This window comes from Streptomyces sp. NPDC088350 (assembly GCF_044753545.1).
Taxonomy (GTDB): Bacteria; Actinomycetota; Actinomycetes; order Streptomycetales; family Streptomycetaceae; genus Streptomyces.
Genome location: NZ_JBIVNL010000009.1, coordinates 173014 through 285471, shown reverse-complemented (window position 1 = coordinate 285471; position 112458 = coordinate 173014). Strand labels below are relative to the sequence as shown.

Annotated in this window: 98 protein-coding genes, 7 pseudogenes and 3 riboswitches (1 of these 108 only partly in view); of the genes and pseudogenes, 64 read left to right on the top strand and 41 right to left on the bottom strand. The window is 70.8% G+C overall.

Translation table 11 applies throughout. The annotated features are described in order from the left end of the window. The 5 genes and pseudogenes from ACIQBL_RS31425 to ACIQBL_RS31405 form a co-directional block, all read left to right on the top strand. Positions 1-294: the final stretch of an expansin EXLX1 family cellulose-binding protein gene (locus ACIQBL_RS31425; protein WP_401947426.1), read on the top strand. The gene continues 630 nt to the left of window position 1, outside the view; the window shows 294 of its 924 coding nt (coding positions 631-924); its start codon lies off the left edge, out of view; its stop codon occupies positions 292-294. A 185-nt stretch (positions 295-479) separates the two neighbouring features. Next, positions 480-638, top strand: a pseudogene (locus tag ACIQBL_RS31420) (short-chain dehydrogenase); the annotation flags it as partial. Positions 639-832: 194 nt separating this feature from the next. After that, complete coding sequence (locus ACIQBL_RS31415) at positions 833-2614, top strand: FAD-binding dehydrogenase (RefSeq protein ID WP_401947423.1); 1782 nt, start codon at positions 833-835, stop codon at positions 2612-2614. 142 nt (positions 2615-2756) lie between these two features. Next, complete coding sequence (locus tag ACIQBL_RS31410; protein WP_401947420.1) at positions 2757-3206, top strand: MarR family winged helix-turn-helix transcriptional regulator; 450 nt, start codon at positions 2757-2759, stop codon at positions 3204-3206. Positions 3207-3219: 13 nt separating this feature from the next. Beyond that, positions 3220-4151 (top strand): annotated as a pseudogene (locus tag ACIQBL_RS31405) (NADP-dependent oxidoreductase). A 105-nt stretch (positions 4152-4256) separates the two neighbouring features. Here the strand turns inward: ACIQBL_RS31405 and eno are convergent. After that, positions 4257-5540, bottom strand: coding sequence for a phosphopyruvate hydratase (gene eno, locus ACIQBL_RS31400; protein WP_401947417.1), 1284 nt, complete (start codon positions 5538-5540; stop codon positions 4257-4259). 100 nt (positions 5541-5640) lie between these two features. On the opposite strand from eno, the gene ACIQBL_RS31395 reads away from it, so the two are divergent. From ACIQBL_RS31395 to ACIQBL_RS31385, 3 genes are all read left to right on the top strand, one after another. Next, complete coding sequence (locus tag ACIQBL_RS31395) at positions 5641-6507, top strand: winged helix-turn-helix transcriptional regulator (protein WP_401947414.1); 867 nt, start codon at positions 5641-5643, stop codon at positions 6505-6507. 13 nt (positions 6508-6520) lie between these two features. Then, a complete protein-coding gene (locus ACIQBL_RS31390; RefSeq protein WP_401947412.1) occupies positions 6521-6652 on the top strand; it encodes a hypothetical protein in 132 nt (43 codons plus the stop codon). A gap of 715 nt (positions 6653-7367) precedes the next feature. Then, positions 7368-8744: a nucleobase:cation symporter-2 family protein gene (locus tag ACIQBL_RS31385; protein ID WP_401947410.1), complete on the top strand. Its 1377-nt coding sequence runs from the start codon at positions 7368-7370 to the stop codon at positions 8742-8744. Between the two features lie 426 nt (positions 8745-9170). Here ACIQBL_RS31385 and ACIQBL_RS31380 read toward each other — a convergent pair whose 3' ends face one another. Then, positions 9171-10130: an alpha/beta hydrolase family protein gene (locus tag ACIQBL_RS31380; RefSeq protein ID WP_401947407.1), complete on the bottom strand. Its 960-nt coding sequence runs from the start codon at positions 10128-10130 to the stop codon at positions 9171-9173. Between the two features lie 244 nt (positions 10131-10374). Between ACIQBL_RS31380 and ACIQBL_RS31375 the strand changes: the two genes are divergently transcribed. Beyond that, entirely contained in the window at positions 10375-10689 is a 315-nt protein-coding gene (locus ACIQBL_RS31375) for a TetR/AcrR family transcriptional regulator (RefSeq protein ID WP_401947404.1), read from the top strand. Between the two features lie 258 nt (positions 10690-10947). On the opposite strand, the gene ACIQBL_RS31370 is transcribed toward ACIQBL_RS31375, so the two are convergent. Together ACIQBL_RS31370 and ACIQBL_RS31365 are read right to left on the bottom strand one after the other, a co-directional pair. After that, on the bottom strand, positions 10948-11283 hold the full coding sequence (locus tag ACIQBL_RS31370; protein ID WP_401947402.1) for a cysteine hydrolase family protein: 336 nt from the start codon (positions 11281-11283) through the stop codon (positions 10948-10950). 221 nt (positions 11284-11504) lie between these two features. Beyond that, positions 11505-12281, bottom strand: a complete 777-nt coding sequence (locus ACIQBL_RS31365; RefSeq protein ID WP_401947400.1) for an SDR family oxidoreductase — start codon at positions 12279-12281, stop codon at positions 11505-11507. A 219-nt stretch (positions 12282-12500) separates the two neighbouring features. Between ACIQBL_RS31365 and ACIQBL_RS31360 the strand changes: the two genes are divergently transcribed. The 10 genes from ACIQBL_RS31360 (at position 12501) to ACIQBL_RS31315 (ending at position 29564) form a co-directional block, all read left to right on the top strand. Then, positions 12501-13496, top strand: coding sequence for a LacI family DNA-binding transcriptional regulator (locus ACIQBL_RS31360; protein WP_401947398.1), 996 nt, complete (start codon positions 12501-12503; stop codon positions 13494-13496). Between the two features lie 347 nt (positions 13497-13843). Next, a complete protein-coding gene (locus ACIQBL_RS31355; protein ID WP_401947396.1) occupies positions 13844-15373 on the top strand; it encodes an ABC transporter substrate-binding protein in 1530 nt (509 codons plus the stop codon). Positions 15374-15459: 86 nt separating this feature from the next. Then, the gene (locus tag ACIQBL_RS31350; RefSeq protein ID WP_401947394.1) at positions 15460-16401 is read left to right on the top strand and encodes an ABC transporter permease; all 942 of its coding nucleotides are present in this window, start codon (positions 15460-15462) and stop codon (positions 16399-16401) included. Then, positions 16398-18233, top strand: a complete 1836-nt coding sequence (locus ACIQBL_RS31345) for a dipeptide/oligopeptide/nickel ABC transporter permease/ATP-binding protein (RefSeq protein ID WP_401947392.1) — start codon at positions 16398-16400, stop codon at positions 18231-18233. Before ACIQBL_RS31350 ends, ACIQBL_RS31345 begins: the two co-directional genes overlap by 4 nt. After that, entirely contained in the window at positions 18230-19156 is a 927-nt protein-coding gene (locus tag ACIQBL_RS31340; RefSeq protein ID WP_401947389.1) for an ATP-binding cassette domain-containing protein, read from the top strand. Before ACIQBL_RS31345 ends, ACIQBL_RS31340 begins: the two co-directional genes overlap by 4 nt. Further along, positions 19153-20640, top strand: a complete 1488-nt coding sequence (locus ACIQBL_RS31335) for a glycoside hydrolase family 43 protein (protein ID WP_401947386.1) — start codon at positions 19153-19155, stop codon at positions 20638-20640. Before ACIQBL_RS31340 ends, ACIQBL_RS31335 begins: the two co-directional genes overlap by 4 nt. A 56-nt stretch (positions 20641-20696) precedes the next feature. Continuing rightward, entirely contained in the window at positions 20697-22859 is a 2163-nt protein-coding gene (locus tag ACIQBL_RS31330) for a beta-galactosidase (RefSeq protein WP_401947384.1), read from the top strand. After that, entirely contained in the window at positions 22856-25369 is a 2514-nt protein-coding gene (locus ACIQBL_RS31325) for a beta-glucosidase (protein WP_401947382.1), read from the top strand. Before ACIQBL_RS31330 ends, ACIQBL_RS31325 begins: the two co-directional genes overlap by 4 nt. Next, positions 25366-26925: a DUF4038 domain-containing protein gene (locus ACIQBL_RS31320; RefSeq protein ID WP_401947379.1), complete on the top strand. Its 1560-nt coding sequence runs from the start codon at positions 25366-25368 to the stop codon at positions 26923-26925. Before ACIQBL_RS31325 ends, ACIQBL_RS31320 begins: the two co-directional genes overlap by 4 nt. Before the next feature lie 5 nt (positions 26926-26930). Next, complete coding sequence (locus tag ACIQBL_RS31315; RefSeq protein WP_401947377.1) at positions 26931-29564, top strand: family 78 glycoside hydrolase catalytic domain; 2634 nt, start codon at positions 26931-26933, stop codon at positions 29562-29564. Between the two features lie 86 nt (positions 29565-29650). Here ACIQBL_RS31315 and ACIQBL_RS31310 read toward each other — a convergent pair whose 3' ends face one another. The 3 genes from ACIQBL_RS31310 to ACIQBL_RS31300 form a co-directional block, all read right to left on the bottom strand. Next, complete coding sequence (locus ACIQBL_RS31310) at positions 29651-30448, bottom strand: inositol monophosphatase family protein (RefSeq protein WP_401947375.1); 798 nt, start codon at positions 30446-30448, stop codon at positions 29651-29653. A gap of 119 nt (positions 30449-30567) precedes the next feature. After that, the gene (locus ACIQBL_RS31305; RefSeq protein WP_401947372.1) at positions 30568-31515 is read right to left on the bottom strand and encodes an NADP-dependent oxidoreductase; all 948 of its coding nucleotides are present in this window, start codon (positions 31513-31515) and stop codon (positions 30568-30570) included. 118 nt (positions 31516-31633) lie between these two features. Then, complete coding sequence (locus tag ACIQBL_RS31300) at positions 31634-32044, bottom strand: winged helix-turn-helix transcriptional regulator (RefSeq protein WP_401947370.1); 411 nt, start codon at positions 32042-32044, stop codon at positions 31634-31636. A gap of 239 nt (positions 32045-32283) precedes the next feature. On the opposite strand from ACIQBL_RS31300, the gene ACIQBL_RS31295 reads away from it, so the two are divergent. Genes ACIQBL_RS31295 through ACIQBL_RS31285 form a run of 3 tightly spaced genes read left to right on the top strand, consistent with a single transcriptional unit; the run spans position 32284 to position 34198 of the window. Then, positions 32284-32520: a hypothetical protein gene (locus tag ACIQBL_RS31295; protein WP_401947367.1), complete on the top strand. Its 237-nt coding sequence runs from the start codon at positions 32284-32286 to the stop codon at positions 32518-32520. After that, a complete protein-coding gene (locus ACIQBL_RS31290) occupies positions 32520-33095 on the top strand; it encodes a helix-turn-helix domain-containing protein (protein WP_401947364.1) in 576 nt (191 codons plus the stop codon). Before ACIQBL_RS31295 ends, ACIQBL_RS31290 begins: the two co-directional genes overlap by 1 nt. 41 nt (positions 33096-33136) lie before the next feature. Then, positions 33137-34198: a threonine aldolase family protein gene (locus tag ACIQBL_RS31285; protein WP_401947361.1), complete on the top strand. Its 1062-nt coding sequence runs from the start codon at positions 33137-33139 to the stop codon at positions 34196-34198. 46 nt (positions 34199-34244) lie between these two features. Here ACIQBL_RS31285 and ACIQBL_RS31280 read toward each other — a convergent pair whose 3' ends face one another. Continuing rightward, entirely contained in the window at positions 34245-35645 is a 1401-nt protein-coding gene (locus ACIQBL_RS31280; RefSeq protein WP_401947359.1) for a glutamate decarboxylase, read from the bottom strand. A 209-nt stretch (positions 35646-35854) separates the two neighbouring features. Next, a pseudogene (locus ACIQBL_RS31275) lies at positions 35855-36839 on the bottom strand (erythromycin esterase family protein); the annotation flags it as partial. On the opposite strand from ACIQBL_RS31275, the pseudogene ACIQBL_RS31270 reads away from it, so the two are divergent. After that, positions 36830-37379 (top strand): annotated as a pseudogene (locus ACIQBL_RS31270) (MerR family transcriptional regulator). The pseudogenes ACIQBL_RS31275 and ACIQBL_RS31270 sit on opposite strands and share 10 nt — an antisense overlap. Before the next feature lie 72 nt (positions 37380-37451). Here ACIQBL_RS31270 and ACIQBL_RS31265 read toward each other — a convergent pair. Together ACIQBL_RS31265 and ACIQBL_RS31260 are read right to left on the bottom strand one after the other, a co-directional pair. Further along, complete coding sequence (locus tag ACIQBL_RS31265) at positions 37452-38714, bottom strand: SufS family cysteine desulfurase (protein ID WP_401947357.1); 1263 nt, start codon at positions 38712-38714, stop codon at positions 37452-37454. Further along, positions 38711-40126 carry a family 2B encapsulin nanocompartment shell protein gene (locus ACIQBL_RS31260; RefSeq protein ID WP_401947355.1) on the bottom strand — a complete coding sequence of 472 codons (1416 nt, stop codon included), beginning with the start codon at positions 40124-40126 and terminating at the stop codon, positions 38711-38713. Before ACIQBL_RS31260 ends, ACIQBL_RS31265 begins: the two co-directional genes overlap by 4 nt. A 114-nt stretch (positions 40127-40240) precedes the next feature. On the opposite strand from ACIQBL_RS31260, the gene ACIQBL_RS31255 reads away from it, so the two are divergent. Beyond that, positions 40241-40762 (top strand): OsmC family peroxiredoxin, encoded by a 522-nt coding sequence (locus ACIQBL_RS31255; protein ID WP_401947353.1) that lies wholly within the window; start codon positions 40241-40243, stop codon positions 40760-40762. Between the two features lie 36 nt (positions 40763-40798). Here ACIQBL_RS31255 and ACIQBL_RS31250 read toward each other — a convergent pair whose 3' ends face one another. Then, a complete protein-coding gene (locus ACIQBL_RS31250; RefSeq protein ID WP_401947351.1) occupies positions 40799-41257 on the bottom strand; it encodes a DUF6086 family protein in 459 nt (152 codons plus the stop codon). A gap of 129 nt (positions 41258-41386) precedes the next feature. Beyond that, positions 41387-42106 (bottom strand): TetR/AcrR family transcriptional regulator, encoded by a 720-nt coding sequence (locus tag ACIQBL_RS31245; protein WP_401947349.1) that lies wholly within the window; start codon positions 42104-42106, stop codon positions 41387-41389. A 162-nt stretch (positions 42107-42268) separates the two neighbouring features. Between ACIQBL_RS31245 and ACIQBL_RS31240 the strand changes: the two genes are divergently transcribed. The 9 genes from ACIQBL_RS31240 (at position 42269) to ACIQBL_RS31200 (ending at position 52532) form a co-directional block, all read left to right on the top strand. Further along, on the top strand, positions 42269-43387 hold the full coding sequence (locus ACIQBL_RS31240; RefSeq protein WP_401947347.1) for an FAD-dependent oxidoreductase: 1119 nt from the start codon (positions 42269-42271) through the stop codon (positions 43385-43387). A gap of 435 nt (positions 43388-43822) precedes the next feature. Continuing rightward, on the top strand, positions 43823-44899 hold the full coding sequence (locus tag ACIQBL_RS31235) for a 3-oxoacyl-ACP synthase III family protein (RefSeq protein WP_401947344.1): 1077 nt from the start codon (positions 43823-43825) through the stop codon (positions 44897-44899). Beyond that, positions 44896-45774 carry an SDR family NAD(P)-dependent oxidoreductase gene (locus ACIQBL_RS31230; RefSeq protein WP_401947341.1) on the top strand — a complete coding sequence of 293 codons (879 nt, stop codon included), beginning with the start codon at positions 44896-44898 and terminating at the stop codon, positions 45772-45774. Before ACIQBL_RS31235 ends, ACIQBL_RS31230 begins: the two co-directional genes overlap by 4 nt. 52 nt (positions 45775-45826) lie before the next feature. Further along, positions 45827-46636 (top strand): AfsA-related hotdog domain-containing protein, encoded by an 810-nt coding sequence (locus tag ACIQBL_RS31225; protein ID WP_401947338.1) that lies wholly within the window; start codon positions 45827-45829, stop codon positions 46634-46636. Beyond that, positions 46633-48495 (top strand): acyl-CoA dehydrogenase, encoded by a 1863-nt coding sequence (locus ACIQBL_RS31220; protein WP_401947335.1) that lies wholly within the window; start codon positions 46633-46635, stop codon positions 48493-48495. Before ACIQBL_RS31225 ends, ACIQBL_RS31220 begins: the two co-directional genes overlap by 4 nt. Beyond that, a complete protein-coding gene (locus ACIQBL_RS31215; protein WP_401947333.1) occupies positions 48492-49565 on the top strand; it encodes a beta-ketoacyl-ACP synthase III in 1074 nt (357 codons plus the stop codon). Before ACIQBL_RS31220 ends, ACIQBL_RS31215 begins: the two co-directional genes overlap by 4 nt. After that, entirely contained in the window at positions 49538-49777 is a 240-nt protein-coding gene (locus ACIQBL_RS31210; RefSeq protein WP_401947330.1) for an acyl carrier protein, read from the top strand. The genes ACIQBL_RS31215 and ACIQBL_RS31210 overlap by 28 nt, the downstream gene beginning before the upstream one ends. Then, positions 49774-51009 (top strand): beta-ketoacyl-[acyl-carrier-protein] synthase family protein, encoded by a 1236-nt coding sequence (locus tag ACIQBL_RS31205; protein WP_401947328.1) that lies wholly within the window; start codon positions 49774-49776, stop codon positions 51007-51009. The genes ACIQBL_RS31210 and ACIQBL_RS31205 overlap by 4 nt, the downstream gene beginning before the upstream one ends. 170 nt (positions 51010-51179) lie before the next feature. Next, a complete protein-coding gene (locus ACIQBL_RS31200) occupies positions 51180-52532 on the top strand; it encodes a hypothetical protein (protein ID WP_401947326.1) in 1353 nt (450 codons plus the stop codon). Between the two features lie 36 nt (positions 52533-52568). Here ACIQBL_RS31200 and ACIQBL_RS31195 read toward each other — a convergent pair whose 3' ends face one another. Continuing rightward, positions 52569-53504, bottom strand: coding sequence for a ScbA/BarX family gamma-butyrolactone biosynthesis protein (locus tag ACIQBL_RS31195; RefSeq protein ID WP_401947323.1), 936 nt, complete (start codon positions 53502-53504; stop codon positions 52569-52571). 109 nt (positions 53505-53613) lie between these two features. Between ACIQBL_RS31195 and ACIQBL_RS31190 the strand changes: the two genes are divergently transcribed. The 7 genes from ACIQBL_RS31190 (at position 53614) to ACIQBL_RS31160 (ending at position 60119) form a co-directional block, all read left to right on the top strand. Then, a complete protein-coding gene (locus ACIQBL_RS31190) occupies positions 53614-54276 on the top strand; it encodes a ScbR family autoregulator-binding transcription factor (protein ID WP_401947319.1) in 663 nt (220 codons plus the stop codon). Positions 54277-54526: 250 nt separating this feature from the next. Next, on the top strand, positions 54527-54994 hold the full coding sequence (locus ACIQBL_RS31185) for a cupin domain-containing protein (protein WP_401947317.1): 468 nt from the start codon (positions 54527-54529) through the stop codon (positions 54992-54994). 72 nt (positions 54995-55066) lie between these two features. After that, positions 55067-56011 carry an alpha/beta hydrolase gene (locus tag ACIQBL_RS31180; protein ID WP_401947315.1) on the top strand — a complete coding sequence of 315 codons (945 nt, stop codon included), beginning with the start codon at positions 55067-55069 and terminating at the stop codon, positions 56009-56011. A gap of 100 nt (positions 56012-56111) precedes the next feature. Further along, positions 56112-57017: a helix-turn-helix domain-containing protein gene (locus tag ACIQBL_RS31175; RefSeq protein ID WP_401947312.1), complete on the top strand. Its 906-nt coding sequence runs from the start codon at positions 56112-56114 to the stop codon at positions 57015-57017. A gap of 94 nt (positions 57018-57111) precedes the next feature. Beyond that, positions 57112-57180, top strand: a riboswitch (cobalamin riboswitch). Between the two features lie 211 nt (positions 57181-57391). Continuing rightward, complete coding sequence (locus ACIQBL_RS31170) at positions 57392-58351, top strand: FecCD family ABC transporter permease (RefSeq protein WP_401947881.1); 960 nt, start codon at positions 57392-57394, stop codon at positions 58349-58351. Then, positions 58351-59118, top strand: a complete 768-nt coding sequence (locus ACIQBL_RS31165) for an ABC transporter ATP-binding protein (protein ID WP_401947310.1) — start codon at positions 58351-58353, stop codon at positions 59116-59118. The genes ACIQBL_RS31170 and ACIQBL_RS31165 overlap by 1 nt, the downstream gene beginning before the upstream one ends. Before the next feature lie 14 nt (positions 59119-59132). Further along, positions 59133-60119 carry an ABC transporter substrate-binding protein gene (locus ACIQBL_RS31160; RefSeq protein ID WP_401947307.1) on the top strand — a complete coding sequence of 329 codons (987 nt, stop codon included), beginning with the start codon at positions 59133-59135 and terminating at the stop codon, positions 60117-60119. A gap of 4 nt (positions 60120-60123) precedes the next feature. On the opposite strand, the gene ACIQBL_RS31155 is transcribed toward ACIQBL_RS31160, so the two are convergent. The 5 genes from ACIQBL_RS31155 to ACIQBL_RS31135 form a co-directional block, all read right to left on the bottom strand. Beyond that, positions 60124-62307 carry a bifunctional serine/threonine-protein kinase/ABC transporter substrate-binding protein gene (locus ACIQBL_RS31155; RefSeq protein WP_401947304.1) on the bottom strand — a complete coding sequence of 728 codons (2184 nt, stop codon included), beginning with the start codon at positions 62305-62307 and terminating at the stop codon, positions 60124-60126. Between the two features lie 64 nt (positions 62308-62371). Then, entirely contained in the window at positions 62372-64519 is a 2148-nt protein-coding gene (locus ACIQBL_RS31150) for a bifunctional serine/threonine-protein kinase/ABC transporter substrate-binding protein (RefSeq protein ID WP_401947301.1), read from the bottom strand. Next, positions 64519-65382: a hypothetical protein gene (locus ACIQBL_RS31145; protein ID WP_401947298.1), complete on the bottom strand. Its 864-nt coding sequence runs from the start codon at positions 65380-65382 to the stop codon at positions 64519-64521. The genes ACIQBL_RS31150 and ACIQBL_RS31145 overlap by 1 nt, the downstream gene beginning before the upstream one ends. 190 nt (positions 65383-65572) lie before the next feature. Then, the gene (locus tag ACIQBL_RS31140; protein ID WP_401947296.1) at positions 65573-66439 is read right to left on the bottom strand and encodes an RNA polymerase sigma-70 factor; all 867 of its coding nucleotides are present in this window, start codon (positions 66437-66439) and stop codon (positions 65573-65575) included. Continuing rightward, complete coding sequence (locus ACIQBL_RS31135) at positions 66436-67002, bottom strand: carboxymuconolactone decarboxylase family protein (protein WP_401947294.1); 567 nt, start codon at positions 67000-67002, stop codon at positions 66436-66438. The genes ACIQBL_RS31140 and ACIQBL_RS31135 overlap by 4 nt, the downstream gene beginning before the upstream one ends. 187 nt (positions 67003-67189) lie before the next feature. Here ACIQBL_RS31135 and ACIQBL_RS31130 point away from each other — a divergent pair, with 187 nt between their 5' ends. Further along, positions 67190-68242: a Ppx/GppA family phosphatase gene (locus ACIQBL_RS31130; RefSeq protein ID WP_401947291.1), complete on the top strand. Its 1053-nt coding sequence runs from the start codon at positions 67190-67192 to the stop codon at positions 68240-68242. Between the two features lie 301 nt (positions 68243-68543). Here the strand turns inward: ACIQBL_RS31130 and ACIQBL_RS31125 are convergent. Further along, positions 68544-69116 (bottom strand): annotated as a pseudogene (locus ACIQBL_RS31125) (PP2C family protein-serine/threonine phosphatase); the annotation flags it as partial. 130 nt (positions 69117-69246) lie between these two features. Here ACIQBL_RS31125 and ACIQBL_RS31120 point away from each other — a divergent pair. Continuing rightward, positions 69247-69990 (top strand): class I SAM-dependent DNA methyltransferase, encoded by a 744-nt coding sequence (locus ACIQBL_RS31120; RefSeq protein WP_401947288.1) that lies wholly within the window; start codon positions 69247-69249, stop codon positions 69988-69990. Between the two features lie 44 nt (positions 69991-70034). On the opposite strand, the gene ACIQBL_RS31115 is transcribed toward ACIQBL_RS31120, so the two are convergent. Then, positions 70035-70532 (bottom strand): ATP-binding protein, encoded by a 498-nt coding sequence (locus ACIQBL_RS31115; RefSeq protein WP_401947286.1) that lies wholly within the window; start codon positions 70530-70532, stop codon positions 70035-70037. A 170-nt stretch (positions 70533-70702) separates the two neighbouring features. On the opposite strand from ACIQBL_RS31115, the gene ACIQBL_RS31110 reads away from it, so the two are divergent. Beyond that, complete coding sequence (locus ACIQBL_RS31110) at positions 70703-71065, top strand: STAS domain-containing protein (protein ID WP_401947284.1); 363 nt, start codon at positions 70703-70705, stop codon at positions 71063-71065. 8 nt (positions 71066-71073) lie between these two features. Beyond that, positions 71074-71139: pseudogene (locus tag ACIQBL_RS31105) on the top strand (hypothetical protein); the annotation flags it as partial. A 332-nt stretch (positions 71140-71471) separates the two neighbouring features. Here ACIQBL_RS31105 and ACIQBL_RS31100 read toward each other — a convergent pair. Continuing rightward, a complete protein-coding gene (locus tag ACIQBL_RS31100) occupies positions 71472-71891 on the bottom strand; it encodes an SsgA family sporulation/cell division regulator (RefSeq protein WP_401947878.1) in 420 nt (139 codons plus the stop codon). A 255-nt stretch (positions 71892-72146) separates the two neighbouring features. Between ACIQBL_RS31100 and ACIQBL_RS31095 the strand changes: the two genes are divergently transcribed. Next, positions 72147-73385 carry a 4-hydroxybenzoate 3-monooxygenase gene (locus ACIQBL_RS31095; protein ID WP_401947281.1) on the top strand — a complete coding sequence of 413 codons (1239 nt, stop codon included), beginning with the start codon at positions 72147-72149 and terminating at the stop codon, positions 73383-73385. 18 nt (positions 73386-73403) lie between these two features. Here ACIQBL_RS31095 and ACIQBL_RS31090 read toward each other — a convergent pair whose 3' ends face one another. Then, positions 73404-74174: an alpha/beta hydrolase family protein gene (locus ACIQBL_RS31090; protein ID WP_401947279.1), complete on the bottom strand. Its 771-nt coding sequence runs from the start codon at positions 74172-74174 to the stop codon at positions 73404-73406. A 281-nt stretch (positions 74175-74455) separates the two neighbouring features. On the opposite strand from ACIQBL_RS31090, the gene ACIQBL_RS31085 reads away from it, so the two are divergent. The 3 genes from ACIQBL_RS31085 (at position 74456) to ACIQBL_RS31075 (ending at position 78325) form a co-directional block, all read left to right on the top strand. Beyond that, entirely contained in the window at positions 74456-75523 is a 1068-nt protein-coding gene (locus ACIQBL_RS31085; protein ID WP_401947276.1) for an enoyl-CoA hydratase/isomerase family protein, read from the top strand. Between the two features lie 304 nt (positions 75524-75827). Then, positions 75828-76928, top strand: coding sequence for an LLM class flavin-dependent oxidoreductase (locus ACIQBL_RS31080; RefSeq protein ID WP_401947274.1), 1101 nt, complete (start codon positions 75828-75830; stop codon positions 76926-76928). Beyond that, entirely contained in the window at positions 76925-78325 is a 1401-nt protein-coding gene (locus ACIQBL_RS31075; RefSeq protein WP_401947271.1) for an NtaA/DmoA family FMN-dependent monooxygenase, read from the top strand. The genes ACIQBL_RS31080 and ACIQBL_RS31075 overlap by 4 nt, the downstream gene beginning before the upstream one ends. Positions 78326-78386: 61 nt before the next feature. Here ACIQBL_RS31075 and ACIQBL_RS31070 read toward each other — a convergent pair whose 3' ends face one another. Both ACIQBL_RS31070 and ACIQBL_RS31065 read right to left on the bottom strand, forming a co-directional pair. Then, entirely contained in the window at positions 78387-79364 is a 978-nt protein-coding gene (locus ACIQBL_RS31070) for an ArsR/SmtB family transcription factor (RefSeq protein WP_401947269.1), read from the bottom strand. Between the two features lie 197 nt (positions 79365-79561). After that, the gene (locus ACIQBL_RS31065) at positions 79562-80386 is read right to left on the bottom strand and encodes a DUF1684 domain-containing protein (RefSeq protein ID WP_401947267.1); all 825 of its coding nucleotides are present in this window, start codon (positions 80384-80386) and stop codon (positions 79562-79564) included. Between the two features lie 219 nt (positions 80387-80605). Here ACIQBL_RS31065 and ACIQBL_RS31060 point away from each other — a divergent pair, with 219 nt between their 5' ends. Both ACIQBL_RS31060 and ACIQBL_RS31055 read left to right on the top strand, forming a co-directional pair. Further along, complete coding sequence (locus ACIQBL_RS31060) at positions 80606-81421, top strand: DUF427 domain-containing protein (protein WP_401947265.1); 816 nt, start codon at positions 80606-80608, stop codon at positions 81419-81421. A 76-nt stretch (positions 81422-81497) separates the two neighbouring features. Next, entirely contained in the window at positions 81498-82166 is a 669-nt protein-coding gene (locus tag ACIQBL_RS31055) for a hypothetical protein (protein WP_401947262.1), read from the top strand. Positions 82167-82227: 61 nt separating this feature from the next. Here the strand turns inward: ACIQBL_RS31055 and ACIQBL_RS31050 are convergent, their stop codons facing one another. Together ACIQBL_RS31050 and ACIQBL_RS31045 are read right to left on the bottom strand one after the other, a co-directional pair. Then, positions 82228-83301: a hypothetical protein gene (locus ACIQBL_RS31050; RefSeq protein ID WP_401947259.1), complete on the bottom strand. Its 1074-nt coding sequence runs from the start codon at positions 83299-83301 to the stop codon at positions 82228-82230. A gap of 269 nt (positions 83302-83570) precedes the next feature. Beyond that, positions 83571-84203 (bottom strand): hypothetical protein, encoded by a 633-nt coding sequence (locus ACIQBL_RS31045; protein ID WP_401947256.1) that lies wholly within the window; start codon positions 84201-84203, stop codon positions 83571-83573. Between the two features lie 263 nt (positions 84204-84466). After that, a riboswitch (cobalamin riboswitch) is annotated at positions 84467-84540 on the top strand. Positions 84541-84597: 57 nt separating this feature from the next. On the opposite strand from ACIQBL_RS31045, the gene ACIQBL_RS31040 reads away from it, so the two are divergent. Beyond that, on the top strand, positions 84598-84813 hold the full coding sequence (locus ACIQBL_RS31040; protein ID WP_043662945.1) for a CbtB domain-containing protein: 216 nt from the start codon (positions 84598-84600) through the stop codon (positions 84811-84813). A 35-nt stretch (positions 84814-84848) separates the two neighbouring features. Next, the gene (locus ACIQBL_RS31035; RefSeq protein ID WP_401947253.1) at positions 84849-85709 is read left to right on the top strand and encodes a CbtA family protein; all 861 of its coding nucleotides are present in this window, start codon (positions 84849-84851) and stop codon (positions 85707-85709) included. An 86-nt stretch (positions 85710-85795) separates the two neighbouring features. Here the strand turns inward: ACIQBL_RS31035 and ACIQBL_RS31030 are convergent, their stop codons facing one another. Beyond that, on the bottom strand, positions 85796-86698 hold the full coding sequence (locus tag ACIQBL_RS31030) for a LysR family transcriptional regulator (protein WP_401947250.1): 903 nt from the start codon (positions 86696-86698) through the stop codon (positions 85796-85798). Positions 86699-86874: 176 nt separating this feature from the next. Here ACIQBL_RS31030 and ACIQBL_RS31025 point away from each other — a divergent pair, with 176 nt between their 5' ends. Together ACIQBL_RS31025 and ACIQBL_RS31020 are read left to right on the top strand one after the other, a co-directional pair. Continuing rightward, complete coding sequence (locus ACIQBL_RS31025) at positions 86875-87813, top strand: family 2A encapsulin nanocompartment shell protein (RefSeq protein ID WP_401947248.1); 939 nt, start codon at positions 86875-86877, stop codon at positions 87811-87813. Positions 87814-88328: 515 nt separating this feature from the next. Further along, positions 88329-89864 carry a family 2A encapsulin nanocompartment cargo protein cysteine desulfurase gene (locus ACIQBL_RS31020; protein ID WP_401947246.1) on the top strand — a complete coding sequence of 512 codons (1536 nt, stop codon included), beginning with the start codon at positions 88329-88331 and terminating at the stop codon, positions 89862-89864. Between the two features lie 85 nt (positions 89865-89949). Here the strand turns inward: ACIQBL_RS31020 and ACIQBL_RS31015 are convergent, their stop codons facing one another. Continuing rightward, entirely contained in the window at positions 89950-90753 is an 804-nt protein-coding gene (locus ACIQBL_RS31015; protein WP_401947243.1) for an SDR family NAD(P)-dependent oxidoreductase, read from the bottom strand. A 125-nt stretch (positions 90754-90878) separates the two neighbouring features. Between ACIQBL_RS31015 and ACIQBL_RS31010 the strand changes: the two genes are divergently transcribed. After that, positions 90879-91826 (top strand): LysR family transcriptional regulator, encoded by a 948-nt coding sequence (locus ACIQBL_RS31010; RefSeq protein ID WP_401947240.1) that lies wholly within the window; start codon positions 90879-90881, stop codon positions 91824-91826. Positions 91827-91917: 91 nt separating this feature from the next. Continuing rightward, positions 91918-92135: riboswitch (cobalamin riboswitch) on the top strand. A gap of 120 nt (positions 92136-92255) precedes the next feature. Here the strand turns inward: ACIQBL_RS31010 and ACIQBL_RS31005 are convergent. Further along, positions 92256-93035, bottom strand: a complete 780-nt coding sequence (locus ACIQBL_RS31005) for an SDR family NAD(P)-dependent oxidoreductase (RefSeq protein ID WP_401947238.1) — start codon at positions 93033-93035, stop codon at positions 92256-92258. Between the two features lie 113 nt (positions 93036-93148). Between ACIQBL_RS31005 and ACIQBL_RS31000 the strand changes: the two genes are divergently transcribed. The 5 genes from ACIQBL_RS31000 to ACIQBL_RS30980 all read left to right on the top strand — a co-directional run bounded on the left by ACIQBL_RS31000 (position 93149) and on the right by ACIQBL_RS30980 (position 96996). Next, entirely contained in the window at positions 93149-93385 is a 237-nt protein-coding gene (locus ACIQBL_RS31000; RefSeq protein WP_356060741.1) for a hypothetical protein, read from the top strand. After that, a complete protein-coding gene (locus ACIQBL_RS30995; protein WP_043662963.1) occupies positions 93385-93762 on the top strand; it encodes a hypothetical protein in 378 nt (125 codons plus the stop codon). The genes ACIQBL_RS31000 and ACIQBL_RS30995 overlap by 1 nt, the downstream gene beginning before the upstream one ends. A 56-nt stretch (positions 93763-93818) precedes the next feature. Continuing rightward, positions 93819-94775, top strand: coding sequence for a GlxA family transcriptional regulator (locus tag ACIQBL_RS30990; protein ID WP_401947234.1), 957 nt, complete (start codon positions 93819-93821; stop codon positions 94773-94775). 111 nt (positions 94776-94886) lie between these two features. Further along, positions 94887-95885, top strand: coding sequence for a type I glyceraldehyde-3-phosphate dehydrogenase (gene gap / locus ACIQBL_RS30985; protein WP_401947231.1), 999 nt, complete (start codon positions 94887-94889; stop codon positions 95883-95885). 43 nt (positions 95886-95928) lie between these two features. Further along, the gene (locus ACIQBL_RS30980; RefSeq protein WP_401947229.1) at positions 95929-96996 is read left to right on the top strand and encodes a P1 family peptidase; all 1068 of its coding nucleotides are present in this window, start codon (positions 95929-95931) and stop codon (positions 96994-96996) included. Here ACIQBL_RS30980 and ACIQBL_RS30975 read toward each other — a convergent pair. The 4 genes and pseudogenes from ACIQBL_RS30975 to ACIQBL_RS30960 form a co-directional block, all read right to left on the bottom strand. Further along, positions 96947-97498 (bottom strand): GNAT family N-acetyltransferase, encoded by a 552-nt coding sequence (locus tag ACIQBL_RS30975; protein ID WP_401947227.1) that lies wholly within the window; start codon positions 97496-97498, stop codon positions 96947-96949. The two genes, ACIQBL_RS30980 and ACIQBL_RS30975, sit on opposite strands and share 50 nt — an antisense overlap. 178 nt (positions 97499-97676) lie before the next feature. After that, positions 97677-98319, bottom strand: a pseudogene (locus ACIQBL_RS30970) (response regulator); the annotation flags it as partial. Continuing rightward, the gene (locus ACIQBL_RS30965; RefSeq protein WP_401947225.1) at positions 98294-98713 is read right to left on the bottom strand and encodes a hypothetical protein; all 420 of its coding nucleotides are present in this window, start codon (positions 98711-98713) and stop codon (positions 98294-98296) included. The gene ACIQBL_RS30965 and the pseudogene ACIQBL_RS30970, both read right to left, overlap by 26 nt. Before the next feature lie 4 nt (positions 98714-98717). After that, positions 98718-99482, bottom strand: coding sequence for a sensor histidine kinase (locus ACIQBL_RS30960; protein WP_401947223.1), 765 nt, complete (start codon positions 99480-99482; stop codon positions 98718-98720). Positions 99483-99581: 99 nt separating this feature from the next. On the opposite strand from ACIQBL_RS30960, the gene ACIQBL_RS30955 reads away from it, so the two are divergent. Continuing rightward, on the top strand, positions 99582-102215 hold the full coding sequence (locus ACIQBL_RS30955; protein WP_401947220.1) for an alpha-L-rhamnosidase C-terminal domain-containing protein: 2634 nt from the start codon (positions 99582-99584) through the stop codon (positions 102213-102215). A 46-nt stretch (positions 102216-102261) separates the two neighbouring features. Here the strand turns inward: ACIQBL_RS30955 and ACIQBL_RS30950 are convergent, their stop codons facing one another. Beyond that, entirely contained in the window at positions 102262-102909 is a 648-nt protein-coding gene (locus tag ACIQBL_RS30950; RefSeq protein ID WP_401947218.1) for a hypothetical protein, read from the bottom strand. 350 nt (positions 102910-103259) lie between these two features. On the opposite strand from ACIQBL_RS30950, the gene ACIQBL_RS30945 reads away from it, so the two are divergent. Together ACIQBL_RS30945 and ACIQBL_RS30940 are read left to right on the top strand one after the other, a co-directional pair. Next, entirely contained in the window at positions 103260-103442 is a 183-nt protein-coding gene (locus ACIQBL_RS30945) for a sigma factor-like helix-turn-helix DNA-binding protein (protein WP_401947216.1), read from the top strand. Then, the gene (locus ACIQBL_RS30940) at positions 103439-104068 is read left to right on the top strand and encodes a hypothetical protein (protein WP_401947213.1); all 630 of its coding nucleotides are present in this window, start codon (positions 103439-103441) and stop codon (positions 104066-104068) included. Before ACIQBL_RS30945 ends, ACIQBL_RS30940 begins: the two co-directional genes overlap by 4 nt. Before the next feature lie 10 nt (positions 104069-104078). Here ACIQBL_RS30940 and ACIQBL_RS30935 read toward each other — a convergent pair whose 3' ends face one another. From ACIQBL_RS30935 to ACIQBL_RS30910, 6 genes are all read right to left on the bottom strand, one after another. Continuing rightward, positions 104079-104927, bottom strand: coding sequence for a PaaX family transcriptional regulator C-terminal domain-containing protein (locus tag ACIQBL_RS30935; protein ID WP_401947211.1), 849 nt, complete (start codon positions 104925-104927; stop codon positions 104079-104081). 110 nt (positions 104928-105037) lie between these two features. After that, on the bottom strand, positions 105038-107407 hold the full coding sequence (locus tag ACIQBL_RS30930) for a bifunctional salicylyl-CoA 5-hydroxylase/oxidoreductase (protein ID WP_401947208.1): 2370 nt from the start codon (positions 107405-107407) through the stop codon (positions 105038-105040). Further along, positions 107404-109062, bottom strand: a complete 1659-nt coding sequence (locus tag ACIQBL_RS30925) for an AMP-binding protein (protein WP_401947205.1) — start codon at positions 109060-109062, stop codon at positions 107404-107406. The genes ACIQBL_RS30930 and ACIQBL_RS30925 overlap by 4 nt, the downstream gene beginning before the upstream one ends. 61 nt (positions 109063-109123) lie before the next feature. Continuing rightward, a complete protein-coding gene (locus ACIQBL_RS30920) occupies positions 109124-110101 on the bottom strand; it encodes an acyl-CoA thioesterase (protein WP_401947203.1) in 978 nt (325 codons plus the stop codon). Further along, positions 110098-110583: a cupin domain-containing protein gene (locus ACIQBL_RS30915; protein ID WP_401947201.1), complete on the bottom strand. Its 486-nt coding sequence runs from the start codon at positions 110581-110583 to the stop codon at positions 110098-110100. The genes ACIQBL_RS30920 and ACIQBL_RS30915 overlap by 4 nt, the downstream gene beginning before the upstream one ends. A gap of 2 nt (positions 110584-110585) precedes the next feature. Continuing rightward, positions 110586-111410: a fumarylacetoacetate hydrolase family protein gene (locus ACIQBL_RS30910; RefSeq protein WP_401947197.1), complete on the bottom strand. Its 825-nt coding sequence runs from the start codon at positions 111408-111410 to the stop codon at positions 110586-110588. A 184-nt stretch (positions 111411-111594) separates the two neighbouring features. Between ACIQBL_RS30910 and ACIQBL_RS30905 the strand changes: the two genes are divergently transcribed. After that, complete coding sequence (locus tag ACIQBL_RS30905; RefSeq protein WP_401947195.1) at positions 111595-112032, top strand: RidA family protein; 438 nt, start codon at positions 111595-111597, stop codon at positions 112030-112032. The last annotated feature ends 426 nt before the right edge of the window (positions 112033-112458 follow it).

Genomic DNA, 112458 nt, shown 5'->3' with positions numbered 1-112458 from the left:
CCCACCACCACCGACACGATCTCCATCCGCTACAAGACCGGCTCCACCCGCTACTGGTGCGGCATCCAGGCGATCGGCCACCGCAATCCACTGGCCCGCCTGGAGGTCCGCGCGGGCACCGGCTGGCGTCAACTGGCGCGCACGGACTACAACTACTTCCTCTCCGAGGACGGCACCGGCTGCGGCGCCGCGATCAGACTCACCGACATCTACGGCGAACAACTCACCCTCGCCCCACTCGCGGTGCGCCCGAACGTCACACAGGCCACGCGGGTCCAGTTCGCCAAGCATTGACCCGTCAGAAGGCAGGCGCGGGAGTGCTGTCGCTGTGGCTGGCCAGCACCCGCCGCAACCTGTCCTCGTCCGAACTGCCCGGCGCCGCGCTCAAGATGACGATCTTCAGGTCGGAATCGCCGTCCGTGAGGACATCGCAGTCCACGTTCACGGGGTCCGACCTCCGGATGGTCGACCGTCTTGCGGTCCTCACCGACGTCACCGACGACGCCTCCGTCGCCGCCGCGCACGAAGGTGTCCTCGACGCTCTGATCAACAACGCCGGTGTGCACGGCCCGCACGGCGACCCCTCCGAGCTGACCGGCGCCGACGCGCTCGGTGTCTTCGACGTCGACGTCCAAGGGCCCGGCGCCGGTTCGGGCCGTTTCATCGACCGCCAGGGTGCGCTCGACCTGTGCTGAACCCGACTCCGCAACACACCTGACACAGCCTGGTTTCCCTGGGTGCTACCGGCGGTAACAACAGGGGTGTCGCGGGCACGCTCCACGCGTCCGTCACACCACCCGCACCTCCCGTACCTCATTCGGAAGGCACCCCCATGGAGAACTCGGCGTCCCCCACAGCGATCAGCAGACGAAGAGCCCTGACGGTGGCCGGCGGTGTCGCCGCAGGCGCCGGCCTCGCGGCGCACGCGGTACCGGCGTTCGCGGCCGGCACCTCGGACGCCGACGCCATCGTCGTCGGCCACGGCCTCGCCGGACTGGTCGCGACGGCCGAACTCGTCGCCGCAGGAAAGAAAGTGCTGCTCCTGGACCAGGAACCCGAGTCCAACCTGGGCGGCCAGGCGTTCTGGTCCTTCGGCGGCCTGTTCCTGATCGACTCCGACGAGCAGCGGCTCATGGGCATCAAGGACTCCCAAGAGCTGGCCTGGCAGGACTGGTTGGGCACGGCGGGCTTCGACCGCGGCGTCGACGACCCGACCGGCCAGGACTACTGGGCCCACAAGTGGGCCGAGGCGTATGTGGACTTCGCGGCCAACGAGAAGCGGTCCTGGCTCTACGGCCTCGGCATCCGCTGGTTCCCGATCGTCGGCTGGGCCGAGCGCGGCGGCGGCCTGGCCGACGGACACGGCAACTCGGTGCCGCGCTTCCACGTCACCTGGGGCACAGGACCGGCCGTGGTCGAGCCCTTCGAGAAGCAGGTGCGGGCCGGCGTCGCGAGCGGCAAGGTGACCTTCAAGTTCCGGTACCGCGTCGACGAGATCGTACGCACCGGCGGTGCGGTGACCGGCGTGCGCGGCGCGGTCCTCGAACCCAGCACCGCCCAGCGCGGCAAGGCGACCTCCCGCACCGTGGTGGGCGACTTCCAGCTCAACGCCCCGGTGGTGATCGTCACTTCGGGAGGCATAGGCGCCAACCACGATCTCGTACGGCAGAACTGGCCGGCCCGGCTCGGCACCCCGCCCAAGACCATGATCACCGGAGTACCGGCCTACGTGGACGGCCGCATGCTGGGCATCACCGCGTCGGCGGGCGGCCGTATCGTCAACCCCGACCGGATGTGGCACTACACCGAGGGCCTCAGGAACTACGACCCGATCTGGCCGAACCACGGCATCCGCATCCTCCCGGGACCGTCGTCGATGTGGTTCGACGCCAAGGGCAAGCGGTTCTCCGCCCCCGACATGCCGGGCTACGACACGCTCCACACCCTGGGCTCGATCACCGCCAGCGGCTACGACTACTCGTGGTTCGTCACCACGAGCAAGATCATCGCGAAGGAGTTCGCGCTCTCCGGTTCCGAACAGAACCCGGACCTCACCAACAAGGACATCCTGATGCTGCTCTCGCGCATCTGGCAGACGCCGGAGCCGATCGAGAAGTTCAGGAAGAACGGCGTCGACTTCATCACCGCCACCACCCTCTCCGAACTGGTCCGCGGGATGAACAAGCTCACCGGCGACGGCGTCATCCAACTCGCCGACCTCCAGCGGCAGATCGAGGCCCGGGACCGCGAGATCGACAACGCGTACTCGAAGGACGCCCAGGTGATGGGCATCCGCAACGCCCTTTCCTATCCCGGGGATTCACTCAGCCGCACCGCCGCGATCCACAAGATCCTCGACCCCGGCGCCGGACCACTGATCGCCGTCCGGCTCAACATCCTCACCCGCAAGACCCTCGGCGGCCTCCAGACCGACCTCTCCGGCCGCGTCCTGGACGCCTCCGGAACGCCGATTCCCGGTCTGTACGCGGCCGGTGAGGTGTCCGGGTTCGGCGGCGGAGGAGTGCACGGCTACCGCTCGATGGAAGGCACCTTCCTCGGCGGCTGCCTCTTCTCCGGCCGCCAGGCGGGCCGCGCGGCGGCTGCCGCGATCTGAGGGGTACGGCCGCTCGTCGGCAACTCGGTTGCGTCCACTCCGAGTTGCCGACGAGTCACCCGTCTGACAGGGGCCCTTTCCGCGATATGCATTAGCGCTAATATAGTTAGAGCTAATGCACCCAGCGGGAAGGACCCCGCCCGTGGACCTGCGGCAACTGTTCGACGACCTGGTGCGCTTCGAGACGGACCTGTGGAACGGGATCGACGCCCGGCTCCGACGGGACTGCGATGTGACCCTGGGCGGTCTGAACGTGATGCTCGTCGTCGAACGCGCCGGCTCCTGCCGGGTGAACGACATCGCCGCCGCCCTCTCGATCACCGTCGGCGGTGCGAGCCAGGCCGTCGACCGGCTGGAGAAGCTGGGCCTCTGCGTCCGGCGTCCCCACCGCACCGACCGCCGTTCCTCGATCGTCGAACTGACGGCGGCCGGACGGGACTTGGTGAACGAGGCCGGTCCCGTGTTCGACAGCGAACTCGCGACCCGTCTGGCCGGCCCACTCCCGGACCCGGCGCTCGGCAATCTCGCCGCCGCGCTCGCCGTACTCCGCGCCGCCACCCCGCAGGCCCCGGACCCGGGCCAACACCCGTGACGAAGGAGACCAGATGAGCTCCGCACCAGCACGAGCAGTGCGCTTCGACCAGTACGGCGACCGAGACGTCCTCCACGTCGTCGAGGTGCCGATGCCCCAACCCGCCGCAGGGGAAGTCCTCGTGGAGGTCCGGGCGGCCGGCATCAACCCCGGAGAGGCGACCATCCGCACGGGCGCGCTGCACGAGCGGTTCCCCGCGACCTTCCCGTCCGGCCAGGGCAGCGACCTCGCCGGCGTCGTCACCGCCCTCGGTGAGGGTGTCACCGACTTCGGTGTCGGCGACGAGGTCCTCGGCTTCTCCTGGGGGCGCTCCAGCCACGCCACCCACGTCGTTGTACCGGCGTCCCAGCTGATCTCCAAGCCGGACGCCCTGAGTTGGGAAGTGGCCGGGGCTCTCTACGTCGTCGGCTGCACCGCGTGGGCCGCCGTCGACGCGGTCGCCCCAAGCCCGGCGAGACCGTCGCCGTCTCCGCCGCGGCCGGCGGGGTGGGCACCGTCGTCGTCCAACTCCTCGCCGTACGGGGCGCGCACGTCCTCGGTATAGCCTCGCCCGCCAACGCCGACTGGCTCACCGCCCATGGCGCGACCCCGGTGCCGTACGGCGACCATCTCGCCGAGGCGCTCACCGCGTGGGCACCGGGTGGGATCGACGCCTTCATCGACCTCTTCGGCCCCGAGTACGTCCAACTGGCCGCGGATCTGGGCATTCCCAGGGACCGGATCGAGACGATCATCTCGTTCCAGAAGGCCCAGGAACTCGGCACGAGGAGCGCGGGCAGCGACGGCGCCTCGACCCGCGAGGTCCTCACCGAGATGGCCGACCTCGTCGCCTCCGGCCGCATCGAGATCCCCATCGCCGCCGGCTACCCGCTCGACGACGTCCGTGACGCGTTCGCCGAACTCGAACAGCGGCACACCCGCGGAAAGATCGTGCTCATTCCCTGACGGCCGAGCCTTCGTCGTCATCGAGGCGCGGCCCGCAACCTGACCGTCGGTGTCGGCATCGAGGCGTAGCCCGCAACCTGGCCGCCGTTGAGGTGACTCGATGTGTCAGCGGCGCAGCCCCAGCGCGTCGCGCCCCGCGTACCGCGCCTGGTCGCCCAAGTCCTCCTCGATGCGGATGAGTTGGTTGTACTTGGCGGTGCGGTCGGCGCGGGACAGCGACCCGGTCTTGATCTGGCCGCAGCCGGTGGCGACGGCGAGGTCGGCGATGGTGGTGTCCTCGGTCTCGCCGGAGCGGTGGGACATGACGACCGTGTAGCCGGCGCGGTGGGCCGTCGCGACGGTGGCCAGGGTCTCGGTGAGGGTGCCGATCTGATTGACCTTCACCAGGATCGAGTTGGCGATGCCGTCCTTGATCCCGGCGCTCAGCAGCGTCTCGTTGGTGCAGAAGACGTCGTCACCGGTGAGCTGGCAGCGCCCGCCGAGCCGGGCGGTCAGGTCGCGCCAGCCGCCGTGGTCGTCCTCGGCCATCGGGTCCTCGATCGACGCGATGGGGTAGCGGTCGACCAACTCCGCCAAGTAGTCGGCGTGTTCGGCGGGGGTACGGCGGACGCCCTCGCCCGTGTAGTCGTAGACCCCGTCGCGGAAGAACTCCGACGTGGCCGGGTCCAGGACGAGGGTGATGTCGGTGCCGGGCTTGTAGCCGGTCTTCTCGATGGCGCTGACGACGAAGGCGAGGGCCTCGTCCGAGGTGCGCAGTTCGGGGGCGAAGCCGCCCTCGTCGCCGACGTTCGCGCTGTGGCCGGCGGCGATGAGGTCGCGGCGCAGGGTGTGGAAGACCTCGGAGCCCATGCGGACGGCCTCGGCGAAGGTGGCCGCGCCGATCGGCGCGATCATGAACTCCTGGAAGTCGAGCGGGTTGTCGGCGTGCGCGCCCCCGTTGACGATGTTCATCATCGGCACCGGCAGCAGCCGGGCGTCGACGCCGCCGATGTAGCGGTACAGCGGCAGCCGGTGGGCAGCCGCGGCGGCCTTGGCGGTGGCCAGGGAGACGCCCAGCAGGGCGTTGGCGCCGAGCCGCGACTTGGTGTCCGTGCCGTCCAGCTCGATCATGGTCAGGTCCACGGTCGCCTGGTTCTCGGCGTCGAGCCCGATCACGGCGTCCGCGATGCTCTCGTTCACGGCGTCGACGGCACGCCGAACTCCCTTGCCGTGGAAGCGGTTTGGGTCGCCGTCGCGCAGTTCCACCGCCTCCCGGGCGCCGGTGGAGGCGCCCGAGGGTACGGCGGCCCGGCCGAGCGAGCCGTCCTTCAGTTCCACGTCCACCTCGACGGTCGGATTGCCCCGGCTGTCGATGATCTCCCGTGCGACGACCCGGCTGATGGCGGTCACGGTGCAGCTCCTCACGCAGGGCCCGCGTCTCGGACATCGGCGGGCGGTAAGTTTCACTCAGAAACAAAGTGAGTCCTGAAAGAGAACCTACTATGGGCGCATGAGGATGCACAACGCCGACGAGACCTGCGGCATCGCCCGGGCCGCCGTGGTTCTGGGGGACTGGTGGAACGTTCTGGTGCTACGGGAGATCGCCCGCGGCAAGGTCCGCTTCGACGCGCTGGCCGCCGAGATCGGCCTGTCCCGCAACGTCCTCACCGAGCGCCTGGGCCGACTCGTCACCCAGGGCGTCCTGCGCCGCAGCCTCTACCAGCGACGTCCGGTGCGCTACGAGTACGTGCTCACCGACGCCGGGCGCGCACTGCTGCCCCTCCTCGTCGCGATGCAGGACTGGGGCGACCGTTGGGTACTCGGTGACGGCAGCCTCACCGCGACCGCGGCCGAGGACGGCGCCGAACACGCCCGCGTGCACGCCCTGGTCGGCACCCGCCTGCCCGAAGCCCTCGAACTCCCCGGCACGCAAGGCGCCGACCTCCCCGTCGTGTCCCCGACCGCCGCCGCGACCGTGCTGTTCACCTACCCCGGCACGGGCATCGACTGGGACGAGCCGGTCCCCGGAGTCACCGGCTGCACCCTGGAGAACCGGCTCTTCCGCGACGCCTGGCCCGACTTCCAGCGAGCGGGCGTGGACATACGCGGAATCAGCACGCAACTCCCGCACCAGCAAGCGGAGTTCGCCCGCGCCGAGGACATCCCGTACCCCCTCCTCTCCGACGCCCACCACCAACTGGGCGCGGCCCTAAGGCTGCCTACCTTCCGAGGTGCCGGCCGCCTGCGCCACAAACGCCTGATCCTGATCGTCGGCGCCGAACGGACCGTACGACACGCCCTGTTCCCGGTCGACGACATCCCGCACGCCGTCGAGCAGAGCCTGCGCCTCGCCGGGGACTGCGCGCGTACGGCGTGAGGTGTCCATCGGCGTGGACGTCGATGTGCGCGCGGGCCTCGAACGCGGGGAGGTTCTCGGGTTTCTGGACCTCGACTACGGCGCGATCCTCCTCGAAGACCGTGCGGTTGAAGTCGTATACGGCCTGGACGGGCCGTTCGGGTAGTTGCTGAGGGTGCTCCAGTAGTCGACGGAGAAGCCGTATGGGTGGTGGACCGGCGTGCAGTCGGACACCACCACGTTGTCCGGGTCACCGAAGGAACCGAGGTGGACGAAGCCGAAGTGGGCGACGTCCAGGACGGGGGCCGCCTCGGAGTCCGGGCGTAGGCACGTCCACACCAGGCCGTAGCGCTCCACCGCCGGGTAGCCGCGCAGGTTGATGCGGGAGGCGATGTTGGACGCGGGGTGCGCGGGTAGGTGCGGCAGGGCGCAAGAGGCGGTCAGGCATGGGGAGTTGAGGGAGTGAAGCCGGGCGCGGGCCGATGCGACGGCATGCGCGCGCGGTGCGCCGGTCAGGCGCGGGCGGCCTCACGGAGCCCTGACATGCCAGGGGCGAGACATCCGCGTACGGGAGTCGTGGCGCCACCCCCTCGGGTGTCCGGATACCTGCGTTCTCGGCGGAGACGGTGACGCATCGCCGTATCGCGGCCGTTCCGCGGCCGTTACGGATGGGTATCCGGGTGCTGTGGACGATCGTGAACGCCGGGGCCGTGTCAAAAGCAACACCGCCGTTCAGGCTTGGAAACGCGGGCGAAACGAGATCAACAAAAAGTTTGACCCGCTGTTCTGGTAGACGGACCCCACACCGAGTGCCGCCGCGTCCCCCCGCCCCCTTCGCCCCGCTCCGGAGGCTCCTCTTGTCGCAGACCCCCGATCCCACCTTGCCCGAAACCGTGGCCCCCGCCCGGCACCCGGTCGACGAGGTCCTGCCACCCGCCCGGCTGGGACTCCTGGGCCTCCAGCATGTGCTGGTGATGTACACCGGCTGCGTCACCGTCCCGCTCGTCTTCGGAGCGGCGGCCAAGCTCGACACGTCCACCGTCGGTCTGCTCATCAACGCCGACCTGCTGGTCGCCGGTCTGGTGACACTCCTTCAGGCACTGGGCATCGGCAAGGTGTTGGGCGTCCGCCTGCCGGTCGTCGCGGGCGCGACCTTCACCGCCGTCACCCCGATGATCCTCATCGCGGGCGAGTACGGCATGCAGGCGGTCTACGGCTCGATGATCGCCGCCGGTGTCTTCGGACTGCTGGTCGCGGTGCCGTTCGCACGGGCGGTGCGGTTCTTCCCGCCGTTGGTGAGCGGCTCGGTCATCACCGTCATCGGGCTGTCCCTGATCGGGGTGGCGGCCGGACTGATCGCCGGCCAGGATGCCACCGCCAAGGACTACGCGGCCCCCAGCCACCTCGCGCTCGCCGGCGGCATCGTGCTGCTCATCGTCCTGGTCAACCGCTTCACGAGCGGCTTCGTCGCCCAACTCGGCGTCCTGCTCGGCCTGGTGGTCGGCACGCTGATCGCCGTCCCCATGGGTCTGACGGACTTCTCCTCCGCGAAGGGCGCCGACTGGTTCGGTCTCGCCTCCCCCTTCCACTTCGGCGCCCCGCACTTCCCCGTGGCCGCCGTGATCTCCATGTGCGTGGTCATGCTGGTGACGTTCACCGAGTCGACCGCCGACATGCTCGCCGTCGGTGAGATGACCGGACGCCCGCTCAGCAAGAACGACTTGGCACGCGGCCTGGCCGTCGACGGCGTCTCGGGCATCCTCGGCGGCATCATGAACGGCTTCCTCGACACCGTCTTCGCCCAGAACGTCGGCCTGGTCGGCATGACCAAGGTCCGCAGCCGCTACGTCGCCGCCGTCGCCGGAGGCATCCTCGTCGTCCTCGCCCTCATCCCCAAGCTCGGCGAGATCGTCGCGTCCCTGCCGGGACCGGTGATCGGCGCGGCCGGACTGGTCATGTTCGCCACCGTCACCGCGGTCGGCATCAACACCCTGCGCAAGGTGGAGTTCGACGGCACCGACAACCTGCTCATCGTCGCCGTGTCGATCGGTGTCGGCATGTTGCCGGTCGCGGCCCCGACGATCTACCACGCCTTCCCTACCTGGGTCCAGATCATCGGCGGCAGCGCCATCACCAGCGCGACCGTCGCCGCGTTCCTGCTCAACCTGCTGTTCAACCACACGCCCGGGAGGAAGAGGACAGCATCGGGGGCGGAACCGGTGGGTGCGGCCGTGCCCGAGTCCGAGCCCGCGAACTGAGAAGCTGAGCCCCACCCGCCTTCCGCAGGTCGAGGCGGTGCCCGGGACTTTGAGGTCATGCGCACGGCCCGGCGTTGTGGTGGTGGTCGCCGGAGGACCGGGTGCTGGGCCGGCGGGGTGTCGGCGTGGAGGATCTCGCCGGGTTCGCGGGGCGACCGCGCAACGCGGTACCGATCCGGTGGTGCTCACGATCGGACCGGTCTCCCGGGTCCGGCCGGGGGCCGTCATGCTCCTGGTCCCGGCGGCGGGCGTCCGCCTGGCCCGCCGGCCTTGCTGGGCCAGGCGAGGTCCCTCGGCAGAGCGTGCGAGGGGGAGGCGGCCCCCTGCTTCCTGCGATCAGCCAGTCGTTCAGGACGGCGACGTGCGGAGAGTCGGGTCGGTCGGCGACGGCGACGACCGGCCGGTGCGGGACGTGCCCGCGGGCGGCTACTTGGCTTCGACCCGTCCGACCGGGTCGGGGCTGGTCGCCAGGGCCTCGCATGCGGCCTGCCAGGAGGTGTCACCGGGGTGGAGCCGGCTACGGAGGTAGGCCGCGGTGAGCCGGCCGACGGCGGTGACGCGCTCGGGGCTCTCGTCCGTGGTCTCGGCGACGTCGTATCCGGGTATCCCGCCGAGCGCGTGACCCGCGCCGAACAGGGTGAGCAGGGACTTGGGGCTGGGTCCGAGGGTGTAGGGGTCGGCGTGCCAGTCCGGCCCCAAGTCCGTGAAGTGCCGGGAGTCGTCCTCGTCACCGGCAACGACCAGCGCGGGCGTGGTCATCGTGGAGAAGTCGATGGTCCCGAAGACCGGCAGCGCGTCGGCCATGGGTCCGTTGAGGACGTCGCCCCTGCCGGGCGCGGCCAGGAGGACGCCTGCCTTGATCCTGGGCTCGCCGAGGCTCACTTCCTCCCCGGTCTCGGGGTCGGTGACCCGGGCGCCGAGCAGGAGACCGGAGGTGAACCCGCCGAAGGAGTGTCCGGCGACGGCGACCTTGGTGTGGTCGATCCGCCCCGCGAGCAGTGGCACGGCCTTCTCGATCACGTCGAGCCGGTCGAGGATGTGGCTCATGTCCTCGGCGCGCGAGCGCCAGAAGAAGGGGGCGCCAGGGGCGTCGGCGACCAGATGGCTCAACGTCCTGGAGGTGAGGTGGGTGGGCTGGATGACGACGAATCCGTGTGCCGCCCAGAAGTTGACGAGCGGCGCGTAGCCGTTCAGCGAGGAGAGGTTGTTCGAGGGGCCCTGGCCGTGGGAGAGCAGGATGACGGCTAGGCCGGTTCCGGTCTCGGGCGCGGTGACGCGGAGTTGGAGGTCCACGGGACGTCCGGGTACGGGCAGCACCACCGGGCTGTAGGAGAGGACCGGGCGGGCGGAGCCCAAGGGTTCGACAGTGGAGGTGGATGTGTACATGACGTGTTGGCTGTCCTTCTGTGGATCCTGCCGCCGGTCTCGGCCGGCCGGCGACTGACGAGACGGTCGGGCGCCCCGCTTCGACCAACCTGAAGCGGAACATCGCTCCGTTTAGTATCCGGAACGTCGCTCCGTTTCGTCAAGCGGAGTGGGAAGAACGCGTGATGACCACCGAGAGCCCCAACGGGAAGGCGTCGACCCGAAGCAAGCGGGCTGACGCGCAGCGCAACCAGCGGAGCGGGCCGTGCTCACCGCCGCCGCCGAGGTGTTCGTCATCTCCGGCGTCGACACGCCGATCCGCCGGATCGCGGCCAGGGCGGGCGTAGGGACGGCCACGATCTACCGCTACTTCCCGACCCGGGCGGATCTCGTCACCGCCGTCCACCACCACCGGATCGAGGAATGCGCCGAGGCGGGCCCCAGTCCGCCGGCCGGTGCCGACTCCCCGTTCGAGGCACTGCGCCAGTGGGCCGACCTCTTCGACCCGCGCTATTCGCCCCGCCGCTTGATCGGCCTGCTCCTCGAAGGGCTGCGGTCCGTGTCCGAACCGCGATCCTGAACGATTTGCCCGTGCTCCAGGACAGCGAGAGGGCTGCCGGGCAGTGCTTCCGAGACGTTGGCATGCCGGAGAGCGCTGAGGATGCGCCGCTCCGCTCGATGAACTCGCCCGCTGTCACGACGCCGGGCCGGCCCGGGGTGTGGCCAACGGGTCCGACGCCCCGGTCGCCTCCCTGATCGCCGGCCGGAGCGACGGCGACCTCCACGTCGACGAGCGCTGTTCGGGTGCACCGAGACCTGAAGGTCGCCGAGGTGACATTCACCCGCGAGGACGGGTGCGGGACGTGATCCACGACTTCAACGCCAACGGGTTCGCACTAGTCGGCCCGCTCGGCGCCAGTACCTGTTCGAGCGCGATACTGTCCACGAACTCGACGCCGATGCCCGCGAGTTCGGACAGCGCGGAGTCCGTCACGCGCGACACCGCGTCCCGTACGAGCGCGACGTGGAAGTCCCGCTCCGATGCCTGGACGATGCTCGCCCGAGGACAGTTGGGCAGGTTGCACCCGGCGAACAGCAGCGTGTCGACGCCGAGTTCACGCAGCAGCCCGTCCAGGCAGGTGCCGTAGAACGCGCCCCAACGCGGCTTGAACACCGCGAAGTCGTACGGCCCCAGGCGCTGCGGTCGGCCGGACGCTGGACGTCGATCGTGACGAGGGCCGAGGTCGCGAAGTGCGGTGCGGTGCAGGGGTCTTGGGGACCGGGATCGGCCGTGGTCATGGTGCGGGGTCCCTTACGTGGGTGCAGTGAATTCCGGTGGGCGTGAGTGCCGAGGGCGTCGGGTCGGCGTAGCGCGGTGTCTCGAAGGGGTGGCCGCTACGCGAACCCGCCGTTGCTCATGAGGAGTTGGCCGTTGATCCACTGGCCCTCCGGTGAGCAGAGGAAGTCGACCAGGTGCGCTGTGTCCTGCGGGGTGCCGAGGCGGTTGAGCGGTGTCCGGCGGAGTACCCGCGCTCGTCCCTCGTCGGTCATCCAACCGGTGTCCACCGGCCCGGGGTTGATGACATTGGCGGTGACGCCGAGGTGGGCGAACTCGTGGGCGGCGGCCAGGGTGATGCGGTCGAGGGCGCCCTTGCTCGCGCCGTACGGGAGGTTGTCGACGGTGTGGTCGCTGGTGAGGGCGACGATCCGGCCGCTGCCCGGCGGGGCGGCGAACCGGCGGCCGTACTCGCGGATCAGCAGCCAGCCGGCGCGCGCGTTGACCGCGAAGTGCCGGTCGAAGCTCTCGACGGTCGTGTCGAGCAGGCCGGAGTCGACCGACTCGCAGTGGCACATCACCAGGGCGGTGACGCTGCCCAGGCCGCGTTCGACCTCGTCGAAGACACGGGCGGGAGTGTCCGGGTCGGCGAGGTCCGCTTCGATCGCCAGGGTGGCGGCGCCGTGTTCCGTGAGGGCGTCGGTGATCGCGCCGGTCGCGCCGGGCTCGGGGCCCCAGTCCATGCGTGCGTCATAGGGCGTCCAGTACGTGAAGGCGATGTCCCAGCCGGAGGCCGCCAGTCGGCGGGCGACACCCGCACCGATACCGACGGTCCGTCCTGCTCCGGTGATCAGGGCGAGGGGGCGGGCAGGTGGGCGGGCGGTCCTCGTCGTCATGGTCCCGGATCGTTCATGACGGGAGTCGGATCGGCAACCGCCTTTCCGCGGGGCGTCATGACGGAGCGAGTCGCACAGCCGTGCACACTGGAATTTCACAGCACGCGCGGTCCGGAGCATCGGACACCCCGCATGCCCACTGTTACGATTCAGTGAAGCTCGCCGCTCGGTCGGACGCCCCCGTACAGGCTTGTCCAAGATCTTCCACAGGAGGCTGCCATGGCGCGCAGGACCGGCCGCGTGACGGCCACCGATGTCGCCAAGGAGGCGGGGGTCTCGCAGACCACGGTCAGCTATGTGCTGAACGACGTGTCGCACCAGAAGATCTCCGACCAGACCCGGCGCAAGGTGCTCGACGCGGTGGCGAAGCTGGGCTACGAACCCTCGGCCGCCGCACGCGCCCTGCGCCTGGGCCGCAGCGATCTGGTGCTGCTGTTCCTGCCGGACGTTCCCGTCGGCGGCACGCTGACAGCCCTGGTCGAGCTGCTCGGCGACGAGCTGGAGCGGCACGGCCTGAACCTCGTCACCCGACGGGAGCGGCACGCCCCGCTCAAGTCGCTGTGGCGTGAACTCATGCCGGCGGCGGTGATGACGACGTTCGACGTGGGCGCGGAGGACGTGGCCAGTATGCGGGCGGCCGGCATCCACGTGGTCATCACCGGCATGGGCCCCTCCGTCGGCCCCGGTGTCCTGATCGTGCCGCAGAGCCAGATCGGCGCGATGCAGGTCGAGCGGCTGGCGGCGACGGGACACACGCGCATCGGGTACGCCGCTCCCGGGGAGCCCCGGCTCCGGGACTTCCTGACCCTGCGGCTCGAAGGCGTCCGAGCGGCCTGCGCCGAGCACGGTCTGGAACCGCCCGTCGTGCTGGAGGTGCCCCTCGACATCTCGGCCGCCGCCGCGGCGGCCGAGCAGTGGCACTCGGCCGTCCCCGCCGTCACGGGAGTGTGCGCCTACAACGACGAGACGGCCTTCGCGCTCCTGGCCGGCATGCGCCGGGTGGGGCTGGCCGCCCCCGGCGACCTGGCCGTGATCGGTGTCGACAACGACAAGTTGGCGCCTTTCGCGGTACCGCCGCTGACCACGATCGACAACAACCTCGATGTAGCCGTGGGCCGCGCGGCCCGGATGATCGTCAACGGCGTGACCGGCCAGTCCCAGCCGCCGTCGCCCCAGGTGAACCCGCTGACACTGATCGTGCGCGAGTCGGCCTGACGCCCGGCCGCTCGACGGGGACCTCTTCGGGCCGATTGCGCGGAAGGGTGTCTTCCGCGCGTCTTGGTGCCGTGCGTCCGGATTGCCGCCTCCCAAAAAGCTGATGCACGCCTCTTGTGGTCCACCAAGGGCGGGGCTACGTTACGCATACGTTTCACTTGTACGTATCAGTGGCTGATTTCGGACCCACCGAAAACGGTGGATGCGAAGCCCCTTCCGCCAGGAACGGCTGACCGCCAAGAACGGTCCAGGCCGCGTCAGGACCTGGTTTCCCACTCCCTCCGAGGCCCTTGAGGGCGGCTCGCTGTCCGAAGCCGCCCGGTCATCCACTTATCAGCGGAGTACCCATGCGAAGAATCGCGCTGACCGCCGTATCGGCTGTCCTGATGTTGTCCGCAGCCGCGTGCGGCTCGGGATCGGGTTCCGGTTCGGGCAGGGCGGCCACCGGCGGCACCCTCACCCTGGCCCCCCTGGTCGCGGCCCAGCCGTGGGACCTGGCCGAGGCCGGTCTCGGCAACAACACGCAGTACTACCAGCCCGTATACGACTCGCTGCTCCGGCTCTCCCCGACGGCCGACGTCAAGCCCAACCTGGCGACCAAGTGGTCGTACAACGCGGCCCGCACGGTACTCACGCTGACCCTGCGCACCGGCGTCACGTTCACCGACGGCACCGCCCTGGACGCCGCGGCGGTCAAGACCAACCTGCTGCACACCGAGAAGGGCACCAGCGAGGCGGCGGGCCAGCTCAAGGGCATCAGCGGCGTCGACGTCGTCAACGCCACCACGGTCGCGATCAAACTCTCCGCCCCCGACCCGTCGTTGGTGCCGAACCTCGGCAACGTGGCCGGAATGATCGCCAGCCCCAAGGCCATCGCCGCGGGGACGATCAAGACCACCCCGGTGGGCTCCGGCCCGTACACCCTGGACAAGTCCGCGACCACGGACGGCAGTACGTACACCTTCGTCCGCAACCAGGGCTACTGGAACAAGGCCGCCTTCCCCTTCGACAAGATCGTCCTCAAGCCGCTGACCGACCCGACCGCCGTGCTGAACGCGCTGCGCTCGGGGCAGGTCAACGGCGCGCTGCTGGCCAGCGCCAAGAACGTCGCGCCGGCCAGGAGCAGCGGACTGAACGTCACCAAGTACACCTCCGGTGACGTGGAGGGCGTGTACATCTGGGACCGCGAAGGAAAGATCGTCAAGGCGCTCGGCGACGTCCGCGTCCGCCAGGCCCTGAACTACGCCTTCGACCGCTCCACGATCGTCAAGACGGCCAAGCAGGGACTGGGCAGGGCGACGACCCAGATCTTCAACCCGGCCGGCTCGGCCTTCGACAACTCGCTGAACTCCACGTACTCCTACGACCCGGCGAAGGCGAAGCAGTTGCTGGCCGAGGCCGGTTATCCGCACGGCTTCTCGGTCACCGTCCCCGACGTGTCGTCGGTCTTCCCGGACCAACAGGCCGCCATGGTCCAGCAGTTGGAGGACATCGGGATCAAGGTCAAGGTCGACAAGATCCCGGTCACCCAGTTCATCAGCGCCCTGCTTGCGGGCAAGTACCCGCTGTCGTACATGACGTTGGCCTCCTTCCGCCCCTGGGACACCATCCAGATCGAGGTGGCCAAGAGCGCGCTGTGGAACCCGCTGCACAGCTCGGACCCCAAGGTCACCGACCTCATCACCAAGGCGCAGTCCGCGACCGGCGCCGCCCAGGACGCGCTCTTCAAGCAGCTCAACACCTACCTCGTCGACCAGGCGTGGAACGCGCCCTGGGACTCCGTGGAGAACACCTACGCGACGACCAAGGGCGTCACGTTCACCCCGCAGACGTTCGCCGCCGTGCCCCCGATCTACAACTTCAAGCCCACTGGCTGACCGGACGGCGGGCCGGGCGGGACGACATCCCGTTCCGCCCGGCCGCCGATCAACACCGGTCAGGGAAAGGCAAGGTGGAGAGACTAATGATCGTTTTCTTGGTCCGGCGCATCGCCGCCGGGCTGGTCCTGGTCCTGGTGATCGCGACCACGACCTTCGCGCTGATGGGCCTCACCGGTTCCGACCCGGTGCGCCAGATCGTCGGACAGACCGCGAGCCAGCAGCAGGTGTCGGCCAAGTCCGCCGAACTCGGGCTCGACCAGCCCTTCGTGGTCCGCTACGGCCACTGGCTCGCGGACGCGGTGCACGGCAACCTCGGCAGCTCGTGGTTCAGCGGTGAGTCCGTGACGAGCTCACTGGGGAACAAACTGCCGGTCACCCTGTCCATCGTGCTGGCGGCGCTGTTGGTGTCGGCGGTACTGAGCACGGTCCTGGGAGTGGCCGCCGCGGTTCGCCGGGGTGCCCTGGACCAAGTGGTGCAACTGCTCGCGGTGTTGGGGTTCGCCGTACCCAGCTTCCTGGTCGCCCTGGTGTTCGCCGTCGTGATCGGAGTCGACCTGGGCTGGCTGCCCGCTACCGGTTACGTGCCGCTGGCCGACTCGGCGGGCGGCTGGCTCAGGTCGATCACCCTCCCCGCGCTGTCGCTCTCCGTCGGAGCGATCGCCGCCACCGCCCAGCAGGTGCGCGGCTCCATGGTCGACGTCCTGCGCGCGGACTACGTACGCACCCTCCGCAGCCGTGGCATCAGCGAGCGGAGCCTGCTGTTCCGGCACGCCCTGCGCAACGCTGCCCCGGCCGCGCTGACCGTGCTGGCCCTGCAGTTCATCGGCCTGGTCGGCGGCGCGGTGGTCGTCGAGAAGGTCTTCGGCCTCAACGGGATCGGCAGCCAGGCGACCGGCGCCGGGTCCCAGGGCGACACCCCGGTGGTCATGGGCGTCGTCGTGGTCATGGTCGCCCTCGTCGTGGTGGTCAACATCCTCATGGACCTCGCGTACGGCTGGCTCAACCCGAAGGTGCGTGTGGGATGAAACTTCCCCAGTCCGAAGAGACGACGGGTGCGGTCGCCACGGCCGTCGCCGCGCAGGGGCGGGCGGGACTCCTGCGCCGGCTGCTGCGCAGCCCGGTGGCCGTGACCTGTCTGGTCCTCCTCGCGCTCATCTCCCTGGCCAGCCTGTGCGCACCGCTGCTGACCAGCCAGGACCCGGCCCACTCCGCACTGACCGCCAGCCTCGCCCCGATGAGCGGCGCACACCCCCTGGGCGGTGACGGCGTCGGCCGTGACGTCCTGGCCCGGCTGCTCTACGGCGGCCGTACCAGCCTGCTGGGCGCTCTGCTCGCGGTGACCGTCGCCCTGCTGATCGGTGTTCCCGCCGGTCTGGTGGCCGGCTACTACCGCAAGTGGTTCGACGCCGTGAGCAGTTGGCTGTCCAACCTGCTGATGGCCGTACCGGCGATCATCGTGCTGCTCGTCGTGATGTCCGCGGTGGGGCAGAACACGTACATCGCCATGGCGGTCTTCGGCCTGCTGATGTCGCCGGGCGTCTTCCGGCTGATCCGCGCGTCGGTGATCTCCGTACGCGAGGAGCTGTACGTGGACGCGGCACAGGTGTCCGGTCTGACGGACCCCCGGATCATCCGCCGGCACATCCTGCCCGTCGTGCAGGCGCCGACCATCATCCAGGCCGCCCAGATGCTCGGCCTCGGCATCGTCATCCAGTCCGGGCTGGAGTTCCTCGGCCTGGGCTCGGCGACCCAGGCGAGCTGGGGCTCCATGCTCAACGACGCCTTCGCGAACATCTACACCAAGCCGCTCCTGATGGTCTGGCCCGGAGTGGCGCTCGCGGTGACCGTCGCCGCGTTCGGCCTGCTGGGCAACGCCGTGCGGGACGCGCTGGACGGAAGCGGGGGCGGCGGACGCGCGGCCCGCAAGCCGGTCGCGCGGAACAAGGCGCAGCGCGTCACGTCCGCGACGGCGGAGACGAGGGACACCGACGACGCCCTGCTCGTCCTCGAGGGCCTGACGGTCTCCTATCCGACGGCCCAGGGCGAGAAGACCGTCGTCGACGGAGTCTCCCTGACGGTCAGCCGGGGCGAAGTCCTCGGACTCGTCGGGGAGTCGGGCTCGGGCAAGAGCCAAACCGCCTTCGCGGTCCTCGGGTTGCTGCCTCGTGAGGCCCAAGTCACCACCACCCGGCTGCTGTTCGACGGCACGGAACTGGGACGCCTCGGCCGCGCCGAGATGAACCGCTACCGCGGCCACCGGATCGCCTACGTCCCGCAGGAACCCATGTCCAACCTCGACCCCTCCTTCCGCATCGGCGCCCAACTGGTCGAACCGGTACGGCGACACCTCGGCCTGTCGGCGGCCGAGGCGAGGACGAAGACGCTCGGCCTGCTGGAACGGGTCGGCATCACCGACCCCGAACGGGTCTTCCGCTCCTACCCGCACCAGATCTCCGGCGGTATGGCGCAGCGCGTCCTCATCGCCGGCGCGGTGTCCTGCGAACCGGACCTGCTGATCGCCGACGAGCCGACCACGGCCCTCGACGTGACCGTGCAGGCCGAGGTGCTCGACCTGATGCGGTCCCTCCAGCGCGAGCGGAACATGGGCATGATCCTCGTGACCCACGACTTCGGCGTCGTCGCCGACATCTGCGACCGCGTGACGGTGATGCAGACCGGCACCGTCGTGGAGTCCGCGCCCGTGGGGCAGTTGTTCGCCGATCCGCGGCATCCGTACACCCGCATGCTCCTGTCGTCCACGTTGGAGGACGCCGAGCCGCGCTCCGCGCTGGGCCGCACTGTGCCGGTGAGCACCGCCGGCCTCACGAACACCGGACGTCAGGAGGGTCCGGCATGACCGGGACCATGAACGGGACACCGCACAAGGAACTCCCGGCGGAACCCCTGCTGGTCGCCGACGACCTGGTCGTGGAGTACCCCTCGAAAGGCTGGCGCAAGCCGCCGTTCCGGGTGCTGAAGGGCGTGTCGATCAGCATCGGCGCGGGCGAGACACTCGGTCTCGTCGGCGAGTCGGGGTCGGGCAAGACCACCCTGGGCCGAGCCGTCCTCGGACTGGCCCCTGTCACCTCCGGCACCGTCCGCTACGACGGCAGGGTCATCTCGGGCATGGCCGCGAAGGAACGCCGGGCGCTCAGCAGTGACATCCAGGTGGTGTTCCAGGACCCGTACACCTCCCTCAACCCGGCGATGACGGTGAACGACATCCTCAGCGAACCGCTGAGGGTCGCGGGAACCTCCCGGACGGAGGCCGAGAAGCGGGTGCGGGACCTGCTCGACCAGGTCCGGCTGCCCGCCGACGCGGGGGAGCGGCTGCCGCGCGAGTTCTCCGGCGGCCAGCGCCAACGCATCGCCATCGCGAGGGCGTTGTCCCGGGACCCGAGGGTCATCGTCTGCGACGAACCGGTCAGCGCACTGGACCTGTCGACCCAGGCCCGGGTACTGGACCTGTTCGTCGAGATCCAGGAACGCACCGGCGTCGCCTATCTCTTCGTCACGCACGACCTGTCCGTGGTCCGGCACATCAGCCACCGGGTGGCGGTCATGCGCGGCGGCGAGATCATCGAGACCGGGGACGCGGCGACCGTCACCACCACACCCCAACACCCCTACACCCAGCGGCTGTTGCTCGCCGCACCGGTGCCGGACCCGCAACGGCAGGCGGAGCGCAGATACGAGCGGCGACGGCTGGCGGCGGCCCTCGTGTCCGACACCGCCCCGGACGTTTCCAGCAACGCCTCGATGTCGGGAGACCGCGCATGACCCTGCCCAACCCCACCGTCCCCGGCTTCCACCCGGACCCCAGCATCACCCGCGTCGGCGACGACTACTACCTCGCCTGCTCCAGCTTCGAATACCTCCCCGGCATACCGCTGTTCCACAGCCGCGACCTGGTGCACTGGCAGCAGATCGGCAACGTGGTGACCCGGCCCGGGCAGTTGGCGGTGGAGAAGGTCCCCACGCTCGGCGGTGCCTGGGCGCCCACCATCCGGTTCCACGACGGCCGCTTCTGGCTGGTCGTCACCGACGCGATGGGGCGCGGCAGTCTCGTCTTCACCGCCGACCGGGCCGAAGGTCCCTGGTCCGACGGCATCGTCATGGAGGGCGTGTCCGGCATCGACCCGGACCTCGCCTGGGACAGCGACGGCACCTGCTTCGTCACCTACTCGGGTCTCCAGCTCGACGGCGACCAAGCAGGCCGGCATCTGGGCATCCAGCAGGTCCGCATGGACCTGGAATCCGGCCAAGCCCTCGAAGAACCACGGTCGTTGTGGTCGGGCACGGGCCTGATGTTCCCCGAGGCGCCGCACCTCTACGAGATCGACGGCACCTGGTACCTCCTGATCGCCGAGGGCGGCACCGAGCGCGGACACTCCGTGAGCATCGCCCGCGGCACCCGCCCGGACGGCCCCTTCGAGAGCTGCCCGGCCAACCCCGTGCTCAGCGCCCGCAGCACCGACCGCCCGGTCCAGAACACCGGCCACGCCGACCTGGTACGCACCCCCGACGGAGACTGGGCGCTGTTCCTGCTGGGCATGCGACCCGGCGGCCTGACACGAGCCTTCTCTCCCATGGGCCGCGAGACATTCAGCACCACACTGGAATGGATCGACGGCTGGCCGGTGGTGCAACCGGTCCAACTGACCCCGCCCACCGCACCGGTTGAACACCACGACGACTTCACCGGCGCCCAACTCGGCCCGGAATGGCTCTCGATACGGACCCCCGCATCCGACTGGTCCTCGCTCACCGAACGACCGGGCCACCTCGTCGTACACGCCGACGGCTCCACCATGGACGACCCGCGCCCACGCTTCGTCGGCCGCCGCCAGCAGCACCGGTCGGCCGTCTTCACGGTCCGCGTGGACAGCACCGACGGAGTCGGCGGACTGAGCCTGCGGATCGACGAACGCCACCACTACGACATCGAGGTCGGCGCCGGCGTCGCCCGTGCCCGCGCCCGGGTGGGCGGGCTCTGCCAGACCTGGGAACAGCCGATTCCCACAGGCCCGGTGACCGTACGGATCGAGACCGAGCCGGTCAGCGGCATGGGCCTCGACGCCCTCGGCCCGGACCTGGTCCACCTGTCCGTCGACTCCGGTACCGGACCGGTCGAAGTCGTGGCCCTCGACGGCCGCTACGTCTCCGCCGAGACCGCCGCGTCCTTCACGGGCCGAGTCGTCGGCATGTACGCCGCCGAAGGCGCCGTCGCCTTCGAGCGGTTCACCTACCGAGGCGAGGACTAGCCCCCTCCGGACACAGGACCTTCGCCTCACCACCGACAGAAAGTCACCAGCACCGCATGGGCACTTCCACCCCGCGCATGCTCTTCGGAGCCGCCTACTACACCGAGTACCAGCCCTACGAGCGGCTCGCACAGGACCTCGATCTGATGGCCGAGGCCGGGTTCGGCGTCATCCGGGTCGGCGAGTCGGTCTGGTCCACCTGGGAACCCCGCGAGGGCCACTACGAACTCGACTGGCTGCAACCCGTCCTCGACGCCGCCCACGGCCGAGGCATCAAGGCGATCATCGGCACCCCGACCTACGCCGTCCCGCCATGGCTGCGCCGCAAGTACCCGGAGACGGCGGCCCGTTCACGCACCGGAGAGCCGATCCCGTACGGCATGCGGCAGGACGCGGACTATTCGCACCCCGCGTTCCGGCATCTCGCCGAGCGCCTGGTCCGCAGGATCGTCGGGCGCTACGCCGACCACCCGGCGGTCATCGGCTGGCAGGTCGACAACGAGCCCGGCCTACGGCTCTTCCACAACGACTCGGTGTTCCAGGGCTTCCTCGACCACCTCCGCGAACGCTACGGCGACGTCGAGACCCTCAACCGCCGCTGGGGGCTGACCTATTGGTCCCACCGCCTGCACGACTGGGCGGACCTGTGGACCCCCGACGGCAACTCCACCCCGTCGTACGACCTCGCCTGGCGCCGCTACCAGTCGCGGCTGACGCAGGAATACATCACCTGGCACGCCGAGTTGGTCCGTGGCCTCGTACCGGAGCACCACTTCGTCACCACCTGCGTCGCCCTGGGCCAACAGGGCCTGGACATCTCGGCCATCGGCAAACCCCTCGACATCGCCGGGGCGAACATCTACTACGCCACCCAGGACGGGCTGGCCCTGCCGGGTCCCGACGAGCCGGAGGGCGGCCTGTATCCGTTCTTCGTCGCCTGGTCCGGCCCCGCCTGGCTCTCCCTCCAGAACGACATGGCGCGCGGCATCCGCCAGGAACCCTTCCTCGTCATGGAGACCAACGCCACCTCCATCGGCGGCTCCGCCGACAACTTCCCCCTCTACCGGGGCCAGGCCCGCCAGGCCGTGTGGAGCATGGTCGCGCGCGGCGCCGCGATGATCGAGTACTGGCACTGGCACTCCCTGCACTACGGCGCCGAGACCTACTGGGGCGGCATCCTCGGCCACAGCCTGGAGCCCGGCCGCACCTACGAGGAACTCTCGGCGATCGCCGAGGAGTTGAAGCAGGCCGGCGGCACGATCGAGGGCCTGCGCCCCCGCAGCGACGTGGCGATGCTGCTGTCCGCCGACAGCCGCTGGGCCATGGAGTTCATGGGACCGCTGCGGGGCAACACCCCTGCCTGGTTCGGAGATCCGCAGTCCTACGACCGGATCGTCGCCGCCTTCTACCGGGGGCTGTTCGACGCCGGACTCTCCGTCGACATCGTTTCCCCGGAGCAACTACCCTCCAGTCCACAGGAGTTGGTGAACCGCTGGCCGGTACTCGTCGTCCCCGCGCTGTACATCGCGGACGACACGACCCTCGATCTGCTGCGCCGCTACGCCGAGGCCGGTGGCCATCTCGTCCTCACTCCCCGCACCGGTTACGCCGACGAGGAGGCAGTCGCCCGGCACACGGTCATGCCCGGAGTGCTGCGCACCGCGACAGGCGCGCGCTACCAGGAGTTCACCAATGTGCTGACCCCGGTCACGGTCACCCAGGGAGACGGGACGTCGAACGGCCCCGCCCTGCACGGGCACGCCACGGCATGGGCCGACGGACTGATCCCGGAGGGCGCCACTGTGCTCGCCGGTTACGAGCATCCGCACCTGGGCCAGTTCGCCGCCGTCACCACCCACGAACACGGCGCGGGCCGCGTGACGTACGTAGGCACCGTCCCGGACCGTGAACTCTCGCACAGCCTCGCGGACTGGCTCGCCGCGGTCTCGCTTTCCCCCGACGCCTGGCGCGCGGACCGGCCGGTGTCCGTCACCTGCACATCGGCCGCCACCGCCGACGGCGCCGTCCTGCGCTTCGTCCACAACTGGGCCTGGGATCCGGTCGATTACCGCCTGCCGGGAGACGTCCGCGACCTGTTCACCGGCGCGCCTCTCGCCGCCGGAAGCGCCCTCGCGCTCGGCCCCTGGGACGTCCGGGTCCTCATCGAGAGCACGGGCGACGCCCCCGCCGACCACACTTCACCGAGGAGGACGCCGTGACCCGGCAGCCCACCACCGACGCCCCGTCCGCGACCGACGAAGCCGAACTCGCCAGGCGCCTCGGCGCGCTCACCCTGGAGCAGAAGGTGCGGCTGCTCACCGGCGCGGACTTCTGGTCCCTCCATCCCGAACCCGCCGTAGGACTGCGCCGGTTGGTCCTCTCGGACGGACCCGCCGGAGTCCGCGGCGAACTGTGGGACGAGCGCAGCCCCTCCGCCAACGTGCCCTCACCCACCGCGCTGGCCGCCACCTGGGACGAGCCGCTGATCGAGAAGCTGGGCGGCCTGCTCGCCCACGAGGCGCGCGGCAAGGGCGTGGACGTCCTCCTCGCCCCCACCGTCAATCTGCACCGAACCCCTTACGGCGGACGGCACTTCGAGTGCTTCAGCGAGGACCCGCTGCTCACCGCCCGCATCGGCGTCGCCTATGTCCGGGGTGTCCAGGGCGGCGGAGTCGCGGCCACCGTGAAGCACTTCGTCGGCAACGACTCCGAGACCCAGCGCATGACGCTCGACGCGCGGATAGGTGAACGCGCCCTGCGGGAGCTGTACTTGACGCCCTTCGAGCGGATCGTCGGCGAGGGCCGGGTCTGGGCTGTCATGGCCGCCTACAACGGGGTCAACGGGCACCCGATGACCGAGAGCCCCCTGCTGCGCGAAGTCCTGCACGACGACTGGGACTTCGACGGACTGGTGATGTCGGACTGGTTCGCCGCCCGCACCACCGAACCGTCCGCACGCGCCGCGCTCGACCTGGTGATGCCCGGCCCGATCGGCCCATGGGGCGACGCGCTGGTCGCCGCCGTACGCAAGGGCAAGGTCGACGAGTCGGTCGTGGACGACAAGGTGCTGCGGCTGCTGCGCCTCGCCGCCCGGGTCGGCGCGCTGAGCGATGTGCCCACCACCCTCCGGCCGCCGCGGTACGACGCCGCGTCGCTGGCGGCCCGGCTGCGCGAGACCGCCGCCGCCGGCTTCGTCCTGGCCCGCAACGAGGACGCCGTACTGCCCCTGAACCGCGCCGAGTTGACCCGGATCGCCGTCCTGGGACCCAACGCCGCCGCGGCCCGGACCCTCGGCGGTGGCAGCGCCACCGTCTTCCCGCCCTACACCGTCTCCCCGCTCGACGGCCTCCGCGCCGCTCTGGGCGACGACGTCGAGGTCACCCACGGAATCGGCGTCACGCCGCAGAGCCGCACACCCGTAGCGGCACTGTCCTACCTCCGTCACCCCGACGGCTCGGGCGAGGGCGTGGAAGTGAACTTCCTGTCCGAGGACGGGGAACTGCTCGGCTCCGAGCGCCGCGCCGGAGCCGCCTACACCTGGATGGGGTCCTACGGCCCCGGAGTGCCCACCGGCCAGGTCGCCCGGGTGGAGGTGCGCACCGTGATCCGCGCGACCGACGCCGGCCGGTACGCGATCGGCGGCTCGGGCATCGGACGCTTCCGGCTGTCCGTCGCGGGGACGGAGGTGTTCGACGTACGGCTTCAACTCCCGCCGGGCGCCGACCTGGTGGAGGGTCTGATGACTCCGCCGCAGCGGCTGCACACCGTCGATCTGGCGGCGGGCGAGGAGACGGAGGTCGTCCTCACCCACGACATCGTCTCGTCGGACGAGGCGCTCGGCGACGCGGTCACGATGTTCCAGCTCAACCTCCAGCCCCCGCACGGCAGCGACGACGAGGAGATCGAGCGGGCCGTGGCACTCGCCCGCGCGGCCGAGGTCGCCTTGGTCGTGGTCGGCACCACCGAGGAGGTCGAGAGCGAGGGCTTCGACCGCACCGGCCTCGCCCTGCCCGGCCGGCAGGACGAACTCGTCCGCCGGGTCGCCGAGGCCAACCCCCGGACCGTCGTGGTGGTCAACTCCGGTGCCCCCGTGCTGCTTCCGTGGGCGGAGGACGTGGCGGCGGTACTGCTCGCCTGGTTCCCAGGGCAGGAGTTCGGCAACGCGCTCGCCGACGTCCTGCTCGGCGTGACAGAGCCCGGCGGACGGCTGCCGACGGTCTGGCCCGCGACCGAGCGGGGACTGCCCGCCACCGAACCGGTCGACGGCGTCCTCACCTACGACGAGGACCTGTTCATCGGCTACCGGGGCGACGGCCGTACCGGATGGCAGCCGCCCCGCTACGGCTTCGGCCACGGACTCGGCTACACCACCTGGGACTACGTCTCGATCGACGCCCCCGGCGAGGTGGCATCCGGCGCCGACCGCACCGTAGACGTGCGGATACGGAACAGCGGCACACGGCACGGCAAGGAGGTCGTACAGGTCTACGCCGGTCTGCCGGGCGGTGTCGTGGAGCGTCCGGTCCGCTGGCTCGCCGGGTTCGCCGTGGTCGAGGCGGCGGCCGGTGAGGAGGTCGTCGCGACGGTGACCGTGGACGCGCGGGCGTTCGAGCACTGGGACACCGAGGCGGGCGGCTGGGCCGTCGAGCCGGGGACGTTCAGGCTGGAGGCCGGGCCGTCGTCGACGACCCTGCCGCTCACGGCCGAGATCGCCGTGGGCCGGTCATGAGCGGTACGCCACCGGTGGTCGCCCCCTGGCGGCAGACCGAGATCACCCTGACCGGGGCACGCGACTACGCCAACCCCTACACGGACGTCGACGTCTGGGCCGAGTTCACCCACGAGTCCGGGACCGTGCTGCGCCGCCCCGCCTTCTGGGACGGCGGCCGGGTCTGGAGGGTCCGGTTCGCGTCCCCGGAGACGGACGGCAACTGGGCGTGGCGCAGCGGCAGTTCCGTCGCGGACGAAGGCCTGTCCGGGCAGAGCGGAGCGCTCGTCGTGCGCCCCGCCGAGGACGACGGCAATGCCTTCCACCGGCACGGCTTCTGGCGGATGTCGCCCGGCGGACGCAGCCTGGTGCACGCCGACGGGACGCCCGTGCTGCTGGTCGGCGACACCGTCTGGGCCCTGCCCTGGCGGGCCACCGAGGAGCAGGTCAGGGAGTACGCCGCCGACCGGCGGGCCAAGGGCTTCAACGCGGCCCTGCTGATGAGCGTCCAGCCCGACATGGACGCGCGCGGCCCGCGCGACCGCACCGCCGACGAGGGGTTCGACGTCGGCTTCGAGAACCTGCCCACCGGCCACGTCACCGTGCTGAACCCGGCCTACTTCCAGTACCTGGACCGGCTGACCGGCATCCTCCGCGACCACGGGATCGTCCCCGTACTCCAGCCGCTCTTCCACGGGTTCGGCTGGAAGGGCCTGCGGGTGGCGGGTCCGGTGGTCCCGCCGCAGGAGTACGCGCGCTACTGCCGCTATCTGGTGGCCCGTTACGGTGCCGCCCCCGCCGTCTACCTGGTCGGCGCCGACGGAGAGGGCCACGAACCGCAGATCGCGGCGGGCGGCGCGGAGGTCGGCCGCTGGGACGACTACGGCCAGCCCTGCGGCGTCCACTACCGCCCGCACTCCGACAACAGCGCCCACCAGAGCGAGAGTTGGCTGCACTTCCAGTGGTGCCAGACCGGCCACATGGGCGGCCACGTCCAGGAACGGGTCGCGGACATGTGGCGCAACAGCCCCGCCAAGGCGGTCGCCAACGCCGAGCCGACGTACGAGAACACCGGCCGCCCCGGCCGCGCGGCCGGCTGGTGGCAGGGACACGAGGCCTGGAGCAACCTCTGCGCCGGCGGCACGATGGGCGTCGTGTACGGCGCGGCGAGCCTGTGGCAGTGGCGACTGCACGCCGCCGAGCCCGGCCACGAGGAGTTCTTCCTGGCCAAGGACGCGGGCTGGCGGGAGGCTCTGGACTTCGAAGGCTCACGCCACGTGGGGCTGATCTCCCGGATCCTCCACGGCCTTCCGCTGACGGACATGAGACCCGACTGGCGCTCCGCCCTGGCACCCCGGGGCCTGTCCGTCCCCGGCATGCTGTACCTCTGCTACGCGGAGGAGGGCGGCCCACTGTTCATCACCGACCCGGAGAACGTCCCGCTCCCTTACCGGGTGATCGACCCGCGTACCGGCGAGACCGTCCGTGAGGGCGTCCGCGCCACCGCCGGGGAGCCCGTGCCCGACGAGGGCGGCGCTCCCAGGGTGTACATCTGCCACGACCCGAGCCGGAGTTGACGCCCGTGCATCTCACACCACCCACCTTCGAGCATCACCGCGAGCCCCTGGGCATCGGCGAGTCCGCCCCTCGCCTGAGCTGGCGCACCATCACCGACGCCACCAACTGGCGCCAGTCCGCCAACCAGTTGGAGATCACCACCGCCGACGGCACGGTCGTCACCGACATCGGACGCGTGGAATCCGCCGAGTCCGTCCTCGTCCCCTGGCCGGGCCCGCGCCTCGGCTCCCGGGAACGCGTCGGCGTACGCGTACGCGTCTGGGGCGAGGGCGAGAACGACCCCTCACCCTGGTCGGACATCGCGTACGCCGAGACCGGACTCCTGGCGCCGACCGACTGGACGGCCCGCCCCGTCACCCCGGACCACGCCCCCACCGACGAACCCCTACCCGTAGCGCTGCTCCGCCGTGACGTCCCCCTCACCGGCCCCGTCGCCTCGGCCCGGCTGTACATCACCGCCTACGGCGTCTACACGGCCGAGATCAACGGCGAGCCCGTCGGCGACCACGTCCTCGCCCCCGGCTGGACCTCCTACCAACACCGCCTGCGCTACCAGACCTTCGACGTCACCTCCCTGCTGCGGCCCGGCGAGAACACCATCGGAGCCCTGCTCGGCGAAGGCTGGTACACCGGACGTCTCGGCTTCCACGGCGGCAGACGCGACATCTACGGTGAACACCGCGCGCTCCTGGCCCAGTTGGAGATCGCGTACGCCGACGGCACGACGCAGACGGTGGTGACCGACGAACACTGGCGTACGACGACGGCCCCGGTACTGCGTTCGGAGATCTACGACGGCGAGGCCTACGACGCGAGGCGGGAGCGGCCGGGCTGGTCCACGCCGGGACACGACACGGTCGGCTGGACACCGGTCCGCGAACTCCCGCCGCCGCGCGCGGAGTTGGTGGCACCGACGGGCCCACCCGTTCGCCGCGCCCAGACCGTCGCTCCCGTCGCGGTCATCACGACGCCGTCCGGTAGGACCGTCCTGGACTTCGGCCAGAACCTGGTCGGCCGACTGCGCGTCCGCGTCTCGGGCGCCGCCGGCCACGAGGTCACCCTGCGCCACGCGGAGGTGCTGGAGGACGGTGAACTGGCCACCCGCCCACTGCGGTTCGCCGCCGCCACGGACACCTACGTCCTGCGCGGCGAAGGCGTGGAGGTGTACGAACCGCACTTCACCTTCCACGGCTTCCGGTACGCCGAGATCGGGAACTGGCCCGGACCACTCGACCCCGCCGACATCGAAGCGGTCGTGCTGCACACGGACATGGCCCGCACCGGCTGGTTCGAGTGCTCCGACCCCCTCGTGAACCGCCTGCACGAGAACGTCGTACAGGGCATGCGCGGCAACTTCCTCGACGTCCCCACGGACTGCCCCCAGCGCGACGAACGCATGGGCTGGACCGGCGACATCCAGGTCTTCGCGCCCACCGCGTCCTTCCTCCACGACTGCTCCGGCATGCTGACCGGCTGGCTGCGCGACCTGGCCGCGGAGCAGCTGGCACGCCCGGACGGAGTGCCGCCCCTCGTCGTCCCGGACGTACTGCCGGCCGCGTTCCAGGAGGTGGGTGCCCAGGCGGTGTGGACCGATGTCGCGGTGCTCCTGCCCTGGACCCTGTACCAGCGGTTCGGAGACCTCGAGGTGCTGCGCGCCCAGTACCCGAGCATGCGGGCCTGGGGCGAGGCCACGATCCGACTCACCGCCGAGGGCGACGGGTTGTGGCGGCAGGACTTCCAACTCGGGGACTGGCTCGACCCGCAGGCCCCGCCGGACCGTCCGGGGGAGGCGCGGACGGACGGCGACCTGGTCGCCAACGCGTATGTCATCCGCTCCGCGGAGGTCCTGGCCGAGGTCGCCGAACTCCTGGACGACAAGGGGGAAGCCGCCCGTTTCCGCGCACACGCCCAGGCGGTGCGCGAGCGGTTCGCCGACCATTTCGTCACCCCGGACGGCCGACTGTCCTCGGACAGCCAGACCGCCTACGCCCTGGCCATCGCCTTCTCGCTCCTGCCGACGGAACGCCAACGCCGGGGCGCCGCCGAACGGTTGGCACACATCGTGCGCCAGGCATCCTTCCGTATCGCCACCGGTTTCACGGGCACGCCGCTGATCTGTGACGCCCTGTGCGCGGCGGGCGAACCCCAACTCGCCTACCGCATGCTCCTGGAGAAGTCCTGCCCGTCCTGGCTGTACCCCGTGACCATGGGCGCCACCACCGTCTGGGAACGCTGGGACTCCATGCTGCCCGACGGGACCGTCAACCCCGGCGAGATGACCTCCTTCAACCACTACGCCCTGGGCGCCGTCGCCGACTGGCTGCACCGCACGGTCGCGGGTCTCGCCGCCGCCGAACCCGGCTGGCGCAGGCTGTGTATCGCCCCGGTCCCGGGCGGCGACCTGGCATGGGCGAAGGCGACCCACGACACCCCGTACGGCAGGGCCGAGGCGGGCTGGCGCATCGAGGGTGTGAAGGGCGACGTCCTCGTCGTCGAGGCCTCGGTACCCCCGAACACCTGGGCCGAGATCCAACTGCCGGACGACAGCGCCCCGTTCGAGGTCGGCTCGGGACACCATACGTTCCGGCGTCCCTACGCCTGCCCGGCCTGGCCGCCGACGCCGATCCGGTACCCATGAACCTCGGCCGGTCCGGTTTCGTTGCCACGGTCCCCTCACCGCTGCGGTCCCCACGTCGTGGCGGGAGGTGAGCGGGGCCCGAGCCCCTACCGTCCGACCGTCGTACGCCACAACTCCCCGGCCTCCGTCGCCGCGTCCGGCGCCACGAGCAACAACGGCTCACCGTACGCGGGGAGTTGAGGCACGGCGACCGCGCCCGCCTCGGTCGCGATGAGCAGCGCGGGCAGGCCGTCGACCGGGTGGAACTCGCCGATCGCTGCGGCCGTCGCCCGGCCCGCCGCGACCTGGACCAGGGACAGGGCGGTCGAGCCCATGACGCGGGCCGTGCAGTGCCGGGCGGCCAGTTGAGCGAGGAGCGCGTCCAGCCCGGGCCAGTGCGCGTGTGCCGCCCACTCCGTCAGGAACACATGGCCCGTGAGGGTGGTGTGGTCCGCCGCGTGGACCGGGGTTCCGTTCAGGTGCGCGCCCTTGCCCCGCACCGCTGTGAAGACCTCGCCCCGCCACGGGTCCGCCACCAGGCCCAGCAACGGCGTACCGTCCGGCTCCGCCAGGCCCAGGGAGAACGAGCACCAGCCAAGTCCGTGGGCGTAGTTGGTCGTTCCGTCCACGGGGTCGACCACCCAGTGCGGTGCGTCGTCCGACGCGCCCTTCTCCACGCCGTACTCCTCGCCGTCGATCCCCCAGTCGGGGAACTCCCGCCGCAGCACGGCCCGTACGTGCCGCTCCACCGTCTCGTCGGTATCCGTCACGATGTCGGCCGGGTTCGCCTTCTGCCGGACCGGACCCGCGCCGCCCCCGTTCCCGCCACGGATCGTCTCCGATGCCCACTCGGCCAGCTCCACGGCCACCCGCAGGGCACCGTCCAGGTCATGTCCGTTCGCCACAGCTCTTCACCACTCCGTCCACAGAACATGGCGACCGCCATCGGGCAGCCGAGTTCCGTCGCACGATAGGCAGGGGTGCCGGTGCGGTCCGGGAACGACCTGATGAACGCGGACTTTTTTCATGACGACACTTCAGCGGAAGGCGACGGCACCAGGACGATCCGGCCCCGCTGACCGCCCCGGGCGAGCTGGGTGTGGGCTTCGGAGGCCTGTGACAGGGGGTAGATCCGCGCCACGCGGGGTGTCAGTACGCCGACCTCGGCGAGCGCGGAGAGGTAGGAGAGGCGGGTGGGTTCGGGGCCGGCGGTGGTGTGGCGTACCACCACGCCCCGCTCCGGGGTCGGCAGCACATCGAGCCGCACGCTCACGAAGATGCCGCCGTCGCGGACGGCCGCCAAGGCGGGCGCGCCCAGTGCCGCCGCGTCGACCACACCGTCCACGCCCTCCGGCACGAACCGGCGTACCGCCGCACTGGGTTCCTCGTCGCGCGACACGAACCAGGTGGCGCCGCGGCCGCGGAGGAACTCCTCGTCCTCCGGCCGCCCTTGCGCGACGATCCGTACACCCCGCGTCCGGGCCAGTTCGACGGCGTAGCCGCCCACGGCTCCGGCGGCGCCCGTGACGAGCAGGGTGTCGCGGGGTCGTAGCGGGAGATGGTCCAGGGCCTGCGAGGCGGTCATCGCGTTGAGAGGGATCGTCGCCGCGAGTGTCAGGTCCATCCCCTCGGGGGCGGGGGCGATGGAGTTGAGGTCGGTCACCAGGTATTCGGCCTGGGCCTTCGTGGGGCGCAGCACGGGGGCGTCGAACACGATCACCGGGGTGCCGACCTTGAGCAGGACACCCGGACCGACCGCGTCGATGGTGCCGGCGGCGTCCAGACCGAGACCGGTGTACTCGATCCCCTCCATCGGCCCGAAGTACCCGGCCCACACGGCGGTGTCGGCGGGATTGAGCGCGGCGGCGGCGACCTTGACGCGGACCTCCAGAGGACCCGGTTCCGGGAGCGGGACCTCCACGACCTCGACCGCCTCGGGTCCACCGATCTTCTTGACGACTGCTGCGCGCATGATGGCTGCTCTTCCGTTTGCGTAGTTGAACACCACGGACGCTAGGGGAGTAACGATCGATGGGTAAGTAGGCACTTGAAAGTGCGTTACGACCCCGCAGTCGAGCGCCCGTTCGGAGTTACTGGTCGGTCTGCCGGGCGTCGTAGTGTGCTCGCGCCTCGTCGACCTCGTCGGTCTTCTCGGCGGCCCATTCGCGCACCTGGGACAGCACGCCGTACAGGCCCTGCCCGAGCGGGGTCAGTGCGTAGTCGACGCGCACCGGCACGGACGGTGTGACCGTCCGCCTCACCATGCCGTCGCGTTCCAGCATGCGCAGGGTCTGAGTGAGCATCTTCTGGCTGACGCCCGGGATCTCGCGGCTGACGTGGCTGTAGCGCATCGCCTCGCCGTAGGACCCGAGGGTGCACATCGTCAGGCTGACCCACCGGTTACTGATCGTCGAGAGCAAGGCCACCGCGGGGCAGTCCTGCATGTACGCCTCGTATGTGCCGGGCTCGATCTGGCGGGTCGGCTTCGCCTGTGTGGTCATCTTTCTCTCCTGTCGGGTGCGTAACACTCTGGAGGGAACCTACATTCGAAACGATCGAAACCCCCTGTGGTTCCTTCTGCGGGTGGGCCTCGGGCGAGCGGCTCCGTTGACTAAAGCGAACGATGCGTTCGGTATTCCAGATTGGTTCGTTATAGTGAACGCATGGTTTATTCAGTCGTAGCTGTTCGGGAGGGCGCGAAGATCGCGGGCATCTCGTCGACCCGGACGGGCGGGAGGAAGTGACTGCCGCCCTGCGTGCCGCGGTGGCCGCCGCGGTCGCCGACGATCTGCCGGTCTTCGCGCGGTACCTTCCCGACGGGCGGCGCGTGGTGCATCTCGACGCGCCGCACTCCGCGCCGCGCGGGGGCACGCATGTGCGCGGCCTCGGGGACCTGGCCGACGTCGAGCTGCCGACGCCGAAGGTCAAGAAGGGCCGTATCCGCGTGCCCTGCACCGCGACCCACCGGAGCCTTTGATGACACCCCCGCCGTCCGGCCGTCGGCCGGTGAGCAGTACCGCCGCCGCGGTCGGCGCGAAGATCCGGCTGCGTCGTCAGCAGCGCGGGATGAGCGCCGCGGAGATGGCCCGCCGGGCCGGGCTGAGCAAGGCGACCCTGTCGCAGTTGGAGGCAGGCAACGGCAATCCGACGATCGACACCCTGGACGCCATCGCGATCGCCCTGCGCATCCCGATCGCCGACCTGCTGGCGCGCGACGCCGACACCGGGCCGGTCTTCCGGCCGGGCACGGACATCGAACCGGGCGAGGTCTCACGGGAGTTGCTACGCCGGATCAGCAGCGGCAACAGCCTGGAGATCTGGCGGCTGCGCATTCCGCCGGAGACGGAGCTGGCCGGAGTGCCGCACGCCACCGGCACCATCGAGCACCTGCTCATCGCCACCGGACACGTCACCGCAGGCCCTGTCGACGCCCCGGAGGACCTGGGCCCGGGCGACATGCTCGCCTTCGCGGGAGACGCCCCGCACTTCTACCGCACCAGCGAGGACGAGGTCGACATCACCGTCGTCTTCGCCTCCCCGATCAGCACCTGAGACCGCGTTCGTCAGCACCGGAGACCGAGGAACCCCCGCTCATGAGCACCACCATCGGCACCACTCCCTCCAGCCGTGCCTTCATCAGCGACAACATGGCCGGAGCGTCCCCGGAGATAGCGCAGGCCGTCGCCGACGCGGCCACCGGCCAGGTCCTGCCGTACGGCAACGACCCCTTCACCGACCGCGCCCGCCGCAGGCTCGGCGAGATCTTCGAGCGGGACGTCGACGTCTTCCCGGTCTCCACCGGGTCCGCGGCCAACGGCCTGAGTCTGGCCGCTCTCACCCCGCCGTGGGGCAGCGTGCTCTCGCACCCCGACAGCCACATCAACACCGACGAATGCGGCGCCCCGGAGTTCTTCACCCATGGCGCCAAGCTTGTTGGTGTACCTGGCCCCGACAGCAAGATCGACCCCGATGCGCTGCGAACGGCCGTACGCCGGCGGGCCGGTGACGTGCACAGTGTGCAGCCGTCGGCGGTGAGCATCAGCCAGGCCACCGAGAGCGGCAGCGTCTACACGCTGGAGGAGATCCGCCACCTGTCCGCCATCGCCCAGGACGCGGGGCTGCGCGTCCACATGGACGGCGCGCGTTTCGCCAACGCGCTGGTCCAACTCGGCGCCACCCCGGCCGAGATGACCTGGAAGGCCGGCATCGACGTCCTGTCCTTCGGCGCCACGAAGAACGGCGCGATGACCGCCGACGCCATCGTCTCCTTCGACCCCGCACTCGCCGCCGAACTCGCCTTCCGCGCCAAGCGCGCCGGCCAACTCGCCTCCAAGATGCGCTTCCAGACGGCCCAGATCGACGCGTACCTCACCGACGACCTGTGGCTGCGCAACGCCCGCCAGGCCAACGCGATGGCCACCCGCCTCGGCGACGGCCTCAAGTCCCTCGCCGGCGCGGGCCTGTTGGCCACTCCCCAGGCCAACATCCTCTTCTGCCGCCTGCCCCGGCACGTCACCGAAGGACTCCTCGCCGAGGGCTACGCCTTCTACCACGACCGCTGGGAACCGGGCATCGTCCGCTTCGTCACCGCCTTCTCCCACAGCGCCGACGACATCGACCAACTCCTGGACGCCGTCCGCCGCCACACACGGTGATCCATGGTCAGGAGTCGCTCGATGTCGTGGGTGCCGCGTGCTGTTGTCAGGCGGTGACGAGCGGCTGGTGCGGTGGCGCGAGCGTCGGCAGGGTGGTGTGGAGGTTCTTGGTGACTTCGGTCAGGTCGGCGATGAACATGCCCGCGAGTTCGGCGGTGAACCCGGTGCGCACCACCAGACGTAGGACCGAGACGTCCTGGCAGGGCGCGGGGAAGCTGTAGGCGGGCAGATGCCAGCCGCGTGCGCGCATGGCGTGGGAGACGTCGAACACCGTGAAGCCCTGTGTGCCGGGCGTCAACCGGAAGGCGAACGCCGGGAGTTCGGAACCGTCGGTGATCAACTCGTAGGGGCCGATCGTCCGGATGCGCGCGGCGAGTGCGCGGGCCGTGCTGCGGCTCTGCGCCGCGAGGTTCCGCAGTCCTTCGACGCCGTAGCGAAGGAAGCTGTAGTACTGCGCGACGACATGCGCGCCCGGGCGGGAGAAGTTGAGGGTGAAGCTGGGGGAACTGCCGCCGAGGTAGTCGACCTCGAACACCAGGTCGTCGGGGAGGGCTTCGGCGTCGCGCCACAACGCCCAGCCCAGGCCCGGGAAGACGTGGCCGTACTTGTGTCCCGACGTGTTGATGGAGGCGACGCGTTCGAGCTGGAAGTCCCACATGAGTTCCGGGTCGAGGAACGGGGCCACCATGGCGCCGGACGCGCCGTCGACATGCACGGGGATGTCGGTGCCGGTGGCGGCCTGGTAGCCGTCCAGGGCCATGCAGATGTCGGCGACGGGCTCGTAGGAGCCGTCGAAGGTGGACCCGAGGATCGTCACGACCCCGATGGTGTTGTCGTCGCAGTAGGCGGTGAGCGCGTCGGCGGTGAGGTGGTAGCGGCCCGGTTCCATCGGGACGTAACGAGGCTCCACCTCGAAGTAGTTGGCGAACTTCTTCCAGCACACCTGGACGTTCGCGCCCATGACGAGGTTCGGGCGCGCCGTGTCCTTGCCCTGTGCGCGCCGGCGCTCCTGCCAGCGGCGCTTGAGCGCGAGTCCGCCGAGCATGGCGGCCTCGCTCGAACCGGTGGTGGAGCAGCCGCGTACCTGCTCGGGGTGCGGCGCGCGCCACAGCCGGGCGAGCATCCGTACGCAGCGCTCCTCCATCGCCGTGATCTGCGGGTACTCGGCACGGTCGGCGAGGTTCTTCTCGGCGGTCTCCGCCATCAACTCCCTTGCCTGCGGCTCCATCCAGGTCGTGACGAAGGTGGCGAGGTTGAGGCGGGCGTTGCCGTCGAGCATCAACTCGTCACGTACGCGACGGCAGACGAGGTCGGGCGACGACGAGGACTCGGGCAGCTCGTCGACCGGCAGCAGCAGGTCGACGGCGGGCGGCTGCCCGACGCTGCGGGAAACGGTCAGGGTGTCGAACTCGGCTTCGGGCATGACGTCGGTATGCGGGTTGGGCATGAGTGTCTGGATGCCTTTCTGGTCCGTGCGGCCCCGTGCACTCCGACGCTAGATCGCCGAGCGGTGCGGCGTATGTGCCGATTACACCGATCCAGTGATCGATTTGCGGACTGATGAACTGGATTTTCCCTTGTACATACTGGCCATTACTTTTTGCAGTGATTTCCGTGGGTGGCGGGACGGCCCGGAGGACGGGGGAACCGGCCCGGGGCCAGCTCTGGGGCGCCTACGACACAGCGGTCCTCCGGGAATGCGTACAGGAGTCCTTCGACGGTGTCCGGCGGCGGCGCGTCCACACCCTGGTGCCGGATCGTGCCGAGGCCCGTGGCCACGAAGGCGTAGTCCGCACCGAGTTGGGCGCTCACCAGTACCCCGGCGCCCCACCACTCCAGGGGTGTCCCGCCCATCCGCATCGTGCTCTTCCCGCGCTGGAGATGGGAGTTGTGGGCGTGGACGAGTGCCGGACCCCGTTCGGCGAGGGCCAGGAGATTGTGGGCCATCATCTGGTCCCGCAGGCTCACCAGTCGCGTCATGGGGGCCGGTGCGGTGTCGGCCATCCAGTGGTGGTAGCGCAGCAGGCCGGTCGCGGTCCGCGCGTACAGGAGTGCCCGGTCCCAGTCGTCCCGAGAGGCCGCCGTGCTCAGGAGCGGCCTCTCCATGTCGAGCAGCGCCGCCAAGTCGTCGGCGAGCAGACGAAGTTGACCGGCTCCGGGCGACTGCCCCACGGACTGGTCCGGGTCCGTCATCGCGGCCGGGTTGGTCCACCGGTCGTCGGTGCCGAGCAGGTGGTCGAGTGTTTCGGCGGTTCAGGGAAGCAGGTCCGGGTTCACCCAGGTCGAGAGGTAGCGGTGGAGTGCGGTGAGGGCCTGCCGGGGGCTCGCGGCGCCGGCGATCTCCAACGGGCCGTCGAAACCGGCGAAGCGGAGCCGCTCGGACACCGGCCGGCCCTCGTCCTCGGCGCGGACGTTGTGGGCGCGCATCCAGCGTACGAGGTCGCGGTTGCCCGCGAAGGCGCCCCAGCCGTGGCTGACCCCATGCTCCATGACCTGGTCGAGCGTGCCCGTACCGGAGGTGACGTAGTCGTTCACGACCAGGCCCAACACGCAGTTGCTCTCGATCGAACTGCCGGAAGGGCTCGTTGAGCTGGTCGAGGAGAGTGTCCTCGCCGTGGGTGGGCTCGCCCAGTGCGCGCATACACTCCGCTCCATGCGACGGCCCTGCGTGCCTTTCTCGCGCTCCGCCTGATCGACGAGAGCCACGTCCAACTCCTCGACGACCGCCGGACCCTCCAGACGGCGGAGCGGGCCTTCCGCGACCTGGAGCGCGCGGAGGCGGGGCCGTCCCAGTCCGAGCCGAGCCGAGCGCGATGCTCGGGCCGGGCGCCACATTCATCGGGCCACTGGAGAGAAGCTGGGCATCCGGTCCGCGACCCTGCGCAAATGGGAGCGCGCCGGGCTGGTACGCCCCCGCCGTGACCTGCTCACCGGCTACCGCCTCTACGACGAGGACGACGTGCGGGACGCCCGACTTGCCCACCAACTCAGGCGGGGCGGCAACCTGTTGGACCAGGTCGCGCCGCTCGTCGATCAGGTACGGGCGGCCGGCGGACTCGAACCGCTGGAGGCCGCACTGCCCGACTGGCAGGAGCGGCTGTCCGGCCGCGGGCGCGCGATGCTGGGCGGAGCGGCCGAGTTGGAGGCGTATCTCCGCGAGAGCGGGCCAAGGGGGGTTTGACTTGCGACTCGCCTCGGCCGGTTCCTGAACTGACGTCCCCGGATTCGTCGTGTCCGCGTGGCATGGGCCGCCTCACCGGACGGAGCCCAACTCCCGTACAAGTCGGTCGATTTCCTGGTGGGTGTTGTAGAAGGCGAAGGAGGGGCGCACGGCGGCGCTGAGGCCGTAGCGCCGTAGGGCGGGCTGGGCGCAGTGGTGGCCGGCGCGGACCGCGATGCCTGCGGTGTCCAGGGCCTCGGCGATATGGGCGGGGTCGGTGCCGGCGATGGTGAAGGCTGCGACGCCGACTCCCGTCGAGGGGCCGAGCAGGCGCAGTCCCGGCACGTCCTCGGCGAGCCGCTGTCGGGCGTACGCGACGAGCGCCGCCTCGTGGGCGTGGGCCGCGTCCAGGCCGATCGTTTCTAGATGGTCGACGGCGGCGCCGAGCCCGATCGCGCCGGCGATGGGGCCGGTGCCGGCCTCGAACTTCTGTGGTGGCGGGGCGTATTGGGTGTGTTCGAAGCTGACGGATCTGATCATCGAGCCGCCGCCCTGCCAGGGCGGCATCTCCTCCAGCAGTTCCGAACGGCCGTAGAGCACGCCGATGCCGGTCGGGCCGCAGAGTTTGTGGCCGGACAGGACGTAGAAGTCGGCGCCCAACTCTCTTACGTCCACCCGGAGATGGGGGACCGCCTGGGCGCCGTCGACGAGCACGACCGCGCCGTGGGCGTGCGCGGCGTCGGCCATCGCGCGGACAGGGAGGACGGTGCCGAGCACGTTGGAGACATGGGCGAGGGCGACGATCCGGGTGCGGGGGCCGAGAAGGGCCTGGTAGGCGGGCAGGTCGAGGGTGCCGTCGTCGTGGAGCGGGGCGATGCGCAGCCGGGCGCCCTTCTCGGCGCAGAGCATCTGCCAGGGGACGATGTTGGCGTGGTGTTCGAGGGTGGTGAGCACGATCTCGTCACCGGCCCGCACGCGCGTGCGGCCCCAGGTCTGGGCGACCAGGTTGATGCCTTCGGTGGCACCCCGCACGAAGACGATCTCCTCGGGACGCCCGGCCCCGACGAAGCGTGCGATACGGCTCCGCGCGCTCTCCATCAGCTCGGTGGCCGCACGGGCGAGCGTATGTGCGCCCCGGTGCACGTTGGAGTTGTGACGGGCGTAGAACTCGCTTACGGCGTCGATGACTTGACGGGGTTTGTGGGCGGTGGCGGCGCTGTCGAGCCAGACGAGCGGGCGGCCGTGGACGGTGCGGGAGAGGGCGGGGAAGTCGGCGCGCACGGCGTCGACGGGGAAGACCGGCGGGCGGGCGGCGACCGTGTCCGCCTGGTCCAGCCAGTACCTGGCGGTGCTCATGCGTACTGGTGGTAGTGCGCGACCTGGACCTGCTCCAGCATGCCGAGCGCGTCGTCGACGAGTACGGCGGTGGAGAAGTAGGAGCTGACCAGGTGCGAGGCGACCGCCCGCCGGTCCAGGCCCATCGGCTCCACCGCGATACCGGGGGCGTGCTCGTGGGGGAGCCGGTCCGGGCGCAGACCCACGACACCGCGGTTCTCCTCGCCGACCCGCAGCAGCAGGATGCTGGAGGTGGACTCCACCGGGTCCACCGGGATCTTGTCGGTCGGCACGAGGGGCACACCGCGCCAGCTGAGGAACGGGCTGCCGTACATCTCGAAGATCACCGGGGGCACACCCCGGCGCGTACACTCCCGGCCGAACGCGCCGATCGCGCGCGGATGGGCGAGGAAGAACGCGGGCTGCTTCCATACGACCGTCAGCAGCTCGTCCAGGTCGTCGGGGGTCGGCGGACCGGTGCGGGAACGGACCCGGAAGGCGGGGGCGACGTTGTTCAGCAGCCCGAACTCCGGGTCGTTCAGCAGCTCCCGCTCCTGCTGCTCCAGGATCAGCTCGACGGTCAGACGCAGCTGCTCCTCGTGCTGGTTCAGCGGCACGTTGTAGAGGTCGGAGACACGGGAGTGCATCCTCAACACGGTCTGGGCCACGGCGAGTTCGTGCTCGCGCGGCTGAGGGTCGTAGTCGACGAAGGTCTCGGGCAGCTCCGCCTCGCCGTGATGCCCCGAGGCCACGGCGGCCGGTGTCCCCGCGCCGCCGGACTCCCTGCCGGCTCTGAACTGGGCGAAAGCGCGGGCGAGTTCGGGATGCTCGTCCTCCAACTGCCGTAGCCGGTCCGGGTCCAGGACGAGCAGGGTGCTGTTGGTCAGGGCGACCACCGTGTACGGCCAGTCGCCGCCGCGCAGCGCCGCCTCCTCGTCGAAGAACTCCTCCTCGCCCATGATCCCCAGCACCGTCGGCTCGCCGTAGTGCCCGGTGCCGCGCCGCTCCAACTGCCCGTGCGCGACCACGTACAGCCCGTCGGCCGGCCTGCCCGCCTCGGCCAGGATCGTCCCGGCGACCACGTGCTTCGTACGGAACGCGCCCGCGACCTCCTCCAGCAGGCGCAGGTCCATCACGTCCCGCAGGGCGAGGAGTTCACGCATGTCCTCCGCCATGATCCGGCTGCCGTCGCCGCTCGCCAGCAGGGTGATCCGGCCGTCGCCGACGGCGTACGCGACACAGCGGTTGACCCGGTAGGTGCCGGCCTCCACCTCGACCCAGGGGAGCAGCCTGAGCAGCCAGCGGGGAGTGGTCAGTGAGAGCTGTGCCGGGGTCTTGGTGGTGGTCGCGATACTCCGGGCGGCGCGGGTTCCCAGGCTGGTGGCGGCTGGGGTGGCGGGCTGGGCGCTGTCCTCGACGGTCCGTTCGGTCACGGTGATCCCCTCCTGGATTCTCACACCCTGAATTCCCCGATCCGCAGCCGCTTAAATTACCCAATTCGGGGACTTGACCGAAACAATCGTTATGCTCACCATTGGCACTGGCAAATGCCTCAACTGCCGCTATTCGTAAGGTGTTTCGAAGCCATTCGGAGCCCCTTACGGCGACTTTCGGGCGCCGTCGTCCGCACGACATCAGGAGACTCGATGGAGATCACCGGCAATACCCGAACCCACTGGGAAGGCTCCTTGAGCGAGGGTGTCGGACGTATGAGTTTCGGCTCGGGCGCGGCCTCTCCGGATCTGCGCTACCCCCTCAGCCCGATCCCGCCCCAGCGCCAGACGTCCCCCGAAGAACTGATCGCCGCAGCTCAGGGAGCCTGCTTCACGATGATGCTCTCCCACGTCCTCACGGAGGCCGGCACCCCACCGAGCAGCGTCACCACGGAATGCGACGCGACCCTGAGCGTCGGCACCGGATTCACCCTCATCAACATCAGGGTCCAGGCCGCCGTACCCGGCATCACCGACGAGGAACTGCGCCGGGCCGCCGCCACCGCCGAGCAACGCTGTCCGGTCAGCAAGGCGTTGAGCGCGATTCCGTCGGTTGTGGAGACGGTGTTGGTCTGACCGGGCACGCGAACAGGCGGTGACGAAAGAGCCTGTTCAGCGGGCCATCCAGTGGTCCATCTCCCGTGCCCGCGCGTCCAGTTCGGCGGCGACGGTGGCCGGCGCCGTCCGGGGATTGCCGCGAACCTGAATGTCGCGCCGGCTGCCACCACTTGCCTGGCCGGACCCGGACCCGGACCCGGGCTCGGGCAACTCCACCTCGATACCCGCGCGCCGGGCGAGCGCGACCGCCGTCGCCGCGAACCCCTCGGAGAGCGCGAGGATTACGGAGTGCCCGGTCCGGCAGTGCCAGGCGACCAGGCCGCGCACGAACTCCGCGTACGCAGACGGATCGACGTCCAGCGTGTCCGGGTCGCCCGCGTGCTTGCCCTGGCCGATTCCCGAGGTCAGCTTGAGTTCCGACTCGAAGATTTCCACGTGCCGTAGGAAGAGGCGCCCGGCGCCGTTCGACGGGTTCCACAGTGTCTCGTCGTCGATGTCGAAGTACATGCTCATGGTCGATCCCCCCTGCTCAACAGCCCTGGCACAGGGTAGAAGATCGGCTGGGTGGTGGGCAGTTGGATAAGTCGGCCGTCGGGATCGCGCTCACTCCCCTCGCCCGGCATCGCCCCTTGCGTCCCGCCGCTACGAGAGGTCGGCTACGACACCGCCGAGTCCGTCGGCTGTCGGCGGGCGGCTGTCGGCGATCCCGGTGAGGATGAGGTCGATGCCGGCAAGGAACTCGGCGCGGTCGTCGTGAACCCGTAGGTGGTCGGCGACGTTTCGGGTGAACGCGTACTCGTCGGGGTCGAGATCCGCCCATGCCGCCGAGACGGTGGCGAGGAACTCGGTCCGGTTCGTGTTCGGCGGGCAGCTGCGGGCGTTGGCCGCGTTCTGTCCGGCCACTCCGAGGATGTAGCTCAGCAGCGCGGACGCGGCGGTGAACTGGGCGGTGTGGGGCACACCCAGCGTTTGGACCTGGCGTCCGATGTGTTCGAAGACGCGCAGCATCGGTGACTGCGGCAGGGCGCTGGCGAGTTGCGTGCCGACCCACGGGTGGGCCTCGATCGCGTCGAACACTCCCAGCGCGAGGGCGCGGATGGCTTCCTGCGGAGTGGGATCGGCGGTGCCGGAGGCCATGGTGCGGGAGACGACGGCGTCAGTGGCGGCGCTGAGGAGTTCGTCCTTGCCCGTGACATGCCAGTAGATGGCGCCGGGCCCGGTGGCGAGGCGTGCGGCCAGTGCACGGAACGTGAGTCCGTTCTCGCCCGCCGTGTCGAGGAGTTCGATCGCCGCCTCGACGACGCGCTCCCGGGAGAGCGGTTCCTCGCGTCGCTCCGGGCGGCGGGTGGTCCTGGTTGCCATGCGTACATCCTGGCACATGTCTGGAACGTCGTTCCAGCTTGACAGCAATGGAACGCCGTTCCAGAGTGAGCGCTGGAACGCCGTTCCATTGCTGTCCTGCCGGATGGCCGGTCAACGGACCTGTGACCCGTTCGGCAGGCTTGTGACACGTAAGGAGCCACCATGACCACTGACGTCACCATCATCGGCGCAGGCCTCGGCGGACTGACCCTGGCCCGCGTCCTGCATGTCCACGGAATCCCGGCCACGGTCTACGAGGCGGAGCCCTCACCGGCGGCGCGCCCGCAGGGCGGGATGCTCGACATCCACGCCGGTGACGGCCAACCCGCTCTGGAGGCGGCGGGTCTGATCGACGCCTTCCACGACCTCGTCCTGGAGGGCCGCGAGGCGACACGCATCCTCGCCTCGGACGGGACCGCACTGTTCGACGACGACAGCGAGAGGGGCCGCCCCGAGGTGCAGCGCGGCGAACTGCGCCAGCTGCTGCTCGACTCGCTCCCGCCCGGCACCGTCCGGTGGGGGCACAAGGCCGGCGCGGTCCGTGCCCTCGGCGACAGCCGGCACGAGGTGACCTTCACCGACGGCGCCACCGTCGTCACGAGCCTGCTGGTCGGTGCGGACGGCGCCTGGTCACGCGTCCGGCCGCTGCTCTCCGACGCCGCACCCGAGTACCTCGGCAGGTCGTTCGTCGAGACCTACCTGTACGACGGCGACACCCGGCACCCTGCCTGCGCGAAGGCGGTCGGCGGCGGAGGGCTGATGGTGCTTGAGCCGGGAAAGGGAATCCTGGCCCACCGGGAGCGTGGCGGGACCCTCCACACCTACGTGGCGCTCTCCAGGCCGCAGGACTGGTTCGCCGGTATCGACTTCACCGATTCCGCCGCGGCCGGCGCACGCATCGCCGCGGAGTTCGACGGCTGGGCACCGGAACTCACCGCGCTGATCACCGACGGCGACACCGCGCCGGTCCTGCGCCCCCTTCACACCTTGCCGATCGAACACCGATGGAATCGGGTGCTGGGCGTGACCCTGCTCGGCGACGCCGCCCACCTCTCGGCCCCGAACGGCGACGGCGCCAACCTGGCCATGTACGACGGCGCCGAACTCGGCAAGGTCATCGCCGCGCACCCGGACGACGCGGAGACCGCGCTCACCGAATACGAGCGGGCCCTCTTCCCGCGGAGCGCCGCAGCCGCCGCCGACGGCATCCACCTCCATGAGCTCATGTTCGGCCACAACGCACCCCACGGCCTGGTGAACATGTTCGCCGAGCACATGTAGCCCCACCGTTCCCCGTAAGGGAGCCGGCACCGATACGACGGTCAGTCAGATCACCCTTGCCTTACGGGATTTGATCCGACTCATACAGTGCCTCGGCGCGGCCGATCACCACTCCGTCGTCCTTCCCGCGCCTGAGAGTTCCCGCGAATTCGACACCGCCCTCGGCATGCCATATTTCCGGGGTTCGCGCAATGCGGATTCAACACGCTCAACATTCCGCTGTGTTACTCGGCATCCCGTGGTGAATCGGCGTGGATCAGCGTGAATTGGAGTGTTCGGAATCGCGAGGGGTGTCAACCGAATTCGGTGAGTGCTCCGACGACGCCGCTTTGCGCCCTGCTGGATGCCCTGCGAGGCGGGCAGTCTGGCGGAAGCCGACCGTGAGTGCGGAATCCGGCGAACTCGCGAACCCCGCCTGCCTTTTGGAGGTACACGGTGTCCCCAGCGCCGAGCATCGGCGTCCTCGCCACCGGCACGTGCTTACCCGAGCGCATCCTGACCAACGACGAGGTGGCCGAGGCGGCCGGTGTGGACCCCGGCTGGATCGTCCAGCGCACCGGTGTGCTGCGCCGGCATGTCGCCGAGCCCGATCAGGCCGCATCCGATCTCGCCGCCGAAGCCGTACGCAGGGCGCTCGCCGCGGCAGGCATGCCCGCGTCGGCGCTCGGTCTGCTCGTCCTCGCCACCTCCACCCCCGACGAACTGGGTCCGTCGACCGCGTGCCGGGTCCAGGCCCTGGTGGGCGCGGACCGGGCGGTCGCCTTCGACGTGGCCGCCGCCTGCTCCGGCTGGCTGTTCGCCGCCCGTGTCGCCCACGACTGGCTCCGCGCCGGCACCGGCGAACGCCATGCCGCCGTCGTCGGCGTCGAGGTCTACTCCCGCTTCGTCGACCCGGCCGACCGTGCCACGGCGGTGCTCTTCGCCGACGGAGCTGCGGCGACGATCCTCGGACCCGTTCCGGGCGGCGAGGGGTTCGCGCCGATCCGGCTGGGGTCGGACGGCACCGGCGCGGGCGACGTCCTCATCCCGGCCGGCGGCAGCCGACTCCCGGCCTCCCCGCAGACCCTCGCCGCGCGGCGGCACAAGGTCCACATGGACGGAAGGGCCGTACGGGACTTCATCCTGCGGATCTTCCCGGAGGTCCTCGGCGACGCCCTGGACCGCAACGGCCTGCGGCTGGCGGACGTCGACCTGCTGGTCTCCCACCAGCCCAACCCCCTCCTGCTGCGCCGTGCCGCAGCCGGCGCCGGACTGCCCGAGGACCGGGTGGTCATCGTCGGGGACGAGGTCGGCAACATCGGTGCGGCCTCCATCCCGTACGCCCTGGCCAGCGCGGACCGTGACGGACGGCTGCGGAGCGGCAGCCGGGTGCTGGTCACCGCGTTCGGCGCGGGCCTCACCTGGGGGAGCACGGTCCTCACCTGGACCAGGGCGCAGCACGGCACCGTCCCCCCACCCCGCACCGAGATCCCCCGCACCGACATCTCCCGTATCGAAGGAGCCCCGTTGTGACCGAGCCCCTCTCGTCCACCGTCGTCGACCCCACCGGCCCCCTCGCCGCCCTCTTCCGGCTCGACGGCACTCGCGTGCTGGTGACCGGCGCCTCCCGCGGCATCGGCCGTGCCATTGCGGTCGCCTGTGCCGAGGCCGGGGCGGATGTCGCCCTGGCGGCCCGAAGCGCGGACGCGCTGCACGACGCCGAGCAGGAGGTGCGCAAGCTCGGACGCCAGGCCGTGATCGCGTGCGGTGATCTCGCCGACTCCGGGACGGCCGCACGTATCGTCGACGAGGCGGTCGCCGGGCTGGGCGGTCTCGACGTCCTCGTGCACAACGCGAGCGTCTTCCCGGCCGACGCCACCGGCACCTCGCACCTGGTCCCCTTCGCCGAGAGCGGCGCCGCCGAGTGGGACCCGCTGCTCGCCGTCAACATCGGGGCCACCGTCGACCTGTGCCGCGCCGCCCACCCCCACCTGGCCGCCTCACCGAACGCGGCCGTCGTCCTGGTGTCGTCCGTGGCCGGCCTCATCGCAGCGCCGGCGATGGAGGCGTACGCCGTCACCAAGGCCGCGCAGCTCTCGCTGATGCGGTCGCTGTCCGTGGGCTGGGCCCGGCAGGGGATCCGGGTCAACGCCCTGTGTCCCGGCTGGGTGCGCACCGACATGACCGAGCCGATGCAGCGGCACGCACCCCTGTCGGACTGGCTCATGAGCCATGTACCGCAAGGCAGGTGGCTGACGTCCACGGAAGTCGCCGCCGCCGCGCTCTTCCTCGCCGCGCCCGCGGCCTCGTCCGTCACCGGACACACCCTCGTCTGCGACGGCGGGGTGTCCGTCCCGGACGGCGGACTCGCCGGCATCCCCAAGCCCGCCTCGCCGTTCGCGGCCTGAACCCCGCACGCGCCCCGTCCCGAGGCCCCAACCGCCAGAGCAGGAGCGACAGATGACGGACCAGACGCACCCACCGGAGACGAACGACGACGAGTCCCTCCACCAGGACGAGCCCCTCCATCAAGACGATTCCCTCCACCAATGGGTGGTGGGGGAGTCCTTCCAACGCGCCACTGTCCAGCCGGACTTCACCACGGCGGCCCGGCTCCGCGACCGCTTACGCCGCCAACTCCCCGACCAGGAAAGCCCGCTGCGCATCCGGCCCGGACTCGGCGTCGACGACACCGAGTGGAGCGACCTGACCTCCGAACTGCTCAAGGCGTACGGCGCGGCCGTACTCCCCGAAGGCCGGCCGCCGACCGCCGTGCCCCGGCACAGCGTCCTCAAGCACAGTCGTGACAACGTTCTCATCGGCGACGCACACGTCGAAGGCGACGCGTTCCAGGCGCAGTTGGCCGTCGTCAACGACACCGAGATGCTCCGGGACCACACCGCCGACCAGCAGCACGTACCCGGCATGCTCCTCATCGAGGCGTCCATCCAGCTTGTCACCTGGGCGGTCTCGGAGATCTGGCTCCCACCGGCCGGTCATCCCCCCTACTACGCCGTCATGCACGCCAGCACCTTCGAGTTCACCCGGTTCGTCTTCCCGCTGCCCACCCTCCTGACCGGCACGTTCACCCGCACCGGCCCGGCCGAGGACGACAAGATCCCGCTGAGCGCCGAAGTCCGCGTGCACCAGGCAGGCCAGGACTGCAGCCGGGTCCGGATCGACCTGCACGCCTTCCGGCCGTCCCTCGTCTTCGCCATCGAGGACGGCCAGGCCAGGCGCACCCTGCTGCGCGCCGCCCCCGCCGCATGACCGCCGACAAGCCGGCCACGGACACCGCCCAGCCACTCCGGCGACTCCTTTACGGCGACACCCACCAGGACGTCGACGCCCTGGACGGCCTGCTCACCACCCCGCCGTTCGCCCGCTCGGCACCGCCCTGCGGCCCCGACCGGCACACGCGGACCTACGACCGGCTGCGCGCCCTGGGCGAGTGGGTGGGCGGAGTGAAAGCGCTGCAGCGGGACCCCGCCAAACTCCTCGCCGTACTGGAGTGGTCCGCCACCGTCGACCCGGCGCTGTTCCTCGCCGGCACCGTGCAGTACGCGGTGTGCGTCTCGGCCATCACCGAACTCGGCAGGCCGGGCCCCTACTTGGGGCCGCTGATCGACGAGGTGGACCGGCACGAGACCTTCGGCTCCATCATGATCACCGAGATCGGTCGCGGCAACAGTCACCTCGCCACCCGCACCGAAGCCCGATTCGACCCCGCCACAAGGGAGTTCACCCTACGGACCCCCGACCCCGCCGCGGCCAAGTTCATGGCCCACGTCGCCGGCACGGGCCGCGCCCACATGGCCATCGTCTACGCCCGACTTCTCCTCCACGGCAGGGACCGCGGGGTGTTCCCCTTCGCGGTCCGCATCCGCGACGGCGACCGCGTCACGGACGGCGTCCACATCACCGAACTCCCCGAGACCACCTCGGTCCCCCTCAACTACGCCCTCGTCACCTTCGACAACACCCGTGTGCCCTACGACGGCTGGCTCCGCGACGACGCCTCCATCGCGCCCGACGGCGAGTTCTCCGACCCCCTCGGCGACCCGGACCGGCGCCTGGTGCGCTCCCTCTCGGTCTCCTCCAACGCCTCCACCGGCGCCGCGTCCGCCCTCACCGCGGCGGCCCGCGCCGCCGTCACCATCGGCATCCGCCACAGTCAACGGCGCCTGACGATGGGCCGGTTGCGCGCCAACCTCCCCGTGCTGCACTACCGCACCCAACAAGAAGCCCTCTACGGCGTTCTCGCCGAGGTGTACGCGTGCAGCTTCCTCGTCGCCCGGGTCAAAGCCCAGTACACCCGGCAGCGAAGCACCCGCACGGACCTGCCCGAATCCCAGCGCCCGGTGTGGGCACCCTGGGCCTCGGTCAGCCGCGAACAGGCGCTGACCAAGGCAGCCGCGACCCGCGTCCTGGGGAGCGCGGCCGGAGTGTGCCGCGAACGAGCAGGCGCCCAGGGCCTGTTGACCGTCAACCGGCTCCTTGAGTACGAGGGTCTGGCGCAGGTGTTCCAGGCCGCGGCGGGCGACAACCTGCTCATCCGGCTGGACGCGGGAAAGCAGCTCGTCGAGGACCTCACGCACACCGTCCCGGTCCCGACGGCCACCGGCGACCTGGTGTCCCCGGGCGGAGTGCTGGCGCTGGCCCTCCTCCGCGAGCGCGGTCTCCTCACCGAACTGCGCGGCCGAGTCGGTGGTGCCCCGGTGGAGGAGAAGACCGCCTTCGAGACCTGGAACCCCCTGCTCCCCGACCTCGTCACGCTCGCCGACGCACACCAACAACGCCTGCTGCTGGAGGCGTTCGCCAACGCGGTCGCCGAGGCCGACTCCGTCTCCACCGGTACCGAAGGGATGCCTCACCTCGTCGCCCTGCACGCCCTGTACGCCTTGAACTCATTGGAACAGACGCTGAGTTGGCACCTGGAGTGCGGATCGCTCACCTCCTCGGACGCCACCCGCGTGCACCGGGAACGCGACCGCGCCCTGGACGCCGTACACCCTCACCTCGATGTCCTCCTGGACGGATTCGCGCTGCCGGAGGCGCGGTTGAGGGCTCCGATGGCCGAACCGGACGTCGTGGCGGCCCTGTTCGCGAGCGGCGGGGCGACACCATGAGCGCCGCCGCGGTGATCACCGGGCTGGGGGCCGCCCTGCCACCCGACCGGATCACCAACGAGCAACTGGTGCGCGAAGGTCTGGACACCTCGGACGCGTGGATCCGCAGCCGTACCGGAATCCGGAGCCGATATCGGGTCCGCCCCGGCACCACGACCGGTGATCTGGCGGTGGCCGCCGCCCGCGGCGCACTCGAGTCGGCCGGTGCGTACGACGCCGGTCTGGTGATCCTGGCGACCACCACGCCCGACCGCCGATGCCCGGCCACCGCACCGGAGTTGGCCGCCCGGCTGGGCATGACCGGCACTCCGGCGTTCGACCTGGCGGCCGTCTGCTCCGGCTTCGTCTACGCCGCCGCCGTCGCCTCGGCGATCCTCATGGCGGGCGCGTACGACAGTGTGCTGCTCGTCGCGGCCGAGACCTACTCGACGATCGTGGACCCGTGCGACCGGGAGACCGCCGTCATCTTCGGGGACGGCGCGGGCGCCGTGTACCTGACGCGAGGAAACCGACGGGACCCCGGAGCCCTGGTCCACTTCGACCTCGGCAGCGACGGGACCGGCAGCGACCTGATCACGATCCCCGCGGGCGGCTCCGGCCGGCCGTACGCGGACGTACTGCCACCGCGACAGGACCGCTACTTCCGTATGCGCGGCCGGGAGGTGTACGGCCGGGCCGTACGGCAGATGGCCGCCTCCTCGCGGACGGTCCTCGACCTGGCCGGCTGGTCCACGGACTCCGTCGCCGCCTTCGTCGCGCACCAGGCCAACCAGCGCATCCTCGACTCCGTGGCCGACCGGCTGGGCATCGCGGCGGACCGCTGCCACGGAAACCTGCGCGACGTCGGCAACACCGCGGCGGCCTCCCTTCCCCTCGCTCTCGCCGACACCGCCGCCCGAGACGCCGTACCGCCAGGTGCTCGCACCCTCCTCACCGCCTTCGGCGGCGGCCTGACCTGGGGCTCGGTCGCCATGACCTGGCCCCGGGCGAAGCCCGTCCGACACGCCCCCGAGCCCCGCCCCACACACAAGGAGACCGATTCATGTCCGCCGTCTACGACCACCTCGTGACCACACTGACCGGCAAGTTCGAGATCCCCGCCGACACCGTCCGGCCCGAGGCCTCCTACGACGACCTCGGCCTGGACTCCCTCGCCGTGGTGGAACTGTTCCTGACACTCCAGGAGGAGTGGGCGGTACCGCTCGACGACTCCGAAGCGACGGGCACCCTCACCGTGGGGGAGACCGTCGACCTCGTCGAGAAGCTGAAGACGGGGGCGTGACCGCCGTGGGCGGCGGGCCGGAGGTGGTGGTGACGGGGATCGGTCTCGTCACCCCGGCGGGAATCGGGCGGGAGCAGACCTGGGAGCGGGTCTGCTCGGGTCGCCCGACGGCCATGGACGACCCGGAACTGGACGGAATGCCGGTCGGTTTCTCCTGCCGGGTCACCGGCTTCGACCCCGGTGCCCATGTACCGGGAGTGCCGCAGTGGCGCGTCGACCGGTACACGCTCCTCGCCCTCGCCGCGGCCAGGGAAGCGGTCGGCGACGCCGGGCTGGAGCCGAGGGGCTGGGACGGGGACCGTGTCGCCGTGGTCGTCGGATCGAGCGCCGGCGGGATCGCCACGCTCGAACAGCAGCAGGACCGGCTACGGGAACGGGGGCCGGACCTGGTCTCAGCGCTCACGCTGCCGATGTTCCTGCCCAACATGGCGGCCGGCCAGATCGCCGTCGATCTGCGCGCACGCGGACCGGTCCTGCAGACCGGCACCGCCTGCGCCTCGGGCGCCACCGCGATCGGCATCGCCGCCGACCTGCTCCGCTCGGGCAGGTGCGACATCGCGCTCGCCGGTGGCGCGGACGCCATGGTGACCCGGCTCTGTTCGGCCGCCCTGTTCCGTACGGGAGCACTGTCCCGGCGGGTCGAGGACCCGGTCGGAGCCTCACGCCCCTTCGACACGGACCGGGACGGATTCGTCCTGGCCGAGGGCGCGGGCCTCCTCGTCCTCGAACGCGCTCCCGACGCCGCCGCCCGCCGCGTCCGGCGCTACGCCGTACTCGCGGGCCACGGCGCGTCCGCCGACGCCCACCATCAGACGGCGCCCCACCCGCGGGGACTGGGCGCCGAACTCGCGATGCGCCGGGCCCTGGCGGACGCCGATGCCTCACCCGCCGACGTCGACCACGTCAACGCCCATGGAACCAGTACCCCGATGAACGACCGCATCGAAGCCACGGTCATCGAGCGGGTGTTGTGCGGTCGCCCCTCCGTCACCGGGGCTAAGGGCGTCACCGGCCACACCATGGGCGCGGCCGGAGCGATCGAGGCCGCGCTCACCGCCCTGACCGTCTTCCACGGGACCACCCCACCCACGGCCAACCTCCAACGCCCGCTAGGAGAAGCCGAGTTGGACCTGGTGAGCGGATCCGCCAGAGTCGGCAAGGTCTCGCTGGCCCTCAGCAACTCGTTCGGCTTCGGCGGCCACAACGCTGTCCTGGTCTTCCGGCCGGCCTGAGCGGGCGTAGCGAACGTCGAACGGATCAATCATCGTGATCACGCCTCTCAACGGTTTGGGCAGCACAGTCTGGAAACGGTGAATTGCCCATTGAGCGAAGAATAATGACCGATATGTTGTGGACGGATCGAGGCGCGGCGTGAGGCCGCCGAATGGGCTAGGAGAGGTGGATGGCGCGGATACGCGTTCCCAATGCCCGGCTGCGCGCGCTGATGGAGGAGACGGACTGGACCCAGGGCGGCCTCGCACGCGCGGTGAACGCGGTGGCGGCCGAGGCGGGGACGGTCCTGCGGTACGACCGGACCACGGTGGCCCACTGGCTGGCCGGCAGTCATCCCATGCCGCGCGTGCAGCCGCTGGCCTGCGAGGCGCTGAGCCGGCGCTGCGGCCGTGTCATCACCGCCGAGGAGGCGGGCTTCGCGGGCCAAGACCCCGTTGTCCCCGCGCAGTTGGCACCTTCGGAAGGCGGCGGACTCGTCGGTCTGCTGCACGAGTTGTCCGGCTCGGTTCCCTACCGGCCCGCACGGACCCGACCGGCGAGCCGAGCCCTGGGCAGCGGACGCGTGACCGGGGCCGCGCGGACGCCGAGCACACGACACTCGGCGTCCTTGTTCTTCACCCGCACCCTTCAAGCGCAGGGCGGCGGATTCGCCCGCGGCACCCTGCGCACCTATCTGGCAGAGGCGGTGGCGGGTCAACTGCGCGGCGCGCGGGGGCGGGCACGGCAGGAGCGGTACGCCGAGGCATCACAACTCGCCCTCGTCCTCGGCCGTATGTACGCCGACGACCTGCGCAACGGCGAGGCCCAGCACTGCTACCTGACCGCACGGGAGCTGGCGGTGACCGCCGGGAACCGGGAGTTGGCGGTGATCGCCCTGCGGACCCTCAGCTCGCAGGCGTACGGACTCGGGTATCTGCGGATCGCCGACGAGACCGCCCGCGCGGCGGTAAGCACCGCACGCGACACCCCGCACGCCGTACGGGCCTTCGCCCAGGCCCAGTTGGCGGTGACGGCGGCCAGTCGAGGGGAACGCGGGGAGGCGTTGCGCGCGCTCTCCGAGGCCGAGAGCGGCGTAGGCCACGGGGAAGCGGGGCGGCACCCGTTCGAGTCCTACGCCCGCGCCGACTTCGAATTCCAGCGGGGCGAGGCCCTGCTGGCGCTGCGCGAGGCCGCGGAGGCGGTGCCCGCCTTCGAGTACGCCCTGGCCGCCCGTACCCCGGACGACCGTCGCGGCGCGGCACTGACCCGGCTGCGCCTGGCGGACGTACTCCTGCCGCTCGGCCGGGTGGACGAAACGCGCGCCCTGGAAAGAGAGTTGAGGGACGACGGCGACGGCCTGCGGTCGGCGGCGGTCACGCGACGGAAGCAGGAACTGCGGCGTGCGCTGCTGCGGTTCTGCGGGGGCCGGAGCGCCTCCCCTCTCCTCGTGCCCGGTGACTCCGCGACGCGATGGACGCCTGCCCTTCGCGCGAACAGGCGTCCGTCGCAGGTCGACCAGGGTGAGGAGGAGCGGCTCGGTTGAACGGGGTGAACATCCGTCCTCGACCGCGAGGGTGAACTACCCCTTCGTGGCGAACGTCAGTGTGCCGGAGGCGGTCGTGTCACCGCCCTGGGTGACCTGGAAGGCCCAGGCGTCCTCGGCCGGCCCGCACTCCACGTGGACGGGCGCGTTCCACTCGGTGAAGCGCAGGGCTCGCAGATGGCAGCCGCTCAGCCGGCCGGGGGAGGCTCCCGCCAGGCAGGCCGCCTGCCGGGCCGCCTCCAGCAGCACCATGCCGGGTACGTGGTCACTGGGGTGGTCGAAGAACCGTGGATGGCGCAGATCGGCGGGCGCCACCAGCAATGCCCCGGAGGGGTTGCGGACCAGCATCACATCGCCGGGGGAGGGGACCGACACCTCCGTGGGCGAGGGCCGCCAGTGCACCTCGTCCCGCACGGGATCGGCACCGGCATACGGTCCTCGGAACGTCTCGTACTCCTCCTCGGACAGGACCCGCATGCGTCCGAAGGCGGAGCCGAACTCGCGCCCGGCGGCGGAGCATTCCATCCGTACGCTCAATGCGACCGGCCACGGCACGTCGTCCACGTGGCGCATGTCGTACACCTCCGCCCGGCACAACACGTCGGTGGCCCCGTAACCGACCACCGGCTCCGCGCTGTTGTCGAGCAGGAAGCCGACGCTCCTGATGACGGGCCTGCTGGTGCTGGGGGCGCCCAGGAAACGCTGACAGATGTACAGGCCGACCTGCCGGATGGTCTCGGCGGCCAGCATCGGATCGTGCCGCTCGTCGGACCCGGTACCGGATGTGGCGTACGAGCGAGGCCATTGCGCGGCGAGGAGGAAACGGCCGTCGGGCAGGGCGCGGGCGTCGGTGAGGAGGACTTCGGCGACCGCGTTCCGGTGCACGAGGGCCCGGGACACGCAGCTGTCCCAGCTCAGCGTCAGCCGCTCCGGGCCGGCTGCGGGAGGTGCGGTGATGCGTGATTCAGTCATAAAATAATAGAAGCTATGGTTCTTTGGCATCCGTGCGGGAAACGGCGGCCTGTCGGCTAGATTCACCGGAAAAGACGATCCGGCACGCAGGACAGGGGCGACCGAGAAAATGCAGGAACGTGCGGAAGTCACCCGGCGGGCCGTTCTGGCGACGGCCGCGGTGCTGTTCGAACAGCACGGGTACGTCGGTACGAGCATCAGCGACGTGGCACGTACGAGCGGGTACACCAGCGGTGCGATCTATTTCCATTTCGGCAGCAAGGAGGGGCTTGCCCGGGGCGTTCTGGAGGCTCATTTCGCCGAATGGCCGCGATACGTCGAACGCTGGGAATCCGAGGACGCGCCCGTCCTCGACCGGCTGGTGGGCCTGAGCCTCGCCGTGGCCCGGGAATTCCGCGACAACGTGATCGTCCGCGCGGGCAACAGGCTCTGGAACGAGCGCAGAACCATCCCGGTGTCCCTGCCCCGTCCCTTCGTGGGCTGGATCGACGCGGCGGCCCGCATGCTCACCGCCGCCGGTGAAGCGGGCGAACTGGCCCCCGGCACGGATGCCGAGCGCACCGCGCGCGTCCTCGTCTCCTGCTTCTTCGGCACCCACACCGTCTCCGACGCGCTGAGCGACCGCCGCGACATCGAGGAGGCGGTGAGCGACCTGTGGATGCTGCTGCTGCCGGGGTTGCAGGCGGCACCCGCGGATCCGGCGAAGTGTCTGGAGGGGGCGGGGAAGCTGCTGGCGGCGACTCGGGTGCGGACGGCGCCGACTGTGAAATGATATAGCACGCATTTCACCTCACCGTATTCCGGGCAAGGCTATTCCGTTCCAGCGGCGTGCGTGGCGAATGTAATTCGGAAAAGGTGTGTGGCGGTTTTTTTGCCCGGGAGGAGCGGCTACTCGCCCTGTTGAGTGGTACTGCTGGTCCTACCCGTGCGGCTGGCGGTCTGTGTGTCCTCAAGAGGATCATCGAACTCGGTCGCCGTGACGAAGGCGCCGAGTTCGCCGATCGCGCAGAACGGACAGCCACATGACCATGGCCTACCTCGCACAGCCCGAGCAGCAGCAGAAACTCGAATGGCTCGACGGCGGCGAGTTCGCCGTACTCCTGGACGCGGCGGCCACCGGCGGCCAGTTGACCGTGGGACGGTTCTCCGTCGCGAAGGGCGAGGCGCCACCTTATCACAAGCACACCCGTGAGGACGAGGTCTTCATGCTGATCAAGGGCAGTGCGCTGCTGTGGTGCGACGACGAGGAGATGGAGCTGACGGAGGGCGGCATCGTCTTCCTCCCGCGGAACGTCCCGCACGGCTACCGGATCACCTCCGACACGGCCGACCTGCTGATGATCTGTACGCCGGGCGGCATCGAGGGCATGTTCCGGCACGCGGGACGCGACCTCACGACCCCTCGCCCCGAGGGCTTCGAGATCTCGCGGGATCTCCTGGCGGAGGCCACCGACATGTACGGCCAGGTCATCGTGGGACCGCCGCGCTGACCGGCGCCAGAGATCCCCGGTAGCACCGTCGCCACCGCATCGACCAGCGTCAGCACCACGAAAGGCACAGCCATGTCCCGGCAACAGCGCCAAGCCCTCGACGAGATGCTGCGGCACGGCCCGCTCGATCTCGGAGGGGACGTCGCCGAACAGCGCGCCCTCTTCCACGGCATGATGACGTCCATCCCGCTGCCTGCCGACGTGTCGACGACGCGGGGCGAACTGGGCGGCGTCCCGGTCGTCACCGTCGAGACACCGGCGAACGACCCCGCGACCGTACTGCTCTACCTGCACGGTGGCGCCTACGCCATCGGCTCCGCGGCCGACGCCGCGGGTCTCGCCGCCGAGGTCTCCCGGCGCACCGGCGCACGCGCCCTGTGCGTCGAGTACCGGCTGGCCCCCGAGCACCCGTTCCCCGCGGCGGTCGACGACGCCCTCGCCGTGTACCGGGCCCTGCTCGACGACGGGGTGCCCGGTTCCGCCATCGCCTTCGTCGGCGAGTCCGCGGGTGGCGGTCTCGTCGCCGCGACGCTGGTCGCCGCCAAGGACGCGGGGCTGCCCCAGCCCTCGTCGGCCGCGGTCTTCTCCCCGTGGGCCGACCTGAGCGTGTCCGGCGACAGCGCGGTCGGCAAGGCGGCCGTCGACGCCTCACTCACCCCGGAAGGCCTGCGCACGCGCGCCCGCGACTACCTCGGCGACACGGACCCGACCACCCCGCACGCCAGCCCTGTCTTCGCCGAACTGACCGGCCTGGCGCCCCTGTTCATCCAGGTCGGCTCCTACGAGATCCTCCTGGACGACGCCGTACGGCTGGCGGCGCGTGCCGCCGAGCACGACGTCCCTGTCGAACTGCAGGTCTGGCCCCAACTCCCGCACGTCTTCCAGGCGTTCGCCGCGCAACTCGACGAGGGCGCCGCCGCGCTCGACGCCGCCGGGGCGTTCATCCGGGCCCGGTGGGCCGACGGCGCCGAAGCCGACGCGTCCGGCGAGACGGTGCAGGCCGGGATGACGTCGTAGTCAGGGCAGGGCGGGCGGGACGAACGGCCGGGTAAAGACTCCGTTGTACGGGGGCTGAAGTTCTGTGTGCTCGGTGCGCGAGTGGACGACGATGTTGTCCATGGCAGTGACGACGAACCACTTCGGCATCGCCCTGCGGGGATGGCGCGAGCGCGTGTCACCGCAGGACAGCGGGCTGGAGGCGGGCGGGGACCGGCGCATCCCCGGGCTGCGCCGGGAGGAACTGGCCCGGCTGGCGGGCCTGTCCGTCGACTACGTGGTCCGGCTCGAACAGGGCCGCGCGCGTCATCCCTCCGCCCAGGTCGTCACCGCACTGGCCAGAGCGCTGCGTCTCGAACCGTCCGAACGCGACCATCTGTTCCGCTGCGCCCACCTCGCACCGCCCGCGGCCGGGAACGTCTCCCGGCACATACCCGCGAGGGTGCACCGGCTGGTCGGCCGGCTGGAAGGCAACCCCACCGCGGTGTTCGCGGCCGACTGGACCCTCATCGGCTGGAACGCCATGTGGTCCGCCGTGGTCGGAGATCCCCGCACCTACGGCTGGGACGAGCGCAACCTCGTCGCCGGCATGTTCCGGCCGCACGGCTTGCGCGGGCGGGAACCGATCGCGGCCTGGCCGGTCCGCTCCTGGGAGGGCGACGAGGTCGAGGAGGAGGACCTCGTCGCCGACCTCCGGGTGACAGCGGCAGCCCATCCCCAGGACGCACGGCTCGCCGCCCTCGTCGACCGCATGCTCCGCGACAGCCCCCGCTTCGCCCGCCTCTGGTCCAACGGCACCGCCCGCACCCACGTCGGAGACCGCAAGACCGTCGAACACCCCCGCGTGGGAGACATCGCCCTCGACCTCGACGTCGTGATGGCCGCCGGCACCGACCTCAGGATCGTCACGTACACGGCGACGGCCGGGACGACCGACGCGGAGAAGATGGACGCCCTGCGCGCCACTTGTCCGGGGCCGGGCGGTGGTCCGGTCCGTGTCGTGTCGGGGACTGGCGGGCCGGGTTGAGGATGTAGAGGCCGGTCACTCCCAGTCGGAAGGTACGGCGCCGCCGAACCCCTCACTCCCGTTTGTTACGCTCCCCAAGCCTCCCGCGGGGAAAGTCCGGTGCGAATCCGGCGCTGACCCGCAACGGTGTGCGTGGCGACCGACGGTCGTCGCGTGAGTCCGATCGCCCGTGGGTGGTGCGACCCGTTGACTGCTCGCCGTGGACTGCGAGAGGGGACCGAGCGGCCGGCACGGTCGTAAGGGCTGCCTCCTCGATCGAGGCTCACCAGGCGGCCCCAGGTGAAGGACCGCCGATCGTGCGCCGAATACCCCAGCCGTTGTCGGTAGTTGGGCTGGTCCTTGTGCTCGGGGTGTCCCTCGTGTGCGGTGTCGGAATGGGCGCGGCCGGGATCGGCACGGCGGACGTGTTCCGGTTCCTGTGGGCCGGAGTCACCGGCGGGACCGTGCACGCCGGTGACGCCGCCGCCTACACCATCGTCTGGGAGATCCGGCTGCCCAGGGTCGTGCTCGCGGCCGTCGTGGGAGCGGGGCTCTCGGCCGTCGGCGTGGCCGTGCAGGCCATGGTCCGCAACGCGCTCGCCGATCCGTTCGTGCTCGGCATCTCCTCGGGCGCGGCGGTGGGCGCCAACGCCGTCATCCTGCTGGGCGCGTTCGCGGGGCTCGGTGTGTGGGCGCTGTCGGTGTCGGCGTTCGCCTCCGCGCTCGCCGCCATGGTGCTGGTGTACGCCGTGGCACGGTCGCCGCAGGGACTCACCCCGCTGCGGCTGATCCTGACGGGGACCGCGCTCGCGTACGGCTTCGAAGCCGTCACCACCGTGATGGTGTTCGGCGCGGCCCGGGGCGAGGCGGCCCGCTCGGCGATGATGTGGCTGCTGGGGAGCCTCGGCGGGGCGACCTGGCCGCAGGTGCCGTTGGCCGCCGTCACCGTGGCGGCCGGCTGGGCGTGGCTGCGGTGGCGGGCGGAGTCCCTCAACGCCCTCGCCATGGGGGACGAGACCGCCGCCGCGCTCGGCGTTCAACCCGGCCGACTGCGGCGGGAGTTGTTCCTCGTGACCGCCGCCGTCACCGGAACCGTGGTCGCGGTCAGCGGTGCCATCGGCTTCGTCGGACTGATGGTGCCGCACCTCGTACGAATGCTCGTCGGCGCCGATCACCGCCGGGTCCTCGCGGTCGCGCCACTGGCCGGAGCGGTGCTGCTGGTGTGGGCGGACGTGCTGTCCCGGCTGCTGCTCGCCCCGGCCGAACTGCCGGTCGGGGTGATCACCGCGGTCGTAGGAGTGCCCGCGTTCCTGCTGCTGATGCGGCGCGGTGGCTATGCGTTCGGGGGGCGTTGATGAGGCTCGACGTCGAGGGGCTGTCGGTCGACGCGGGCGCGGTGCGGCTGGTGGAGGACATCCGGCTCGCCGTGGCCGAGGGGACCTTCGTCGGGCTCGTCGGCCCCAACGGCAGCGGGAAATCAACCCTGTTGAGGTGTGTGTACCGGGCGCTGCGGCCTGCCGACGGCGTGGTCCGGCTCGACGGGGACGACGTCCACGCCATGGAACCGCGGGCCGCCGCACGGGTGTTGGCCGCGCTGCCGCAGGAGTCGTCGGCCGAGTTCGACTTCACCGTCGCCGAAGTGGTCGCCATGGGACGGTTGCCGCACCGGGACCGGACCGCCGCCTCGGACCGGGAGATCTGCGCCGGAGCCATGGAACGCACGGGCGTCGCCCACCTCGCCGACCGCGGGTTCCTCGCCCTGTCCGGCGGCGAGAGACAACGCGTCCTGATCGCCCGCGCGCTCGCCCAGCGACCCCGCGTGCTGGTCCTCGACGAACCCACCAACCACCTCGACATCGCCCACCAGTTGGACGTCCTGTCACTGGTCCGTGACAGCGGCCCGACCGTGCTGGCCGCCCTGCACGACCTCAACCTCGCCGCCGCGCACTGCGACCTGCTGTACGTGATCGCCCACGGCCGGATCGTCGCCTCGGGACCGCCGCACGACGTCCTCCAACCCGCCCTGCTCGCCGAGGTGTTCGGGGTCCGAGCCCATCCGGTACGACACCCGGAGACCGGCGCCGTCCAGCTTCTGTTCGACCTGCTCCCGCCCACCCCGTAAGGACAACACCCCCCATGCGCAAGCTGCTTGCCGCCGCTCTCTGCCTCGCCGCGACCGCCACCGCCGGCTGCGGCGCGACCGTCGAATCGGACGGAGGCCGTAAGGCCACCCAGGCGGTCACCCTCACCAACTGCGACCGGAAGGTGACCTACGACAAGGTCCCCGAGCGCGTCGTCACCAACGACGTCGGCATCACCGAGCTGATGTTCGCCCTCGGACTGGAGAACCGCATGGCCGGGTTCGCCATGCCCGACGACAAGGGCGATCTGACCGACGTGCCCTGGAAGGACGGCTACAAGAAGGTGAAGTGGCTGTCCAAGGACCAGCTCACCAAGGAGAACGTCCTCGACGCCCGCGCCGACCTGGTCTTCGCCGGCTGGAACTACGGCTTCCGCGACGACAGCGGCTTCACCCCCGACGCCCTGAAGAAGCTCGGCATCCCCTCGTACCTCCTCACCGAGTCCTGCCGCAACGGCCGCACGGACAGCTCGCGCGGCATCATGCCGCCCCTGGACGCCCTCTACACCGACCTCACCAACCTCGGAAAGCTCTTCGGCGTCGAGAAGCGCGCGGCCACTCTGATCGCCGACTTCAAGAAGCAGATCGCCACCGTCCGGAGCAAGGCACCCGCGAAGAGCCCCAAGGTCTTCCTCTACGACAGCGGCCAGGACGCCCCGTTCACCTCCGGCCGCTACGCGGCCCCCGACCAGATCATCAGCGAGGCCGGCGGCGTCAACGTCATGCACGACGTCAACGACTCCTGGACCACGGTCGGTTGGGAGACCGTCGTGCAGCGGAACCCTGATGTCATCGTGATCTGCGATTACGGAGACGTGAGCGCCGAACAGAAGAAGAAGTTCCTCCTTTCCTACGCCCCGCTGCGCGACGTCTCCGCCGTCAAGCACCGCCGGATCTTCGTCCTCGACTACGTCGACCTCGTCGAGAGCCCCCGCAACCCGTCGGCCATCGCCCGCCTCGGCGCGTACCTCCGGTCCACGTGAGGGCTCAGCGCACCTGGTCGTAGCGGCCCAGGAAACGGAACACGCCGTCTTTGACCTGGTACAGGAAGCCGGTGTTCTCCGGTTTCAGCGAGTGCGTGGTGCCTTCGACGAAGCGGATCGGTTTGGCCACCCCGTCGTACGAGAGGTGGAAGAGGCGTTCGGCGATCTGGGCGGGTTCGATCGTGGTGGTGCCGAGCGCGTCGAGGGCCCGGGCGATCAGACCGACGGCGTCGTACGCCTCGGCGGACCACTGCCCGGGTGGCTCGTCGTAACGCGTCCGGTAGGCCGCCGTGAACGCCTTCGCGGCCGTCGTGTCCGCCGACTGCGCCTCGGTGTACGGCGCTTCGAAGACCCAGCCCTCGGCCGCCTGCCCCGCCGAGGCGAGGAATTCGGCGCGCATGACCGGCTCGAAGCCGACCACCGCCCCCGTGAACCGCGCCGTGGCCAGAGCGCGGGCGCAGGTCGCCGCCCGGCGCGGTGACGTGCCGCCGTAGACGACCGCCTGTGGACGGGTGGCCAGTGCCCGAGCGACGGCCGTGCCGAAGTCGCCTGTATCGGCGGCCACTTGGTGGACGCTGACGGTGCCGCCACTGGGCGGTGTCTCGACCAGGTCCCGGGTGATGCCGACGGCCGTCTCGCCCGCCGCCCGGTCCTGGATGACCGCCGTGCGGTGACTGGGACGGGACCTGGTCAGGTAGAAGAGGACAGGCAGGGTCCGGGAGCTGTCGGACGCCCTGGTCACACAGAGGGTGCGCAGGGTCGTCGTGGAGAGCCCTGCGGCGTCGTCGGCGGCCGAGACCAGGACCACCGGCATGGACGCGGCGGCGTAGAGCGGGGCGGCGGCGCGGGCACCGGCCGTCGTGCTGGGGCCGATGACGGCGCCGACGGACGGCGCGGCGAGTACGCGGCGAGCCGTCGCTCGCGCGCGGGCGGCGTCGCCTCCGTCGTCGTACGAGGACAGGGCGAGGCGGTAGAGGATGTCCTTGCGGGCGTTGTGGGCGGCGACGGCGAGGAGCGCACCGTGCTCCTGCGCCTTGCCCAGGGATTTTTGAGGGCCCGTCAGATCCGCGTGGAGGGCGAGGGTGTGCGTGGGTACCGTGCGGCGCGCACCGCCTGTCGCGGTGTGTCCCCGGGTGAGCAGGACGGCCGCGCCGGTGCCGGACGCGGCGAGCACGGCGGCTGCCGAGCCGCCGATCGTCAGGAGGCGGCGGCGCGAAAGACCTTGTGGTGTAGGGGTGTTGAGGAGTTCTGGTGCGGACGGTCCTTCCGTGCGGGGTGGTGGGTCGAGGGCGCGGGCCGAGCGTTCGGCGACCAGGCGTAGGACGGCGGGCGGGAGCCAATCGGTCGCTGGGGAGGGGGTGTTGTGCCTGTGCGTGTCGTCCGTCAGCGCGGAGTGGACCGCGGCGGCCGTCGGCCGTAGCGCGGGATCTTTGGCGAGGCAGCCGTCGATCACCGAGCGCAGCGGGGGCGGGAGTTGATCGAGGCCGGTGCGGTCGGCGGGTTCGTGGACGGTGCGGTACAGGACTGCGGGCATCTCGCCGGTGCCGAACGGGCGGCGGCCCGTGGCCGCGTAGGACAGCACGCAGCCCAGCGAGAACAGGTCGCTGGCCGGACCGACCTCGCCGCCGCGGGTGCGGGTCTGCTCGGGGGAGAGGTAGCCGGGGGTGCCGATGACCGCGTCGGGAGCGGTGAGCGCGGTCGCGCCGGCGCCCTTGGCGATGCCGAAGTCGATGAGCCGGGGGCCGTCGGGGACGAGCAGGATGTTGCCGGGTTTGACGTCCCGGTGCACCAGGTCCGCCGCGTGCAACTCGCCCAGTGCCTGGGCCAGTCGGGCACCGAGCGCGACGACCGCGTCCGACGGAAGCGGCCCGAGTCCGTCCACCGCCTCGGCCAGCGACGGGCCGGGGACGAAGGCGGTGGCCAGCCACGGCTCGCGCGCCTCGGTGTCCGCGCCCGTCACCGCGACCACCCAGCGGCCGGTGAGCGCGGTGGCCAGCCGCACCTCGCGCCGGAACCGGGCGCGGAACGCGGGATCGGCCGCGTACTCGGCCCGGATCACCTTCAGCGCGACCGGTGTCCCGTCGGCGGTGCGGGCCAGATACACCACGCCCATGCCGCCCGCGCCGAGCCGGGCGAGCAGCCGGTGGCCGCCCAGGTTCTCCGGGTCCTCGGCCCGCAATGCCTGCACGCTTCGGCTCCCGTAGCTGCTCGGGGACGTCCCCGTCGTCGGTCGGTGATGCTCCCGTCGCCGGTCAGGAGGCGGACACCCCCACCGGGCCGGTGTAGGCGAACCGGCCGGCCTTGACCTGGTAGTGCTGGACCCGCGCGGTGACGAGCTGGTGGTCGGCGTCGAACGCGTACGTGGTGACCAGTCCCTTGAACCTGGCCTTGGCGAGGGCGTCGGCGACCTGCGTGTGGCTGGGGCGCCGCTTGGCGGTCCCGGCGAGTGCGGTGAGCCGGTCGGCCAGCAGGCGTGTGACGTCGTACGCCTCGGCCGCCCAGTCGCCCGGCGCGCCGCCGTATCGCCTGCGGTAGGCGGTGGCGAACGGTCGTACGGCCGCCGCGGCCGGGTCGATGTACGGCGCCAGGACCTGCCAGCCCTCGCTCGCCGGGCCCGCCGCCGCGACGAAGGCGGGCGTGGCCGACGGGATGTCCAGGAAGCGCGGTCCGGTGAAGTCCCGTGCGGCCAGGGCGCGGGCGAGCGGGGCGGCACGTTCGGGGGTGCCGGTGTAGTAGACGCTGTCGACGCCGTGGGCGAGCATGTCGGCGACGACGGTCGACACATCGGGCGCGAGCGCGGGCACCACCCGGGCGTACAGGGCCATACCGCCCGCGCGGGTCGCACTGTGCACGACGTTGACGGACTCCATGCCGGTGATCCCGCCCGCCCGGTCGACCAGCAGCCCCGGGCGGCGGGACCCCTGCGCCCTGGTCGCGGTGACGGTGGCGAACGCGGAGTACGCGGCCAGCGGAGCGGCCCGGAAGTATCGTCGCGGCTTGGCCAGGAGCCCCGACTGGACGGCGGAGACCGAGAGTTCGGACACGGTCACCAGGGGCAGCCCGGCGCTCTCGTACACCTCCACCGCGCTCTGCGCCGAGGCATAACCGGTGGGGCCGAGCACGGCGAGGACAGAGCGGTCGCCGGTGAGCTGCCGGGCCACGGCCTCGGCCCGGGCCGGCTCACCCCGGTCGTCCAGCACCTTCAGGGTGAGCGGGAACGGCTTCTCCTCGCGCGCGTTGAACTGCTCCACGGCCAGCCGCGCGGCCCGCTCCTGCGCGGTCCCCGCCGCTTTCAGCGGGCCGCTCAGATCGGCCTGGACACCGATGACCCAGTCGCGGCGGGCGGCCGAACTCGCCGGTGTCTTCCCGTCGTTGTCCCGCAGCACCGCCCACAGCGCCGCGCCGCCACCGGCCGCGAGCAGCGCCGTACCGCCCGCGAGGGCCAGCACCCGACGACGGCCCGGACCCGGGACCTCCGGCTCGCCGGAGACCTCGGTCGGCTCGATACCGGGCAGGGCCAGCATCTCCGCCGACCTGTCGGCGACCATCCGGACCACCGGGTCCGGCAGCCAGTCGATGGAACCGGCCGGGGTGTCCTCCACCAACTCCGCGTCGACCTCGGCGACTTGGGGCCTGTCCTCGGGCTCCTTGGCGAGGCAGCGCTCCAACAGGGCCCGCAGCTCGACGTCCTCGACCCCGTCCAGATCCGGGGTGTCGTGCACGGTCCGGTACAGCAGGGCGTCCGCCGTACCGCTGCCGAACGGCAGCCGCCCGGTCGCCGTGTACGCCAGCACGCAGCCCAGCGAGAACACATCGCTCGCCGGCCCCACGGGCAGCGCCCGCGCCTGCTCAGGGGAGAGGAACCCCGGCGTACCCACCACCACGCTGTCCGAGGTCAACTCCGTCTCCTCGGCCGCCGTGGGCCGGGCGATACCGAAGTCGATCAGACGGGGCCCGTCCAACGCGAGGAGTACGTTGCCCGGTTTGACGTCCCGGTGCACAAGTCCCGCTCGGTGCACGGCGTCCAGAGCCCGCGCCAACACCTTGCCCAGCACCCGCACCACCCGTGCCGGCAACGGCCCGCACTCCGCCACCGCCTCGGCCAGCGACGGCCCCGGCACGAACGCGGTCGCCAGCCACGGCGCCGGGCCCTCCGTGTCCGCGCCCAGCACCGGCACCACCCACGGGCTGTCCACCCCGCGCGCGGAGTCCGCCTCACGCCTGAACCGCGCCCGGAACTCGGCCTGTTCGGCGAACTCGGGCTGGATCACCTTCACCGCGGCGAGTTCCCCGGCCGCACCGCGCGCCAGGTAGACGACGCCCATACCGCCCGCACCCAGCCGCCCCAACAGCCGGTATCCGCCGAGACGGGACGGGTCGGAGGGAAGCAGCCGCTCCATCACGACCCACCCCCCTTCGTGCTCGACGCGGACGCACTCGGCGCGGTGGACGCCGCCCCGCCGGAGCGTCCGATCTCCTGCTCCACCCGCAGCAGCATCCTCGGAAGCACCTCCGCCACAAGGGAGTTGAGCTCTTCCTGGCTACGCCCCCGCCCGCCGCACACGGACGTGCCGGCCACCACCGAACCCAGCACCGCCTGCTGCCACCAGTACGGATACGGACCCCCGCGCGTGTCGCTGACACACTGTCCGGTCTCCAACAGCAGGTCGTCGCCGCTGGTGTTGCCGCCCTCGCCCCGGGCGAACGACAGCGACTGCAGCCCCGTCAGACGTTCACCCGGCCGCTGGGTCTGCTCCGTGCAGTCGAGGTCCTCCTCCAGCATCCGCGCCTGTTCCCACGACGCGTCCAGCGCCGTGCGGTGCAGGGTGACCGTGGCGGACAGTCGCACGGCACCCTTCCCGCCGGCCGCGGGCACCGCGAAGTGCCGGGTCAGCGTGGCCAACGCGTCCCCGGGCAACGGCTCCAGCCGCCACAGACAGTCGTCACCCAACACCGCCCACTGTCCGGGATCGCTCTCGTACGGCGTCGCCCGCACCACCCCGGTCCCGAACAACTCCGGTCCGGAGATGACCCGTTGGATCAGCGCCCGAGCCTGCGTCGTGGTCTTGGGTTCCTTGCCCGGATCCGTCCCGGGGGTCGCGGACGCGGCCGACTGCGCGCCGGTGGTGGCGGTGCCGCTCCGGGGCGCCCCGGAGGCCGCCGACGGCGACGCGGAACCGCCGTCGCCCCCCGTGCACCCCAACACCAGCGCCCCGCAGGCCGCCACCACCCCGCTGACACGCAGTGCTCTGGCATACGCCACGACGTCGCCCCCTCCACGGCCTGCCGCGCGGCCGACCCATGCCGGTACCGATGCGCTCGGTCACGGGGGCCGGTTCCCCGGCCTCCGCTTCTGTTTCCGGCTTCGCACAGGATTCGTACAGTCGGGACGATCGTAGTGCGCGGCAGCCTCAACTCACCCTGCGCAGAGGGAAGTTAAGATCGAGGCAGACTCACCTGACGAGTTCGCTCGGCTCGTCCAACTGCGTCAGCTTCCGCGGATTGCGCACCACGTAGATGCGGGTGACGCGGCCGTCCTCCACCACGACACTGATCGCGGACGGCTCACCGTCGATCTCGATCCGGCCCGCGTGCTCGCCGTTGAGCCACACGGGCGTGGTGTCGAACGAGGCCACCAACCGGTGCGCGCGGGCGAGGATCGGCGCGACCACCTCGACCCCGTGGAGCGGAGCGAGCGCGGCGGCGACGACACCTCCGCCGTCGGTCACCAGGACCACGTCCGGCGCCATCACCTCCATCAACTCCCGCAACTGCCCGGTCCGCAGGGCGCTCAAGAACCGTTCCACCACCGCCTGTTGCTCCGACCGGCTCACCCGCACCCGGGGCCGCCGGGCCGCCACATGCTCCCGCGCCCGCCGCGCGACCTGCCGCACGGTCGCGGCGGACTTCCCGACGACCTCGGCGATCTCGCCGTACGGCAGCTCGAAGACCTCGCGGAGCACGAACACCGCCCGCTCGGTGGGTCCGAGCGTCTCCAGCACGGTCAGCATCGCGATCGAGACGCTCTCCGCCAGCTCGACGTCCTCGGCGACATCGGGACTGGTCAGCAACGGCTCAGGCAGCCACTCGCCCACGTACTCCTCACGGCGGCGCGACAAGGTGCGCAGCCGGTTGAGCGCCTGCCGGGTGACAACCCGGATGAGGTACGACCGCGGGTCCCGCACCAGTGACCGGTCCACGTCGGCCCACCGCAGCCAGGACTCCTGCACCACGTCCTCCGCGTCGGCGGCCGACCCGAGCATCTCGTAGGCGACCGTGAACAGCAGGCTGCGATGGGCGACGAAGGGGTCCTGGGTCATGCCGTCGTCCTCCCCGCCCGCGCGGCCAGCGGAATCTCGCACGAGTCGGAGTATCCCTGCGAGGTGATCCCGTGCGCGGTGTTGCACCTGGCCGCCATGTTGGCGTAGCCGATGAACACGGTGAGTTCGACCAGCGCGGCGGGGCCGAGCCGCTCCAGCAGCCCCTCCGACAACTCGTCGGTGACGGTCGTCGGCGTGTTCGTCATGGCCTCCGCGTACTCGAGCACGTCCCGCTCCAGTGCCGTGAACACCTCCGCCTGCCGCCAGCGCGGCACCTGGCTGGCCTTCGCCGGGTCCAGCTTCTGATTGAGCGCGAGGAAGTAGTTGACGTCCAGGCACCAACCGCACCCGACCTGCGCCGCGACAGCCATGTGCGCGAACGTCTTGAGACCCGCGTCGACCGCGTCCCACGTGCTCACCCTCGCCGTGAACTCCTGGTTGGCGGCGGCGAGTTCGGGGTTGTTCCACAGCACCTCGACGGGCTCGGGTACGACCCCGAGCTGCTCGATCATGTTCTCGCGGAGCGCGGAGGGGAGCTCGGCCTTCGGAACGCGAAGTGTCACGGTGTTCTCCTTGTAGGTGTGCCTGTTGGGCGGTTCGCCATGAAGACACCGGCGGGCTTGCGGGTGTGACACCCCGGTTGGTCATGTCGCGCGCGGGTCCAGGGCGACTGAACGACCTGCGGGGCCGGGTGAACCCGAAGATCGTTCAGGACGACTGACGGCTCCGAGTCTGGGTACTCACCGGCTCATGCGAATGAGCGTGGTGGACGTGGGGTCGAACACGGTTCGGCTCGTGGTGGCGGACGTGGAGGACGGTGTGCCGTTGCCCGTGCACACCGCCAAGTGGAAGTTGCGGCTCTCCGAGCGCGTCGGACCTCGCGGGGAGATCCCCGAGGAATCCGTACGCCATCTCGTGCGGTCGGTGTCGGCCGCGGCGGACACCGCACGCCAGTGGGGCGCCGCCGGACCACTCGCCTTCGCCACGGCGGTCGTGCGCGGCGCGCCGAACCGGCTCGACGTGCTGCGCTCGGTACGCGCGGAGACCGGTGTACGGCTGTGCACGCTGCCGGGAGTGGTGGAGGGCGAGCTGACCTTCCTCGGCGCCCGGCGCTGGATGGGCTGGCGCGCGGGCCCGCTGGCCCTGTTCGACATCGGCGGCGGCTCCTTCGAGGTCGCGTTCGGACGCGGCCGGCTGCCCGACTTCGTCGCCTCCCTGCCGCTCGGCGCGGGCCGGTTGACCCGGGAGTTCTTCAACGGCCAGGACCCACCGCCCGAGCAGACGGTCAAGGCACTGCGTCGCGAGGTACGGCACCAGTTGCGGGACGTGGCCGCACGGATCCGCTGGGAAGGGCCGCGGACCACCGTCGTGACGTCACGCACCTTCCAGCAACTGGCCCGACTCTGCGGTGCCGCTCCCGGACGTCAAGGCCCCTTCGTGGAAAGGCAGTTGGCGCGGGCGCAGCTCCGCGCGGGCCTCGATCGACTGGCCGCCCTGGCGACCACCGAGCGGGCCCTGCTGCCGGGCGTCTCGGCGCCGAGGGCCGCGCAGAGCCTGGCCGGAGCGGTGGTCGGGCACACGGTCATGAAGCTGACGGGCATCAAGACCGTCACCGTCTGCCCGTGGGGCATCCGCGAAGGAGTGCTGCTGCGGTACGTCGAGGACGGTGGGTCTTGGTGGACGGAGATGACACGGAGCAGTGACGACGCGGAGCCCGCGAGGGCGGTCGCCCTGCGGATCGCGCCCGTACCGAAGCCGACGACCGTCGGCGGGGAGAGCGGGGAGAGCGGGGAGAGCGGGTAGGCGAGACCGACCGGGCTCTTCCTGACCGGGCGGTGAGCGAAGGGATTCGTTACCGACTCCCAGCCGCCCGTCGTACCCTCAACAATGTTGAACGCAGGGCGCGTTGGGCGGTTGCGCCCACGGGCACGCGGACTGCGCACGGGACTTCCCGGCCTACCGGCATGCTCTCGACTGGTGTCTGACGGCAACCATGTCGCGGGAGAGCGTGCGGTGGGGGGCAGAGTCGTGGTGGTGCCACAGGCGCGGGCCGACGACCTGCTGTCGGTGGGCGGTGACGCGCTTCTGGTGGAGGAACTGGCCGCCGACAGCGCGCTGAAGATACGTCGGCGGCGGGCAGCAGCCTCGTGTGCTGGATCGCCCGCGCCGGCGCCGCGTCCCCGTGCGCCTCACCCTGGGGCGGGGCGACGGCGTACACCCCGTCACTGACGAAGAGGAGCCGGTCCCCGGGTTCGATCCGGACGTCCTGCTCGACGTAGCCGGTGTCCTCGAACTTCCCCAGCGGCAACTGTGCGTCGAAGGCGACCCGCTCCACCACTCCGTCACGCAGCCGCAGCGTCTGCGGTGACCCGGCGTCCACCACCCGGGCACGCCCGGTGGTGAGTGCGAAGTCGAACATCAACACGGACATGTGGCTACGGCCCCGGTAGCGCGCGTACACGGCCTGGTCCGCGAGGGCCGCCTGGTCGCCGAGCGGGATGCCGGCCCGGCGTGCGTCGCGCAGGGCGTTGACCGCGAGGTTCGTCAGGAGTGACGCCTCTATGCCCTCGCCCATGCCGTTCGAGACGTAGAGCGTGAGGTGGTCGGCCGTGGCGGACCAGTCGAAGTTGTCCCCGTGGATCGCGTAGGCGGGCTCCAACCGCGCGCCCAGGTCGAAATTTCCTTGGCCATTTCCACAATATCCTGGAGGGTGAGCGAGAAACGTCAGACCGCAGTTCGACGACGCCCGCTCGCGCGTGCGGCAAATGCGTTGGACAACTCGGCGGCCGGCGGCGAGTGTTGACGGAATGTGGCAGGAGAAGATCTGGGACGCTGACGCCGCTCAGCGGTATGACACGCCCGGCACCGGCATGTTCGCGCCCGATACTGTCGGGCCGACCGTGGACCGCCTCGCACAGCTCGCGGGGGACGGCGCGGCGCTTGAGTTCGCCGTCGGGACCGGACGGGTGGCGGTCCCGCTCGCCGAGCGCGGAGTCCCCGTCACCGGCATCGAGTTGTCACCGCCGATGGTGGAGCAGCTGCGAACCAAGGCCGACGAAGCAACGATCCCCGTGACCATCGGCGACATGGCGACCACCGTCGTCCCCGGGACATACAACCTGGTCTATCTCGTCTACAACACGATCTCGAACCTGCTCACCCAGGCCGAGCAGGTCGAGTGCTTCCGCAACGCGGCCCGCCATCTCACGCCCGGCGGCCGGTTCGTGATCGAGTTGTGGGTACCGGAGTTGCGCAGACTCCCGCCGGGGCGGACGGCCACTGTCTGGCGGACCGACGCCGACTACATCGGTCTGGACACCTACGACATCCTGCGCCAGCACGTCGTCTCGCACCACTTCCGGATCGACGAGACCGAGCAGGCGCGGCTGTATCGCAGCCCGCACCGCTACGTCTGGCCGGCCGAACTCGATCTCATGGCTCAACTGGCCGGGTTCGAGCTGGAGTCCAGGCATGCGGACTGGGACGGGGCCGAGTTCACCGCGGAGTCGGGTTCGCACGTCTCCGTGTACCGCATCCCGCCGACGGCGTAGTTGCCTCAACCAGGCTGCGTGGACTGGTGCTTGGGACCTGCGCCTCACGCATGTGACGGGCCGTCGCCGTTGATGCTCCCGTCCGGGGCGTCCGTCAGAGCGATGCGGGCGGTGATGCGCTTGCCCACCGGTTCGCGCTGTGCCTCGAAGCCTCGCGCGACGGCCCGTACGATCTCCAGACCGTGCTGGCCGACCCGTTGGGCGTCAGCGGCGAGGGCGACCGGCAGAACCGGGTCGGAGTCCCAGACCTCCACCTCGACCAGGGCGTCGACGATCCGCAGATCCATCAACACGGGACCGGGCGCGTACTTGAGGGCGTTGGTGACCAACTCGCTGACCACCAGCTGCGTGAGATCCACGGCACGGGCCGACACCGGCAGCCCGTACTCGGCCTTCGCACGGGCGAGAAACCTCGCGGCCAGCCCACGGGCCTCGGCGATGCACGAACCGTCTCCGTCCCCGTCCAAGGCCACGGTGGACCGTATGGCCGGTGCGGGTGCCTGCGGCGCTGTGTCGTCGTCCTCCGATGAATCTGGTTCCATCCGGATCGTTTCACCGCCTTCTGCGTGCCCCGCGCATACCCCGCGAGGTAACGCCCACTCCGTCAATTTCCGTCGGCACCACCGGACGCGGGCATCAACCGTACGATGCGGGGCAGCACTTCGGATGAAATCCTGATCCGTAGCGCTCACCGACGTGTGTATGAGGACAGATGGCGGACACCGAACAAGCGGGGCAGCCGGAGCGGTTGTCGGTCAGGACCGACGTCGTCGACGGCACCTTGGTCGTGGCTGTGGCCGGAGAGATCGACCAGGAGACAGGCGGTTCCCTGAGGAAAGCGCTGGAACTGCCGGACGGCGCCGCACCCCACGTCGTCATCGACCTGCGCCGTGTCACCTTCATGGACTCCAGCGGCATCAACATCCTCATCGCCGTCCACCGCGCTCTCGCCGATGCGGACGGCTGGCTGCGACTGGCCGGAGCCACCCCAGCCGTGCTGCGCATCATCCGACTCGTCGGCATCGACGGCTTCATCGCCTGCCATCCGACGGTCCAACAGGCCCTCGAAGCCTGACCGTTGGGGTGCCGACCTGCCCCGAGTGGACGCCGCGGGATCTGGTGGTGCACCTGGGCGGGGTCCACCACCGCCGGGCCGCCACCGTGGCCACGGAGCCCGCCGACGCTCCGCCTACGGGGCCCCTGAGGGCATCGCCACAACCGTCCCGCAGCCGTTGCCGGAAGAAGCGGCACTCGACGGGTTCGACGAGTTCCTGTCCACCTGCTGCGCGGGGCCGGAAGCCTGGCCGTATGAGCCGGCTGTCATCGAGTACCCCGCTCCGCACGCCGGCCACCGGCGCCGACGCCTCCGCCCAGGGCACGGCCGGTAAGCTGCTGCTCGGCCTGTACGGCCGTATTCCGGTGGGCTCCCTGAAGGCCGACGGCGACCGCCACCCTCGCGCGCTCCCCGCTCCCCGCTCCTCCTACGCCTCGCTCGTGATCGCGGCGAGTTCCTGGTCGAGCGCGGGAGCGATACCGCGGACGTCGCGGCCGACCCTCTTCCGCACCTTCCGCACGAAGTCGGCGACGTCCCGCACGGGCAGCCACACCCGTGCGGTGGACGCGGTGACGAGGGCCACCTCGACGCCCGCGATCGGGCCCGGCGCGGGGCGTACGGCGATGTCCCCGTCGCCGGCCGGGAACATCAGGCCCAGCGCGAGCAGTTCCCAGGCGAAGATCCAGGTGACTCGCATGCCGTCGGGGCCGAGGAGCACGAGGCGTACCGCCAGGCAGTCGTCCGGCCGGTACACCAACTCCGCGCCGACGATCGCCGCGTCGTCGTCCGCCACTGTCACGAACCCGGTCGTGCCGACCTTCAGGGGAACACCGCCCCAGCGCTTCATCACGATACCAACTCCCTTTCCCCGGGCGGGTGTTCACCCGAGGAGACGGTGGACGTCCGCCGGTGCGCGGGGCCGGGCGCTGTGGTGCCGGAGCAGGGAAGGGGCACGATGACACTCCTCGCGGGAGAAGAACGGGAAGGGACCGTGCCTGCTTGCCGAAGCACTGGACTGCGCTCGCGAGTGCCCCGTTCGGACGATCCGAAACAGATCCGGCTACCTGGCCCGCTCGGCTAGGGTGACCCCGGAGGTGGGCAAGTGGCTGACAGTGCACGGGAGTTGAGCACGTCACCGGAATCCACGACGGTGGTCGTGATCGGCGCGGGCCCGGCCGGTCTGACCGTCGCGAACCTGTTGCGGCGCGCCGGGATCGACTGTGTCGTCCTGGAACGTCACACCCGCGAGTACGTGGCGCAGCGCCAGCGCGCCGGCATCGTCGAGACGCGCGCCGTGCGCATGTTCGACTCCTGGGGACTGGCCGACCGCGTCCTGGGCGGTGTCCCGCACGACGGAATCCTGGAACTCCGGGTCGACGGCGAGACCCATCTGGTCTCCGACCACGACGGCTCCGAAGGTCTCACGGCCCGCCTCTGCCCCCAGCAGATGCTGGTCCAGAAGCTCACCGCCGCGTATCTCGCGGACGGCGGCGACCTGCGCTTCGAGGCCGCGGACGTCTCCCTGCACGACCTCACCGGCGATCACCCGACCGTCCGCTACCGCACCCCGGACGGCACCCTCCGCACGATCACCTGCGCCTTCGTCGCGGGCTGCGACGGTGACCACGGCATCAGTCGCACCTCCGTCCCCGACGGGGCCCTCACGCCGTACGCCTTCGATCACGGCATCGGCTGGCTGACGGTCCTGGCCGACGCCCCGCCGCCGGCACATCCGCTCCTGGCCGTCAGCCCGCAGGGCTTCGCCGCCCACTTCCCGCGCGGCCCGTACACCAGCCGCTACTACCTCCAGTGCCCGCCCGACGACCACCCCGACGCCTGGTCCGACGCCCGCGTCCGGGACGCGCTGCGCACCCGCCTCGGCGACCCGGACCTCGTCTCCGGCCCGATCACCGACCGCGAGATCTTCCGGCTCCGCAGCCTGGTCCACGACCCGATGCAGTACGGCCGCCTCTTCCTCGTCGGCGACGCGGCCCACATCGTCTCCCCGATGGGCGGCAAGGGCATGAACCTCGCTCTCTACGACGCCGATCTCTTCGCCCGAGCCGTACGGGACTCCGTCCACGACCACGACGACACGGCGCTGCGCACGTACTCGGAGCGTTGCCTGCGCCGCGTCTGGAACGACCAGGAGTTCTCCCACTGGATGACCCGCATGCTCCACGACGCGGGCGACGCCACCGGCTCCGGCCCCTTCCGGCGCGGCCTGGCCCGCGCCCGGCTCGACCGGCTCTTCTCGTCGCCCACGGCCGCCCGCGCCTTCGCCGAACTCATGACGGGGCTCGACCTCGTCGAGGACGCCGGAGCGCCCTCGACGGCCTAGTGCCCGGTGCCCGTCAGGTCAGGCGGGTGTCGGTACCTCCCGGACGAGATGGCGGGCGAAGAACCGGACCGCGCTCTCCGCCTCGAACCTGGGCAGTTCCTTGTGCGCGCCCGAGTTGACGTGCAACGACTTCTCCTTCGAGGCGAAGGCGTCGAACAACGCGAGACCGGACGCGCGCGGGATGTACTCGTCGTCCCACTGGAGCGCGTACTCGATCGGAACGGTGATCCGCCGGGCGTACTCGGCCAGGGCCTCGGGCCAGTGGAGGCCGAACACCGCGGCGGTGATCCGGGGTTCGACCGCCGTCAGCGGCACCCCGATCGCGGTGCCCATGTTCAGGCCGTAGTAGCCGACGGGTCCGTCGGCGCCGATCTCCGGCAACTTCTGGAGGGCGTCCAGGGCCGCGCGCCACTCCGGTACGGCGCGCTCCGCCAGGTGGGCGTTGTACCGGACGACGATCTCGCCGACCGGTTCGCCCGACGCCATCGCCTGCTGCATCGCGGCGATCTCCGACTCGTCGTACGCCGTGCGGGGTCGGCCGCCGTGACCGGGGGCGTCGATGACGGCGACGTGGAAACCGCCCTGGATCACCAGGAGTTGGGCACGGCCCACCATCGCCGGTGACTTCCTGTGGTTGCCGCCGCCGTGCCCCATCAGGACGAGGGGCGCGTGCTCGGCACCGGATTCGGGTGACCAGAGGGCGCCGGTGACCTCACCCATGGTGAAGTCGTGCTGGATGACACCGCTCGACGTGGTATCCGCGGTGAAGGAGAAATGGTCAGTGTTCATGGTGTGGCCTTTCGGGATCGCCTTGGTGCGGAGGCGCTCCCGGCGACACCTATGTCACTGGCTCGACCGTGGAGACGAGGGAGAGCACCCGTACGGATACAGCGTTCACGGGTCCCACCTCCTCGCGTGTTGTCACGGCCTACGGAAGTTAGCAGCCCGTTCGTCCTCGCTGCCAACCCTTTTCCCCACGTCGCCGCTGCGGCCGGCCGAGCGATTACGGTATCGGGAAGATCGTCCGGGACCCGCGGGTCCACCAGATCCTGGAAGGAACCGACAAGCCCATGCGCCCCGGCACCGACGACTCCGTACTCCTGCGTACCGAGGGACGTGCCGCGTACCTCACCCTCAACCGCCCCAGGGCGCTCAACGCCCTGACCCACACCATGGTCCGCCGTATCGACGAGGCGTTGACGGCCTGGGAGCACGCCCCGGCCGTCGAGACCGTCGTCCTCACCGGCGCGGGGGAGCGGGGGCTGTGCGCGGGCGGCGACATCCGCGCCATCCATGACGACGCGCGTGACGGGGACGGATCGGCGTCGGCCGCCTTCTGGCGCGACGAGTACCGGCTGAACGCTCGGATCGGCCGCTACCCGAAGCCGTACGTCGCCGTCATGGACGGCATCGTCATGGGCGGCGGTGTCGGCGTCTCCGCGCACGGCGGCTTCCGGATCGTCACCGAACGCTCGCGCGTAGCCATGCCCGAGACCGGCATCGGCTTCGTACCGGACGTCGGCGGCACCTATCTCCTCGCCCGCGCACTCGGCGAACTCGGCACCCACCTGGCGCTGACCGGTGCCCAAGTCTGCGCGTCCGACGCCCTGTTGTGCGACCTCGCCGACCACTACGTACCGTCGCAGTCCCTGCCGGCGGTGCTCGACGACCTCGCCCAGGCACCGGTACGCGAGGTTCTGGGCCGGTACGTGCGACCGGCCTCGCCCGGTGAACTCGCCGCCGCGCGGGTCTGGATCGACGCCTGCTACTCCGCCGGCACCGTCGAGGACATCGTCGGGCGCCTGCTCGACCACGGCGACAGCGCGGCCAAGGAAGCCGCCGAGACCCTGCTGACCAGGTCACCCACCTCCCTCAAGGTCACCCTCGCCGCACTCCGCCGGGCCCGGCGACTGGGCGCACTGGAGAATGTCCTGGACCAGGAGTACCGCGTCTCCTGCCACGCCCTGTCCGCCCCGGACCTGGTGGAGGGCATCCGCGCCCAGATCATCGACAAGGACCGCAACCCGCGCTGGTCCCCGCCCACACTCGCCGAGGTGCCGGACACGGACGTCGAGCGTTTCTTCCGTCCCCTCGGCGAACGCGAACTCGGCCTCGCCGCACCCGACGCCGCTCAGTAGGCGCCCTGGTGAGCAGGACGGTCGAGTGCGTCGCCGCCGTACGGTCTCATGCGCGTACATCTAATGTTCTTGACATCTTCCGGGGGCGACGACGTAGGTTGAAGCGACCGCTCCCGGACAGGTGGAGGCCCCGATGCGCGTACACGGCGACGCACCCCATGGTGCCGGCGCGGGTACGCGGCTGATCATCCGGCGGCATGTGGACTACTGCCGTACCGCCTCCGCCGTCTGTCCTTCCGCACGCCCCTGACCCGCGCCGGCCCGTCGGGCCGGCCGTCTCGTCGTGCCCTCGGAAGGAACACCCATGTCCGGCCCCGCCCTGCGGCTCGCCCTCGAAATCGACGGCGACGGCGCCCATCCCGCGGCCTGGCGCCGCGCCGCCCACTCGCCCGACCAGCTGCTCATCCCGCGCCGGGTGGCCCGCGTCGCCGTCGGCGCGGAGAACGCCGGGTTCACCCTGCTCACCCTGGAGGACGGCGCACTCCCGCCCGGGGCAACGCCCGACGCGGTCGGCCGGATCGGCGCGGTGGAGCGGGCCGCGTTCATCGCCGCGTCGACGAGTGTCGTCGGCGTCGCACCCGTCGTACCGCTCACGTACGCCGAACCCTTCCATGTCTCCAGCCAGTTGGCGTCCCTGGACCACATCTCGGTCGGGCGTGCCGGGTGGGTGGTGAGCGAGGAGACGCGTGCCGAGGCGGCCTCGGTGTGGGGGCGTCCGCTCGTCGAGGACGCCGGGGCCCGCGCCCGCGAGTCCCGTGACGGTGTCGAGGTCGTTCGTGCCCTGTGGGACTCCTGGGAGGACGACGCGGTCATCCGGTCCGTGGCCACCAGCCGCTACCTCGACCGCGACCGGCTGCACTACGTCGACTTCACCGGCGACACCTACGCCGTGAAGGGCCCGGCGATCGTGCCGCGTCCGCCGCAGGGCCAACTCGTCGTGCTCGGCGACCCGGGCCTCGTGCCCGCCGGCCAACTCGACGTCGCCCTCGTCGCGGGCCGCGACCTCGCGGCGGTCGGCGCGGGCGCGGGCGCCGCCGGAACTCCGCGCACTTTCGCGGAGGTTGAGGTCGCCCTCGACACGGCGGACGCCACGGCCGAGGAACGCGTGGCCGATCTTGAGCGGCATGCGCCGTGGCGCGACCGGGGACGGCTGCGCCACATCGGCTCCGCCGCCGGACTCGCCGCGCTGCTGGGGGAGTTGAGGGGTGTGGTCGACGGAGTGCGCCTGCATCCCCTCGTGTTGGACGAGGACCTTCCGGAGCTGTCCCGGCTCGTCCTGCCCCACCTCTTCGAGCGGCGGCACGCCGTCCGCCCGCTGCCCGGCGCGTCCCTGGGCGCCCACCTGGGCCTCGACCGGCCCGCCAACCGCTACGCCGCCGTGGCCGCCCAGGAGGACGTCCGATGACCCGCACCGACCCCCTCGACGTCCCCCGCCCCGACGCCCAACTCCACTTCGGCGTCTTCTTCCAGGGCGTCAACCACTGGACCATCTGGTCCGACCCGGCCAGCGGCTCCCAGATCGACCCCGCCAACTTCCGGCGCGTGGCGCAGACCGCCGAACGGGGCCTGTTCGACGCGTTCTTCCTGGGGGAGGGGCTGCGGCTGCGCGAGGTCGACGGACTGATCCACGACCTGGACGTCGCCGGGCGGCCCGACGCCCTCACCCAACTCGCCGCGCTGGCCGCCGTAACGGACCGCATCGGCCTGGTCAGCACCTCCAACACCACCTTCAACGAACCGGCCGACCTCGCCCGCCGCCTGTCCGGCCTCGACCTGCTCTCCGAGGGCCGCGCCGGCTGGAACGTGGTGACCACCGACAACGCCTGGACCGGCGCCAACTTCCGCCGCGGCGGCTATCTCGACCACGCCGACCGGTACCGGCGCGCCGAGGAGTTCCTCACCGTCGCCCGCGCGATCTGGGACAGCTGGGAGGACGGCGCCGTCTCCGGCTCGGCAGGTGCCCCGGCCTGGGCGGCACCCGGCGCCGTACGCCAAGTCCGCCACCAGGGACCGCAGTTCGACGTCGACCTCACGCCCACCCTGCCGCGCAGCGCCCAGGGCCACCCGGTGATCTTCCAGGCCGGGGACTCCGGCGAGGGCCGGGACTTCGCCGCGCGCAACGCCGACGTCATCTTCTCCGCGCACGGCAGCGACTTCGACGACGCGCTCGCCTTCGCCGACGACCTCCGGCGCCGACTGCGGGCCGTCGGCCGGCCCGACGACGACCTGCGCATCCTGCCCGGCACCGAGATCATCATCGGCGCCACGGAGGAGGAGGCACTGGAGAAGAAGCGCTGGATCCGCCTCCAACAGGTCACCCCCGCCACCGCGTTGGGCATCGCCGGACTCCTCTGGGGCCTCGACCTCTCCGACCGCGACGCCGACGGACCACTGCCCAAGGAGGACCCGGTCGTCGCCGAGAACGACGGCTCCTTCGGCGCACGGCGGATCGCCGACCCCCGCCAAGTGGTCGCCGAATGGCGGGAGAAGGCCGACGCGAACCGGTGGTCCCTGCGCGAGACCGTCATCGCGCTCGGCCCCCAGCGCGGCCACGTCGGCACGCCGGCCGGCCTGGCCGACAAGTTCGCCCACTTCGTCCGGCACGGCGCCGTCGACGGCTTCAACGTCACGCCGTATCTGATCCCCGACGGCCTCGACGACATCGTCGACCTGCTCGTCCCCGCCCTGCAGGAACGTGGCGTCTACCGCACCGAGTACACCGGTACGACCCTGCGCGAGCACCTGGACCTGCGGGAACCCCTCACCCGCCGCTCCGCGACCTACCGTCGGCAGGCGGGCTGACCCGCGCTCGCGGTGGCCACCGTCCCCCTGCGTACGGTGGCCACCGCGCCCGCGCTGTGAGCTATCGGTCAAGCAGGCGCAGCCCCAACGGTGTTGCCGAGTGCCGGACGAACTGGCCCTCCCGGTGACTGGCGACGAGACCCCCGTCGCGCAGCACGGCGAGCTGATAACTGGCGCTGGGCAGCGCGATGTTGGCCGCCGTCGCCACCTCGGACGTCGTACGCCCGCCGTGGCTTGCCAGATGCGCCAGTACGACAGTGCGGGTACGGCCCAGCAGCCGCTCCAGGCCGTCCTTGCTCGCGCGGACGATCTCCAGCGGCTGTTTGGCGACCGGATAGACCAGCACGGGCCCGAGCTCGGGGTCCGCGAGGGCGGTGGGCCTGCGCCAGCAGAAGTACGACGGGATGAGGAGCAGGCCGCGCCCCGCCAACCGCAGCTCGCGGTCCACGGGATAGTCCACTTCGAGGACGGGAGCGCACCAACGGGCGTGCGGACGCAGCGCGTTGAGCAGCGCGGAGGTGCCGCCGTCGAGGAGCGCGCGGGTACGCAGTTCGACATCGTCGCCGACGGCCGACTGGATGCGCGGCCAGTACGGTTCGAGCAGCGTCTCGCAGGACAGTTCCAGGGCTCGCGTCAAGGGCTCCAGAGCCTTGGCGCCCGGCCTGTCGAGGGTGGCGACCCAGGACGGCAGCGGACGGGACTCGGCGAGCCGGGACAGCTCACGGGTCAACCGGCTGCGGGGAGTTGTCCGGATCTCGTCGAGGCCGCCGGCCAGACCGCCGCTCGTGACCGACGGCGTGAGGAAGTCGGGGATGTATCCCGCAGGAGGAATCAGCGTCTGCAAGGGCGACAGAGCACGCCGGGCTCGCGGATCCTTCGCCAACCCCTCGCGCACCGAACGGCGCCAGTGCCCGAATTCCAGCGCCCCCTGCCGCGCGTCCAACCGGCAGACACCGCACACGAGTTCCCAGAGAGCATGCGGCCGGCGGGCGACCCGGATGTTCTGCAGATCCTGCGAGGTGAAGTGAATGCGGAGCATACGGCCTCATTCCTGCGCGGCGTCCGTGCGCGGAGTCGGTGGGGGTACGGCCGCGCGACAACCGAAGCGCCACCAAGGGTGACGGCTCAAGGGCGCGCATGGTTGTCGAAAGGGGGCGAGGCGGCCCGTACCGCACCGACTTCCAGCCGGACACCGCCCGAGACCCACCGCTGTCCCGGGCGCAGCCGCTACGCGGGTCAGACCCCGCCGCGCTCGCGAGGTGTCTTCTGCCCGGCCTCGATAGCCACCGGCAGCCGGTTCTCCGCCGGCGGCAGCGGGCAGGTGGCCAGGTCGGTGTAGGCGCACGGCAGGTTCGCCGCGCGGTTGAAGTCCAGGACGACCGTACCGTCGGCGTCCGGCGGGGCGAGCGCGAGGGCCCGGTTCGCGGCGTAGGTGGTCACCCCGGAGGTCGCGTCGGTGAAGAGCACCAGCAGTCCGCCCGGGCCACGCCCGGGAAACGCGGTCAGGGCCAGCGGGTGCCCGTCCAGCTCGAACTCGACCCGGCCCGGCGCGTCGTACACGTGCTCCAGCCCCTCGACGGCGGCGCCCACCGTCGTCGGACGCGGTGTGTCGAACGCGGTGTAACGCCCCCGCACCACCCAACGGGGATCCGGCGCGTAGGCGGGCGTACCGGCGAAGGCGGTACGCAACGGCGCGTCCGGGTGCCGTGGCCGCACGATGTCGTGGCCACCACGCCTGGCCACCTCGATCACGGCATCGCCCCAGACCGCCTCGACACCGCCACGCTCGGGCAGGACGCCGAAGCGGTGCTCACCCCGCACCGGCGTGCCCGCCACGACGAGTTGCTCGCCGTCGTCCAGGGCTACGGCGACCCCGTCGGCGTCGGTCCACCAGGCGCCCGGCGCGTCCGGGAACCGCTGCGGCCGGTCGTCGAGCCAGCGCAGCCCGGTGATCGCCAGGAACCCGTGCGGGGCGGCCAGCCGTTCCTCCTGCCCGCGATACCACTCCAGCCACTCCTGGGTGAAGGCCTGGAGATCCGCCGTAGCGAGGTCAACGGTCATGGTCACTCCTTCGTCGCACGAGGCCCGGCCTCGACATGAGGTCGTGCCGGTGGTGCCAACCCCGCTCGCCCGGCGAGAGATTCCATTCCGCGTGTGACAGCTTCTTGTCAGCTTTGTGTACAGGCCCGCCGCCGACGTCGAACCCACCCGGGCATCGATGGAATGACGTCGCGCCTCAATGGAACGACTCCGTCAACACAGTCCGAAGGAGAGCCGCCCATGAGCACGTTCCCCACCGCACGAGACGTCAGGACCACCCCCGAAGGACTCCTGTGGGAGCCGAGCCCACGCTGGGTGCGCGGTCGCAAGGGCGACATCACCGTCGTCGACAGCAGGCACCCCGTCCTCGTGTGGGAGCCCGGAGTCCCCGTGCCCTTGTACGCCTTCCCGCACGACGAGGTCCGCCAGGACCTGCTCCGCCCGGCGAAGAACCCCCCGACCGGGACCCACACCGGATCACTGGTCTTCTACGACCTCGAAGCCGACGGCGTGGTGGTCGAGAACGCGGCCTGGACCTTCCCCGCCGACGACCTGGCCGGGCACATCTCCTTCGAGTGGTTCCGGCGGGTCGGCCGGGGGCTGGACCACTGGTACGAGGAGGAGGAAGAGATCTTCATCCACCCCCGAGACCCGCACAAACGGGTCGACGCCATCCCGAGCAGCCGTCATGTCCGGGTGGAGATCGACGGCACGGTCGTCGCCGACACCCACCGCCCGGTCCTCCTCTTCGAGACCGGCCTGCCGACCCGGTACTACCTCCCCCGCGAGGACGTCCGCCTGGACCTGTTCGAACCGACCGACCACAGCACCGGGTGCCCCTACAAGGGGACCGCCGTGTACTGGTCGTGGCGGGACGAGGCCGGTGTTCCCGGTGTTCCGCCGAACATCGTCTGGAGCTACCCGGAGCCGTTGCCCGCGGTGAGCGCCGTCAAGGACCTCCTCGCCTTCTACAACGAGGTCGTCGACATCACCGTGGACGGCGAACGCCAGGAACGCCCTGTGACCCCGTTCACCCAGACGCTTGCCCCGAGGTGAGGTGAAACACCGCGAGCCGGGCAGTCGTCCCTTGCACATGCCTCTTCGAGGGCTGGTGCTGGCTTCCCTGCTGGGAGTGACCGGGACGCTCATCGGCGCCGCCGTGGTCAGCACGAGTGCGACCACCGGCGCCGCGGTCTTCCAGCACGCCTTCCGACGGACCGGCGAGGGCATCCGCAGGCGGGTGCCGTCGGTGGCGATGGCGCTGACGCCGAGTGAGGAGCGGGCGCTGCAACGCGCGGACGCCCGGGCGGCGTTCGGGATATCGGCCGAAGCGCCGACCGATGATGCCGCACCGCCCGGCGCCCCCTCCGGAGACGAGTCGGTGACCACCTATCGGACCGGCGGCTCCTTCTGGAAGTCCATCGGATGGAAGAAGTACGCCCTGGCGACAGGCCTGGTGTTCGCCCTGGCGATGGTCACGGTGACCGCGGGAGAACTGATCATGGGCAAGCCGGTGGCCGCCGCGGTCAGGAACGAATCGGGCACGGGAACCTCACTGGGCGGTGGCTCGGCCGGCACGCACGCTCCCGCACAGAGCCCGACACCCACACCGCTCACGTCCAGCGGCACGGGACCGCAGACGGACAGCGCCACCTCACCGCCCGCGAGCGCGGCGCCGGACACCAGCTCCGGTACCGCCCCGAGCCACGGCGCGGGCGTCAGCTCCAGCCCCGAGACCTCGGCATCGGCCGTGCCGTCCGCCGGCAGCACCGTGAACAGCCCTGCCGCCACCACTCGTTGAGACGTGAGCCCCCGCTCCGGCTGAGCGGAGGCCGTCGTCGTACGGCGGTGGTCGGCCGACCCTACTGAGGTGTCCGACCGGCCTCGGCCAGCGGTCGGTGAGCAGAAGGGTCGGGAAGATCGAGATGCCTGCCGAACCTCCGCGAGGCGAGCAGCACGAGCAGGGCCGTGAGCGCCGCCAGCGCCGCGAGTACGGCCATCAGCCCCGCGAACCAGGGCGGCGCGGCAGTGATCCGCAGCGCCTCGGACAGGCGCGATGAATGGAACCGCCCGTCGAACAACTGGATCGCCGCCAGCGCGACCGGCACCACCACGGACACGGAGAGCACGGACAGGCTGCCGTGGAGGATCAGCGCCGGTGCCAGCAGAACGCACAGGACCGAGACACCGAGCGCGAACCCGTAGGCCGGGCCGGAGGCTCCGTCGGGGTGCAGCGGGAAGTAGGACAGCCCGCACAGGACGAGCGCCACCGCCGCGATGAGCCTTGGCCAGACCGGGGGAGCGGTGGGCCGCGTCGCCGTACGCGGACGCCGTGGACGGTGCTCACGAGCTGCAGGGTCGTCCTCGCCCGCGCGTTCCGGGGCTCGTCCGGGCTCCTGTGACACCGGAGCGGTGGACGGAAACGCGGCCACTCCCGGGAAGTGGGCAGGTGCGCCCTGTTCCTCGGACAGGCGGCCGATCAACAGGACGAGCTCCTCGACCGGCCTGCTCGCCGCTGCCCGCACCGCCTCCTCGCCGCAGTGCCGCTCCAGTGGCGCCCGGTGCAGCAGAGCCATCAGCCGGGTGACGTCCTCCACGGGCCGGGATTCGGCTGCGGCGCGGATCGCCTCGTCGGCGCAGTCGGGATTGCGCGGCGGCTGGGTCAGCAGCGTGACGAGCCGCGTCACGTCCTCCACGGACCGGTCCACACCGACCGCCCGCAGGGCGTCGACGGTGGCCTGGGCGTACTTCGGCGACTGCTCCAGCAAGGTGATGAGCTGAAGGACCTCTTCCAGTGGCCGATCGGCTACGGCGGCATGCACCAGGCGGTGCATCGGATCGGCGTACTCGCCGGCGGCGGGTGTGAGCGGGTGGGCCGCGCTGTCGTGAGGTATGGCGGGGTGGTCCGGGCTGGGCGAGAAAGAGCGGGTGGTCATGCTCGGCTCCATGAAGAGACTGATCCTGCTATCGCCCCCCGAAGCGCGATGAACAAGCTGATCCTGTCCAGTAGTAAGCGGCCGTCTGCCACCACGCCATGTGAATACGCCACCCGTGTGACAGCGTGGGCGGAGCGTCGGTCGAACTCGCCCCCCGTGACTGCCCTGTGGCAAGAGAGGTTCCTGCCCATGCCGGACCTACGCGAACCGGCTCTCAGGCGGCGGGCGTTGACCGATGCCTTCGCCGCTCTCTCCAACCGTGGCGGCGGTCACGCACTGGCCGCGGCGGTCGGTTCGCCGGTGCCCTCTGAGCCCTCTCGCGACTCCCCTCGCGCCCGACGACTACCGCGCCCTGATCGACCCGCTGCTCTCCGCCCGCCACCCCGCAGGCCGGGTGGTCGCCGTGCGGCCGGAGTGCGCGGGCGCGGCTGGGCGGGGCAGTACCTTCCGGTGGGCGTGGAGATCGACGATGTACGGCGCTGGCGTACGTACGGGCCGGCGAGCAGCGGGAAGACCACGTAGTCCTTGGCGAGTTGACGGGCGGCCTTGGTGAGAAACCCGCTCACGTCGTCCAGGAAGGAGCGCCACGACTTGCGGCCGGCGGCTACGGCATCGGGTTCCAGGTCGTACAGCGCGATGCCCCACTCGAAGAGCGGTGCGAGCAGGAAGTTGTAGACCAGGATCTTGGGCCAGCGAGAGCATGGCGGTGCCCGCCGCCCAGGCGGGCGGAACAGCGAGAGGGCGAGCGCGATCCGGCCGCCGGCTTCCAGACCGCGCCGGGTGGCGATCACGGTGTGGATGTCGCGGGCGTCGGCGGCCCCGCGTGTGGCGATGATCTCGGAGCGGTGTCGCCGTCCGGGCGGCGTCGTCGATGCCCGGCGGTCAAGTCCGCTCTGGCCCAACGGAGGCTCACGGAGGCGCTGTTGAGACCCACGTGCACCACGTGTCTCCCCGGGGGCGGAGCAACTGGCTGCGGCCGGGAGCTTGGGCCGCACATCGCAGCGTAGTGCCGCCCCTGCCGGGCCGACGGGGCGCCTGCGGCCGACCCACCCGGCATTCCCCTATGGGGCGTGACCGGGGCCGTAGCGCCAACCGGTTGTGGGAACGGGCCTGATTGACGGCCTGGAGAGACGCGCCGTACTCTCCCCCTGTAGTGATGGCATAAGGAAGCTGGTGGAATTCCAGCACGGTCGCGCCACTGTGAGCCCGCCGCCGGAAGGTGGTGGGCGAGTCAGACACTGAACCCTCACTCGCCCGTACACGCAAGGGACGCACGATCCCGAAGGAGGGCTCACCTTGAGCAGCATTTCCACATCCCGTCCGGTGTCCACGCCGGTTGTCCTGCCGGTCTCGAAGTCGATCGTCTGGCTGGTCGGCACCGCGCTGATCGCGCTGGCGGTCTACTACTTCATCGGTGTCGACCAGGGCGCCGTGTCGGTGTTCGGCAACGACATGCACGTCCACGAGTTCGTCCACGACGCCCGCCACTTCCTCGGCTTCCCCTGCCACTGACCCTCACCGGCACCTGGACGTACGGACAACTCGACATGGAAAAGAAGCTCATACTGCGCGGCATCCTCGCCGGCGCAGTGGCCGGGCTGCTCGCGTTCGTGTTCGCGCGGATATTCGCCGAGCCGCAGATCGCCAAGGCCATCGACTACGAGAACGGCCGTGACGCCGCCCAGAACGCGCTGGACAAGGCGGCGGGCATGCCCGTCGAGGCCGCCGGCCCCGACCTCTTCAGCCGGACCATCCAGGCCAACGTCGGCATCGGCGTCGGCATGATCTTCTTCGGCATGGCGATGGGCGCCCTGTTCGCCGTCGCCTACACCGTCTGCCTGGGCCGCACCGGCGGTGTGCGCGCCCGCAACCTGGCGCTTCTCGTCGCCGGTGGCGGGTTCCTCGGCATGTACCTGGTGCCGTTCCTGAAGTACCCGGCCAACCCGCCCGCGATCGGCCACGAAGAGACCATCCAGCAGCGCAGCGCCCTGTACCTGATCATGATCGTGTGCTCGGTGGCCTTCCTCGCGGGAGCCGTCTACCTCGGCAAGCGGCTCCAGGCACGCTTCGGCAACTGGAACGCCTCTCTCCTGGCAGGCGCCGCGTTCGTCGTCGCGATCGGGATCGTCATGCTGCTCCTGCCGCAGCTCGGCCATCTCTCGTACAACAAGGCCAACTTCGGCAACCACGCCACCGAGACACCGCTGCCGCTGACCGACTCCAAGGGCACCATCGTCTATCCGGGCTTCCCCGCCGACGTGCTGTTCGACTTCCGCTTTTACTCGGTCGCCGCGCAGCTCATCCTCTGGGCGGCCATCGGTCTGATCTTCGGTCCCCTGGCGGAACGTCTGCTGCGGCCCGCGCGTCCGGACGCCGCCCAGCCCTCGCAGGAGCCGGTCCCGGCCTGACCAGCGTCTTACGGTACGGCGAGCGCGGTGATCGGGAAGATCGCCGCGCTCGGTCCGTTCTCCCGCGCACGCACCCGTATGTCCCGTCAGGACGGCCATTCCGGTTCGGAGACGGTCGCGTCGAGGGCGTCGAGGAGCACTTGGGCGGGCTGGGACGCGGGCGGTTTGCCGTGGACGGCGGCCACGACCTGTCTGCGCATGCCGGCGATGCGGTGGAGTCTGACCCCGGGGTTCCGGTTGGCGAGGAGGGTGAGTCCGGGCAGCAGGCTCACGCCCAGGCCGGCCGCGACGAGTGCCTGTACGGCGACGTAGTCGTCGGTCTCGAACTCGACGACCGGCGAGAACCCGGCCCGTCCGCAGGCCGCGACGAGATGTTCGCGGCAGCGTTCGCACCCGGCGATCCAGCGTGTGTCGGCGTAGGTGGCCAGCTCCGCGCGCGGGCCGTCCCAGGAGCGGTCCGCCGGGGTGACCACGTACAACGGCTCCTCGAGAAGCGGTGTCATCGTGGTGTCGCGGCGATCGCGTTGCGGCGGGTCGCCGTGCTCGAAGATCAGCGCCACGTCGACGTCGTTGTTGCGCAGGGCGTTGATCGCGTCCGGGGGTTCGGCCTCGCGCAAGGTCAGCTCGACGCCGGGATGCTGGGCGGAGACACGGGCGGCGGCAAGCGGCACCAGGGTGGCCAGCGCCGAGGGGAACGCGGCCAGGCGGACCCGGCCGGTGCGCAGCCCGGCCAGCTCGTCCAGTTCGGCGTGCACCGACTCGACCTGCGCGAGGATCGACTCGGCGCGGTCCACCAGCAGCCGGCCGGCCTCGGTGAGCCGGATACCGCGCCCCATCCGCTGCAACAGCGGTACGCCGACCTCGGCCTCGAGTTTGGCGAGTTGGTGGCTCACCGACGGCTGCGCGTAGTGCAGCGCCTCGGCGGCAGCGGTGATCGAACCCTCACGGGCGACGGCCACCAGTACCCGCAACCGACTCAAGTCGATCATTCGCGAATCATAGCCCGCGTCGATGACAGCCTCGAAAACACGCATTGGACCGCTACCAGGGCTGCTGCGAGGGTGAATCGATAGTTGGTGCGAGAGAGTTCGACCGCACGCGTTCCCGTCGGCGAACTCACCCCCACACGCGTGCCCCGCCTCCGGGCGCGGAAAGGACATGTCGTATGACCACGGCTGTGAATCCACCGTCGCGATCGATGTCGGTGAGCGACAAGGCGGCGCGGACCCTCGCGAACGCCACCAAGACCGTTCCGCAGATGGCCTCCATCACCCCTCGCTGGCTGGTGCACCTGATGTCCTGGGTGCCGGTCGAGGCCGGAATCTACCGGGTGAACAAGGTCGTTCACCCCGAGTCGGTGCGCATCGAGTGCGACAACTACGACGAGTCGCCGCTGCCCGACACCTTCGTCGACTACGCGCAGGAGCCCCGGGAGTACCGGCTCAAGGCCGTCCAGACGGTCCTGGACCTGCACACCCGGATCGCCGACCTGTACTCCAGCCCGCACAACCAGACCGCACAGCAACTGCGGCTGACCATCGAGGCGGTGAAGGAGCATCAGGAGGGCGAGCTGATCAACAGCCCGGAGTACGGGATGCTGGCCAGCGTGGCGGACACGCAGCGGATCTCCACGATGGCGGGGCCGCCGACGCCGGACGACCTGGACGCCCTCATCACGAAGGTGTGGAAGCAGCCGGCCTTCTTCCTCACCCACCCGGAAGGGATCGCCGCGTTCGGCAGGGAGTGCACCCGGCGCGGTGTTCCGCCGGCCACGGTCAGCATGTTCGGCTCGCAGTTCCTGACCTGGCGCGGTCTGCCGATCATCCCGTCGGACAAGGTCCCGCTGGAGAACGGCAGGACCAAGTTCATCCTGCTGCGCACCGGTGAGTCGCGCCAGGGCGTGGTCGGCCTGTTCCAGCCCGGGCTCTCGGGCGAGCAGGGGATGGGCCTGTCGGTGCGCTTCATGCAGATCGACCGCAGTGCCATCGCCTCCTACCTGATCTCCCTGTACTGCTCGCTCGCGGTGCTCACCGAGGACGCGCTCGCCGTGCTCGACGACGTCGAGGTCGACAAGTTCCATGACTACGCGCCGAGTTACCGGTAGCCATGACCACGCCCCCAACCACCCGTAACGAAGCCGCCCCGGCGTGGCTCCCGGACGAGGAGACGCTGAGCCGGCTGGCAGGGGAGTTCTTCCGAGCGCTCCCGGGCCAGCCGGCGGACACGGCGGCGGCTCCCGTCCTCGACGGCCCGACGCAATGGCCGACACCCACGGGCCTGTCGACCGCCGACCCGCCTCCTTCGGCGCCGACCTATCCGCCGACTACTGACCCGTCTTCTGCGGTGCCGACCGGTGTGCCGGCCGGCACACCGTCTCCTTCGGCGTCCACCGGTCCGCCGGCCGCTGACCCGCGGTCTTCGGTTCCGACGGGTCTTTCGGCTACGGACCCGCGGTCTTCGGCACCCACCGGCTCGCCGGCCGCTGACCCGTTGCCTCCGGTGCCGACCGGTCTCCCGGCAATGGAACCGCCGCCCCCGGCGCCGACCGCCGGGATGAGTCCGCCCGCCGGGCCGCCGCCGACCAGCGCCCCCGCCACATACGCGCCGAGCGTTCCTGCGGTGGGTGCGCCCGGCCTGACGACGCTCAGCCCGGAGCCGCCGACCCTGCCGGTGATCCCGGTACCGCTGCCCGCCGCACCGGCTCAACTCCCGGACCCCGGGCCGTACTACTTCCTCACCGAGGCACCCGGGTACCCCGCTCAGGCGCCGGAGCTTCCCGGCTTCGGGCACCTGGGGCTGCCGCCCCTTCCCGAGCCGGTGTCACCGACAGCCACGATCTCGCCGTACTACTTCGTCCAGGAACCCGGCGTATCCGGAGTCCCGGCAGGCCTGCCGCTCGACCCGCACCCGGCGTTCGACGTGCGGGCGGTCCGGCGGGACTTCCCGATCCTGTCCGAGCTGGTCAACGGCCGGCCACTGATCTGGCTGGACAACGCGGCGACCACGCAGAAGCCGCAGGCGGTGATCGACCGGCTGGTCGAGTTCTACTCGCGGGAGAACTCCAACATCCACCGCGCGGCGCACGAATTGGCCGCCCGGGCGACGGACGCCTACGAGGGTGCCAGGAAGACCGTCGCCCGGTTCGTCGGTGCGGGCTCCGCCGAGGAGATCGTGTTCGTCCGGGGCACCACCGAGGCGATCAACCTGGTCGCCAAGGCCTGGGGACCCGCGCACATCCGTGCGGGCGACGAGATCGTGATCTCGCACCTGGAGCACCACGCCAACATCGTGCCCTGGCAGATGCTGGCGGAGCAGACCGGCGCGGTGGTCAAGGTGATCCCGGTCGACGACTCCGGGCAGTTGCTGCTCGACGAGTACACCGCCCTGCTGTCCGACCGCACCAAGCTGGTCGCGGTCACCCAGATGTCCAACGCGCTCGGCACCGTCGTACCGGTCGAGCAGGTCATCCAGATCGGACACCGGGCCGGGGCACGCGTTCTGGTCGACGCGGCGCAGTCGGTCCCGCACCTGCCGATCGATGTCAGGGCGCTGGACGCGGACTTCCTGGTCTTCTCCGGGCACAAGCTGTTCGGGCCGACCGGGATCGGGGTGCTCTACGCCAAGCGGGAGGTCCTTGAGGACATGCCCCCGTGGGAAGGCGGCGGCAACATGATCACCGACGTCACCTTCGAGAAGTCCAGCTACCAGCCGCCGCCGGGTCGCTTCGAGGCCGGCACCGGCAACATCGCCGACGCGGTGGGGCTGGCCGCCGCCATCGACTACGTCGAACGCCTCGGCCTGCCGAACATCGCCGCCTACGAGCACACCCTTGTCGAGCACGCCACCGAAGGCCTGCGCCGTGTGCCCGGACTCCGGCTGGTCGGCACGGCCCCCAACAAGGCGAGCATCGTGTCGTTCGTCCTCGACGGCTACGAGCCGGCCGAGGTGGGCACGGCCCTCAACGAGGAGGGAATCGCGGTGCGTTCGGGCCACCACTGCGCGCAGCCGATCCTGCGCAGGTACGGCCTGGAGGCCACCGTCCGGCCGTCGTTCGCCTTCTACAACACGCACGAGGAAGTGGACACGCTGATCGCGGCGGTCCACCGGCTCGCGGACCGCCGAGGCGGACGCCGCCGGCCCGAACGAGTCTCCTGAACCGGTACGGCGGAGACCTGTCCGAGGTCTTCGCCGTACCGGCACGAACCCGGCCGACGGCCCGCCCTCCGGGAAGGTCACTTCTTCAGCCGAACGCGGCCAGGGACACCGGCTGCCACTGGCGCCAGGTGCTCAGCCGCTCCTCGTAGAGCGCGGCGACGTCGGTGAAGGACTTGCCGAGGAAGATCCGCAGCGGAGGCTTGTCCGCGTCGACGATGCGGAGGATCGCCTCGCGGGTGGCGTGCGGGTCGCCGACCTCGAAGTCCGGTGCGGTGGCGGCGCGGACCTCGGCGTAGCCCGGGTGCTGATCGCTGTGCCGTGCCCCGCGGTCCAGCCAGTCGGTGGCGTAGGGGCCGGGTTCGACGTTGGTGATGTGGATGTCGAAGGCCGCCACCTCTTGCGCGAGGGACTCCGACAGTCCCTCAAGAGCCCATTTGGAGGCGTGGTACGCACCGATGCCGGGGAACGCGCGGACGCCGCCCTCGCTGGTCACCTGGAGGATCCTGCCCGATCGTCGGGCCCGCATGAACGGCAGTACGGCCTGCGTGACCCACACCGCGCCGAAGAAGTTGGTCTCCATCTGCGCCCGGAGTTCGGCCTCCTCCAGCTCCTCGACCATGCCGAAATGGCCGTAGCCGGCATTGTTCACGGCGATGTCCAGCGAACCGAAATGCGCGTGGGCACGCCGCACCGCCGCGTACACCGCCGCACGGTCGGTGACGTCGAGGGGGAGCGGCAGTACGGCGTCCCCGTACCGCTCGACCAGCGGCGTCAGCAGGCCGACGTCCCGGGCCGTCGCGGCGACGTGATCACCGCGTTCCAGCGCCGCCTGTGCCCACTCGCGGCCGAACCCCCGCGAACTGCCGGTGATGAACCATGTCTTCGCCATGACCAGTGCTCCCTGTGGATGGACGACTTGCTGTCGTCACCCCACCGTGCCGCTCGGTGAGGCATTCCACCAGCGATGATCTCGCACAGGAGACATGCGCTGATGGAATGTGTCAGCATGGCGGTATGGCCGACTTCACCCTCACTGGCCTGCGCGTCGTCCAGGCCGTGGTCGACACCGGATCGTTCACCGCCGCGGCCGACGCGCTCGGATACACGCAGTCGGCGGTGTCCCGTCAGGTGGCGGCGATGGAGGCCGCCGCAGGCGCACCGCTGTTCGTCCGGGGTGCCCGCGGGGTCGCCCCCTCGCCGGCGGGCACGGTGCTCGCCCGCCGGGCCGCGGCGGTCATCAACGAGATCGACGCCGTCGGCGCAGACCTTGCCGGGCTGCACGACCACCTCACCGGACGAGTCGTCGTCGCCGCGTTCCCGGCTGCCGCCGCCGTGCTCGTCCCCAGGGCGCTGGCCCGCCTCCGCGACGAACACCCGGGCCTGATCGTCGAGTTGGGCGAGGCGTCCTCGCCCACGCAACTCCGCCAACTCCGCGCCCACCGCATCGACATCGCGGTCATCGGCGTGGGACCGGACCTGCCCGCCTACGACTTCGAGGGCCTGTCGCGCGAACTCCTCCTGGACGGGCGGCTGTTGCTCGCCGTACCCGCGAACCACCGTTTCGCCGGCCGCGGAACCGTCCCCGTGACCGAACTCCGGGACGAGCCATGGATCGTCGGCAAGGGCCTCCGCGACGACCCCCAGTTCGGCGCCTGGCCGACCCTCGACCATCCCCGGACCGCCTACGCCGCCCGCGAATGGCCCACCCGCCTCGGTCTCGTCGCCGCCGGTCTCGGTATCGCCGTACTCCCCGAACTCGCCGCCGCAGCCGTCCCCCACGGCGTCCGCACCGTCCAGGTCGGCGACCCCGCATGGCTCGGCCGGGCCACCGTCGCCGTCACGATCCGCGACCGCGCCCCCGAGGTGACGGCCACGGTGGAGGCGCTGCGCCATGAGGCACTACGGCTTCGCGCGGCACGGCGCGATGCCGTACCCGGCAAGGACGTCGAGGCCGCGACGTGACCGCACGGTCAATCGGGCGGCGCGCGACCCGGCGTCCTGCCTTCGACCGCGGCGCCTCCGTGCCGTACCCCGTGGCGGGCGCCGACGGTCGATCTTGAGACGTTGTGCGGGCCGGTCGTGCCACAACCGAGGCCAGGGAATCCGGTGGAAATCCGGGACCGACGCGCTGCGGTGAGGGGGACGGGCGGGGCATTCGGCGCCACTGGGGCGACACGGGCCGGCCGAAGGAGCCGGTGCGTGACGCGCCGCGAAGGCGCCCCGTCCGGACGAACCCGAGTCCGAAGACCTGCTGGCGCCTTCTCGCCCTCCGCGAGGGGGAGTTCGTAGGCCAGGCTCCGCGTTCGAGCCCCGACAGGCAAGGCATGCCCGTGATCCGTACCGCCCCCGTCCCGCTGCGCCGCCGTACCGCCCCGTCCAGCGGGCGTTGGGCTAGTGCACGGAGAACCCGCCGTCGACGAACACCGACTGCCCGGTGACATACGCCGAAGCGCGGCCGGCCAGGAACACCGCCGCGCCCGCGAAGTCCTCGGCCAGACCGTTGCGCCCGACCATGGTGCGCGCGGCCAGCGCCGCCACCTTCTCCGGGTCGGACGACAGACGGGCGTTGAGCGGGGTCATCACGAAACCCGGCACCAGGGTGTTGCAGGTGACGCCGTGGGGCGACCATGCCTCGGCCTGCGAGCGGGCGAGTGACTCCAACGCTCCCTTGGACACGCCGTAGGCGCCGCTCTGCACGAAGGCGCGATGTGCCTGCTGGGAGGTGATGTGGATGATCCGGCCGAAGCCCCGCTCGGCCATGCCGGGGCCGAAGCGTCGGCCGAGGAGGTAGGGCGCTTCCAGGTTCACCGCCATCGTGGTGTCCCAGACCTCCTCACTCAACTCGGCCATCGGCGGGCGCAGGTTGATCCCGGCGCTGTTGACGAGGATGTCCGGTTCCCCGAACGCTTCCACGGCTGCGTCCGCCGCTGCCCGCACGCCGTCCCGGGTCCCCAAGTCGCCGCTCACCCAAGCCGCTTGACACCCGTCCGCCACCAACTCGTCGACCGTGGCCGCCAGTTCCTTCTCCTTGCGTGCCACTACGACCACGCGCGCCCCCGCCCTCGCGAGAGCCCCGGCGACAGCCCGGCCGATGCCGGAACTGCCACCCGTCACCACGGCGACCCGGCCGTCGAGGGAGAACATGTCGAAGAGGTAATCGCGCGAGATCATCTCGGCAGCTTAGGAGGCGTCTCCCCGATCGGCGACCCCGTTGTTTCCCGCGTGGATTCCCGTGCGCAGCGAAGGCCCTCGCCCCCACGGCACCAACTAGGTACCATCACTCCATGCCATCGCTGAATGTGTCCTTCACAGAAGAGGAACTCGACGGAGTGCGCGCGGCTGCCGCCGCCGAGGGGAAGAGCCTCAAGCAGTATCTGCACGACCTCGGTGTCCGTGAGATGCAGCGCGGTCGGTTCGTCGCCGGCGCGTCCGCGTGGGCCGAGCGGCTGCGCGGTGAGTTCGACGACGCCTTCCCCGACGAGGTGCCGCCCTCCGAGCGCGACGGGGCCGCAGCCGCCTGATGCACCTGTACATCGACGTCTCCTGGCTGCTCGACGTCCAGGAGGCCGCCCTTTCCGACGAGGACATGTCGGTCTCGGACTACTCCGCGCTCGTGGCCGCCGTAGCGCGTCACAAGACCAAGCTGCCGACGCTCGCCGCGGCCGACCCGGACGCGGCCTGGCGGGCGGCTGCCCTGATGCACACCATCGTGCGCCTGGAGCCGCTTCCGCACCGCAACAGCCTGTACGCCGCGTTCGTCGCCGCGCAGTACATGGGTCAGTCCGGTGAAGGGATCGACCCGCCGTACGGCGCCCTTTCCGATCTCGTCCGCAAGATCCGTGACACCCGTGTCGGTGTCCTCGCCGTCGCCGACCAGCTGCGTTCCTGGAAGGTCTGACCTGCGCCGAGTCCAGGAGTGATCGGGTCGGCCGTACCTCTGCGTAGGCTGTTCCCGTGTCAGCCGCCCGCCTCCGTCGTGTCGCCGTCCTCGTCCTCGAAGGCGCCAAGCCGCTCGACGTCGGTATCCCCGCGCAGGTGTTCACGACCCGGGCGAGCATGCCGTACGAGGTGCGGCTGTGCGGTGCGGCGCCCGGGCTGGTGACCGGGGGCGACGGGCTGTCGTACCACGTCGCCGACGGTCTGGACGCGCTGGCCTGGGCCGACATCGTCTTCCTCCCGGGGTATCGGTTCCCGGACCGTGAGGACCCACCGCAGGGTGTCCTCGACGCGCTGATCACCGCGCACGACCGGGGCGCGCGGCTCGCCGCGATCTCGACGGGTGCCTTCGCGCTCGCCGCCACCGGTCTGCTCGACGGCAGGCGCGCGACGACGCACTGGCACTACACGCGGGCGCTGGCGGCGAAGTACCCGCATGTCCGGGTCGACGAGAACGTCCTCTTCGTCGACGAGGGCAGCGTGCTGACCTCGGCGGGCGCCGCCTCCGGTATCGACCTGTGCCTGCACATCCTGCGCGGGGACCTCGGCGTGGCCGCGTCCAACCACGCGGCCCGGCGCCTGGTCGCGGCGCCCTACCGCAGCGGCGGCCAGGCGCAGTACGTGCCGCGCAGTGTGCCCGAGCCGCTCGGTGAGCGGTTCGCCGCCACCCGTGAGTGGGCGCTGCACCGGCTCGGCGAGCCCCTCACCCTGGAGACGCTGGCCCGGCAGGCCGCGGTCTCACCGCGCACGTTCTCGCGGCGCTTCGTCGACGAGACCGGCTACACGCCGATGCAGTGGGTGATGCGGGCCCGCATCGACATGGCCCGCGAACTGCTCGAACGGTCCGAACGCAGCGTCGAGCAGATCGCCGCCGACGTCGGTCTCGGCACCGGCGCGAATCTCCGGCTGCACTTCCACCGTCTCCTCGGCACCACACCGAGCGAGTACCGGCGCACCTTCGCCCAGGGCGAGTAGTCGCCGCCCCGGGACGCCCGATGGCGACATCCTTTTGAACCATGGCGATCGCGCCACTGTCACCGACTGTCGTCGCGCGCGAACCTGGTGGTGAACCGAAGGGACTTACTCATGACTCGCATTGCCATCAACGGATTCGGCCGCATCGGACGCAATGTGCTGCGGGCCCTGCTCGAACGCGACAGCGACCTGGAGGTCGTGGCCGTCAACGACCTGACGGAGCCCGCCACGCTGGCGCGCCTGCTCGCCTTCGACTCGACGGCCGGCCGCCTCGGCCGCCCGGTGAGCGTCGACGGGGACACCCTTGTCGTCGACGGCCACCGCATCAAGGTGCTCGCCGAGCGCGAACCGTCGGACCTGCCGTGGGCCGAGCTGGGCGTAGACCTCGTACTGGAGGCCACGGGCCGTTTCACGTCCGCCAAGGCCGCCCGCGCCCACCTCGACGCGGGCGCGCGGAAGGTGCTCGTCAGCGCTCCGTCGGACGGCGCCGACGTCACGCTCGCGTTCGGGGTCAACAACGATGCCTACGACCCGGCCACGCACACGATCGTGTCGAACGCCTCCTGCACGACCAACGCGCTGGCACCGCTGGCCCAGGTGCTCGACGAACTCGCCGGTATCGAGCACGGCTTCATGACCACGGTGCACGCCTACACGCAGGAGCAGAACCTGCAGGACGGCCCGCACCGGGACGCCCGCCGTGCCAGGGCCGCCGGGGTCAACATCGTGCCGACCACGACAGGTGCCGCCAAGGCGATCGGCCACGTCCTGCCGAACCTCGACGGCAAGCTGTCGGGCGACTCGATCCGCGTGCCCGTACCGGTCGGCTCGATCGTCGAGCTCAACACCACCGTCTCCCGCGACGTGACCCGCGAGGACGTGCTGGCGGCCTACCGCACCGCGGCCGAGGGACCCCTTGCCGGCGTCCTCGAATACTCCGAGGACGCGCTCGTCTCCTCCGACATCACCGGCAACCCGGCCTCGTCGATCTTCGACTCCGCCCTCACCCGCGTCGACGGCCGCCATGTGAAGGTCGTCGCCTGGTACGACAACGAGTGGGGTTTCTCCAACCGAGTGATCGACACGCTCCAGCTTCTCGCCGCCGGCTGACCGACGGTCCGGCCCCGGCCGGTGGTGCCGTTAGGGTCTGGCCATGCACCCGCACTCCATGCCGGATCCGACCCGTGCCGCCGTGCCCCGCCGAGCCCGTGAACTCGGGCTCGGCATCGGTGACTTGCCCACCGGAACGCACAACGCGATCACGGACGTGCCCGGCATCCGCGTCGGGCACACCACGCTGATCCGACCGCCGCGCGTGCACAGCGGTGTCACTGCGATCGTGCCCGACGGCGTGGGCCCCGCGAGCCCGCTGCCGGCCGGGGTGTTCACGGGCAACGGCTACGGCAAACTCCTCGGCACCACCCAGGTCACCGAACTCGGCGCGCTGGAAACACCCGTGCTGCTCACCTCGACCCTGTCCGCCTTCCGCGTCGCGGACGCCCTGGTCGGCTGGATCCTGGAGCAGCCCGCGGGCGCGGACGCGCGGAGCGTGAATCCGGTGGTGGGGGAGTGCAACGACGGCCTCCTCTCCGACATCCGCTCCCGACCTGTCCAGGAGGAACACGTCCGCGCCGCACTCGGTACCGCGTCCGCCGGGCCGGTCGCCGAAGGGTCGGTCGGCGCGGGCACCGGGATGACCGCGCTCGGCTTCAAGGCCGGCATCGGCACCTCCTCACGGCGGGTACCGCTCGCGGGCCAGGAGGTGACGCTCGGGGCGCTGGTGCAGGCCAACTTCGCCGGCACACTGCGGGTCTCGGGCCGTACGATCACTCCCGCCGACGTAGGCGTCCCCACGGAGGAATCCGGCCTCGGCCCGGAGACCGGCTCCTGCATGATCGTCGTCGCCACCGACGCACCCCTGGACGCCCGCCAGCTGACCCGGCTCGCCCGCCGCGCGGTCTACGCACTGGCCCGGGTCGGCGCCGGCTACAGCCACGGCAGCGGCGACTACGGCCTTGCGTTCGGCACCCGCCCCCTGGGCACACCCGCCGGGCCTGCGGTGGTGCCCGATGCCGGGCTCGATGTCCTCTTCGGCGCTGTACTGGACGCCGTGGAGGAGGCGGTGCTCAACTCGCTGCTGACCGCGACCGTCGTCACGGGTCCGCACGGGATCACACGGTATCCGCTGCCCACGGCACCGCTTCTCGACCTGCTGGGGTGAGCGTGGCGGCCCGGAGGTCGCGTTGGTACCAGGTGCCCTGTTTGCCGCCGAGGTCGGTGGGGTGGGCGGGGCCGGTCGGGGTGAACCCGGCCTTGGCCAGCACCTTTTGGGACGCGGTGTTCTCGTGGGAGGTGGCCGCCCTGAGGGTGCGCAGTCCGTGCCGTGTCGCCGCCAGCCGGCACAACTCCTCGACGGTCGCGGTCGCCACGCCCTGTCCGGCCACGTGCTGGGCCACCCGGTAGCCGAGGTCCGCGGTGCGCCCCTCGACGATGTCGTAGAGGTTGAACCGGCCGAGCACCGAGCCGTCCTCGGCGACGAGCACATAGAAGGCGCAGACGCCGGCTTCCTGCTCGGCGAGCAAGTCGTCGTAGCGGGCGGTGAATTGGTCGAAGTAGTCGTCGCCGCGGTCGGAGATCGAGGCGGCGAAGTAGGCGCGGTTCGCCACCTCGAAGGCCAGGACCGCCGGGGCGTGGCCGGCGTGCAGACGCCGCAACTCGGGCATGGGCCGACTCCGTTCAGTGGTCACTTCCAGTGGTCACTTCCTGACGAGGAAGCAGGAACCGCTCCTCGGTGAGCCACCGTGCCACACCGGGGATCGACGAGGCGGACGGTACCCGAGTCGAAGGCGCGGTGGCATCGCCCTTCCGCGACCGACCCGCCGGCGGGTCAGCCCGGTCCCAACCCGCGTCCCGTGCCAATAGCGCGGCCTGTACCCGGTTCTCGCAGCGCAGCTTCGTCAGGATCCGGCTGACGTACGTCTTCACCGTCGCCTCGCTCACATGGATTCGCTCGCCCGCGTCGACGTTGGACAGCCCCTCGCCGAGCAGCGCGAGCACCTCGAGTTCCCGTGTGCTCAACGTCTTCAGGCGCTGACGCGCTTCCTCGCCGCGCGTCGCTGCCTGGCCCGAGGCGAGCGTGTCGACCACGTGGCGCGTGGCGCCGGGGGACAGATACGCGTCCCCGGCCGCAGCCGCCCGTACCGCCTGGATCAGCTCGGCCGGCGCCGAGTCCTTCAGCAGGAACCCGGCGCCGCCCTGGCTCAGCGCGCGCAGTACGTTGTCCCGCTCGCCGAACGTCGTCAGGATCAACGGCCGTACGGACGGCGCCGCTCGCCGCAGTTCGGCCAGCGCGGACAGTACGTCCAGCACCGGCATCTGGATGTCGAGCAGGGCCACGTCGACGGCGTGGGCGCGGACCAGGTCCGACCGCCTCGCGGCCGTTGGCCGCCTCCGCCACGACGTCGATGTCGTCGGCGGAGGTGAGGATCATCCTGATGCCCGCCCGGATGAGCGGTTCGTCATCCGCGACGAGGACTCTGATCACGACTCTCCTGCAAGGCGTGCGGCGCGGACAACTGGCGGCCCATGACTACGACTTGGCCATGAAGGCCCGCTTCTCGATCAGTCTGCCGTCCTTGAAGCAGAAACGGTAGGCGGGCACCTTCTCCCCCCCTCTCGGGCCAGTCCTCCGTCGAGAGGAAGGACGAGCAGGTCGCTCCCCGCGGTACGGCGGGCCCCTCGTCGTCCAGGGCCCCGGCTATGTACGACTTGCCGTGCGGCAGCCTGTCCCGTACGGCCGTCTCGGTGTCCCCGACCTTCACCGAGTCGTAGACCGACGGCTTGAGCATGAGCTTGTGGGACTCGTCCTTCACCAGGTTGACGACCAGCACGACGGCGAGCACGCCGAGAATCACGAAGGCCAGCGGCGCGCCCCGCATCCGATCACGATGCCCTTCTTCTTGCGTCCCATGGCGATGTCGAACTCCTTCTGCCTGTCCGGCGGACCGGACCAGTCGATGTCCGCACCACCGTCGCCGGACGCCACCCCCCGGCTCTGTCCCCGGAAGTCGTTCGCCCCGTCGACGAAGGTCGCCTCGCCCGGCTCCGCGTCCGCTCGCCGCCGGCCGCTCTCCGACGCGTGCGGCGACCGGGGGCCGTAGGGGAGTACGCCCGCGCCCCCCGGAACCCGCCGTCGGTCGCGGGCCCCGTGTGCACCATGCCGCCGACCAGCCGGGCCCGTTCCTGAAGCCCCGTCAGGCCCTGCCCGCCGCTCACCACGGGCCGTCGTACGGAGGAAGTCGGCGCGGGAACCGGCCCGTTGGCGACCTCGACGACCAAGGAGTCCGGCTCGTAGCGCAGTTCGACGGTGATCGTGGCGCCCTGCGCGTGCTTCAGCGCGTTGGTCAGCGCCTCCTGCACGATCCGGAACGCCGCGTGGTCGGCGGCGGGAGCCAGCGGCCGGACCTGACCCGTACGCCGTAGCGCTACGGCGGCCCGGGCGCCCCGCGACGCTTCCACGAGGCCGTCGATCCCGGCCACTCCCCGGGTCGCTGGCTCCAAGTCGCCCTCGCGCGCGGGGACTTGCTCAGGCGTGCCGTCGCGCAGGATGCCGACGGCCTCGCGCAGTTCGTGCATCGCGGCCACGGACGCGTCCCGCAGCACGCCGACCACCTCGCGCTGCCCGGCCGTCAGGTCGCGGTCGACCACTTCTGTCCCAACGCTGTACGGGTGTCCGGTGTTCGAGATACCGTCACCACGCAGCTGCCGAGTGAAACGATTCAATCCGTCGTCGTTCAAGGGGACAGCATGGCGTCGAACAGCACACCGGACAAAGGCATTTCCCGTCGCGCAGCGCTCGCCGCAGCCGGCACCGTCGGGCTCACCGCGGTGTCCCTCTCCACCGGACTCCCCTCGGCGGAGGCGCTCCCCGCCGGGGCCTCCGCTTCCCGCACCGGCGGCCCGTCACGCCACGCCGGCGGCTGGCACCGATACGTCCAGGGGCCGTCCTCGCGCACGGTCCGGCCGCTGCGGATCGTCTCCACCACCGGCGACGTGGACAACCCCGACGCGCTGCTCAAGCCGGGCGGCGCCCGATCCGTCCTGCGGCGCCCGCAGCCGGTGGCGGCGCCCGCCTGGCCCGCCGGCACCACGGCACAGGCCTCGTCGTCCCACGCGGGCAACAACGGCAACGACGGGCAGCCGCGCACCTACGACGCCGCCAACGCGATCGACGGAAACCCGGACACCTTCTGGAACGACGACACGCTGGGCGCGTTCCCCGACGTCCTCACCATCACCGCGCCGCAGGTAACGCCCTTGCGGGGCATCACCGTGGTCTCCAACAGCGACGGCGTGCCGACCGACTACACCGTCGACGTGTGGCGCGACGGCGACTGGCACACCGCCGCGACCGTCACGGGCAACGACGCGGTGCAGAAGGCCGTTCCCTTCGCGGAGCAGGTCAGCACCGACCGCGTGCGCATCACGGTGACCAACGCCCAGGACACCCCGCACGGCGACTTCACCCGGATCAACGAGGTCTGGCCCGCACCGGTCGAGCCGATTCCCGTGCCGAGCGTCACTGTGGACTTCGGCAAGGTCGTGGTCGGACATCCGCAGATCCGGTTCACCTCCGCCTCTGCCAACTCCCCGGGCGTACGCGTCGCGTTCTCCGAGACCCGCCAATTCCTCACCGACCGCTCGGACTTCACCCGCTCCGACCAGGCGGGCGGCGCCGGACAGGGCACGGACCAGTTCGCCGTCCCCGCGAAGGGCGCCAACTGGGTCGACCACAAAGGCTTCCAGGCCGGTGACAAGGTGTTCGCGGACGGACTCCACGGATTCCGGTACCTCAGGATCAGCCTCGACGCGCTCGCCTCGGACAGCCCCGCCGCGCAGCCATGGGGGACGGTGGAAATCGACTCCGTGGCTCTGCGGTTCACCGCCTACCTGGGCACGCCGAGCACCTATCGCGGCTGGTTCCTGTGCTCCGACGACGAGTTGAATCGTTACTGGTACGGCGCCGCCTACACCAACGAACTGGTCACCGACACCTTCCGCCAGGACGACGTCGATCCCCGCAACGCCTGGAGCGCCACGCTCGAAGGGAAGTTGGTCCTCCAGGACGGTGCCAAGCGCGACCGCGACCCGTACGTCGGCGACCTCGCCGTCTCCGCGCGCACCCTCTATCTCACCCACGACGACGCCGCCGAGGCGGCCCGCAACGTCCTGGCCGACCTCGCCGACCACCAGCGCGCCGACGGCTGGATACCGCCCGCCTCCATCGGCGACTACACCCTGCCCCTCTTCGACTATCCGCTGTACTGGGTCACTTGCAGCTGGGACTACGTCCTCTACACCGGGGACCGGCAGTACGCGACCCGCTACTACCCCACGCTGCTGAAGGTCCTGGACACCTGGTACCCCAGCGTCACCGATGCCGCCGGCCTGCTGAGCAAGGGCCTCAACGGCACCGGCGGATACGGCGACTACGCGTTCCTGGGCCGCACGGGACGCGTCACCTACTACAACGCCCTCTACGTCCAAGCCCTCCAGAACGCCGCCCAGTTGGCGCGGTCGCAGGGGCAGCAGACCGACGCCGCGCGCTGGAGCGCGAGAGCGGACAAGGTCGCCCAGGCCGTCAACTCCCTTCTGTGGGACGCCGACGCGGGCGCCTACCTGGACTCCGCGACAGGCGCGGTACGGCACGCGCAGGACGGCAACTCCCTCGCCGTCGTCACCGGCATCGCCGACACGGGCCGCGCCACCTCCGCGCTCGCCCATCTCGACGCGACGACGAAACGGCCGTACGGGAACGCGTTCATGGACAACGACACCCTCTTCGACCAGGCCTCCCAGCGGGTCTACGCCTTCACCTCCTACCCGGAGATCGAGGCCCGCTTCCTGACCGGGCAGGCCGAGTCCGCGCTCGACCAGATCCGCCGGACGTACGGCTGGATGGACACGAACGACCCCGGCACCACCCACTGGGAAGGCATCGGGCCGGGCGGATCCTTGTACGAGGGCGCCTACACCAGCATGGCCCACGGCTGGTCCACCGGTGTCCTGCCGGCGTTGACACACCATCTGCTGGGCGCCCGGCCGACCTCACCCGGATACGCCACCTGGGAGGTACGCCCGCAGCCCGGTGGTGTCGACTGGGCGACGGGTCAACTCCCCACGCCATACGGTCCGTTGGGCGTCGAGTGGGAGAGCGGCTCGCGTGTCTTCCGCCTTACTGTCCGCGTGCCCGGGGACACCCAGGGCTCGGTCGCCCTCCCCGGCGACGCGCGTGGGCTTCGGGTGAGCTCCGGTCGCCGGACGCTCTGGGACGGGCGGCGGGCGGTGACCCGCGACGTGACCGTGGTCGACGGCACGGTCACGGTCGCGGGCCTCGGTGCGGGCGAGCACAGTTTCGTGAGCGAGCCGGGCGGCAACTGACCCGATGGGGTGCCTTGTTGGTGCGCGGCATCGCGATTGACTCCTCCTACTGGTCCCGCAACTCCGCCCAGGTACAGCTGTCCAGACTGTCGTGAGGGCCGATTCTGGAGAGTTCGGAGCCGTCGCGTCCCACGGCCACGATGAGCGGTCGTGTGCCCCCGCGGCCTGTGGAGGGGGACTTCCAGACGACGATGAGACTGCCGTGCGCGGGCACCTCTATCCGTCGCTTGCCGACGAGGAGATGGTCCACCTCCGCGGCGACCTGGAGCTCATGGGATCCGACCCAGCCGGCCGTCTCGATGGAGTGCGGGTGCTGTAGGCGGTCGGCGTGACTCAGTGCGCCTGCGCCCCCGCCGATCTCGATCATGCCGATCTGTCCGGGCCCGCCCACCGCCGACCTTCCGGCGGGCAGGGTGCCGTCCGAACCGCCGCCACCGCCTGTGTACCGCCACTCCGCACCGCAGAGTTCCATGAGCGCGGTGTGCGTCTCGGCCTCCGCGGTCCCGGGGCGCCACACCAGCCAGACCGCGCCGACGCCTGCGTCGGGGTCGACGTCCCCCGACACCACCGTCACCCAGCGGCGAGGCAGCCAACCGGGCTGCGGGGCACGGCCGTTGACCACGCCCTGGAACACCCGCGGCACGATGATCCCCAACCAGCGGTGAATCCGGCTCGGTTCCGCGGGAGTGGGCATGTTCGTACGGTACCGAGGGCGGCGGGGCGTTGAGTACTACTCAGCTGCGGCTGAGACACATCGAGCGCTGAAAGGAACCGGCCGCTGCCGGACAGTACGGGTTGTGGAATCCATGACGGAACAGGAGGCGCGCCCCATGAGGCTGGCGCGCTTCGAACGGCTGGCGCGCGTGGTGGTGGAACCGCTGCGCCGGTATCTGCTGTGACGGACGAGCGCCGACATGGTCGAGGACGTCCTGTCGGAGACGATGCTGGTGCTGTGGCGTCGCGTCGACGAAGTCCCCGGGGCAGGCCGCCGATCACGGCGAGCTGCACGCCGCGCTCGACTCCCTCGGGGCGCAGGACCGTGAGGTGGTGCAGCTGTGGGCGTGGGAGGGGCTGGCGCCGCGTCAGATCGCGGAGGCGACCGGGCTGACCTCCAACGCGGTGAGCATCAGGCTCCACCGGGCGAAGAAGAGACTCGCCGTCCAGTTGGGGCGAAAGGATGCCGAACCGACCGGACACAAGAGGGATGAAGGAAGGAGCAGTCAGTGAACGACGACGAGCTGCTGGCCCGGCTGAGGTCCGCGGACCCCGCACTGACCACCCAAGCTCCGCCGCCCGACATCGACCGTCTTGTGGAGGCCACCTTGAACACCGACACCGCGCTTCAGTCGGCGACCACCGTCGCCGGCGTCACGACCGCCGGACGGGGACGCCGTCATCTCCTCGGCCTCGCGGCGACGGCCGGTCTGCTCATGCTCGGCGGCGGAGTAGCCGGAGGAATCATGGCGAACAACGGCAACAACAACGACAACAACAAAGACAAGGGCGACGGTCACTCGATCTCGGCCGGTGCGCTGCGGCTCACCGCCGAGGGTGGCTCCGCCAAGTGCGCGGCACCCAGCCCGGACACCCTGCGCGGGTTCCCCACCCTCTTCGAAGGAACGGTCACTTCCATCAAGGGCCCGATCGTCACCTTCCGTGTCGACCGCTGGTTCAAGGGGGGCGACGCGGAGACGGCTGTACTCGACAGCAACACCGGTCGGCCGGAGACATTGACGTTCTTGGACGGCGAGCACTACATCGTGGCCGCCAAGGACGGCGTCGTCCCGCCCTGCGGAGCGAACGGGGCCTCGGCCGAGACCATCGACAACTTCCGCCAGGCGTACGGAAAGTGACGCCGGCGGATCACGAGAGGTCGGTCAGCAGGCCCCGGGCGAACTCGTGCGCCGGGTCCGCCAGGGCGTGCCGGAGGGTGGAGAAGAGATCCGCCGCCGTCGCCCCGGACCACGTGGCGGGGAGGAGGGCGGTGGGCAGACCCGGGTCGAGGTAGGGCAACCGGCGCCAGGCCGTGAGGACTTGGACGTAGTCGATGAACGCGGCCCGGTCGGACACCTCGCCGGTCCCGGACCAGCGTCCGGCCATCGGTGTGAACTCGGCGACGAAATCGTCGTAGAGCTTCTGGAGTGCCTCCAAGTCCCACCAGCGGCCCACCTGTTCGGCGGGGTCGCCGAAGGCCACGTAGTCGGCGCGGAACAGGTCGACGTACTGGTTCAGGCCGTGTTGGAGAAGGTGGTCGCGGGTGTCGTCGAGGGCGTGGGCCGGGGCGATCCAGACCCCCGACGACACCGTGCCGAAACCCAACCAGGCCAGGCGGGACCGGAGTTGGTGGCGGTGCCGGCGTTCGCTCTCCGGCACGGAGAAGACGGCGATGACCCAGCCGTCGTCGGTGGCGGCGTGGCGTTCGAAGATACGGCGGTCACCCGTTTCGAGGACGGAACGGGCGTACGGCGAGAGCGCGTAGCCCGCGCGGCCGTCCCGGCGCTCGGCCACCAGGATCTCGCGGCGCTTGAGCCGGGAGATCGACGAGCGGACCGCCTGGGCGTCCACGTCGAGTTCGGCGAGCAGTCGGATCAGGGTGCTCACGCTGATCCAGCCGCCGACCTCGCGCGCGTAGAGGCCGTACACCGTCACGATCAGGGATCGCGGCGGTGCGGGCTGGCCCGGGCTGTCGTCAACGAGATCGCTTGCCGTCATGATCGGATTATTTTAGTGCGCCCCGGTGCGGTCGGGTCCGCCCGGCCAGATCCCGGCCGCGTCGGTGTCGATCCACTCCACGCGGGTGCGGTGGACGCCGTAGGGGACATTCATTGCGTTGCCCCGCTCGGGGTCCACCGCAGGTGCACGGCGTCCCGCGGGGTCTCGCGCAGCAGCGCGAGGCGCGGGCGGACCGCGTCGGTGCGTGAGGTGGGGGGCTTGCGGCGGCCGGCCGCGAACTGCGTCGGCCAGTCGGCGCCCGGACCGCGGTACTCCTGCTCGGCCGCCGCCTGCAGAGTCCACTGCGGGTTGTAGAGGTGGGTACGGCCGAGCGCGCACAGGTCGGCGCGCCCCGCGAGCAGGATCGAGTTGACGTCGTCGTACGACGAGATCGCTCCTACGGCGATCACGGCCGCCTCCGCCGGGGCGGCGACCTCGTGCCGGATCCGGTCGGCGAACGGGGTCTGGTACGAGCGGCCGTACGCCGGTTTCTCGTCCCTGGTGACCTGGCCGGACGACACGTCCACGGCCGCCGCGCCGTGCGCGACGAACGCCCGCGCGATCTCGACCGCGTCGTGCTCGCTGTTGCCGTCGGGGGTCCAGTCCGTGGCGGAGATCCGCACGGTCACCGGGCGGTCGGCGGGGAACGCGGACCGTACGGCGTCGAAGACCTCCAGCGGGAAACGCAGCCGGTTCGTCAGGTCGCCGCCGTACTCGTCGGTGCGGTGGTTGGCGACGGGGGAGAGGAAGGAGGAGAGGAGGTAGCCGTGGGCCGCGTGGACTTCGAGGAGGTCGAATCCCGCGTCGGCGCCCCGGCGGGTGGCGGACACGAAGTCGGCTACGACCTCGTCCATGTCGGCCCGGGTCATCTCACGCGGTACGTGGCAGCCCGTGCCGTACGCCAGCGGGGACGGTCCCACGACCTCCCAGTTGCCCTCGGTCAGAGGCTCGTCAATGCCCTCCCACATCAGCCGGGTTGAGCCCTTGCGGCCCGAGTGGCCCAGTTGGAGGCCGATCTTCGCGGTGCTGCGCTCGTGGACGAAGGAGGTGACCTTGGCCCACGCGTCGCGCTGCGTGTCGTTCCACAGGCCCGTGCAGCCCGGGGTGATACGCGCCTCGGGGGAGACGCAGACCATCTCGGTCATGACGAGACCCGCGCCGCCGAGCGCCTTCGAGCCGAGGTGGACGACGTGGAAGTCGTCCGGCACTCCGTCGACGGCGGAGTACATGTCCATCGGCGAGACCACGATCCGGTTCTTCAACTCCAGGCCGCCGAGGGTGAACGGCTGGAACATCGCCGGGACCGACTCGGTGAGGCCCTGGGCCTGCGCGAAGCCGCGCTCGATCAGGTCGGCGAAGCCGGGGTCGCGGTCCTTGAGGTTGTCGAAGGTGATCCGGCGCGAACGGGTGAGCAGGTTGAAGCAGAACTGCGCGGGGTCCTGGTCGGCGTAGCGGCCGATGTTCTCGAACCACTCCAGGGAGGCCTGGGCGGCGCGCTGGGTGGACTCCACCACCGGGCGGCGCTCGGTCTCGTACGCGGTCAACGCCTCGTCCACGGTGGGGTGTTCGTGCAGACACGCGGCGAGCGCGAGAGCGTCCTCCATCGCCAGCTTCGTACCGGAGCCGATCGAGAAGTGCGCGGTGTGGGCCGCGTCGCCGAGGAGGACCACGTTGTGGTGGTGCCAGCGCTCGTTGCGGACCGTGGTGAAGTTCAGCCATCGGGAGTTGTTGGTCAGGAGCGCGTGTCCGGCGAGTTCACCGGTGAAGATCTCGCGGATCCTGGAGACCGACTCCTCGTCGCTGATGCCGGGCGGGAACTGCGTGCCCTCCGTCGAGTCGAGACCCGCCTTGCGCCACACGTCCTCCGCCATCTCGACGATGAACGTCGAACCGGAGTCGGAGAAGGGGTAGCCGTGGATCTGCATGGTCCCGAACTCGGTCTGCTTGACGAGGAATTGGAACGCCTCGAAGACCCGGTCGGTGCCCAGCCACATGTACTTGTTGGTGCGCTGGTCGAGTGAGGGGACGAAGGCGTCGGCGTACTTGGTGCGCACGGCCGAGTTGATGCCGTCCGCCGCGACCACGAGGTCGTAGGCGTCGCGCAGTTCGTCCACTTCCGGGGCGAGAGTCCGGTAGTGCACGGTGACGCCGAGTTCGGCCGCCCGCTTCTGGAGGATGTGCAGCAGGTCCTTTCGGGCCATCGCGGCGAAGCCCTGGCCGCCGACCGTGAAGGGGTGGCCGTCGAACTCGATGTCGATGTCCGTCCAGCGGGCGAACCGGCTCTCCATGGCGTCGTGGACGACGGTGTCCGCGTTCTCGATGCCCCCGAGGGTCTCGTCGGAGAAGACCACGCCGAAACCGAAGGTGTCGTCGGGCGCGTTGCGTTCCCACACGGTGATCTCATGGGCGGGGTCGAGCTGCTTCATCAGCGCGGCGAGGTACAGCCCACCCGGCCCGCCGCCCACGATCGCGATCCTCATGCCTGGTTCTCCTTCTCGACGATCCGGCGCAGCAGGAAGTGCTGGAGCTTTCCGCTGGTGTTGCGGGGCAGGGCCTCGCAAAAGCGCACCGCGCGGGGGTACTTGTACGGCGCCAGCTGCGCCTTCACGTGGTCCTGGATGTCCTTGGCCTTGGCGTCGTCGCCGACGACTCCCTCGGCCAGGACGACGAACGCGCAGACGACCGAGCCGCGTTCGGGGTCGGGCCTGGCGACCACGGCCGATTCGACGACGTCCGGGTGGGTGTTGATCGCGGACTCGACCTCGGGGCCGCCGATGTTGTAGCCGGAGGAGACGATCATGTTGTCCGTGCGGGTGCGGTAGTAGAAGTAGCCGTCCTCGTCGCGCACGAAGGTGTCGCCGGTGACGTTCCAGCCGCCCACGACGTAGTTCTCCTGGCGCCGGTCGTCCAGGTAACGGCAGCCGACCGGGCCGATCACGGCCAGCCGCCCCTCGACACCGGGGCCCACCTCCTCGCCGTCCAGGTCGAGGACGGTGGCGCGGTAGCCGGGGACGGGCCTGCCGGTCGAGCCGGGCCGGATGTCGTCGTCGGCGGCGGAGATGAAGATGTGGATCATCTCCGTGGCGCCGATGCCGTCGATGACCTTGATCCCGGTCTCCTCGTGCAGCTGCCGCCACACCTCCTCCGGTATGTGCTCCCCGGCGCTGACCGCGGCGCGCAGACCGTGCAGGCGGTCCGCCTTCCCGGCTTTGAGGATCTGCCGGTACGCCGTCGGCGCGGTCGCCAGTACGGTGACCCCGGCCTCGGCGACCAACTCGGCGAGCGGTTCCGGCGCGACAGCCTCCGTCAGCAGCGCGCACGCACCCGCCCGCAGGGCGCAGACGACCAGGATGCCGAGCCCGAAGGTGAACGCGAGCGGCGCGGTGCACGACACGAGATCGTCGGGCCGTAGCCGCAGGGTGTGGCGGCCGAAGGTGTTGTCGATCGACAGGATGTCGCGGTGGAAGTGGGTGGTGATCTTCGGTACGCCGGTACTGCCCGAGGTGGGTCCGAAGAGGGCGACGTCATCCGCGGCGGTGTCGACCGCGGTGAACTCCGCCGGTTTCGACGCCACTCGGCGCGTCAGGTCGTCGGGCGCGTCGCCGCCGTGGGCCACGATCGTGAGGTCCGGCAGGACGGTGTCGCGTACGGCCTCGACGTCGGCCGTGAACCGGTGGTCGACCAGGGCGACGGACGGACGGGTCTTCTCCACGACGGGGGTGAGTTCGCGGGCCCGCAGCGCGGCCATGGTGGTGACGACGATGCCCCCGGCCTTCAGGACACCGAGCCAACACGCCACGACCCATGGGTTGTTGGGGGAGCGCAGCAGCACTCGGTTGCCGGGGACCAGGCCGAGGTCGTCGGTGAGGACATGGGCGACCTGGTTGGCGCGGCGCAGCAGCTCGCCGTAGGTCCACACCTCGCTCTCCGGTGTGCGCAGGGCCGGGCGGTCCGGGCCGAAGCGGGCGGTGGGAACGTCGATGAGTTCGGTGCCGGCGTTCAGGCGCGAGGGGTACTGGAGTTCGGCGGTGGTGAACTCAAGGACGGGCCACTGGGCGCGTGGTGGGAGGTGGTCGCGGGCGAACGTGTCCGGATAGGCGGAGGGCGAGAGGTCCATCTGGTCCGACTGGTCCATCGGGAGGTTCCTTTCCGCAGGCCGGGGGCGGGGCGTGCAGGGATCAGGAGCTGCGCGGGAGTCAAGAGCTGCGGATCAGGCCTTCCTGGACGACGGTGGCCAGGTGGGTACCGGCGGTGGTGAAGAACCGGCCGACGGCGAGGCCGCGACCGGTGTCGGCGGCGACGGCCTCCTGGGCGTAGAGGAGCCATCCGTCCAGGGGGCCGGCCCGGTGGAACCACATGGCGTGGTCGAGGCTGGCCGTGACGAGTCCCGGCAGCGCCCACGGCAAGTCCAGTACGCGCAGGACGGGTTCGAGGATCGTGTAGTCGCAGACGTAGGCGAGCGCGGCGAGGTCGCGCTGCTCGTCCGTCAGGCCGTCGACGGGGCGCAGCGTGTCGAACGGCCTTACCCACACGGCCTGTTGGGGTACGCGCTCGCCCTCGACCGTGAGGTAGACGGGTCCGGGCACGTGCCGCATGTCGAAGCTGCGCCCGCCGCTCCAGTACTCCTCGGAGGTGTCGGTCATCGTGCCCCGGGGCGCGGCGGTATCGCGCAAGTACGAGGCGGAGCTGGGCAGTTCGGTGGGATCCGGTACGCCGACAGGGGGCTCGGCGGCGAAGGTGGCGCCCGGCTCGCCCGCGGCGAAGTTGGCGAGGCAGGTGTAGACGGGCTTGCCGTTCTGGAAGCCGCGGACCTGCCGGGTGGCGTAGCCGCGGCCGTCGCGCAGCAGCTCCACCTCGTAGCGGACCTCGGCGCCGATGTCGACCGGGCGCAGGAAGTAGGAGTGCATCGAGTGCAGCGTCTTGCCCGCGACCGAGCGCATCGCGGCGGCCGTGGCCTGGGCCACCATGTCACCGCCGTACGCCTTCGGCCACGGGCACGGCTGGGTGGTCGCGGTGAAGGCGAGGTCGAAGTGCTCGGGCGCGACCGGGGTGAGCGCGATCGCGTCGGTGAAGGTCGCCGAGGTCGGGCCGGAGCGGACGTCCGCGCGGGCGGTCCGGGAGTCGGCGTCGGTGCTTCGGGAGGAGTCGGCGCGGGTGCTCTGGGTGTCGTTCACGGCCGGTCCAGCCAGTCGCGCAGGTCGGCGTCGGCCACCTCGTCCAGGTTGACCACGATGTTCTCCGGGGTGCGGGTCGTCATCCAGGTCAGCGGGTTGTCGCGGTCGAGGTTGCACTCGACGTGCGGCATGAACGGCGGGACGAAGACCCAGTCGCCCTCCGAGAGGTCGAGGTAGTCCTCGAACCGCTCACCGAAGTAGATCCGGGCCCGCCCCGAGAGGACGTACCCACCTGTCTCGGCCTCGCCGTGGTGATGCGGTACCGAGCGATATCCCGACTCGTTGCTCACCTTCCCGAACCACAGCTTGGTGGCGGGTGTGTGCTGGGCGGAGACGCCGGAGATCCGGGTCGCGCCGGAGGACTGGCCGGTGGCACCGAACTCCAGACCGGCACGGGTCACGACCGGTACGACCAGGCCGGACTCGTTCGCGTACGACGAGTTGTCGCCCTCTAGGACGTACTTGGAGAAATCGGGTTCCATGATCAGCTCCTGGAGTCGGTGAGACGGAGACGGTTGCGCAGGGTGCCGATGCCCGGGATCCCGGTCTCGATGAGATCGCCGTCGGCGAGCTGGACCGGCGGGGTCATGCCCGACCCCACGCCACCGGGGGTGCCGGTGAGCACGATGTCGCCGGGACGCAGGACCGTGAAGGTGGAGATGTAGGCGAGCAGATCGGCGGCGTCGAACACCAGCGTGCGCGTGTTGCCGCGCTGGCGCTCGACGCCGTTGACGCGGCAGATCACCTCGACGCCCGCGACCGGGTCGAGTGCGTCGGGCGTGACGACGACCGGCCCCAGCGGTGTGGTGCGGTCCCACGCCTTGCCCTGGAACCACTGCAGCGTGCGCTTCTGCCAGTCGCGCGCGCTGATGTCGTTGGCGACCGTGTATCCGGCGATCGCCCGGTCGGCGGTGTCTCGGTCCGCGCGGGTGAGCTCCGCCCCGACGACGACCGCGAGCTCCGCCTCCCAGTCCACGTCGAGGCCGGGCGGGAGGAACAGGTCGTCCTCGGGGCCGGTCAGCGTGTCGGCGTACTTGGCGAAGAGCGTGGGGTGGGCGGGAAGCTCGCGGCCCATCTCGGTGATGTGGTCGGCGTAGTTGAGGCCGCAGCAGACGACCTTGCGCGGGGACGGCAGCGGCAACACCGGGGTGGCGCCCGGCAGTTCGACGCCGACGAGGCTCGACACGTGGTGGGTCGGCGTGGTCGTCAGCAGTGTGGAGAGGTCGTCGGCCGGCAGTGCTCGCCAGCGGTCGCCGTCGAGGACGGCGGCCGTGGTGCGGCCCGCGTGGGCCACGGTGGCGAGCTTCATGGGTGTTCTCCCTCGGGGGGTGTGGCGTGTGGGGCGTGGGGCTCGGGGGCTTCGGGTGGCGGCGGTTCGAGTGACCGGGCCGCGGCAGCGGTATAGCGAGATTTTCACGACCGTCGAAATCAGTCAATAGATGGGTTACGCTGCCTGCGTCGGCCCGTCCGATCCGTCCGAGGAGGAACCCGCAATGACTCCGATCCCGGTGAACCCGCCCTTCCCGGTGAACCCGCCCGCGCTCCCCGCGCCGAGCGGCTACTCGCACGGCACGCTCAGCGGCAACACGCTCTACCTGGGCGGACAGACGGCCCTGGACGAGAACATGCGGATCGTGCCGGGGGGCATCGTCGAGCAGTTCCGGCAGGCGTTCGGCAATGTGCTCACCACGCTGCGGGCGGCCGGCGGAATCCCGGAGGATGTGGTGAGCCTGACGCTCTACCTCACCGACATCCCCGACTACCAGGCGCACGGCAAGGAGATCGGGAAGGCCTGGCGCGAACTCGCGGGGCCGGTCTACCCGGCGATGGCCGGCATCGGCACGACCGCGCTGTGGCAGCCGGAGGCGATGATCGAGATCGTCGGCGTGGCGGTGATTCCGGATGAGCGGGTTGTTCGGGCGGGGGAGTGAGGAGTCGCTGACCGGCTGAACCGGGGTTGGTTGGGGCGGGTTGAAGTCGCGTCGGCTGATGTATCACTGGAGTGGCTGCGACTGGCCGACTTCGGCGTTGACGTTCGCGTACGGCGTGCTCGACGCAGTTCGGCGGGAGTACTGGCGGCGTTTCAACTTGAGCCAGGCGGACTCGCCGCTGGCGATGGGCGTTCGGTAGCGCCGTGGTCGGCGGCTAGGAGGATTGCGCCCTGCCGCTCGCTGCGGGCACCGGGGTGAAGCACCTATGCGAGTAAGGGGTGCCGGTAAGAACCGTCTCGCCAGCCGCAAACGGCGGTGATCAGTCCTTTGACCTGGAGGGTCGGGGCAGTTCTGCCGTGTTGGTCGACTCGGCGAGCGCGAGACTCCGAGGAGCTTGGCGATCGGGGTGACGGTGTTCTCCGGGCG

What these genes read in the sequence shown, in the direction of transcription:
- ACIQBL_RS31415 (WP_401947423.1), top strand. Translation starts at nt 833, where the DNA reads ATGGAGAACTCGGCGTCCCCCACAGCGATCAGCAGACGAAGAGCCCTG.
- ACIQBL_RS31395 (WP_401947414.1), top strand. Translation starts at nt 5,641, where the DNA reads ATGAGGATGCACAACGCCGACGAGACCTGCGGCATCGCCCGGGCCGCC.
- ACIQBL_RS31380 (WP_401947407.1), bottom strand. Translation starts at nt 10,130, where the DNA reads ATGTACACATCCACCTCCACTGTCGAACCCTTGGGCTCCGCCCGCCCG.
- ACIQBL_RS31365 (WP_401947400.1), bottom strand. Translation starts at nt 12,281, where the DNA reads ATGACGACGAGGACCGCCCGCCCACCTGCCCGCCCCCTCGCCCTGATC.
- ACIQBL_RS31360 (WP_401947398.1), top strand. Translation starts at nt 12,501, where the DNA reads ATGGCGCGCAGGACCGGCCGCGTGACGGCCACCGATGTCGCCAAGGAG.
- ACIQBL_RS31355 (WP_401947396.1), top strand. Translation starts at nt 13,844, where the DNA reads ATGCGAAGAATCGCGCTGACCGCCGTATCGGCTGTCCTGATGTTGTCC.
- ACIQBL_RS31350 (WP_401947394.1), top strand. Translation starts at nt 15,460, where the DNA reads ATGATCGTTTTCTTGGTCCGGCGCATCGCCGCCGGGCTGGTCCTGGTC.
- ACIQBL_RS31345 (WP_401947392.1), top strand. Translation starts at nt 16,398, where the DNA reads ATGAAACTTCCCCAGTCCGAAGAGACGACGGGTGCGGTCGCCACGGCC.
- ACIQBL_RS31340 (WP_401947389.1), top strand. Translation starts at nt 18,230, where the DNA reads ATGACCGGGACCATGAACGGGACACCGCACAAGGAACTCCCGGCGGAA.
- ACIQBL_RS31335 (WP_401947386.1), top strand. Translation starts at nt 19,153, where the DNA reads ATGACCCTGCCCAACCCCACCGTCCCCGGCTTCCACCCGGACCCCAGC.
- ACIQBL_RS31330 (WP_401947384.1), top strand. Translation starts at nt 20,697, where the DNA reads ATGGGCACTTCCACCCCGCGCATGCTCTTCGGAGCCGCCTACTACACC.
- ACIQBL_RS31320 (WP_401947379.1), top strand. Translation starts at nt 25,366, where the DNA reads ATGAGCGGTACGCCACCGGTGGTCGCCCCCTGGCGGCAGACCGAGATC.
- ACIQBL_RS31305 (WP_401947372.1), bottom strand. Translation starts at nt 31,515, where the DNA reads ATGCGCGCAGCAGTCGTCAAGAAGATCGGTGGACCCGAGGCGGTCGAG.
- ACIQBL_RS31300 (WP_401947370.1), bottom strand. Translation starts at nt 32,044, where the DNA reads ATGACCACACAGGCGAAGCCGACCCGCCAGATCGAGCCCGGCACATAC.
- ACIQBL_RS31290 (WP_401947364.1), top strand. Translation starts at nt 32,520, where the DNA reads ATGACACCCCCGCCGTCCGGCCGTCGGCCGGTGAGCAGTACCGCCGCC.
- ACIQBL_RS31285 (WP_401947361.1), top strand. Translation starts at nt 33,137, where the DNA reads ATGAGCACCACCATCGGCACCACTCCCTCCAGCCGTGCCTTCATCAGC.
- ACIQBL_RS31280 (WP_401947359.1), bottom strand. Translation starts at nt 35,645, where the DNA reads ATGCCCAACCCGCATACCGACGTCATGCCCGAAGCCGAGTTCGACACC.
- ACIQBL_RS31265 (WP_401947357.1), bottom strand. Translation starts at nt 38,714, where the DNA reads ATGAGCACCGCCAGGTACTGGCTGGACCAGGCGGACACGGTCGCCGCC.
- ACIQBL_RS31255 (WP_401947353.1), top strand. Translation starts at nt 40,241, where the DNA reads ATGCCTCAACTGCCGCTATTCGTAAGGTGTTTCGAAGCCATTCGGAGC.
- ACIQBL_RS31250 (WP_401947351.1), bottom strand. Translation starts at nt 41,257, where the DNA reads ATGAGCATGTACTTCGACATCGACGACGAGACACTGTGGAACCCGTCG.
- ACIQBL_RS31245 (WP_401947349.1), bottom strand. Translation starts at nt 42,106, where the DNA reads ATGGCAACCAGGACCACCCGCCGCCCGGAGCGACGCGAGGAACCGCTC.
- ACIQBL_RS31240 (WP_401947347.1), top strand. Translation starts at nt 42,269, where the DNA reads ATGACCACTGACGTCACCATCATCGGCGCAGGCCTCGGCGGACTGACC.
- ACIQBL_RS31225 (WP_401947338.1), top strand. Translation starts at nt 45,827, where the DNA reads ATGACGGACCAGACGCACCCACCGGAGACGAACGACGACGAGTCCCTC.
- ACIQBL_RS31220 (WP_401947335.1), top strand. Translation starts at nt 46,633, where the DNA reads ATGACCGCCGACAAGCCGGCCACGGACACCGCCCAGCCACTCCGGCGA.
- ACIQBL_RS31215 (WP_401947333.1), top strand. Translation starts at nt 48,492, where the DNA reads ATGAGCGCCGCCGCGGTGATCACCGGGCTGGGGGCCGCCCTGCCACCC.
- ACIQBL_RS31210 (WP_401947330.1), top strand. Translation starts at nt 49,538, where the DNA reads ATGTCCGCCGTCTACGACCACCTCGTGACCACACTGACCGGCAAGTTC.
- ACIQBL_RS31200 (WP_401947326.1), top strand. Translation starts at nt 51,180, where the DNA reads ATGGCGCGGATACGCGTTCCCAATGCCCGGCTGCGCGCGCTGATGGAG.
- ACIQBL_RS31195 (WP_401947323.1), bottom strand. Translation starts at nt 53,504, where the DNA reads ATGACTGAATCACGCATCACCGCACCTCCCGCAGCCGGCCCGGAGCGG.
- ACIQBL_RS31190 (WP_401947319.1), top strand. Translation starts at nt 53,614, where the DNA reads ATGCAGGAACGTGCGGAAGTCACCCGGCGGGCCGTTCTGGCGACGGCC.
- ACIQBL_RS31185 (WP_401947317.1), top strand. Translation starts at nt 54,527, where the DNA reads ATGACCATGGCCTACCTCGCACAGCCCGAGCAGCAGCAGAAACTCGAA.
- ACIQBL_RS31180 (WP_401947315.1), top strand. Translation starts at nt 55,067, where the DNA reads ATGTCCCGGCAACAGCGCCAAGCCCTCGACGAGATGCTGCGGCACGGC.
- ACIQBL_RS31175 (WP_401947312.1), top strand. Translation starts at nt 56,112, where the DNA reads ATGGCAGTGACGACGAACCACTTCGGCATCGCCCTGCGGGGATGGCGC.
- ACIQBL_RS31170 (WP_401947881.1), top strand. Translation starts at nt 57,392, where the DNA reads ATGGGCGCGGCCGGGATCGGCACGGCGGACGTGTTCCGGTTCCTGTGG.
- ACIQBL_RS31165 (WP_401947310.1), top strand. Translation starts at nt 58,351, where the DNA reads ATGAGGCTCGACGTCGAGGGGCTGTCGGTCGACGCGGGCGCGGTGCGG.
- ACIQBL_RS31160 (WP_401947307.1), top strand. Translation starts at nt 59,133, where the DNA reads ATGCGCAAGCTGCTTGCCGCCGCTCTCTGCCTCGCCGCGACCGCCACC.
- ACIQBL_RS31150 (WP_401947301.1), bottom strand. Translation starts at nt 64,519, where the DNA reads ATGGAGCGGCTGCTTCCCTCCGACCCGTCCCGTCTCGGCGGATACCGG.
- ACIQBL_RS31140 (WP_401947296.1), bottom strand. Translation starts at nt 66,439, where the DNA reads ATGACCCAGGACCCCTTCGTCGCCCATCGCAGCCTGCTGTTCACGGTC.
- ACIQBL_RS31130 (WP_401947291.1), top strand. Translation starts at nt 67,190, where the DNA reads ATGCGAATGAGCGTGGTGGACGTGGGGTCGAACACGGTTCGGCTCGTG.
- ACIQBL_RS31120 (WP_401947288.1), top strand. Translation starts at nt 69,247, where the DNA reads ATGTGGCAGGAGAAGATCTGGGACGCTGACGCCGCTCAGCGGTATGAC.
- ACIQBL_RS31115 (WP_401947286.1), bottom strand. Translation starts at nt 70,532, where the DNA reads ATGGAACCAGATTCATCGGAGGACGACGACACAGCGCCGCAGGCACCC.
- ACIQBL_RS31110 (WP_401947284.1), top strand. Translation starts at nt 70,703, where the DNA reads ATGGCGGACACCGAACAAGCGGGGCAGCCGGAGCGGTTGTCGGTCAGG.
- ACIQBL_RS31100 (WP_401947878.1), bottom strand. Translation starts at nt 71,891, where the DNA reads ATGAAGCGCTGGGGCGGTGTTCCCCTGAAGGTCGGCACGACCGGGTTC.
- ACIQBL_RS31090 (WP_401947279.1), bottom strand. Translation starts at nt 74,174, where the DNA reads ATGAACACTGACCATTTCTCCTTCACCGCGGATACCACGTCGAGCGGT.
- ACIQBL_RS31085 (WP_401947276.1), top strand. Translation starts at nt 74,456, where the DNA reads ATGCGCCCCGGCACCGACGACTCCGTACTCCTGCGTACCGAGGGACGT.
- ACIQBL_RS31080 (WP_401947274.1), top strand. Translation starts at nt 75,828, where the DNA reads ATGTCCGGCCCCGCCCTGCGGCTCGCCCTCGAAATCGACGGCGACGGC.
- ACIQBL_RS31075 (WP_401947271.1), top strand. Translation starts at nt 76,925, where the DNA reads ATGACCCGCACCGACCCCCTCGACGTCCCCCGCCCCGACGCCCAACTC.
- ACIQBL_RS31070 (WP_401947269.1), bottom strand. Translation starts at nt 79,364, where the DNA reads ATGCTCCGCATTCACTTCACCTCGCAGGATCTGCAGAACATCCGGGTC.
- ACIQBL_RS31065 (WP_401947267.1), bottom strand. Translation starts at nt 80,386, where the DNA reads ATGACCGTTGACCTCGCTACGGCGGATCTCCAGGCCTTCACCCAGGAG.
- ACIQBL_RS31060 (WP_401947265.1), top strand. Translation starts at nt 80,606, where the DNA reads ATGAGCACGTTCCCCACCGCACGAGACGTCAGGACCACCCCCGAAGGA.
- ACIQBL_RS31050 (WP_401947259.1), bottom strand. Translation starts at nt 83,301, where the DNA reads ATGACCACCCGCTCTTTCTCGCCCAGCCCGGACCACCCCGCCATACCT.
- ACIQBL_RS31035 (WP_401947253.1), top strand. Translation starts at nt 84,849, where the DNA reads ATGGAAAAGAAGCTCATACTGCGCGGCATCCTCGCCGGCGCAGTGGCC.
- ACIQBL_RS31030 (WP_401947250.1), bottom strand. Translation starts at nt 86,698, where the DNA reads ATGATCGACTTGAGTCGGTTGCGGGTACTGGTGGCCGTCGCCCGTGAG.
- ACIQBL_RS31025 (WP_401947248.1), top strand. Translation starts at nt 86,875, where the DNA reads ATGACCACGGCTGTGAATCCACCGTCGCGATCGATGTCGGTGAGCGAC.
- ACIQBL_RS31015 (WP_401947243.1), bottom strand. Translation starts at nt 90,753, where the DNA reads ATGGCGAAGACATGGTTCATCACCGGCAGTTCGCGGGGGTTCGGCCGC.
- ACIQBL_RS31010 (WP_401947240.1), top strand. Translation starts at nt 90,879, where the DNA reads ATGGCCGACTTCACCCTCACTGGCCTGCGCGTCGTCCAGGCCGTGGTC.
- ACIQBL_RS31005 (WP_401947238.1), bottom strand. Translation starts at nt 93,035, where the DNA reads ATGATCTCGCGCGATTACCTCTTCGACATGTTCTCCCTCGACGGCCGG.
- ACIQBL_RS31000 (WP_356060741.1), top strand. Translation starts at nt 93,149, where the DNA reads ATGCCATCGCTGAATGTGTCCTTCACAGAAGAGGAACTCGACGGAGTG.
- ACIQBL_RS30995 (WP_043662963.1), top strand. Translation starts at nt 93,385, where the DNA reads ATGCACCTGTACATCGACGTCTCCTGGCTGCTCGACGTCCAGGAGGCC.
- gap (WP_401947231.1), top strand. Translation starts at nt 94,887, where the DNA reads ATGACTCGCATTGCCATCAACGGATTCGGCCGCATCGGACGCAATGTG.
- ACIQBL_RS30980 (WP_401947229.1), top strand. Translation starts at nt 95,929, where the DNA reads ATGCACCCGCACTCCATGCCGGATCCGACCCGTGCCGCCGTGCCCCGC.
- ACIQBL_RS30975 (WP_401947227.1), bottom strand. Translation starts at nt 97,498, where the DNA reads ATGCCCGAGTTGCGGCGTCTGCACGCCGGCCACGCCCCGGCGGTCCTG.
- ACIQBL_RS30965 (WP_401947225.1), bottom strand. Translation starts at nt 98,713, where the DNA reads ATGCGGGGCGCGCCGCTGGCCTTCGTGATTCTCGGCGTGCTCGCCGTC.
- ACIQBL_RS30955 (WP_401947220.1), top strand. Translation starts at nt 99,582, where the DNA reads ATGGCGTCGAACAGCACACCGGACAAAGGCATTTCCCGTCGCGCAGCG.
- ACIQBL_RS30950 (WP_401947218.1), bottom strand. Translation starts at nt 102,909, where the DNA reads ATGCCCACTCCCGCGGAACCGAGCCGGATTCACCGCTGGTTGGGGATC.
- ACIQBL_RS30935 (WP_401947211.1), bottom strand. Translation starts at nt 104,927, where the DNA reads ATGACGGCAAGCGATCTCGTTGACGACAGCCCGGGCCAGCCCGCACCG.
- ACIQBL_RS30930 (WP_401947208.1), bottom strand. Translation starts at nt 107,407, where the DNA reads ATGAGGATCGCGATCGTGGGCGGCGGGCCGGGTGGGCTGTACCTCGCC.
- ACIQBL_RS30925 (WP_401947205.1), bottom strand. Translation starts at nt 109,062, where the DNA reads ATGGACCAGTCGGACCAGATGGACCTCTCGCCCTCCGCCTATCCGGAC.
- ACIQBL_RS30915 (WP_401947201.1), bottom strand. Translation starts at nt 110,583, where the DNA reads ATGGAACCCGATTTCTCCAAGTACGTCCTAGAGGGCGACAACTCGTCG.
- ACIQBL_RS30910 (WP_401947197.1), bottom strand. Translation starts at nt 111,410, where the DNA reads ATGAAGCTCGCCACCGTGGCCCACGCGGGCCGCACCACGGCCGCCGTC.
- ACIQBL_RS30905 (WP_401947195.1), top strand. Translation starts at nt 111,595, where the DNA reads ATGACTCCGATCCCGGTGAACCCGCCCTTCCCGGTGAACCCGCCCGCG.